Genomic DNA, 114,113 nt, shown 5'->3' on the forward strand with positions numbered 1-114,113 from the left:
CAGTCGCCAGGCCTCCTTGTCGCCCCACGGGCCGCCGCCCCAGTCGCCGCCGGAGGGACCGGACTCCCGGCCGGTCCCGGTGCCCGCGCCCGCCGACGCCGCCTGGGCGCGCATCTCGCGGCGCAGGTCGCCCGCGGCGCCCCGGACGTCGTCCCGGATCTCGGCGGCCAGTTCGGACACCGACTCGCGGATCTCCAGCTCCAGGTCGGCCAGTTCGCCGCCCCGGCCGGCCAGTTCCTCGCGGCCCGCCTCGGTGATCGAGTAGACCTTCCGGCCGCCCTCGGTGGCGTGCGTGACCAGGCCCTCGGCCTCCAGCTTGGCCAGCCGCGGGTACACGGTGCCGGCGGAGGGCGCGTACAGGCCCTGGAAACGCTCCTCCAGGAGCCGGATCACTTCGTAGCCGTGCCGCGGCGCCTCGTCGAGCAGCTTGAGCAGGTAGAGGCGGAGACGGCCGTGGGCGAAGACGGGAGCCATGTCAGAGGACCTTTCCGGAAGTGGGGCCGTCGGAGGGAGGGGTGTCCGAGGGCGGAGTGTCCGAGGGGGGAGTGGCGCCGGAGGAACCGGCCGGCGGGGTGTCCTGCGGCGCGGCGGCCGACGGGCCGTCCTGCGGCGGGGTGTCCTGCGGCGGCGCGGGCGGCGGCGTGTCCGTCGGGGCCTCCTCCTGCGGCGGGCGGCGCAGCAGCGCGATCGAACCGGAGACGGTGGTCGCGCGCAGTTTGCCCGCGCCGGTGCCCAGCGTGCCGGTGATCTTCTTCTGGGCCCAGCCCCACGCGCTGGGGCCGCCGTGGTCGGTGGTGAAGCCGCCGCTGGAGACCCGCAGGTCCTCGAACGCGTTGGAGACCGTGCCGCTGGTGGTGTTGGCCTCGACCTTCGCGTCCGCCGGGTGCGGCAGCCGGATCGCGATCTCGCCGGAGACCGTCGTCAGCGCGATGTCGGTCGGACCGCTCTTCGCGGTGTCCACGTCGATGACCATCGCCCCGCCGACCGACTCGGCCCGTACCGAGGGGCCCGCGCCGTCGACCACGGTGAGGTCGCCCGTCACCGACTTGAAGCGCATCTCGCCGGTGAGGGACTGGGCCTCGACGTTGCCGGAGACCGTCTCCGCGCTCACCGGGCCGGAGAGGCCGACCAGGGTGGCCTCGCCGGTGACGCTCCGCACCTCCGTGCGCTCGCGGATCCCGGAGACCACGGCGCTCGCGCCGACCACGCCGACGTCGACCTTCGCCCCGGCCGGGACGGCGAGCGTGACGGTCGCGGTGCGGTTCCAGCTGTGCCGGTCGAACAGCTTGAGGAAGCCCTTCCAGGGCACGTCCTCGTACGTGACGGTGAGCCGGCCGTTCTTGTGCGTGACGACCAGCGGAGGGCCGTCCAGCTCGGTCACTTCGAGGCGGGCGGACGGGACCCCGTCCAGAGGGCCGTCCGTGCCGACGACATTGACGGTGCCGTTGACGACACGCACGCTCAGTGCCGTCACTGGCTCGTCGAAAGTGAGTTTCCGCGGTTCGGTGACGGACCACTCGGACATGGTGATTCCTTCCCCAGCAGGTCTGCGGCGGGCCTTCGTGCGGGTCTGCCCCGTGTCTGCCCCGTGAACGCAACATATCGCGTCTTCTGTTCAACACGATATATCGCGGTTGGGTGAAGTCAACATAAGGAAAGGGGCGACAGTAGGTAATTGCTGATGAATTGGCCTAGCGTGGGCGGTATGTCACAGCCTGCTTCCCCGCCCGCGCGCACCACCGGGGCCACCGGCGCCCTGCTCCTCTGCCGCGCCCCGGTCGCCGACGTACGCCCCGCCGCCCATCTGCTGCGCGAGCGGATGCTGCTCGCCCCGGCGGGCGACGAGTGGAGCGTGCTGGTCCCGGAGGGCAAGCCGTGGCTGGCCGCGGGGAGCGAGTACGAACCCGTCGACCGCGTCCTCGCGGGCTGGGCTACCGCCCTCGCCGTCGGCAGCAACTGGCCGGTGCTCGCCCTGTGGTGGGACCCGGACCGGGCCGGCTACTCGCTGGCCGCCGGATTCCGGCGCGGCGTGGGGTACGAGTGGCTGGCCGACGGCACGCCGCTGGGCGAGGACGAGGCGATGCGGACCTTCGCGGTGCGGCTGGGGCTCGACCCCGTGCACGACATGGAGTCCCTGGAGGCGCTGGCCCGCCCGGACGAGGACGCGGACGCCCGCGCCCGGCTGCTGGGACTCATCGCCGTACTGCACCGGGCGGGAGTCGCCCTGCCGCCCGGCCTGGGCCCCGGCGAGAGCGCGGACCGGCTGCGGGAGGCGGCCAGGGTGGGCAAGGACGTGGAAACGGTGGAGTGGGCCGGCTGGCGCGACGCGCTGCGGGTCGAACTGGACCGCGTCGACCACAGCCCCCTGGGCACCTGGGTCCGCGGCCCCAAGGCCCGCACCATCGGCGCCGCCCACCTGGCCTGCGGCCTCCCCCTCCTGGTCTGGGGCCTGCGCAGGGGCGGCGCGGGCTGGTCCGCCGCCGGCGCCCTCCTGATCGCCCAGGGCGCGGCCGGCCTCACCTACGACCACCTCAGGGCCCGCGACGCCCGTCGTTGAACCGTGGAGCGGCGGCCTACTCCTCGTCCTCGTCCTCGTCGTCCAGCCGGGCCAGCCAGGTCGCCAGGCGTTCGACCGGGACCTCGAAGTCCGGGTTCAGGTCCACGAACGTACGCAGCTGCTCGGCGAGCCACTCGAAGGTGACCCCCTCCTCGCCGCGCCGCTTCTCCAGCTCTTCGATGCCACGGTCAGTGAAGTACATGGGGAAAGAATAAAGCGGACCGGGACGTCCCGTTCTGTCCGGGGCGGGGGCGCCGGCGGGCGTCGGGGTGCCGTTGATCCGCCTGCTTCCCGGGGCTGCCCTGCAACCGGACCGGCGGCTAATGTCGTGGAAGCTCAAAAGCAGTACGGGACAGGGCAGTTGGGGAGTTAACGGGGGGTCTTCATGGGCGGGGGGATTCGCGATGCCTGAGGCCGGTCACTGGCTGGGGGAGCTCGCGGCGGCGGCGACCGTGCACTTCACCGCGGACGCCCCCGGCACACCGCGCATGTGGGGCAGCGGGTTCTTCGTGGCGCCCGGCCTGATCGTGACCTGCGCACACGTGCTGCGGGTGCCGCTGCGGGTCAAGCGGGACACCGTCTTCCTGGTGCGGGGCGACGGGTTCCAGGGCGGTCTGCCCGCCCGCGCGCGGCTGGCCGCCTCGCTCTGGGACCTCGGCGACGAGGGGCCCATCCCGACGGGGCTCGACCTCGCCGTCGTACGGCTGGAGGACCCGGCCCCGGACCACGAGTGCGTCTGGCTCGCCGACTGGGCCGAGCAGCCCGCCGGGGACCGGCGCACCGTGCTCGGGTACGTCCCCCGGGGCGAGGACGGCGAGGGGGCGGGCGAGAAGTGGTCCGCCGCCACCCGGGTCGCGGTGCACGAGGGGACCTACGGGCGGCGCTTCGACGAGAGCGAGGTGCGGATCGTGCCGGGCCTCTCCGGCGGCCCCGTGCTCGACCCGGCGGCCGGCGCCGTCGTGGGCGTGACCAAGTCGCGGCGGCCCGACGACCTGTCCGGCGGACTGTCCATCGCCACCACCGCGCTGCGCCGCTTCGACCGGTTCGACGGGCTCTACCAGGAGATCGTCCGCGAGCACGACACCTGGCACGAGCGCCGCCGGTCGGGGGCGGGCGACGACTGGATCGCCCGGCAGAGCGCGCTGGCGGGCCCCGCCGCCGCGTACGACGGCAGCACCTGGACCCCCGAGGACCGGCGCACCGCGCTCGGCCTCCTCGCCGCACTGTCCGCCCCCGAAGCCCCGTACGTCGTCATCACCCTCGCCCGGATCGCACTGCCCCGGCGCCGGGTCGCCGACCCCGCGGTGGCACCGGTCTCCTGGCGGGACGGGCACGGCGAGCTGTACGACGGCTCCGCCCCGCAGCGCGCCGAGCACTTCCTGCGCTACCTCGACGACGTGCAGCGCCTCACCGCCTCCCAGGGCCGCGGCAGCCGGGAACTCGCCGAGTGGATCGAGCGGCGGCGCGGCGGTGGCGCCGAGCGGCGGCCCGAGCCGCTGCCCGAGGTCCTCGCGGCACCGCGCGAGGACGGCCAGGGGCCGCGCTGCTACCCGGGCCCCGACGACGACCGCCCGGTGGTCATCCTGGAACTGCTGAAGCTCCAGAACCAGGGCAACAGCTACGACTGGCGGCTCAGAATGGGCGACGCCGACGGCTACCCGGTGTACGAGGGACACGCCGTCCCCGCCGAGGAACTCCTCTTCCGGGTCAGCGAACCGCTCGCCGAACTCTTCAGCCGGGTCGACCTCACCGAATGGCCCGCACCCCTCGAAATCGCCCTGGACCTCGGTGAGTTCCACCGGCCCTGGCACCGCTGGCAGCCCCATCAACAAGCCAATCTGCACGAGCGGGAGCTGAAGGAGCTGATCGGGGTGCGCCGCCCCGTCGTCATGCGCCACCTCGACCGGCTCGGCACCCACGACGACAGCTGGTCCGCACGCTGGGAGGCCACCCGCACCGCCCCCGCACTGACCGCCCGCCGCACCCCGCCGCGCGGCGGCCTCCTCGCCAAGGGGCAGCTCGCCTCGTACGCCGCCGGAGAGATCCCGGTACTGTGCCGCGGTCCCCGGGAGGGGGACGGCGCCGCGGCCCTCAAGGCGGCGATCGACGCAGGCCACGGCATCGCGCTCTGGCACGTCGACGGCCACCCGGGACAGCGCTGCCGCGAGTCCTGCGACACGCTGCACGCCTTCACCGGCCGGGAGTTCGCCCGTGCCCGCCACGCCACCGAGATCCCCGACCGGCTGCGCAGGATCCGCGAGGACATCAGCAACAGCAACCAGCCGCACCCCGCCGAGGGCCTCGCCCTGCTCTACGACGACCCCCGCCGGCCGGCCCCGGAGGACCAGGGGGTGCTGGACTCGCCGTGAACGGTCCCGCCGCACGCCTCCCCGTACGGCCCGCCGCGCACCGCCCCGCGCGCCCCGGGCGACGCCCCGCGGCGCGCCCCCGCGCCGGGAGCACCGCCGCGCCCCGGGTCGCACACCGCCCCGCGCGCGCTCTCCCGGCCCTCCGCACCACTCCTGTGCACCGGCCCCGATGGCCGGAACAGGCCTGCCCGGACAGGGGAGTTGGGTACATTCTCAGGGGCCCGTTGCGGGCACCGACTGCCCCCGTCGGTCAGGCCTCGGCACGCCACGACCGACCGACGACGAGGAGCATCCCATGAACGCCCACGAGTGGCTGATCTACCAGGGCAAGGGAGACCCCGAACCGGGCCGCGTCGACCGCCTCCCCGCCCCGCCCCGCTGGCGCACCTTCGACGGCACGCCGCTCACCGGCGCGGCCGGCACCGCACCCCCGCTGGACGCCGCCTCCTCCCGCAGGCTCGGCGACCGCACCTCGCTGTCCGCCCAGGACCCCAGGTCCCTCCAGCTCATCAACGCCGCCCTCTACCTGCGCCGCCCGCTGCTCGTCACCGGCGACCCCGGCACCGGCAAGTCCACCCTCGCCCACGAGATCGCCTACGAACTCGGCCTGGGCCGGGTCCTCCAGTGGCCGGTGGTCAGCCGCACCGAGCTGAAGGACGGGCTCTACACCTACGACGCGATCGGCCGCCTCCAGGACGCCCAGCTGGCCGGCCAGGAGACCCAGACCCAGGACATCGGCCGGTACCTGCGGCTCGGCCCGCTCGGCACCGCCCTGCTGCCGACCCGCACACCCCGCGTCCTGCTCATCGACGAACTCGACAAGAGCGACATCGACCTGCCCAACGACCTCCTCAACGTCGTCGAGGAGGGCGAGTTCGGCCTCCCCGAACTGGAACGCATCGCCGACCGCCCCGGCCAGGACGTCGTCCAGGTGCTCAGCGACGACGGCCGCCGGGTCCCGGTCACCGGCGGCAAGGTGCGCTGCCACGCCTTCCCGGTGATCGTGATGACCAGCAACGGCGAGCGCGAGTTCCCCGCCCCGCTGCTGCGCCGCTGCATCCACCTGCACCTCGACCCGGCCCGCGGCGAACGCCTCGCCGCCATGGTCCAGGCCCACTTCGGCGAGCGCGCCGACGAGACCCACCGCGACCTCGTGCGCCTCTTCACCGAGAGCGGCGGCGGCGAACTGCGCCCCACCGACCAACTGCTCAACGCCATCTACCTCACCCGCAACGCCCAGCACCAGGGCCTCGGCAAACTCCTGCTGCGACCCGCGGAACAAGGGCAGCGTCCGTAGCCATGGCAGGCCGACGACACACCCTCGCCGAGGGCGACCGGATCAACTCCGGCGCGACCAACGCCCAGTTGGTGGCCCTCCTCGACGGACTGCACGACCTCGGCATCGACCCGCACCCCGACGAACTCGCCGACGCCCTGTGGCTGGCCCGCTGGGTGCCCCCGGCGCACCCCGACCCGGCGCCGGGACCCGGCACACCGCCCGCCGACGGAGCGGGAGGCCGCACCGGTACCACCGGCCAGGCACCGCCGCGCCCCGACGTCACCCCGCCGCGCGGCACCCGCGTCCCCACCCCGCCCACCGCCGAACTGGCCGTACCCGGCCCCGGCGCGGGACCCGAGGGCACCGGCGGGGCGGAGGGCGCGGGCGAGGGGGCCGTGCGCGTGCCCACCGCCGCCGCACTGCCCCAGCCCCTCGCACTGCAACGCGCGTTGCGTCCGCTGCGCGGCTACCGGGCGCCCGCCCGCAGCCTCGGCGCCGAGGGCCTCGACGAGGAGGCCACCGCCGACCGGGCCGCCGACACCGGCGTCGTCGTCCCGGTACTGCGCGGCAGGCGGCGCCGGGCCGCCCGGCTGCAGTTCGTGATGGACGTGTCCACCTCCATGGTCGTGTGGGAGGAGACCCTCCAGGAACTGCGGCAGATCTGCGAACGCTCCGGCGCCTTCCGCGAGGTCCGCGTCCACTACGTACGGGAGAACGCCGACGGCGACGCCGCCTTCGCCCTCTCCGCCGACCCCGACGCCCCGCTGCACCGCCCCCAGGAGCTCCGCGACCCCACCGGCCACCGCCTCACCCTCGTCCTGTCCGACTGCGCGGGACCCCTGTGGCGGGCCGGCAAGATGCAGGAGCTGATGCACGGCTGGGCCGCCACCGCACCCGTCGCCGTCGTCCAGCCGCTGCCGCAGCGGATGTGGCGGCGCACCCATCTGCCCGCCGTGAAGGGCGAGCTGGTACGGGGCGAGGGCCCGGCGGGGCGGCTCAGGTTCCACCCGGCCGCGGGCGGGACGGACGACCCCGACGCCCTGCCCGTACCGGTACTGGCACCCCGCCCCGGACCGCTGCGCGCCTGGGTGCGGCTGGTGTCCGGCGCCAAGGGGCAGAGCCTGCGCACCGTCGCCGGCTGGGTGCGCGCCGAACACCCCGCGTCCGCCGCGCCGCGCCGCACCGAGCGCACGGCGACCCCGGCCGACCGGGTGCGCGCCTTCCGCAGGTCCGCCTCCCCGGACGCCGCCCGGCTCGCCGTCTACCTCTCCGCCGCCCCCCTCGCCCTGCCCGTGATGCAGCTCGTCCAGCGCGCGATGCTCCCCGACAGCGGCCCCGAGGTGCTCGCCGAGGTGATGCTCGGCGGACTGCTGCGGCGCGGCACCGACACCGACCGGCTGATCGGGTACGAGTTCATCGACGGCGTGCGCCGCGAACTGCTGGACCAGATCGCCGTCAGCGACGCCCACCTCGTCCTCAAGCACTGCTCCGCCTACCTGGAGCTCCGCTACGGCCGCACCGCCCGCAACTTCCCCGCGCGGGCCGCCGCCTACCTGGCGGGCGAGGCGCACCCGGCGCAGCCGGGCCGGCCCGGCGTGAGCGAGGAGGAGGGGCTGCGCGCCTTCGCCCGGGTCTCCGCCGAGGTCCTGCGCCGGTTCGGCCAGACGGTGCCGGTGGTGTCCGTCGCCGAGGCGACCGCCGTCGGCACCGGCGCCGACGAACTGGCCCTGAGGGCACGGGAACTCATCGCCCAGTACACCGAGCGGCACGCCGCCCGGGACCTCGACGAGGCGGCGGCACTGCTGCGGGCCGCCGTCGAGGCGTCCCCGGACCCCGGCGCGCTCCACGCCGAACTGGGCGCCCTGCTCTACCTGCGCTGGGAGGTGCGGCAGACGGCGGAGGACCTGCGCGGCGCCCTGGAGCAGTTCGCGCGGACCCGGCCCGGCACGCTGAACGCCGCCCTGCTGCGGGTGTGGCACGCCGCGCTGGTCGCCGTCGCGTCCGAGGTGGAGGTGACGGGCGCGGGGACGCCCGCGCTGCCCGACTCGGTACGGGAGCAGGAGGGCGAACCGTACCGGGCGCAGCGGCTCCGGATGCGGCTGTGGCGGCAGGCGCTGGACTGCCTGAAGGAGGCGAAACCCAAACGGGACCCGGCCTCCCGCGACGACGACACCGTCTACCCGAACGCCCTGCTCACCCTGCGCGTGATGGCCTCGTGGGGCGCGGACCCCGCCTTCACCGCACTGCTGCGGGAGGAGCACGACGGGCCGGCCGAGTGGACCGCGCGGATGCTGGGCGAGGCCGTGTTCACCGCGCTGAGCTGGACCTCCAGGGACTGGCCGGCCCGGCTGGAGCACTGTGCCGGGCTGCTGCTCGACCGGGCCAGGCACCTGCTGGGCCAGGGCGAGGTCCGCTGGGAGCCGGGACCCGAGTACCGGGCGGAGGGCCGTCGGCAGGCCGGGTCCGCGGTCGAGACGTACCGCGAGCTGATCGACGCGCTGTACCGCGACCGGGGCGGGGAGCCGCTCGTCGCCGGGGGCGGGCCGTTCCGCGCGCAGGAGGGGCCGTGGCCGGTGGGGCCCGCACCGGAGGCGCCGGGGGAGCCGGCACCGGGCGCGGAGGAACCGTACGAGGAGGAGGCGGGGCCCGGCACGGCGGAGCGGTACCGGCAGGGGGCGGGCCCCCTCGACGACGCCCCGCCCGCCGCACCGTTCCCGGACGACGACCGCAATCCGTACCTGGACGAGTACACGGACCTGTACGGCACGCCCCCCTCCGGCGCACCGGAGGGCCTGAGCCGGCACCCCGGCTCGCCCCGCGCCTCCGAACCCGACCAGGACTACGGCCCGGAACGGGACGAGGACCTGGCGCAGGGCTACGGGCGCGAGCGGGACGAGGACCTGGCGCAGGGCTACGGGTCGAGTGACGGGCCGGGGCCCAGCCCCGAACCGGGCGACGGGTCCGGGCAGGGCCCCCGCGCCGGCCTGGGCAACGGCTCCGAGCAGGACCCGGGCCTCCAGCAGGGCCGTTACCCACAGCAGGACCCCGCCCCCGCCGAGGGCCACGGCTCCGCGTCGGCCTTCCCGCCCGTCGGCCCCGGTCCCGTGCCGTACACCCCGGCCGAGCAGCGCGACCACGAGGCGCACGAGGCGCGGGCGGCCCTGGACCGGCGGATCGCCACCGCCCTGCTCGGCCTCGCCGGCGCCCTCCAGCTGCACGGGAACGGGGCCGCCGAGGCCGAGGAGGAGCGGCTCCGCCTGCTGCGGCTGGCCCTCGCACTCAGCCGCGAGGAGCGCGAGCTGCGCACCCTCACCCTCCAGCACCTCGCCTGGGCGCTCGCCGACGCCTACGCGCGCACCGGCGAGCGGGAGCACCTCGTCGAGGAGATCGACGCCTGGTGGGCCTCGCTCGCCGGTCTCGAACCGGACAGCGAGTTCTACCCGTACGCGCTGAAGTCGCTGGGCGACGCCCTCATCGAGGCCGAGGAGTGGGACGACGCGGTGCGGATGATGCGCGAGGCTGTCGACAGCACCGCCGACGCCGACCCCGAACTGGCCGGCCGCCGGATGGCGCTCGGGCACGCCCTGCTCACCCGGTACGTCATGCGCGGCGGCCAGTCCGACCTGCACGAGGCGGACTGGCTGCTGGGTGCGGCGGCCCGCGCCGGAGAGGGCACCGAGATCGCGGCGGCCAGCTGGCGGCTGCGCGCCCAGGTCGCCGAGGAACAGGCCCGGCGCGGCGGTTCGGCGGCCCGCTGGATCGATGCCGCCGACTACTACCGGCGGGCCGCCGAGGCTGCCGAGGAGGCGCACCGCCCCGAGATCGCGGCCGGCTCCCGCCACTACCGCGCCAAGATCCTCGAACGCACCGCGGGACCCGCCCGCGCCCTCGCCGAGTACCGGGAGGCGGTGCACCTGTACGCGGAGGCGGGGGAGCAGGACACCGAGGAGGCGGCCGACGCGCGGGCCGCCGTACGACGGCTGACGGGCGGCCGGGCGTGACGGGGCGCCCCGAGGTGCCTCCGATACCCGACGGCGAACACCCACCGACCGGTGGCCCGCTGCCCGTCCTGCGCCGCCCCGCTCCGGGCACGACCGTCCGGCACCCCGCGCTGGCCGCCGTGCTCGCCGAGGTACGGGCCAGGGAGGCGGGCGGCGGACAGGTCGTCGCGTACTACGAGGACGCCCCCTACCACGAGGACCTACCGCATGACTGAAAAGGTGTATGCGGAGGGCCAACTCGGCAGCACCGTGCGCCCCGTGGTCCCCTTCCGGCAGTTCGTGCTCAAGGTGCACGGCCGCTGCAACCTCGCCTGCGCCTACTGCTACATCTACGAGAGCCCCGACCGGACCTGGCGCGAGCGCCCCGCCACCGCCCCGGCCGCCGTCGTCCGCGCCACCGCCCGGCGGATCGCCGAGCACGCCGCCGCCCACCGGCTGCCCCGCGTCCGCGTCGAACTCCACGGCGGGGAGCCCCTGTTGAAGGGGCCGGGGCCGGTGATCTCGACGGCCGACGCGGTGCGCGCGGCCGTCGGCCCCGGCACCGCCGTCACCGCCACCGTCCAGACCAACGGCACCCTGCTCACCCCGGCGGTCCTCGACGCCCTCGCCGCCGCCCGCATCCGCGTCGGACTCAGCCTCGACGGCGGGAACGCCCGGCTCAACACCCGCCGCCGCGACCACGCCGGACGCCCGTCGTGGCCCGCCGCGGCCCGCGGCGCCCGGCTGCTCGCGGAGCGCCACCCCGCCTCGTACGCCGGACTGCTCTGCACCGTCGACGTCACCCAGGACCCCGCCGAGGTCTACGGGTCGCTGTGCGCGCTCGCGCCGCCCGCCCTGGACTTCCTGCTGCCGCACCGCAACTGGGGCACCCGGACGCCCGGCCGCCACCGCCCCGCCCCCACCCCGTACGGCGACTGGCTGGCCGGGGCCTTCGACCTGTGGTGGGCGGCGCCGGACGGGGCCCGGCCCCGGGTGCGGCTCTTCACCGAGGTGGTGGCACTGCTGCTCGGCGGACAGAGCGCCGCCGAGTCCGTCGGGCTCTCCCCGCTGGCCGCCGTCGTCGTCGACACCGACGGCGCCATCGAACAGGTCGACTCGCTGAAGTCGGCGTACGAAGGGGCCCCGGAGACCGGGCTCGACGTCCTGCGGCACAGCTTCGACGACGCGCTGCGCCACCCCGGAGTGGCCGCCCGCCACCTCGGCGCGGACGCGCTCGCCGACACCTGCCGAAGCTGCCCGGTGGTCCGGGTCTGCGGCGGCGGGAACTACGCCCACCGGTACGCGCACGGCACCGGGTTCCGGCACCCCAGCGTGTACTGCGCCGACCTGGAGCGCTTCGTACGGCACGTCGCCGGGCGGGTCGCGGAGCAGCTGGACGGCGGTACGGTTCCCCCAACGGGTGTGTGTCACAGTTGAGTTGACGGACGAGGAGAGCAGCACATGTCCAGCGCGCAGACCCCGGCACGGACCCCGTCGCCGCAGCACGTCGCCGTCGTCTACGCGGGCCAGTCCCAGTCCTGGGCGGACTGGATGAAGTACCAGCTCAGCCGCGCCGAGGTGCGCCCCAAGCTGGTCCGCTGGGACCCGCTGCACCGGACCGCCGACACCCACGCGCTCACCGAACTCCTCGACGCACCCACCCGCGGCCGGGTGCTGATCGTCGTCGACGACTGGTTCCTGCGGCTCCCGCAGGACCGGCAGGACGCCTGGGGCGAGGTGCTGCGCGAGGTCGTGCCCCGGTACGGGGCCCGGATCAGCGCCGTCACCGTCACCGCCGCCACCCTGCCGTCCGCCGCCGACCCCCTCTCCCCGACCCGGCTGCGCGGACTGGGCCCCGCCGAGGCGCGCCGCCGGCTGCTCGCCACCGCGGGGGTGCGGCCGGGCGGCGGCGCCCCGGTCGACCTGGGGCGCGGACCGCGCTTCCCCGACGATCTGCGCGAGATCGACAACGCACCCCGGCACAACCACCGCTTCACCGGCCGCGAACGCGTCCTCGAACAGCTCCACGACACCTTCGCCGAGGTCGGCCCCGGCGCCCGGATCGCCCTGCACGGCCCGCCCGGCGTCGGCAAGACCCAGGTCGCCACCGAGTACGTGCACCGGCACGCGGGCGAGTACGACATCGTCTGGTGGGTCGGCGCGTCCGTACGGCTGCGGGCCCGTACCGAGTTCGCCGCGCTCGCCGAGGAGCTGGGCGTCGCCCCCGTACAGCGCGACCAGCTCAGCGACCACATCACCGCCGCCCGCGAGGAACTGGCCGGACGGGGCCGCTGGCTGGTCGTGCTGGACGGCGCGGAGGACCCCGAGGCACTCGAAGAGCTGCTGCCCACCGGCCCCGGCCACCTGCTGGTCACCACCCCGCGCACCGACTGGGCGGGGCACGGGGCGGAACTGATCGGCCTGCCGCCCTTCGAGCGCGAGGAGTCCGTCGCCTTCGCCCGGCTGCGCACCGGCCGCCTCACCGCGGACCAGGCCAACGACCTGGCCGCCGCCGTGCAGGACCTGCCGCTCCTCATCGCCCAGACCGCCGCCTGGCTCGACACCCACCCGGCCGCCTCCGTGGCCTCCTACGTCTACGACATCCGGCACGGCGACCCGCACGAGGCGGAGGTCGAGCAGACCCACGACTACCCGGCGGGCTTCAAGGTCGCCTGGGGCCGCACCGTCAACGGGCTCCTCGAACAGCACCCGCAGGTCTACGAACTGCTCGTCCTGCTCGCCTTCTTCTCGCCCGACGTGGTGCCCGCCCGGCTGCTGCGCACCGCCCGCGCCGACGACCTCCCCGAGCACCTGGCCACCCTCGTCGGCGAACCCAGCACCTGGAACTCCGCCCTGCGCACCCTCTCCGAGGCGACGTCCATGCGCGTCGAGTACGAGCCCGGCCCGCGCATGGACATCGTCACCGTCGGCACCCTGCGCATGCACCGCCTCTTCCACCGCTTCGTCCGCGGCCACCTGCCGCGCCCGGAGTTCGCCGAGGCCTCCGCCATCGCCTGCCGGGTCCTGGTCGCGGGCGACCCGCGCGACCCCGGCGACAGCACCCACTGGCCGCGCTACGCCGAACTGGTCCCGCACCTGGAGCTGGCGGGCGCCCTCGCCGCCACCGACCACGACGTCCGCGCCGTGGTCCTCAACTGCGTCGAGTACCTGCGGGTGCGCGGCGAGTACCGGGAAGGGCTCCGGCTGAGCACGGCGGCGGCCGACTCCTGGACCAAACTCTCCGGCCCCACCGACCCCCAGGTCCTGGTGGCCCGCCACCAGCAGGCCAACATGGAACGCCGGCTGGGCCGCTACCACGAGGCCGAGCGCATCGGCCGCGCCACCCTCGACCTGGTGTCCTCCGGGGCCGAGGTCCGCCCCATCGAACTCGTCCGCGCCAAGAACGGCCTCGGCGGCACCCTCATGGCCCTCGGCGCCTACGACGAGGCCCGCACGCTCTTCGACGAGGCGGCCACCGACGCCACCGACCTCCTCGGCGAGTACCAGATCCCCCGCATCCTCTCCATCCGCTCGAACCTCGCCATCGCCGTCGGCCTGCTCGGCCACTACCAGGAGGCGTACGACCGGCACAGCGAGATCCTGGAGGAGTCCATCCGTCTCTTCGGCGGCAAGGCCCGGCTCACCCTCCACGCCGGCCTGCACACCGCCTGGACGCTCCGCCTCCTCGGCCGCTACCGCGAGGCCCTCGACATCCAGGAGCAGAACTGCCGGCTGCACGCCCAGGTACTCGGCAGGAACCACGGCGAGACCCTGATCGCCGACCACAACCTGGCCCTGTGCATGCGCCGCGAGGGCAACCTCAAGTACGCCGGCGCCCTGATGCGCAAGGTCCGCGAGAGCATCGTCCACCGGCGCGGCTCCGCCCACCCCGAGGCGCTGCTCATCAGCGCCGACCACGCCATGCTGCTGCGCGACGCCGGCGACCTGGAGCAGGCCAGGGAGATCGCCGAGGAGACCGCCAAGCAGTACGCCCTCCAGCTCGGCCGGGACCACCCCTGCACGGCGGGCGTCCAGGACAACTGCGCCCTCGTGCAGCGCGACCAGGGCCACCTGGACGCCGCCCTGACCCGCTCCGAGGCGGCCCGTGCCACCATGGCCGCCGCACTGGGCGAGGACCACGTCTGGAGCGTCGGAGTGGCCATGAACACGGCGTCGGCCCGTGCCGCCGTCGGCGACCACGAGGGGGCCGTCGCGCTGGGCCGCGACGCCCTCGCACGGGCCCGTGCCGCCGTCGGCGACAGGCACGTCCTCACCCTCAACATGGCGGCGGGCCTCGCCCAGGACCTGCGCGCCCTGGGCCGCACCCAGGAGGCCGACCGCATCCAGCGGGAGGCGGTCGCCCGCCTCACCGACGCCTTCTTCGAGCAGCACCAGCAGGTCCAGCACATGCTCCAGGGCCGCCGCCCGTACTGGGACTTCGAACCGCAGCCCATCTGAGCCGCCCGCCCCGGCCGCCCGTACCGCCCCGCCGCCGGTCCCGCACACGCAGAGGGCCCGGCCCCGCGGAAAACTCCGCGGGACCGGGCCCCACTCACGTACAGCGGTGGTGACTAGGCGTCGAAGACCTCGTTCACCAGTGCCGCCTGCTCCGCCTGGTGGCGCTTGGCCGAGCCGACCGCCGGGGACGAGCTGTGCGGACGCGAGATGCGGCGCAGGCGCTCGCCGTGCGGGATGTCCGCGCCGACGGCCAGGTCCAGGTGGTCGATCAGGTTGAGGGCGATGAACGGCCAGGCACCCTGGTTCGCCGGCTCCTCCTGGGCCCACAGGTACTTCTCGGCGTTCGGGTACTTGGCGATCTCGGCCTGGAGCTCCGCGCCCGGCAGCGGGTACAGGCGCTCAAGGCGGATGATCGCGGTGTCCGTGGCGCCGCGCTTCTCCCGCTCGGCCTCCAGGTCGTAGTAGACCTTGCCCGCGCAGAAGACGACCTTGCGGACCGCGCCCGCGTCGACCGTCGAGTCGCCGATGACCGGACGGAAGCCGCCGGTGGTGAACTCCTCCGCCTTCGACGCCGCGGCCTTCAGACGCAGCATCGACTTCGGGGTGAAGACGATGAGCGGCTTGTGGTGCGGGTTGTGCACCTGCCAGCGCAGCAGGTGGAAGTAGTTGGAGGGGAGCGTCGGCATGGCGACGGTCATGTTGTTCTGGGCGCACATCTGGAGGAAGCGCTCCGGGCGGGCGGACGAGTGGTCCGGGCCCTGGCCCTCGTAGCCGTGCGGCAGCAGCAGGGTGACGCCGGACGTCTGGCCCCACTTCTGCTCGGCGGAGGAGATGAACTCGTCCATCACGGTCTGGGCGCCGTTGACGAAGTCGCCGAACTGCGCCTCCCAGATCACGAGGGACTCCGGGCGGGCCAGCGAGTAGCCGTACTCGAAGCCCATCGCCGCGTACTCGGACAGCAGCGAGTCGTAGACGTTGTAACGGGCCTGCTCGTCCGAGAGGTACTGGAGCGGGGTGTAGTCCTCGCCGGTCTCCTGGTCCACCAGGACCGCGTGCCGCTGGCCGAAGGTGCCGCGGCGGGAGTCCTGGCCGGCCAGGCGCACCGGGGTGCCCTCCATCAGCAGGGAGCCGATGGCCAGGGTCTCGCCCATGCCCCAGTCGATCGTGCCGTCGTCGATGGACGCGGCGCGGCGCTGCATCTGCGGCATCAGGCGCGGGTGGACGTGGATGTGGTCCGGGATGTTGACCTGCGACTCGCCGATCCGCTTCACGACCTCCTGCGAGATCGCGGTGGACACGGCCACCGGGAACTCGGCCTGCGGGTCGCTGTACGGGGCGGAGGACGGCGTGGAGGTGGCCTCGCGGACCTCCGCGAACACCTTCTCCAACTGGCCCTGGAAGTCCTGGAGCGCCTGCTCCGCCTCTTCCAGGGTGATGTCGCCGCGACCGATCAGGGACTCGGTGTAGAGCTTGCGCACCGAGCGCTTCTTGTCGATCAGCGTCACCATCTGCGGGTTGGTGAACTGCGGGTTGTCGCCCTCGTTGTGACCGCGGCGGCGGTAGCAGATGAGGTCGATCACGACGTCCTTGTTGAACGTCTGGCGGAACTCGAAGGCCAGGCGCGCGACGCGGACCACGGCCTCCGGGTCGTCGCCGTTCACGTGGAAGATCGGCGCCTCGATCATGCGGGCCACGTCGGTGGCGTACATCGAGGAGCGGGAGGACTCCGGGGCGGCGGTGAAGCCGACCTGGTTGTTGATCACCACGTGCACGGTGCCGCCGGTGCGGTAGCCGCGCAGCTGGGACATGTTGAACGTCTCGGCCACGACGCCCTGGCCCGCGAAGGCGGCGTCGCCGTGCAGGGCGACGGGCAGGACGGTGAAGTCCGTGCCGCCCTTGTTGATGATGTCCTGCTTGGCGCGGGCGATGCCCTCCAGGACCGGGTCCACGGCTTCGAGGTGCGAGGGGTTCGCGGCCAGCGAGACCTTGATCTGCTCGCCGTCGAGACCGGTGAAGGTGCCCTCGGCGCCCAGGTGGTACTTCACGTCGCCGGAGCCGTGCATCGACTTCGGGTCGAGGTTGCCCTCGAACTCGCGGAAGATCTGGGCGTACGACTTGCCCACGATGTTCGCCAGCACGTTGAGCCGGCCGCGGTGGGCCATGCCGATGACGACCTCGTCCAGACGCGACTCGGCGGCGCTGTCGATGACGGCGTCGAGCAGCGGGATGACCGACTCGCCGCCTTCGAGGCTGAAGCGCTTCTGGCCGACGTACTTGGTCTGCAGGAAGGTCTCGAACGCCTCCGCGGCGTTCAGCCGGCGCAGGATGCGCAGCTGCTCCTCGCGCTCCGGCTTGGAGTGCGGGCGCTCGATGCGGTCCTGGAGCCACTTGCGCTGCTTCGGGTCCTGGATGTGCATGAACTCGACGCCGGTGGTGCGGCAGTACGAGTCGCGCAGCACGCCCAGCACGTCGCGCAGCTTCATCAGGGTCTTGCCGGCGAAGCCGCCGACCGCGAACTCGCGCTCCAGGTCCCACAGGGTGAGCCCGTGCTCGTTGATGTCGAGGTCGGGGTGCTTGCGCTGCTTGTACTCCAGCGGGTCGGTGTCGGCCATGACGTGGCCGCGCACCCGGTAGGAGTGGATCAGCTCGAAGACGCGCGCGGCCTTGGTGACGTCGTCGTCGTGCGAGACGTCGATGTCCTTGAGCCAGCGGACCGGCTCGTAGGGGATGCGCAGCGCCTTGAAGATCTCGTCGTAGAACTCGCTGTCGCCGAGCAGCAGGTTGGCGACGACGCGGAGGAACTCGCCGGACGCGGCACCCTGGATGACCCGGTGGTCGTACGTGGAGGTGAGGGTCATCACCTTGGAGATGCCCAGCTTGTTCAGGGTGTCCTGCGAGGTGCCCTGGAACTCGGCCGGGTAGTCCATCGAGCCGACACCCATGATCACCGACTGGCCGGGCATCAGACGCGGCACGGAGTGCACGGTGCCCAGGCCGCCCGGGTTGGTCAGCGAGACGGTGACGCCGGAGAAGTCGTCCATCGTCAGCTTGTTGTCGCGGGCGCGGCGGACGATGTCCTCGTAGGCCTGCCAGAACTCGAAGAAGTCGAGCGTCTCGGCCTTCTTGATGCCGGCGACGACGAGCTGGCGGTCGCCGTTCGGCTTCACCAGGTCGATCGCGAGGCCGAAGTTCACGTGCTCCGGCTTGACCAGGGTCGGCTTGCCGTCCTTCTCCGTGAAGGAGTAGTTCATCGACGGCATGGCCTTGATGGCCTGCACCATCGCGAAGCCGATGAGGTGGGTGAAGGAGATCTTCCCGCCCCGGGCCCGCTTCAGGTGGTTGTTGATGACGATGCGGTTGTCGAAGAGCAGCTTCACCGGGACCGCGCGCACGGACGTCGCCGTGGGGACCTCGATGGAGGCGTTCATGTTCTTCGCGACGGCGGCGGAGGGGCCGCGCAGCGTGACGTACTCGGGGCCCGCGGGGGCCTCGGTCGCGGGCTCGGCCTTCTTCGCGGCGGCCGGCTTCGCGGCGGGGGCCGCGGCCTTCGGCGCGGGCGCGGCGGCGGCGGGCTTGGCGGCCGGTGCGGCAGGCGCCTGCGCGGCGGGCTTCGCCGGGGCCGGCGCGGCCGGCGCGGCGGCCGGAGCCGGGGCCGCGGGTGCGGACTGCGCCGGGGCGGCCGGGGCCTGCGCGGCGGGTGCGGCCTTCTCGGCCGTACCGCCGGTGGTGCCCGGCTTGTAGTCGGCGAAGAAGTCCCACCAGGCGCGGTCGACGGAACTGGGGTCCTGGAGGTACTGCTGGTAGATCTCGTCGACGAGCCACTCATTGGGACCGAAGGCGGCGGCAGGGTTCTTCCCCTGCCCGTCCTGGTCGGTCGACGAGAGACTTGAGCTACTGGGGGACTGAGACGACACGGCGTTAACCGCCCTCTTCCGCTTCGCAAGGTGGTGGACAGCGGAAATAAAGGCTACGCCTCCACGGCCGGGAGATGCAGACCGGGCGGGCCATCCGTCGCGTAAGTCACACCGGAGAGCTGGTTTCGGCGCACGAATTGGCGGGAAACAAGCGTGGTTCCGCTGTGGACCGCGCGTCAACCGGGTGCGAGCCGGGTGCATCCGACCGAGGAAGCGGCCTTTGCCCCCGCATCCTGGCAGGACGGACGCAGAACGTCCGTTTCTGGTTCGAACCCTACGTCAACCGCGCGGACGAGTGATCCCCGGAAGGCTGACCTGTATCCGGCAACCACGTTCCGATTCGGCCACTCCGATGTGACCGCCGTGCAGATCGACCGCCCAGCGGGCGATGGCGAGACCGAGACCGGTACCGCCGTCACTGCCGGACGAGGGCTTGGCAGGCGCCTTCCCCTGGTTGAACCGTTCGAAAACCCGGTGCCACTCCGACTTGGGTATGCCGGGCCCCTCGTCGAGCACTTCCAGCTCCAGGGACTCCGGCAGCTCGCCGCGCCGCGCCCGCACCGTCACCCGCCCGTGCGGCGGGCTGTGCTTCACCGCGTTGTCGATCAGGTTGGCGACGACCTGGTGCAGCCGCTCCTGGTCCGCGTGCGCGGTCAGCTCGGGCGGCGACACGTCCAGGTGCAGATGTACGTCCTTGCGCGTGTGGTGCCCGGACCCGGAGACCAGACCGCGCTGCGCGGCGGCCAGATTGGCCTCCTTCAGCACACCCGACAGATACGGCCACACCTCGAAGCGGTACGCCTTCAGCGGCACGACACCGTTGTCCAGCCGGGCGAGGTCGAGCAGGGTCTCCACCAGCCCGCCCAGGCGCTCGGTCTGCTTCAGCGCGGTCCGCATGGTCTCCGGGTCGGCGGCCACGACGCCGTCCACCACGTTCTCCAGCACGGCGCGCAGCGCGGCGATCGGGGTGCGCAGCTCGTGCGAGACGTTGGCGACCAGCTCCTTGCGGTTCTGGTCGACGGCCTGCAGCTCCTCGGCCATCCGGTTCAGCGTGGTGGCCAGCCCGCCCAGCTCGTCGCGGCGGCCCTCGCCGCCGACCCGCCCGGTGTAGTCGCCGTGCGCCATGGCGGCGGCCACGTCCCGCATCTCGTCCAGCGGTTTCGTCAGGTTGTGCGCCACGAACTGGGTGATCAGCATCGAGGCGATGATCGAGAAGACCGTGATGAAGCGCAGCTCGGTCTTGGTGGCCAGCGCCACCATCACCAGGCCCGTGGTGAGCGCCACCGACACCACGACGAGCGAGATCAGCTTCGCCCGGATCGTGAAGGGCCGCAGCACGTGCAGCCCCTTGCCCGGGGGCCAGCCGTTCAGCAGCCGGTGCGCGCGCAGCCGCTCGACGAACGGCCGCCGGACGCGCTGTCCGCAGTCGGCACACCGGCGGGCGGGGCGCGACGGCTCCCGCCGCCCCGCTGCTCCGCGCCGCGGCGCCGCCCGCTTCGTACCGGCCGCAGCGCTCACGGCGCCGGTGTCTCCAGCGCGTAACCCACACCGTGGACGGTACGGATGCGCTCCGCGCCGATCTTCCGGCGCAGCGCCTTGATGTGGCTGTCGACGGTCCGGGTGCCCGAGGCGTCCGCCCAGTCCCACACCTCGGCCAGCAGCTGCTCCCGGGAGAGCACCGCCCGCGGGGTGTTCGCCAGACAGACCAGCAGGTCGAACTCGGTGGGAGTGAGGTGCACGTCCTCGCCGTGCACCCGCACGCGGCGCTGCGCGTGGTCGATCTCCAGCTCGCCGAGGCGCAGGATGCCGCTGCGCGGAGTGGCCGCGGCGATCGTGGCCCGCTCGACCCGGCGCAGCAGCACGTGCACCCGGGCCGCCAGCTCCCGCATGGAGAACGGCTTGGTCATGTAGTCGTCGGCGCCGACACCGAGGCCGACCAGCATGTCGGTCTCGTCGTCGCGTGCGGTGAGCATGAGCACCGGAACCGGCCGCTGCGCCTGGACCCGGCGGCAGACCTCCAGGCCGTCGAAACCGGGCAGCATGATGTCGAGGACCATCAGATCCGGCTGCCAGGCCTCGGCCGTGTCCACGGCCGCGGGGCCGTCGCCGGCCGTCTGCACCTGGAAGCCCTCGGCCCGCAGCCGGGCCGCGATGTTGTCCACGATCGTGGAGTCGTCCTCGACGACCAGTACCCGGCGCTGTGCACCCGGCGTGGCCGCGAGTCCGTTGTGGCTGGTGTGTGTCTGCTCCATCGCCCCGCCTCTGGAGTGCGTTCGTAAGATCTCGCGGTCAGATGAGCAGCGTACGGGCACTGACCAGCCCCCGGCTACGCGGTGCGACAAGCGGGGCGGGGGACCGATCGGCACTCGTCGGGCAAGTCGGGCCGCAACGCCCGAAACTCGCTGAATGCGACATTCCGCAATGACTCTTCGTAAGTCCTGCCGTCGTAACTCGCCCTGAGCACAAGGAAGTAGACGTTGCGTAGGCAAGGTGTCCCGCTGTGTTGCCATAGTGACGCGTAGTTCACCCGAGGCATGGTTGTACATCCATGCGTGGGGAACCTGTGAAAGTTCTCTCCCGGGTGCGGCTCCACTGTGCGGGACCGGGGGGCGCCGGCCCCGCATCCGGACATTTCGACGGCTTGGTGCGGACCTTCCCGGCGGTCCGCGGGCCCCCGTCCGCCGGGGGCCGCGGCCCGCCGTCCGTCAGGAGCGCGGGGCGCCGTGCCGTACGTACCGCTCCAGCCTCCGCAGCTCGGGCCGGCCGTCCACGGGGGTGCCGTACGTGCGGTCCCAGGTGATCGGGGCGACCGTGATGTGGTTCTTCGCCAGCAGCCACGTCTGGTCCGCGTCGCCGCGCGACTCGTCGCACTCGCCGCCGGTCCGCGGCCCGCCCGCGCAGATGCCGGGGGTGATGTCGAAGCTGTCGCCGCCGTTCTTCCGCGCGTAGGAGTGGTAGACGGCCGCACCGTCGCCGACCCGGGTCCAGACCGGGGGCATCGTCCGCTCGCCGTTCGTGGTGTCCGGGTAATCGATCTTGACGGCGAACTTGCCGGTGAGCAGTGCCTGGCGGCGCATCCCGGCGAGGAACCGGGCACCGAACTTCGCGGTCCTGCGGTACGTCGACACCGGGAAGTAGGTGTTGCCGGCGTCCCCCTCCGCGCTGAGGGCGACCGCCGGGACCCCCTGGTCGATCGCGGCCACGGCCGCGCCCACGGTGCCGGAGTCGTTCACGCTCGAGGCGACGTTGGGGCCGGAGTTGATGCCGGTGAGGACGACGTCCGGGTTCCGCGTCCAGCCCGCCTTCGCGCGCAGCCCGCCGCGCAGCGCGAGCTTCACGGTGTCCGCCGGGGTCGCGGACGGGGTGTCCGGGCCGCACGGCCCGTCGGCCGCGCACACCCCGAAGACGGGCCCGCCGGACGGGGCGCCGGCGCAGTCCCGCTCGTACCCCTCGGGCAGCCGGGTGCGCTGCTGGGCGGTGAGTACGCCGCCGTTGGTGACGGCGGTGCCCCGGCCCGACTGGACCTGCCAGGGGGCCATGACGACGACGTCGGCGCCGGCGGCGCACAGGGCGCGGCGCAGCTCGTAGAGGCCGAGACCGTCGGAGTGCGAGGGCTTGGCGGCCTGCATGCCGTCGTCGTTGGAGATCAGGACGCGCATCCCGGCGAGCGGCTTCCCGGGCGTGCCGGGCCTGCCGGGGTGCGCGGCGGACGCGGCTACGGCGTCCGGGGCGGTCGCGGTGGCCACAACGGGAGCGGTCCGCGGGGCCGCGGTGGCGTACGCCGTGACGCCGAGTCCGGCGGCGGCGAGAGCGGCGGCGGTCGGTGCGAGGAGAGTGCGACGTGCGAAGCGCATGGGACGGCGGTCCCTTCCGGGCGGAGCGGGCAGGTGGGTGAGGAGAGGCGGACAGAGGGGAGCGGGGGCGGGGAGAGGCGGAGTGGGGGAGCGGCGGTGGTCGCGCGCGGAGAAGCGGAGTGGGGGAGCGGCGGTGGTCGCGCGCGGAGAAAGCAGGTCCGGGACCCGGCCCCCACGGACGGGTCCCGGACCCTTCTGCGGGGCCGGTCAGGTGCCCCGCGGTCCGGTGGGAGAAGAGCCGGTCAGAGCCGCAGGCCGTGGCCGTGCGGGAAGACCGGGTTCTCGGTGTCGTTGGGCACGTCCGGGCGGGCGGCCTCGACGGCGGCCATGGAGCGCGGCAGCTCGAACGGCAGCCGCCCCTCCGCCTTCGCCCGCCCGAAGGCCACGTCCAGCAGTGCCGCGTCGCTCGCGCCGAAGTCGGCGATCAGCGCGGCGGCGTGCGCGGCGATCTCGGGGATGACGGCGGCCCGCTCCAGGTTGATGCAGACGAGGGTCGGCACCGCGTCCAGCAGAGCGAGGATCCGGGTCAGCTCCGCGCCCTCGAAGGCGAGCGTGCCCGAGTGGAAGAAGGACTCGAACTTGTTGGCCCGCTCCTCGTAGGGGGTGCGCAGCCGCACCACCGCGAAGTCCGCCTCGCCCGGGGTGGCCACGACCTCGCCGTATCCGGCGGCGAGAGCGGGGTCCACGTTCTCGACGTACAGCTTCGGCCGCCCGGCCGGCAGCGGGAGCAGTCCGCCGTTGGCCAGAACGGTCAGCGAACGGCGCTGGGCGGCTTCGCCCGCCGCCCGGAAGTCGGCGCGGCCCACCGTCTCGGCGGCCAGGTCCACGTCCACGTACCGGCGGTCGAAGAGGCCGAGCACGAACTTCTCGCGCAGGACGCGGCGTACGGAGACGTCGATGCGCTCCTCGGAGACGCGGCCCGAGCGGACCAGCTCCACGATCACCTCGGGGCAGGCCTCGCCGCCGAACTGGTCGCACCCCGCGTCCAGCGACTTCGCCGCCAGCTCGGGGCGCGAGAGGTGCTCGACGCCCCAGGCGCGCGCCGGATGCGGCTCGCCGAAGATCCGGGACTCGGTGAGCAGGCCCCAGTCGGTGCAGACGATGCCCTCGAAGCCGAGTTCGTCGCGCAGCAGGCCCTGCACGACGCCCTTGTTGAAGCCGAAGCCGACCTCCTCCCAGTCGGTGCCGACCGGCTGGCCGTAGTACGGCATCATCTGCGACGCACCGGCCGCGATGGCCGCCTTGAAGGGCTCCAGGTGCAGGTCGCGCATGCCGCCCGGGTAGACCTGCTCCTTGCCGTGCGCGAAGTGCGGGTCCTCGCCGTCCTTCTGCGGGCCGCCGCCGGGAAAGTGCTTGACCATGGCGGCCACCGAGTCCGGGCCGAGCCGTTCGCCCTGGAGGCCGCGTACGTACGCCCGCACCAGCGCGCCGGTCACCTCGGCGTCGGAGCCGAAGGTGCCGTTCTGGCGGGACCAGCGGGGCTCGGTGGCGAGGTCGATCTGCGGGTGCAGGGCGACCCGGAAGCCGACGGCCAGGTACTCGCGGCGCACGATGTCCGCGAACTGCTCGACCAGGGCGGGATCGTTGATCGCGGCGAGGCCGAGGGGCTCCGGCCAGGCGGAGAAGGCGCCCGCGTTGAAGGACGCGCCGACGTTGTCGGTGAAGGAGTGGCGGGGGTCGGTGGAGAGCGAGAGCGGGATGCCCAGGCGGGTACCGGCCGCCATCTCCTGCACGCGGTTCGCCCAGACCGCCATCTCGCGGGCCCCGTAGGTGCCCAGGAGGTTGAAGTGGGTGAGGTGCTTGCCCTCGATCAGCTCCGGAGTGGTGAAGGGGAGCATCGATCCGTCGGTCTCGGTGACCGGCGAACCGTCCGGGTTCATCATCAGCATGTCGTGGAACAGCTGGCCCGCCTTCTCCTCCAGCGTCATACGGGGGAGGAGGTCGTCGACGCGCCGGTCGGGGTCGAGGCCGGGGTCCTGGTAGGGGTGCACGGTCGATGCTCCTGGGCGGTGAGGGGGTTTCGGCGGACCGGGCCGGGGAGGGCGAGGGGCTGGTCCCGGGGAGGTTTCCACACATGAGTGACACGTGTAATCAACTGGCCGACCGGGACCGTGGTCCGGCTCCGGCGCGAACAGGCTAGGTGTGAAAACCGAGTGACCACTAGGTTTCATTCATGTGGCGTGGCTCACATCGCGAGCCCGTTCCTTCCCGGCCCGGCCCTCCCGTGCGCCACGCCCCGGAGCCGGGCGAACCGCGCCCCCTACGCTGGGCCCATGGCAGAGGGCAGAGGCCGGGCGACCCGCGCACACGCGGCTGAACCGGCGAGCGGGGCGGAAAACGGCGCGCCCGGTGGTGGCGCGCACGGCGGCACCCGGGGAAGTGCCCGCGGGAGCTACGCGGTGGGGGACGCCCGCCGTCGGCGGATCCTGGACACCGCCGTCGAGCACTTCGCCCGGTGGGGCTTCCACGCCTCCTCGATGGCCCGGATCGCGCACGACTGCGGGATCACCCAGGGCGGTCTGCTGCACCACTTCCGCAGCAAGGAGGACCTGCTGCTCCACGTCCTCGCGCAGAGCGAGCGGCACGACGTGCAGCAGCTCTTCGCGACCGCACCCGCATCGGTGGCCGAGGGGTTCGCGGCGCTGGTCCGGCTCGCCGGGGCCAATACCCGGCGCCCCGGCCCGGTCCGCATGTTCAACGTCCTGGTCGGCGAGGCGGGCAACCCGGGCCACCCCGCCCACCGCTACTTCCGCGACCGCTACGCCCGGGTGCTCGGCCACACGGCCGACCTGCTGGAGGCGGGCATCGCCCGGGGCGAGATCCGCCCCGACCTCGACGTGCGGGCCTGTGCGCAGGAGCAGATCGCGGTGATGGACGGCCTCCAGCTCCAGTGGGCGCTGGACGAATCGGCCCTCGACATGCCGGGCAGGCTCCGGGAGTACCTGGACCGGACGCTGCGGCACATCACGGTGGACGGCAGCGGGCTGCCGGCGGCGTGAGGCGGCCGGCGCGGCCGAAACCGGTCCGCGGTGGTGCGGTTTTGGCCAATGCCGCACCCGAACCGGCCGCCGACGTCCCTGAACCTGTGAAGGTTGCCTCAACGGGGGGCAATGTGAGGTGAGTCATAGACGTGACGGGATATCGGGGCGGATGGTGAGCGTTGTCTGCACGGGACGCGGCCTCGGAAGCGGTCCCGCCAACAGCAGTCGAACGCGAAAGACGCGGCCGAAGGACACGGGCGTGGCTTGACGATTCCGGCCGCGCGCCCGTGGGTGCGACGCCCGGGGGAATGGGGCCTCACACCGTGGACCGCGCAGCGACGAAGCAGAGGCGAACCTGCCGACGGCAGCGGACGGCGACCGCTCCGGAACCCCTGAACGCCGTACCGGGCCGGCACCCCGCCGCGACGGCGGCCTCCGGACCGTGGGGCGCGCCCCTCACCGACACGCCCACCGCCGACGCGGAAGCCCCCGGCACCGCCACGGACGCCCCGGCCGCACCCGTCTCCGGTACGAGCCCGGCCGGCCCCGCCGCCGACGCCGCCCGCACCCACCCCCGGACACCCCCGTCCGCCGGGCGCTGGCACCTCTGGCACCTGCTGCCCACGCCCACCGGCACCCCCTTCACCTTCTGCTACGCCCTCGTCCTCGTCGCCACCTCGCTCTACGCGCAGCTCGGCGACCCGGCCACCGTCTCCGCCGCGCTCCGCGCCTCCAGCACCGACGTCGCACACCTCACCAGCAGGCCCGTGCTCGCCCTGGTGGGCAGCGCGCTCTGGGTGGCGGGCGGGCTCGCCTCCCCGTACGCCCTGGGCTTCCTGGTCGTGCTCACCGCGCTGGAGCGCCGCATCGGCGGACTCCGCACCGCCGGGGTCTTCGCGTTCGGGCACGTGGTGGCCTCGCTGGCCACCGAACTGCCGGTCGGCATCGCGGTCTGGGCCGGCCACCTGCCCGAAACCTCGCTCCACCGGCTCGACTTCGGCATCAGCTTCGGCCTGATGGCGTGCGTGGGCGCGCTCGCCGGGGTGCTGCGGCTGCCGTGGCTGCGGTGGGGGCTGCTGGGCGTCGTCGGCCTCGTACTGCTCCAGGACCTGGTGGCGTACGCCGATCCGCTGACCGCGCTCGGCCATCCGCTGGCGCTCTGCCTGGGGCTGGCGACCTGGCCCCTGGTGCGCCGCTGGAAGGCCCGCAGGGCCGCCCCCTCGTACCTCTGAGCACCGCTGTGACGTGGGTCTCCCATGATCCACCGATGAGTTGACGCCCTCCGTACGGTCATACCTGGTGACCGTTGGCCTACGGAGGGCGTTTTCCGTGTCGAACATGCAGAAGCAGCTCCAGCACACCTGCGACGAGCTCGTCGGGTCCGGGGCCGAGCGCGGCATCCAGGTGTCCGTGTACCGGCACGGGGAGCCGGTCGCGGAGGTCGTCGCGGGGGTCGCCGACCCGGCGACCGGCCGCGCGGTGCTCCCCGACACCCCCTTCTACAACTACTCCATCGGCAAGGGCGCCACCGCGACCGTCGCCCACCTGTGCGTCGAGCGCGGCTGGTTCGGCCCCGCCGGGTACGAGACGCGGGTGGCCGAGCTGTGGCCGGAGTTCGCGGCGCACGGCAAGGAGGCGGTGACACTGCGGCACGTCCTCACGCACTCCGCGGGCGTGCCCGGCGTCCCGGCCGGCACCACCGTCGCCGACGTCTGCGACTGGGACACCATGTGCGCGGGCCTCGCCGACGCCGAACCGTGGTGGCAGCCCGGCACGGCCGTCGGCTACCACGCCTACACCTTCGGGTACCTGGTCGGCGAGCTGGTGCGGCGCGCCACCGGACGGGGCATCGCCCAGGTGCTCCGCGAGGAGATCACCGCTCCGCTGGGCGTCGCCGACGAGCTCTTCTTCGGGATGCCCGAGGACCAGCAGCCGCGTCTGGCCCGGCTGGAGGACGGGCCCGCCGGGGACTTCGACATGAGCACGCTGCCCGCCGACCTCCCCATGTTCAGGGCCGCGCCGATGGCCCTGCTGCCGACCGCCGCCCTCGGCAACCGTCCCGACATGCTCGGCGCGGACGTCCCGGCGGGCGCCAAGACCTCGGCGCGTGCGATCGCCCGGATGTACGCGGCGCTGCTGGACGAGGTGGACGGCGTACGGCTGCTGCCCCCGGCGCGCACCCGCGAGGCGACGGCCCGCGCCGCAAGCGGCCCCGACCAGGTCTTCGGCAACGAGTCGACCTGGGCCCTGGGCTACGCACTGGGCCTGCCCGTCCCGGAGGGCGACAGCACGGAGACCGTCTTCGGCATGGGCGGCGCGGGCGGCAGCTGGGCCGGTGCGGACACCGCGACCGGCACCGCGTGGGCCGTCACCAAGAACGTCCTCAGCCAGGACTTCGGGACGGCGAACCGCCTCACGGGGATCGTCCGCGCGGCGGGCTAGCCGCGGTCCGGTACGCGTGAGGTCCCCGCGCCCAGGCGTCCGCCGGGCGCGGGGACCTCACCGGCCGGGGCCGGTCAGACGCGGTCGGCCGCGATCAGCACGTACTGGAAGGAGCCGTCCCGGTACGAGTTGATGAACGCCTCCTCGATCCCCGTGACCAGCGACGACGTGGCGCGCAGCTCCCAGTAGGGGAGCGTCTCGGGGGTCAGGTCGACGATGGCCTGGGGGACCAGCCGGTTGTCGGCCATGGCCTTCAGGTACTCCCTGCGGGAGTGGATGTTGCACTCGAAGTGGGCGTTGATCTGGGAGACCCACTTGGAGGGCTGGCCGTAGCGGGGGTTCCAGCAGCCGGTGATGGTCACGTACCGGCCGCCGCGCTTGAGGACGCGGGAGTGCTCGGCGAAGAGGTCGTCCAGGTCGACGTACATGCTGGACTCGTTGTTCCAGGAGGCCGTCGCCGAGCCGGTCTCGAAGGGGGTGTCCAGCATGTTGCACACCTGGGCCCGGACGTGGCTGTCGATGCCCAGTTCGCGGGCGCGCCGGTTGGCGAACTCGGCCTGCTTGGCGGAGAGGGTGACGCCCTCGGCGCGGCAGCCGAAGCGCTGGTGGGCCATGACGGAGGAGCCGCCGCGCCCGCAGCCCGCGTCCACGACCGTGTCCTGGTGGCCCACGGCGCCGAGGTGGTCCAGCAGCACGTCCGTCTGGGCGGACTCCAGGCGGTGCAGTTCGGCGATCAGCCGCTTCTCGTACGAGCTGTCCCCGGTGTTCCCGAGCGCCTCGTGGTCGACCGCGCCGACACCGTAGTGGTGGTGGTAGAGCCCGTCGACGTCGCCGAGACGCAGGTTCACGGGCCTGGCTTCCTGGTCCCAGTAGCGGGCGATGTCGCCCTGGTAGGGCGAGGCCGGGGAGGGGACGGAAACGGAGGTGCCGTTGGCGATATCGGTGCTGGTCACAGTGGGAAGTGCTCCTTACCAGAAGTCGGGCAGGCTGTAGCGGTAGGTGTTCGTCCGATGCCAGTCGTGGTTGCCGTCGACCCAGGCGGCCACGCCCCGCAGGAAGCGCAGCACGGTCGGGACGGGGCAGGCGACGGCCAGGGCCGCGGCCTCGGACTCGAAGGTGTGCATGAGGTCGTTGTGGACCTCGACCGCCTTGAGATAGGCGTCCCGGTCGGACAGCCCCTCTCGTTCGGCGATCAGCACCGGCAGGTTCAGGTGGAGGCCGGGGCTGTTGAGCTCCTTGGTGTAGGAGTAGAGGTCGTTCATGACGGTGGTGGCGTTGCCGGCGAGCGCGACGACCCGCTGCATGTCCGGCCTGGCGTGCAGGTCGGCGGGGAGTTCGTAACCGCCGACCGTGTCGGTGATGGTGGGGCAGGGGCGGAAGTTGTTGAACTGGCGCATCGCCAGGTACTCCCACACCTCGGGCACCTGCTCCGTCTGCGCCCAGGCGGCCTCCGCGAGATAGCCCAGGTGCAGCCGGGCCATGTCGTGCCGGAACCGGTCGGCCTGGGAGGGGCTCGCCATGCGTACGAAGTACTCCATGGCCGAGCGGTACGCGCGGCGGGGGGCGTCCGAGTGGAGCGACTCCGTCCATGGCGGCTCGTACTCCTTGGTCGTGTGGACGGGGTCCAGTGCGGTGTGGGCCAGCAGCAGTCGGCTGCCGAGCCCGACGGGGGACCCGCCGTGGTCCTCGCAGTAGCAGTCGTCGACCGCGTTCTCCGCGACCATCAGGCGGGTGGCGACCATGACGTGCTCGACGGTGGGGGCGTCGGGGTGGCAGCCGACCATGTAGCTGCCGACGGAGAAGCCGTCGAACTCCTCCTCCCACTCCGGGGGGAACGCCTGGACCTCGTCCACCGCCCACCGCTTGATCCGGTGGCTGACCTCCGCCACCCGCGCCGGGTCCGGCGGCGGTACGGGGTGGAAGTAGAGGCCGGGGATCGCGGGCGCCGCCGCGTGCTCCGCGACCGCCGCGGCGGCGCTCTCCGCGTCCCCCGCCGCTTCCCCGTCCCCGGTCCGCCGCTCCTGCGCCGGAGGTGCCGGTGGCTCCTCGCGCGGCGTGAGGCTCAGACGCAGACCCTGCGTACCGAGACCGCTGGGGCCGCGCAGGAGCCGTTCCAGGGCGGCGTTCGGCGGGGGCGGAGCGGCGGGCGGGCTCGGCTGAGGGGATGACAGCCCGGGGTCGGGCATCCGTAACTCCTTGGCTCTCTGGGAGAGTTGGCGGTCGGGCGCGGGACGGCGTGGCGGTGGTGCGGGGCTTTCGGGGTTTCCGGGGTTTCCGGGGTTTCCGGGGCGCCGAGGGCGGCGCTAGTCGCGCCTGCGGAAGATCTCCACGTTCTCCAGCACGCCCAGCGCGTCGGGCAGCAGGACGGCGACGGAGTAGTACGTGGTCACCAGGTACGAGATGATCGACTGCTCGCTCATCCCCATGAACCGCACCGACAGACCGGGCTCGTGCTCGTCCGGCAGGCCGGTCTGGCGCAGCCCGACGACGCCCTGGCTGTCCTCGCCGGTGCGCATCGCGAGGATCGAGCTGGTCCCCTCCTTGCTGATGGGGATCTTGTTGCAGGGCAGAATCGGTACTCCGCGCCAGGCGGGCACCTGCTGGCCGCCGAGGTCCACGTGGTCGGGATAGAGCCCGTAGGCGTTGAACCCGCGGCCGATGGCGGCGATCGTCAGCGGGTGGGCGAGGAACAGCTTGGTGCCGCGGCGGCGGCACAGCAGGTCGTCGAGGTCGTCCGGGGTGGGCGGGCCCGAGTGGGTCTGGATGCGCTGCTTGAAGGACGCGTTGTGGAGCAGGCCGAACTCCCGGTTGTTGACCATCTCGTGCTCCTGGCGCTCCCGCAACGCCTCGATGGTCAGCCTGAGTTGCTCCTCGGTCTGGTTCATCGGCCCGTTGTAGAGGTCGGCGACCCGGGAGTGGACGCGCAGGATGGTCTGCGCGGCGGAGAGTTCGTACTCGCGCGGGTGAAGCTCGTAGTCTACGAAGGAGCCCGGCAGCAGGGCCTCGCCGGTGTGGCCCGCCGACATCGCGATCTCGGCCTCGCCGTGCCGGGTCTGGGGCCGGTCCGCCCGTTCGGCGAACCGCGCGAGGTGTTCCCGCAGGGCGGGCGAGGTGTCCCGTACGGAGTCGAAGTCGGCCCGGGACAGGGTGAGCAGGGTGCCGGAGGTCTCGGCGGTGGCCGTGCAGTCCCACGTCGGGTCGGTGTCCGTCAGCGCGCTCTCGCCGAACCGGCCGCCGTCGGCGACCACCCCGACGACGCTCACGTCCCCGTACTTGCCGAGCGAGGTCCGGCTGATCCGGCCGTGCGCGACCAGGTGGATCTGCTGGGCGGGGGCGCCGCGCTCGGCCAGCACCTCGCCCGCGCGGAACTCGCGCTGGACGCAGCGGTCGGCGAGCGCGGTGAGCACCTCGTCGTCGTCGAAGCCGCGCAGCAGGGCGAGTTCGCCCAGCTCGCGGGGGATGACCCGGACGTCGGAACCGTCCTGGACGAACTCGATGCTGCCGTCGCCCACGGTGTAGCTGAGCCGGCGGTTCACCCGGTAGGTGCCGCCCTGGGTCTCCACCCACGGGAGCATCCGCAGCAGCCACCGGGAGGTGATCTCCTGCATCATCGGGGCGGACTTGGCCGTGTGGGCCAGCTTGCGGGCGGCCGAGGTGCTCAGACTGGACTGCCGCGGCGGCACGACCTGTGCTTCCGGGCCGGTCTCAACGGTCATCGGGCGAAGTCTCCTTACGGAGGAGGGTGGTGACGCTGCGGAGAGTGACGGATGGTGCGTGGGGCGGGTCCACAGGTCGGTCCCGCGGGCCAGATCCACCGGAACGCTAACCGCCGGTCTGCCCGGATCGGCCGGAGAGCAGCCGGAGTTACTTCGATGCAGCGATCTTGATCCGCATCAGGTTTATCCGACTAACGGACGGTGCAGTGGGGTCCTCGCGGGTGCGGGGTGCGGGGTGCGGGGTGCGGGGTGCGGGGTGCGGGGTCCGGGGTGCGGGGTCCGGGGAGGGCGGCCCGTTCGCGCGGTACGGGGTGGGTGCCTCGGAACGCGCGACAGCCGCCCGGCGCGTGCACCGGGCGGCTGTCGGACTTCCCGTGGGGCGGACTTTCCGTGGGGCGGACTTCGGGCGAACCCGGGCGGCCGTCGGCGGCGCCTTCGCGGCCGACGCGCCTGCCCGGCGGGTCAGTTGAGGCCGGGGAGTGCGTCGATGACCCTGTCCAGCCTCGGGACCTTCTTCATTCCGTCGGTGGCCACCTCGTGCCCCTGGTAGATCACCGCGGTCATCACACCGTCCATGACCGGCGGGTCGGCGACCGAGACGCGGGGGAGGGCGCCGAAGTTCGACTCGGCGAGGGCGGACCGGAGTTCGGCCAGCTTGTCCGCGGGCATCTTGCCCTTCTTCGGCGGCTTCTTGCGGTCGACGGTGGTGTAGGTGCCGTCCTCGTTCACCAGCACGCTGCGGTGCCGGCCGTCGATGCCGCCGCTGACGGTGGCGGCGACGAGGCGTTTGCCCTGCGGGGGAGTGGGGTCGGAGGGCGGGACGGTCGGGGAGGGCGGCGGGGTCGTGGGCGGCGGGGTGGAGGGTGCCGGGGGCGTGGTGCTCTTGTCGTCGGCCTTCTGGGAGGGGACCGTGACGGAGCCCGGGGACTTCGCGGCGTCGGGCGAGGTGTTCTGACCGCAGCCGGTGAGCAGGAGTCCGCAGAGCAGCGCGGTGGTTGCCGCTGCCGTGGCCCTTGCGGTTGCTGTCGCGGCTGTCGCGGCGGTCGTTGCCGACGCGGCTGTGGTTGCCGTTGCTTTTGCGCCACCGTTTCGCATGGTGCTCCCGTCCTGTGCCGTCCGAGTGCCTTGGCGTGGTGAGTGTTCCGGTGTGGGGCCGGAACGGCTCCTTGCGCGGCTTGGACGATCCCACGCCCCCATCCGTTCCCTCCCGCCCCGGGGGCCCGCACCTTTTCACCCTCCCGCCGACGCCCTTGGGCGGCGCGACCGCACCGGTTTCGCTCCCGCCGCCGCTCCTTTGGGCGGCGGGGCCGCACGATTACCCACCCCCGCCCTCGCCCCCTTGGGCGGCGGGGCCGCACGACTACCCACCCCCGCCCCCGCCCCCTTGGGCGGCGGGGCCGCATCGTTTCACTCCCGCCCCCGCGCCCTTGGGCGGCGGGGCCGCCCCCCGGGGGCGGGACGGGCGGGCAAGGGGGCGGCGCCCCGGTGGAGCTGGGGCTTGGGGGTCCGGGCGGCTGCGGCGGTTCGCGGTGGGGCCACTGTTGCGGCGGCGCGGCGGGGGCGGGCCGGGCCGGGAGGGGTGCGGCTCCGCCGGGGGCCGCCCCATGCCCACCCGTCCCGCCCCCTGGGCGGCCCCGCTGCCCATGGGGCGGCGGCGTGGCTGCGGCGCGGCGGCGGTGGGGCTGCTCGGTCAGGGGGAGGGGGGTGTGGGGCGGAAGATTCCCGTGAGGGGGGAGACGCGGTGCCAGCCCAGCGTCGTGTACAGCGCACGCCCCTCGTCCGTCGCCCCGAGGACGCAGTCCTCCGCCCCCTGCTCCGCCGCACACGCCTCCAGCGTCCGCATGACCAGCGTGCCCAGCCCCTTCCTGCGGTGCAGCGGGTTCGTCTCCACCTGGTCGATCACCGCCGTGCGGCCGGTGACCGCGACCTGGCCGCGCACCCCGAGGCCGCCGTCCGCCGCCAGCACCAGGACCTTGGTGAGTCCCGCCCTGGTCCAGGTCCGCAGGGTGTGACCCGGGGGGACATCCGGGGCCGCCGTACCCGGGACCAGGGGCAGCGTCATCAGGTGCCCCGGGGTGTCGTACTCCCAGTTGTCCGGCATCCACGGCGCCACCGCCTCCGGCGGCTCCACGAACTTCACCCAGGTGCCCGGCGCCGCGTCCGGCCGCACCAGCTTGGTGACCGTCGCCTCGTCGGACGCGTACCGGTCGAAGAGGACGTGCCGGGAGACCGCCTGGGCCAGTCCGATGTCGATCGTCACGCCCCACGGCTGCGGCACGGGGTCGGCGGACCCCCGGGACACCGCCCAGCCCTGCGTCCAGGCACGTACGGCATCGGTGGTGGTGGCGAGTGCCATGGCGGGTCCCCCTGCGTGAGTAATAGTTCCAAGTGCGTTGGGACTATTACAGCGGCCCCGTTCCCCCGCGTCGATGCTGATCGCTCAGAGCGAACAGCGGAAAACGGGGCTTCGGGAACACCAGCAGGCTCATATGCATTGAGTCGGTATAGCTCAACTTCACTGCCCTAGGGGAGATCATGGCATCGACGTCCACACCGCTCACCCTGCCCGTGCTGCCGCTCGACGACGAGGTCGTGCTGCCCGGAATGGTGGTGCCGCTGGACCTGTCCGACACCGACGTTCGTGCCGCGGTCGAGGCCGCACAGGCCGCCGCGCACGCCAGTAGCAGCAAGCCGCAGGTACTTCTTGTTCCGCGCATCGACGGGACGTACGCCGCCACCGGCGTGCTCGGCACCGTCGAGCAGGTCGGCCGGCTCTCCGACGGCGACCCCGGCGCGCTCATCCGGGCCCGCGGCCGCGTGCAGATCGGCGCCGGCACGACCGGCCCCGGTGCCGCGCTGTGGGTGGAGGGCGTGCGGATCGACGAGGCCGACCCCGACCCGCTGCCCGGCGCCGTCGCCGAGCTGGTCAAGGAGTACAAGGCCCTCGCCACCACCTGGCTGAAGAAGCGCGGGGCCTGGCAGGTCGTGGATCGGGTGCAGCAGATCGAGGGCGTCTCGGCGCTGGCCGACAACTCCGGGTACTCGCCGTTCCTGACCACCGCCCAGAAGGTGGAGCTGCTGGAGACCGCCGACCCGGTCGCCCGGCTGCGCCTCGCGCTGGCCGCGCTCAGCGAGCACCTCGCCGAGCAGGACGTCGCCGAAACCATCGCCAAGGACGTCCAGGAGGGCGTGGACAAGCAGCAGCGCGAGTTCCTGCTGCGCAAGCAGCTCGACGCGGTCCGCAAGGAGCTCCGCGACCTGAACGGCGAGGCCGAGGGCGAGGAGTCCGACGACTACCGGGCCCGCGTCGAGGCCGCCGACCTGCCCGAGAAGGTGCGCGAGGCCGCCCTCAAGGAGGTCGAGAAGCTGGAGCGCTCCAGCGACCAGTCCCCGGAGGGCTCCTGGATCAGGACCTGGCTGGACACGGTCCTGGAACTGCCGTGGAACGAGCACACCGAGGACCAGTACGACATCAGGGGCGCCCGCGAGATCCTGGACGCCGAGCACGCGGGCCTGGACGACGTGAAGGAGCGCATCACCGAGTACCTCGCGGTGCGCAAGCGCCGCGCCGACCGGGGCCTTGGGGTCGTCGGCGGCCGTCGCGGCGGCGCCGTGCTCGCCCTGGTCGGACCGCCCGGCGTCGGCAAGACCTCGCTCGGCGAGTCCGTCGCCCACGCGATGGGCCGGAAGTTCGTCCGGGTCGCGCTCGGCGGCGTACGCGACGAGGCGGAGATCCGCGGTCACCGGCGCACCTACGTCGGGGCCCTGCCCGGACGCATCGTGCGCGCCGTCAAGGAGGCCGGCTCCATGAACCCGGTCGTCCTCCTCGACGAGATCGACAAGGTCGGCTCCGACTTCCGGGGCGACCCGGCCGCCGCCCTCCTCGAAGTCCTCGACCCCGCCCAGAACCACACCTTCCGCGACCACTACCTGGAGGTCGAACTCGACCTCTCCGACGTGGTGTTCCTCGCCACGGCGAACGTCCTGGAGGCCATCCCCGAGGCCCTGCTCGACCGCATGGAGCTGGTCCGTCTCGACGGCTACACCGAGGACGAGAAGGTCGTCATCGCCCGCGACCACCTGCTGCCCCGGCAGCTGGACCGCGCGGGTCTGGAGACCGGCGAGGTCACCCTGGAGGAGCCGGCGCTGCGCAAGCTGGCGGGCGAGTACACCCGGGAAGCGGGCGTACGGAACCTGGAGCGCGCGGTCTCCCGGCTGCTGCGCAAGGTCGCGGCCCAGCACGAACTGGGCGAGCGCGAGCTGCCGTTCGCCATCAAGGACACCGATCTGCGCGAGCTGATCGGCCGTCCGCACCACGTGCCCGAGTCCGCCCAGGACCCGGCCGAGCGGCGCACCGCGGTGCCCGGTGTGGCCACCGGCCTCGCCGTCACCGGGGCGGGCGGCGACGTCCTGTTCGTCGAGGCGTCGCTGGCCGACGCGGAGACCGGCGGCGCGGGGCTGACCCTCACCGGCCAGCTCGGCGACGTCATGAAGGAGTCCGCGCAGATCGCGCTCTCCTTCCTCCGCTCGCACGGAGCGGAACTGGAGCTGCCGGTCGCCGACCTGAAGGACCGGGGCGTGCACATCCACTTCCCGGCGGGCGCGGTCCCCAAGGACGGTCCGAGCGCGGGCATCACCATGACGACCGCCCTCGCCTCCCTCCTCTCCGGCCGTCTGGTCCGCACCGACGTGGCCATGACCGGCGAGGTGTCCCTGACCGGACGCGTCCTGCCCATCGGCGGCCTGAAGCAGAAGCTCCTCGCCGCACACCGGGCGGGCACCACGACGGTCGTCATCCCCAAGCGGAACGAGGCCGACCTGGACGACGTCCCGGCCGAGATCCTGGAGAAGCTGGAGGTCCACCCGGTGACGGACGTCCGCCAGGTGCTGGAGATCGCGCTGGCACCGGCGCGGGTGGAAGCGGAGAAGATCGCCGCGTAGCACCGGCCGGGCCGCGAGGAGCGGCTGACGGGTCGTGAAGAAGCAGGGGCCGTACGGGATTTCGTTCCGTACGGCCCCTGCGGCACGTGTGGCGCGGGTCACTCCACGGGCTCCGCGCGTCGTGCGCACCCCCGGGGCCAAGATGGATGGCATGGACATCGGAATAGCCCTGCCCCAGTACGGCAGCCACGCCCGTCCCGAGCTGATCGCGTCCTTCGCCCGGGACGCCGAGCGGATCGGTTTCGACTCCCTGTGGGTCGGCGACCGCGCGCTCACCCCGGTCGACCCGAGCCATCTGTATCCCGGCCACACGAAGGAACACCCGTACCCCGAAGGCTTCAGGACCTTCGTCGACCCCCTGGTCGCCCTGACCGTCGCGGCCACCGCCACCACCCGGGCCCGCCTCGGCACCAGCACGCTCAACGCCCCCTGGTACCCGCCCCTGCTGCTGGCCCGCAGCCTCACCTCGCTCGACGTCCTCAGCGGCGGCCGGCTCGACGCGGGCTTCGGGGTCGGCTGGATGCGCGACGAGTACACCTCGGTCAACGCCGACTTCGAGGAGCGCGGCGCCCGGCTCGACGAGATCCTCGACTTCCTCCACGGCATCTGGACCGAGAACCCCTTCGCGCACACCGGGGAGACCTGGCAGGTTCCGTCCTCGTACGTGGACCTGCGCCCCGCGCAGCAGGGCGGCCCGCCGGTCTACCTGGGCGGCTTCGGCCCCGCCGCCATGCGCCGCGTCGGCCGCCGCGCCGTCGGCTGGGTGGGCATCGCCCTGCCCGCGGAGAACCACGCGGCGGTGTGGGGCATGGCCCGCCGGGCCGCCGAGGAGGCGGGCCGCGACCCCAACGCGCTGCGCCAGGAGATCCGCGTCAACGTGCACCCGGGCGAGTCCGCCGAGGACATCGCCGGCACCCTGCGCGCGGTGCGGGAGCTGGGCGCCCACGGGACGTTCGTGGAACTCCAGCAGCGGGTGCGGGAGCCGGCGGAGGCGCTCGAACTGGGCGCGAAGGTACGGGAGCTGGTGCTCGCGGGCTGACCGCGGGACCGGACGCGCGAAAAGGGCCCGCACGCGGAACGCGCGGGCCCTTCCGTCCGTGGCCTACCGCCTAGAAACCGCCGTACGGCACGGTGATGACCTCCATGCCGTGGCCCGCCGGGTCGGGGAAGTAGACGCCCCGGCCGCCGTCGTTGTGGTTGATCTCGCCCGGCTGCTTGCGGTGCGGGTCCGCCCAGTACTCCAGCCCCTTCTCCCGGATGCGGGCGAAGATGCCGTCGAACTCCTCCTCGGAGACCAGGAAGGCGTAGTGCTGGGGCAGGATCTCCTGGTCGGCGGGGAACGTGGCGAAGTCCAGGTCGACACCGCCCGCGAGCTTCACCTGGATGAACGGGCCCCATTGCGGGCCGGCCTCAAGACCGAGGATGTGGGCCAGGAACTCCGCGGACTCGCGGTTGTCCCGGGCGAAAACGATGGTGTGGTTCAGCTGAACTGTCATACGACGAATGCCTCCGTAACGGGCACTCTCGGGCTACCTCCATGTCCCACCCGGCCGGTGGCCGACACGCGATGCCGTCGCCGCGACGCTAGGTGAGGGCGTCCGAGTCCGTCAAGCGGTATCCGGCTCAAGCCAGCCACCCCCGGGTCGCCGCCTGCGCCCCCGCCTGGAAACGGGTCTCCGCGTCCAGGCTGTCCAGCAGCCGGGAGATGCGGCGCCGTGCCGTGTGCACATGGACGCCCAGTCGGCGGGCTATCGCCTCGTCCTTCAGGCCGGCCGCCAGCAGTCCCAGCAGTTCCCGCTGCTGGCCGGGGAGCGGGTCGGTGGGCGGACCGGTGGTGCCGCTCAGCGGAATAGAGCGCTCCCACACCGTTTCGAACAGCGGCAGCAGGGCGTTGCGGAGCAGTGCGTCGCCCACCACCAGCGCGGACGCGGTCGGATCCGCGGACTCGGTGGGCGGCAGCAGGGTGACCCTGCGGTCGACGCCGATGAGTTTGGTCGGGACGCCCGAGGTGACCCGGGCGCGCAGTCCGCGCTCGGCGAGCGCGGCCAGGGACCGCATCCGGCCCGGATAGGAGAGGCCCTCGCGGTCGATCACCGCGCGGACCGTGATGCCCCGGTCGAGCAGGGCCTCCAGGTCCAGCGCCGGAGGCCGGTCCGGATGGGCCGCGTCCGCCTTCGCGTACGGCGGCCGGTCGAGGATCACCACCTCGTGCTCGGCGGACGCCAGCAGCGACTCCGCGCGCTCACCGATCTGGCGCGGTCCCGTGACGATTTCTATGCCGCCCTCGGAGGCGGTCGGCGACGTCGCGGTCAGCCGCCCCGCGATCCGGTCCGCGGACTCCATCAACTGCTCCAACTCCGCTGACCGAATGTGCAGTTCGGCTTGACGGCGGTGGATCAGTGTGCGGATGGCGGCGGCCGGGGCGGTCGGACGGGGTGTGCCGTCCTGGGTGGAAACGGTGAATCCTGATGCTTCGAGGCTGGTCAGGGCCTCTTCGATCTGCGGAACGGGGACTTCCAGTAGAGCGGTCAACTCCGTTGTGCTGGAGGCGTTTTCCTTCAAGAGCGCCTCGTAGACACGTCCCTCGACCTCCCCCAGGCCGAGGCTGTGCAGTTCTTCCCCCTCGATCATGGGCCGAATTCTTTCGTGAGCACAGCATGCACACAAGTGTGCGTGTCCACATCTGAACACATGGGAAACATTGCCGACTTGAACACACAACGACTTGCATGGCCCTGCCCAACAGGCCCGAAGAGCGTCCGTACCGTGGGAGGGAAAGCGTGCACAAGACCCGAGTGCGTGCAGCAAGACAGGCCGGCGGGAACACCACCGCCGCATCCGGCATATCCAGGGGCACCCAGGGAGTCGCCGCCCTGATCGGCGCGGCGGCCCTGATCGCAGGCGTCGTACCCGCGGCGCAGGCAGCAGTCCCGGCCGCACCCGCCGCACCCGCCGCCGCGGTGATCCCCGGCACCGACACCGCGACCCCCGCCCTGGTCGACGGCATCAACGAGCCCGCCAAGGCAACCGGCAGCGCCGCCGACGCGGCCGTCGGCCACCTCGCCGAGAAGCAGAGCCGCTACCGCATCGGCAACCCCGGCGCCAACCTCAAGGCGGTCGCCGCCCAGTCCGGCAAGGGCGGCACCGAGACGGTCCGCCTCCAGCAGAAGTACAAGGGAATCGACGTCCTCGGCGGCCAGTACGTCGTCCGGATGGAGAACAAGGGCGGGAAGCGCGCCGTCGTCGGCACCTCCGGCAAGTACTTCACCGAGCTCTCCGCGCCCACCACCGCCACGGTCTCCGAGAAGACCGCCGTGGAGCGCGCGGTGGCCGCCGTGGGCCGCGAGCTGAACGGCAAGAACCTCAGCAAGAAGGACCTCCGCAAGGCCGAGGGGCAGAAGTCGCAGGCCGCCACGGCGCTCACCGGCACCGCGGGCAGGCTGGTCGTGCTGCCGCAGGGCAAGGGCGTGCTGACCCGCCAGGTCACCGTCAAGGGCAACCACCCGGTGACCGGCGAGCCCGTGCTGCGCCAGGTGTACATCGACGCGCGGGCCGGCTTCCCGGTCCTCCAGTACAGCAGCATCAAGACCTTCGGCGGCAAGCCGGCCAAGGGCAGCGCCCCGAAGGCCGCCCGGGGCGCGAGGGGGGCCGCGGGCGTCCTGGACGCGGGTGACGCCACCGGCACCGGAGTGAAGACCGACGGCACCAAGGTCGACCTCAACCTGTACTTCGACTCCTCCCGCAAGGAGTACACGCTCCGCGACTACGTCCGGATGCAGGGCAGCACCAAGAACTCCGTCACCACCTGGGACGCGCGCGGCGTGGAGGCCGACGACGCGGCGGGCAAGTGGCCCTCGGGCATCAAGGAGTTCGGCTCGCCCGTCCAGGAATTCGGCAAGGACGCCACCGACGCGGGCGCCATCGACGCCCAGTGGGCCGGCACCCAGGTCTACGACTACTACAAGTCCAAGCACAACCGCGACAGCCTCGACGGCCGCGGCATGGCCATCAACTCCCTGGTCGGCGTCACCAACGGCGGGCAGCCGTGGGTCAACGCCTTCTGGGACGGCAGCAAGATGGTCTACGGCGTCGGCGACGACGAGTACAAGCCGCTCGCCTCCGACGTCGACGTGGTCGGCCACGAGATGACCCACGGCGTCGTGGAGAACACCGCGAACCTGGTGTACGTCGGCCAGTCCGGCGCGCTCAACGAGGGCCTCGCCGACTACTTCGGCAACGCCATCGACACCGGCACCTCCGGCACCGCCATGAACGACCCCGACTCCGGGCTCGTCGGCGAGGACCTGTGCCGCACCCTCTCCAAGAGGGACTGCGCCCTGCGCGACATGAACGACGGCCGCACCACCTCCAAGGACTTCCTCGGCGTCGCCTACAACGTCGACAACGGCGGTGTGCACCTCAACTCGACGATCTTCTCGGGCGCCCTGTGGGACATCCGCCAGGATCTCGACAAGGACTTCACCGACGCCGTCGTCTACAAGGCGCTCGCCGAGTACCTGACTCCGCTGGACGGCTTCACCGAGGGCCGCAACGCGGTCATCGCCGCCGCCAAGGACCTGGGCGCCACGGCGAAGCAGCAGAACGTCATCAAGCGCTCCTTCAACGCCCACGGCATCGTCCCGGGCTGGGAGGACGCGATGGGTCTCGACTCCGACACCCTGCTGGGCAAGCTCAACACCGCGGGCACCGGCGCGGGCGCGGGCGGCGGCCAGTACGCCGTCTCGAAGTCCAACGACGACGGCTCCGAGCCGTACTCCGTCTACACGGGCCGCACCGACGGCAAGGGCGCGCCGAAGCTGGTCAGCCCGAACGACGGCCGGTTCCACGTCTACCCGGCGACCGACGGCAAGAACGTCGTCTGGGCGGCGTACGGCACCACCAGCATCGACGTCCTGGTCCGCCCGGTCGCGGGCGGCCCGATCAAGAAGGTGTGGTCCGCCTACACCAGCCTCCAGGGGCTGCGCATCGACGGCGACATCGTGGTCTGGGAGGAGAGCGACCCGTTCGGCGGGCGGCACGCCGCGTACAAGAACCTGAAGACCAATGAGCAGGCGTACGTCGACGGCGGTCGCTACCACCTCGGCTCGGCACTGCCCTCCGTCAAGAACGGCAAGGTCGCCTACGCCAAGCTGGCTCCGGTCAACGGCGAGTACCGGCTGGACGTCGAGGTGCTCGACACCAAGACGAAGAAGACGAACCTCATGCCGCAGAAGGCGGTGGTCGACAGCATCGGCCAGACCGGCATCTCCGGGACGCACGTCTCCTGGCTCGTCGACGAGGTCGCGTACGGCCCGATGGCCGTCCGCCGCGCCAACCTCGACGGCACCAAGATGCTGGACCTGAGCCCCGAGAGCGGCGACAAGGCGCTGTACGCCTTCGACCTGACCGCGTCCGAGGAGGCCGTCACGGTCAACTCGCAGCTGCCGGACACGCAGTACCGCAACGAGACGCTGCCCAAGCTGTGGCAGTTCGCGGCCTCCGGCACCCGGGAGGGCGAGCGGGTCTCCTGCAACCGCGGCGACCAGTCCTACGCCGCGGCCGACACCGGCACCCGCGTCGTGTGGATCGACGGCACGACCAGCAACACGGACCTGGTGGTACGGGACCGTGCGGCGGGCCGCTGCTGAAGCCCCGGCCGCTGAACCGGACCCCCGGCGCCCGTGCGCCGGGGGTCCTTCACGTCCCCGTACCGCCCGGCCGCGGCACTCAGCCGTTGGCGAGCGCGCGCACCCGGTCGAGGGCGCCGTTGAACCTGTTGTGGTCACCGACGGTGGGGCCCGACGAGGTGTACTGCCACATCGTGTACGTCCCCCAGCCGGCCGGCAGCTCGCCGACGGTGCTGTTGTAGCGGGCCACCCACAGCGGGTTGCTCGCGCCGAAGCCCGCGTAGTTGCCGGTGCAGCTCTTCCACCAGCTGGTCGCGGTGTAGATGACGGCGTCGCGGCCGGTCCGCGCCTTGTACGTGTTGAGGAAGTCCCGGATCCAGGCGACCATCTGGGACGCGGTCTTGCCGTAGCACTGGGCCCCGTACGGGTTCCACTCGATGTCCAGCGCGCCCGGCAGCGTGCGGCCGTCGCGCGACCAGCCGCCGCCGTTGCTCGCGAAGTAGTTGGCCTGGGTGGCGCCGCTGGAGGTGTCGGGCGTGGCGAAGTGGTAGGCCCCGCGGATCATGCCCACGTTGTACGAGCCGTTGTACTGCTGGGCGAAGTAGGGGTTCTTGTACGAGGTGCTCTCGGTGGCCTTCACGTAGGCCCACTTGACCCCGCTGCTCCACAGCGCGGCCCAGTTGACGTTGCCCTGGTGGCTGGAGACGTCCACGCCCTCGGTCTGCTCCACGCGGGGCGCGCCCGGCGGCAGCGGGCCCTGCCCGTCGTGCTCGACGACGCCCATGCCCATGTGGGCGGAGCCGGGCGGGGGAGTGCCGGGGGCGGGAGCCGCGCCGACCGTCAGCGCGAGGGCGGCTGCCACGGCGGCGGTCGCGGTGAGGGATCTGGCTGCGGTGGATCTTGCTCTGAGCCTGTGCATGCGTGCCTCCGAAAGATCGACAAAGCGACTGGAGCGGCGTTGCGGAAACAGAAGCTACGCACGTAGACCCGTGTGGCGGAAGAGGGCCTTGATGCCGACATTGGTCCACACCTGCGAAATACTGGACGAGCTGCGGCGATACCCCTCGCTGAAAGTTCCCGGAAGCCGTCCGGAGTTGACGTCCAAGACGACAGGAGATGTACGGGTGGATCAGGAATTCCTCGCGCTGGAGCGGGAGTTGGCGCTTTTTCTGCGCCGGGCGCGGGCGAACTCGGGCGTCCTGGCCCGTGAGGTCCACCCGGACCTGGAGCCCGCCGCCTACGGTCTGCTGGTCCGGCTGGACGAGGCGGACCGGCAGCGGGCCACGGAGCTGGCGGCGTGGTTCGGGGTCGGCAAGGCGACGATGAGCAGGCAGCTGCGGGCCCTGGAGGAGCTGGGGCTGGTGGCCCGCGAACCCGACCCCGCGGACGGCCGGGCCTCCCTGATCCTCCTCACGGCGGAGGGACGCGAGCGCTTCCGCCGGGTCCGCGACGCGCGCCGGGCCAGCTACGTGCAGAAACTCGCCGACTGGGACCGGACCGAAGTCGCCGAACTGGCCCGCCTCCTCCACCAACTGAACACCCGAGCCGACTCCTGACCCCCGCCCCCTCGGGCCCCGGGACCGCGCGCCGAGCCCCCTCGGGCGCCAGGGCCGCCCTCTCCCACCCCACCCCCCCCCGCCCCCTTGGGCGGCGGGGCCGCCCCCCGGGGGCGGAACGGGCGGGCAAGGGGGCGGCCCCCCGGCGGAGCCGCACCTCATGTCCCGCCCACCCCGGCGGACCCGCACCCCCGGGCCCCGGACGCCCCCGGCCCCGCCCGCCCCGGCCCCGTACTCCCCGCCCCACCCCTCACAGCTCTACAAAAACCACCGCCGCATCGTCATGCCTCTTCGAAGCCCCCCTCTCCGGCGCCCCCACCTCCAGCCCCCGCACCCGGTCGATCAACCCCTGCGCCCCCTCCTTCCGCAGCACCCCCACACAGTCCTCCCAGTCCCCGGCCCCGAAAACCTCCACCCACCGCGTCGCCCCGTCCGTCATCGCCGCCAGCGCCCGCACCTCCGCCCGCGGCGTGGACCCGGTCACGGCCAGTTCCGCCACCGCCGGGTCCGCCGCGGCGGTGAAGAAGCCGCCGGGCGCGTTCCGGTACACGTCCGCCGTCGCGTGCGACCGCAGCGCCTCCCGCGGTACCCGGTCCAGCCGGTCGTCCAGCACCGCCCGCACCGCCCCGTCCTGCCCCTCCAGCAGGAGCGCCGAGTCGGACAGCACGAGGTGCTCCACCCGCCGTGCCCCCCAACGCACCATGACCACCGTCGCCTGAGGCGTACGTACGTGAGAAAGGTCACAGGTGTCACGGTGGGCGTCGGCGGTGCGCCCGATCGCGGCTGCCAGCACCTCGGAAAGGGTCAATTCGGGCCGGGAACCGGACAATTCGATCATTGCGCCGCCCAGTCGCGCCGTGAACCACGGAACCGAGTGCACGCAGCCCGTCTCGAACGGCGGCGGAGTCACTCCGTCCAGTACGACGAGCGCGCCTCCCTGGTCCTGGCTGCCGTCCGGACCGGCCGCGGGAAGGGCGACGGACGTCCAGTCCTCGTTGGGGCGTTCGGGATTTCCGGGGGCGGTGGCGAGTTCGATGCGCATGGCGCCAGTCTGCCCGAGTGCCCCATGCCTGCCGATCAAGGCGCGAATTGGCCCATACCAGCAGGTCAGCTGGGTGGATTGGGTTGGAATGATCCATTCCGGGAAGCTGCGAGGGGGCATCCTGCCAAAGCGTGCGCGGAACTTCCAACCGGCTCACCGCGATGCCGTCTGACGGACCGTGACACGAGTTGTTCGCCAACTCCCGATTGATGTTCACTCGTTCGGGTGGCGGGTCGGTCGATGCGCGCCTCCCTCCCCAGGGCGCTGGAATGGTCGAAGGCCGAGTCAGGTGTGGAGGGTGGGGCGCCCGTTCCGTGCGCACCTGATGTACCCGTCGTCACCTCGGCCACCTGGGCGGACGAAATACAAGGATGCGAGCACCGGTGCAGAAAAAGCGGCCTCGGGGCGGCAGCGGCGAGACCTCCACGGGCGACCGGCCCGAGCAGTCACGGCAGCCACGCCCCAAGCGCGTACGCAGTCGACTCGTGGCCTCGGTGGCGGCGGTCGGCGTGGTCGTCCTGGCGGCCGGAGCCCCCTCCGTCCTCACCTCCTCCGACGAACTGACCCGCTCCCAGCGTCTGCTGGACCTCGCCGAACTCAACCGGCAGGCCCTCGCGCTCGCGCACTCCCTCGCGGACGAGCGCGACGACACGACGGCCCGCGCCGCCACGGCCGGCTCCACCGGCGACACGGACGGCACCGGAACCGGCAACGGCGGCGGAACCGGAACCGGTAGCGGAACCGGCGGCAACGGCAACGGCAACGGAACCGGCGGCAACGGAACAGGCACCGGCGACAGCGGCTCCGGCACCCCCGACAAGAGCGCCGACCGTTCCGACCGCACGGCCCGGGTCGACCGCCAGATCGCCGAGCTGACCGACCCCGCCAACACGGCGGCCGAGGCCCCGGCGGCCCTCCGCGACGCCCTCGCCAAGATCCCCGCGGTACGCCGCGCCGCCCTCGGCGACCCCGGCGGCACGGGCACGGGCACGGGCACGGGCGCGGGCGCGGGCACCAACGCCACCCCCCTGGACACCCACAAGGCGTACTCCGAGGTCATCGAGCAGCTCCGCGGCCTGGCCCGCGAGCTGGCCCGCAAGACCCCGCCGCGCGCGGGCGGCTCCGGCAACGCGCCCGCCACCCTCGGCGCCGCCGTCGAGCAGGCCACCGCCACCCGCGGCCTGCTGCTGGCCGCGCTGGCCGTACCGCGCGGCTCCGGCTCCGCCGGCCTCGACCCGGTCACCGGACTGCCGGTGCCCACCGAGGGGTCGGCCAGGAACGCCCGTACCCGCGACGCCCTCAGCGCCGCCGCCCAGCAGGCCCGCTTCCGGGAGGTCGCCGCCCTCGCCGACTTCGACCTGGCGGCCCCGGTGAAGGACCGCGACTCCTTCGCGGCCACCGTCAGCGGCCCCGAGGTCAAGACCGCCGAGCGCTATCTGGGCACCCTCACCGACCAGCCCACCCTCAGCTCCGCCGAGCGCCGGACGGACGCCGACCGGGTCGGCACCGCGCTGACCGCCCGGATCGACCGGATGCGCGGCGCCGAGGCGGCCCTGGCCTCCGCGCAGATCGAGAACCTGGCCGCGCTCCGCGACGGCGACGTCACCGACCTGGAGGTGCGGATCGGGCTGCTCGCCGTCTGCTTCCTGCTCGCGGTCGGCGTCTCCACCGCCGTGGCCCGCACCCTCACCCAGCCGCTCGCCGTGCTGCGCCTGGGCGCCGCCCGGCTGGCCGCCGCCCCGGAGACCGAGGAACCGGTCCGCTACAAGGGCCGCAACGACGAGTTCGCCCAGGTCGTCCGCTCCCTGAACGGCCTGCACGCCAAGGTCCTCGACCTCGGCGCCCGCACGCAGGAACTGGCGGGCGACCGCAGCCAGCTGGCCGGACAGCGCGAGACCCTGCACGCCAGGCACCGCGCCCTGGCCGCCGAGCGCGACCGGCTCGCGGCCGAGCAGGCCGAACTCCTGGAGCGGGCGCAGCAGACCACCGCCAAGCTGGAGGACCTCCGCTCGACCGTCCACTCCTCCTTCGTCAAGCTCTCGCTGCGCACCCTGGGCATCGTCGAGCGCCAGCTCGCCGTCATCGAGAGCCTGGAGGAGCGCGAGCAGGACCCCGACCGCCTGGCCACGCTCTTCAAGCTGGACCACATGGCCACCGTGATGCGCAGGCACGGCGAGAACCTCCTCGTCCTCGCGGGCAGCGACCACGGCGTCGCCCACAGCGGCCCCATCCCGCTCGTCGACGTCACCAGGGCGGCGATCAGCGAGATCGAGCGGTACGAGCGGATCACCCTCCAGGCCCTGCCGCCGCACGCCCAGGTCGCCGGGTACGCGGCCGACGACCTCAGCCACCTGCTCGCCGAACTCCTGGAGAACGCCACCTCCTTCTCCCCGCCGGACACCCACGTCCAGCTGTCCGGCTGGCTGCTGGAGAACGGCGAGATCATGCTGTCCGTCCAGGACGGCGGCATCGGCATGGCCCCCGACCGGCTCGCCGACCTCAACGAGCGGCTCGCCGACCCGGCCACGTACACCCCCGGCGAGCACGGCGACGACGCGTCCCAGGGGCTCGGCCTCCAGGTCGCCTCGCTGCTGGCCGCCCGGCACGGAGTGCGCATCCAGCTGCGCGAGCAGACCCAGGGCGGGATCACCGCCGTGGTCGTGCTGCCCAAGGCGCTGCTGCCGCAGGAGCCGCCCGCCGTACCGGACCACATCGAGGTGCTGCACCAGCTGCCCGGTTCGGTCGCCGAGAGCAACTCCAACGTGCTGCCCGGCCGCACCTTCGGCCAGGACCCGCTGATCGCGGTCGCGGAGAAGGCGGTCGAGGAGGCGGAAGCCGAAGCGGAGCGTGCGGAGCACGGCCGCACGCCGGACCCGGCGACGGGCCGGGACGCGGCCGAGCCGGTGCGCGACGAGCCCGCCGGGGACGCGCGGCACCGGGCGGAGGCGGACGCCCCGGAGCCCGTACGCGAAGCGATCGAGATCGACCAGCCCACCCGGGAGATCCGGCTGCCCCAGCAGTCCTCGCAGCCGCAGCCGCAGCCCGACCCGCAGCCGGCCACGCGTCCGGAACCGGACCCGCAACCGGAACCGGAGGCCGGCCGGGCGACCGGGACCGCCGTACCGGAGGAAGCCGTCCCCGCGCCGGAGGCCGTCCCTGCGCCGGAGGAAGCCGCCCCCGTCGCCGAGCAGTCGGAGCCGAGCGCCGAGCCGCTCACCGACAAGGGACTTCCCAAGCGCACGCCCAAGGTCGTCAAGCCCACGTCCGACGCCGCGCCGCAGCGCACCACGTCGGTGGACGCCGAGGCACTGCGCCGTCGCCTGGGCGGATTCCACCAGGGCGCCAGGGAGGGCAGGCGCGACGTCGAGGCGGAGATCGCGAACAGTGGTAACAACGAGAACCACGGGGTAAGCGGGGTAACCGGGGACGTCGCCGACCGGACCGACCGCACCGGTGGCGGCAGCAGTACTCAGGGCACCGACCGTACCGAGACCGAGGGGGACACCGTCGAGGAGGCACGCAGTTGACCGCGTCTATCACGTACCGGCTGAGCAATGAAGCCCGGAATCTGCACTGGCTGTTGAGCAACCTGGTGGAGGAGGTGCCCGGCCTGGTCTCCGTAGCCGTCGTGTCCTCCGACGGACTGCTGCTGCTGTCCTCCGACCCCGACCACATGCTCCCGGACACCGCGCCGGCCCTGGTGAGCCCCAAGGGCTCCACCGCCGACCTGGCCACCATCGTCTCCGGCCTCGGCTCCCTCACCATCGGCGCCGCCCATCTGATGGACGGCGGTGGCGTCAAGCAGACGATGGTCGCCATGGAGCACGGCAGCCTCTTCGTGATGTCGATCAGCGACGGCTCGCTGCTCGGGGTGCACGCCGCACCGGACTGCGACATGAGCATCGTGGCGTACCACATGGCGCTCTTCGTGGGGCGGGCCGGACACGTGCTGACCCCCGAACTCCGCAGCGAGCTGCGCAAATCGATGGAGAGTGCCAGTTGAGCCCGCAACCGGGGGCCGTGTCCCCGCGCGTTCCCAGCCCCCGCCTGCCGATACGCGGCGAGGGCCGCCGGCCCGCCCGGGTCCGCCCGTACTCCCTCACCGGAGGGCGCACGCGCTTCACCCGCGTCCTGCTGGTGGAGACGTTCGTGGCGGCCCTGGAGGCACCGCCGGAGCGGCCCGAGCTGACCGGCAGGCCCACCGGCGGCCGGGTCGCCCCCGAACTGCAGGCGATCGTCGAGCTCTGCCGCCGGATGCGGACCGTGGCCGAGGTCGCCGCGCTGCTGAAGATGCCGCTGGGTGTGGTCAGGGTGCTGCTGAGCGACCTGGCCGACCAGGGAAAGATCCGCGTGTACGGAACCGGCCACGGTGCCGGACGCCCCGACCGCGCACTGCTCGAAAGGGTGCTGAATGGGCTCCGTCGCCTCTGAGGCCGTCGCCGCACAGACCTTCCCGCCGGTCGACGAACAGGAGACTCCCGCCTGGCAGTTGGACCACACCCGGGCCCCCACCGCGACCAAGATCGTGGTGGCGGGCGGCTTCGGCGTGGGCAAGACCACCTTCGTGGGCGCGGTCTCCGAGATCACCCCGCTGAAGACCGAGGCGGTCATGACCACCGCCAGTGAGGACACCGACGACCTCTCCGGCACCCCGGACAAGACGACGACCACGGTGGCCATGGACTTCGGCCGCGTCACCCTGGACGACGACCTGGTCCTCTACGTCTTCGGCACCCCCGGCCAGCAGCGGTTCTGGTTCATGTGGGACGACCTGGTGCGCGGCGCGATCGGCGCGATCGTGCTGGCCGACACCCGACGGCTGACCGACTGCTTCCCCGCCCTCGACTACTTCGAGAGCTGCGGCATCCCGTACATCGTGGCCGTCAACCACTTCGAGGGAACCCCGCTCTACGCGAGCGAGGACGTGCGCGAGGCGCTGACGGTCCCGCCGCACGTACCGGTCACGATCATGGACGCGCGCAGCAAGGTCTCCGTGGTCGAGACCCTGCTCGGCATGGTCGGGCACGCCCTGGACGCCACCCCCGCGTAACCCCTCGCCCTGAACGGAAGAGCCACCCACCCCATGCGGAAGATCCTCATAGTCGGCGCCGGCCAGTCCGGTCTCCAGCTCGCCCTGGGCCTCCAGTCCCAGGGCTACGAAGTCACCCTGATGTCCAACCGCACGTCCGACGAGATCCGCTCCGGCCGGGTCATGTCGACGCAGTGCATGTTCCACACCGCGCTCCAGCACGAGCGCGACCTCCAGCTGAACTTCTGGGAGTCGCAGGCCCCGCGCATCGAGGGCGTCGGCGTCTCGGTCGCCGCCCCCGACGGCTCCCGCGCCGTCGACTGGGTCGGCAGGCTGGGCGGCATCGCCCAGTCCGTCGACCAGCGGGTCAAGATGGCTGGCTGGATGGACACCTTCGCGCAGCGCGGCGGCCAGCTCGTTATCCACGGCGCGGCCGTCTCCGACCTCGACTTCTTCTCCCGTACGTACGACCTGGTGCTGGTCTCGGCGGGCAAGGGCGAACTCGTCCAGCTCTTCGGCCGCGACGCCGCCCGCTCCCCGTACGACGCCCCGCAGCGCGCCCTCGCCGTCTCCTACGTGCACGGACTCGGCCCGCGCCCCGAGCACCCGGACTTCGAGGCGGTCCGCTGCAACCTGGTCCCGGGCGTCGGCGAACTGTTCGTGATGCCGACCCTGACCACCTCGGGCCGCGCCGACATCCTGTTCTGGGAGGGCGTCCCCGGCGGCCCCGTCGACGCCTTCAAGGGCGTCAAGGACCCGGCCGAGCACCTCTCCCTCACCCTGGAACTGATGGAGAAGTTCCTGCCCTGGGAGTACGCGCGGGCCACCAAGGTCGAACTCACCGACGCGGGCGGCACGCTGGCCGGGCGCTACGCCCCCACGGTCCGCAACCCGATCGGCCGGCTGCCCGGCGGCGGCGCGGTGCTCGGCGTCGCGGACGTGGTCGTCGCCAACGACCCGATCACCGGCCAGGGCTCCAACTCGGCCTCCAAGTGCGCCGCCTCCTACCTGGAGTCGATCGTCTCGCACGGCGACGCCGCCTTCGACGAGGCCTGGATGCAGTCCGCCTTCGACCGCTACTGGGAGACCGCCCAGCACGTCACCAAGTGGACCAACGCCATGCTCGGCGTCCCCCCGGAGCACGTGCTCAACCTGATCGGCGCGGCCGGTCAGCTCCCCGCCGTCGCCGACCGCTTCGCGAACGGCTTCAACGACCCGGCGGACTTCGACAACTTCTTCTTCGAGCCGGAGAAGACGAACGCGTACCTCGCCGAGGCGGGCGCGGCGGCAGCGGCGGCGGCAGCGGCAGCGGCAGCCGCACGGTAGGCACCTTCGCGAACCCCTCGTGACGGCCCGGACCATCCCTGGTCCGGGCCGTCCGCGCCTTCGCCGCTACAGGGTCTTCACCGCTCCGCCGTCGATGAGGTGGTCGGCGCCGGTCGTCGCCGCCGCGAGCGGCGAGGCCAGGTACGCGATCAGCGCGGCCACTTCGTCCGGCTCGACGAGCCGGTCGACGACCATGCCCACCTGGGCGGGCAGCCCGGCCAGCAGGTCGGCGTGCGGTACGCCCATGGCTTCCGCCACTCCCGCGCCGTAACCGGTCGGGCTCTCCCACATGTCGGTACGGACCGGGCCGGGGGAGACCGTGTTGACCCGTACGCCCCGCGGGCCGAACTCCTCCGCTATCGCCTTGCCGAACGCGGTCGTCGCCGCCTTGGCCGTCGCGTAGGCGATCGGGCTGCCGAGCGGGACGCGGGCGCTGATGGACGACAGGTTGACGATCGCGCCCCGCCGCTCCAGCAGGGCCGGCAGGGCGGCGCGGGTGACCCGGACGGTGGCGAAGAAGTTCAGGTCCATCACCTCGGCCCACTGGGCGTCGCTCTGGTCGAGGAAGCCGCCGGGCAGGTCGCCGTCGCCACCGCCGACGTTGTTGACCAGGATGTCCAGCCCGCCCAGTTCGGCCACGGCCTCGGTGACCAGGTGTGCGGCCCCGGCGGGGTCGGTCAGGTCGACCGCCACGGACTTCGCCCCGGCCGCCGCCAGTTCGGGGCCGGGGTTGCGGCCGGCCGCGACGACGCGGACCCCTTCGGCGGCCAGTGTGCGGACGACCGCCAGCCCGATGCCCCGGCTGGCCCCCGTCACCAGGGCGGTCTTGCCGTTCAGGCGCAGGTCCATGGTGTCTCTCCCTCTCCAAGTGCAACTCGAATGACGCCTTGAAGCTAGAACATGCAACACCGGTGTTGCAAGTATGGAAGAAGCTGCCACGCGGACGTACACTCGTCGCGACTCAACCCCCCGGGATCGACGTCCCCCGGATCCGCCACCCGGATCCATCACCGGGATCCCCCCCCCGGATCCGCCGAACCAGAAGGACCCGCACTGCCATGGCGCTGCCCACCGACGCGAAACCGCTGCGCGCCGACGCCGAGCGGACCGTGCGCGCGATCCTCGAAGCCGCCGAGAAGGTCCTGTCCGCGAACCCGGCGGCGACCATGGAGCAGATCGCCGAGGCCGCCGGGGTGGCACGGACCACCGTGCACCGCCGGTTCGCCTCGCGCGACGCCCTCCTGGCCGCCCTCGCCGCATGGGCCACCCGGCAGTTCCACGAAGCCGTCGAGGCCGCCCGGCCGGACACCGCGCCGCCCGCCGTGGCGCTCTACCAGGTCACCGCGAACGTCCTGCGGGTGAAGATCGGCTGGGGCTTCGCGATGGGTGCCCTGCCCACCGACGCGCCCGAGGTCGCGCGTGTGCACGCCGACGTGCTGGCGAGCTGCGCCCGGCTGTTCGCGCGGGCCCGTGCGGCGGGACTGCTCGCGCCCGACGTCGACCCGGACTGGGCCAGGCGCGTCTACTACGCCCTCATCCACGAGGCGGCGACGGAGGCGCCGGACAGCGACGCCGCCGTGGACGCCCTCGCCACACGGGTCGTCGACACCCTGCTGCGCGGCATCGGCACACCCGCCAGGGCCTGATCCCGGCCGCTCACCCGGGGGCCGACTCCGAGGAGTAGCCCGCGTCCGACCCGTCGCCGTCCGCCGGACCGGCCGCCCGCGAGGGCAGCTCGGGCGGGGTGTAGGAACGCAGCGGGGCCAGCTTCGGATCCGGGCGGACCGCGCCCAGTACGGGGTTGGCGGCGAGCGGGGAGACCTTGACGTGGCCGCCGGGGCGCGGGGCCTGCACCACCTGCCCGTTGCCCAGGTAGATCGCCACATGGGTGGCCTTCGGGAAGTAGATCACCAGGTCGCCGGGGCGCAGCGCGGACAGCGGGACGCGCGGCAGCAGGCGCCACTGCTCCTGGCTGGTGCGCGGGATGGTGCGGCCGGCCGCCGCCCACGCCTGCTGGGTGAGGCCCGAACAGTCGAAGGAGCCGGGCCCCTCGGCACCCCAGACGTAGGGCTTGCCGATCTGCCGGGTGGCGTACGTCAGCGCCCGGTCGCCCTCCCGGGAGGGGGCGCGGGAGGCCCGCGCGCCGCCGGGGCCGTAGGCGCCCAGGGCGCCCGAGCCGAGCAGCTTGCGCTGGGCCCGGTCCGCCGTACGGTTCTCCAGCTGCGCCAGCTCGGCCAGTTCGCTCGCCGTCAGCGACGCCAGGAGCGCCTCCACCCGCTTGAGCCGGGCCCGTACCGCGTCGCGCGCCTTCTTCTGCTTCGTGGCCAGGGTCTGCTGCTTGTCGAGGGCGCCGCGCGCCTTCGTGGCCAGCGCGTCGGCCTTCTTCTCGTCGGTCTCCAGCCGGGCCACCTTGACCGCGCGGGCCGCCGCCGCCCTGCGCAGGGTGTGGCCCTGCATCAGCGCGTGCTCGGGGTCGCTGGAGGTCAGCAGGCGGACGAAGGAGGAGTACGCGTAGTCGCCGCGCCCCTTGTACTGCTCGCGGGCCAGCTGGCCGGCCGCCCGCCTGCTGTCGGCGAGCGCGACCCTGGCCCTGCCCAACGCGCCGGACACCCGCCGGACCTCGACGCGCTGCACCTTCAGCTTCTCCTCGGTGCCGTTGAAGGTCTCGGTGGCCTCCTCGGCCTCCTGGTAGAGGCGTTGCAGGTCGGCGAGGAGCCTGCCCAGACCGGGCCCGGCCCCGGCGGAGGGGACGGCCGCGTCCTCGGCGGGGGCGAGGGGATCGGCGGGATCGGCGGCGGGGCCGAAGGGGTCGGCGGTGGCGTCGTCGGCCCGGCCGAAGCGGTCGGCGGTGGGGTCGGTGGGGGACTCCGGGTCGAGCGTGCCGGTGTAGGCGGAGCCCGTCGGGTCCGGGTCGGCGGGGGCCGCCGTCGCGTTCCCCGTTGCCGTCAGCACCGCCGCCGTCGCGAGCACCACAGCGGTCGTCAAGCGCCCTGACATCCCATCACCTCCGCTACCGAGCCGGGCAGGAGACCGGGCTCGGTCCGATGCTGGGCCCACGGAGGCGGCGGCACCGCCCGGGTGGTCGGTACGGCGCAGGTCAGTCACCCGTACCGGTCGAAGCGGATCCCTCCCCGGCGTGGCGGTTGGACTTGGTCCACGGCCACTTCGGGCTCCACGGCTCGCGCCCCTCGGGGACGTACACGTACTTCCAGCCGCGCTGGAGGCCGAGGCGTCTGGTGTGGCCGAGGGGGGCGCGCTCGTAGGCGTGCACGGTGGCGGGGCCGCCGGAGGGGCCGGGCACCGGGACCTCGTACCACTTCGGCGGGTTCCCGGTCGGGCCGGTCAGGACGGACAGCACCTCGCCGTCCAGGGGGCCGCCGACGAAAGGGGTCTTCTCGCTTCTCACCGTCCCAGTGTCACAGGAGCCCCGGCGCCGCGGGCGCTTCGGTGGTACCGGCGGCGGGGCGTCAGAGCAGGTGGGCGGCGTCGGTGAGGACCGGGATCACCCGGCGGGCCAGGACCCCGGCGGCGCCGTCGGACCGCTCCAGGGTGAGCGCGGCCCGGGTGACGGCCGCCGTCTGCGGGTCGGTGGCGGAGGTGGCGGTGAGCAGGGCGACGAAGTGGTCGACCATCCAGTCGCGGAGTTCGGGCAGCGGCGGCTGCTTGCCCTCGTCGAGCCAGATCAGGGAGGCCGCCTCGACGGCGGAGATCCAGGTGCGGACCATCATGCGCAGCCGCGGGCCCGCCGTGTCCGCGACGTCCAGGTGCAGCAGGATCTGTTCGGCTGCGGCCCGGCGGACCCCGTCGACGGTGGCGGTCGTGCGGGAGGTCTCGACGACGCTGCCGCCCTGGAGCAGCGCGCTGAAACCGGTGTCGTGGGTGTCCACGAACGCCAGGTAGCGGTCGAGGGCGCTGGCGAGGCGCTGGGTGAGCGGGCCGGTCTGCGGCTCGGCGAAGCAGAGCGTCAGCTCGTCGGCGGCGGAGCGCAGCGCGTCCTCGTACAACTGGACCTTCCCGCCGGGGAAGTAGCGGTAGACGAGCGGCCGGGAGACCCCGGCCGCCTCGGCCACGTCGTCGATGGAGACGTCCTCGGGGGCGCGGTGCGCGAAGAGGGTCAGCGCCGCGTCGATGAGCTGGACGCGGCGCTGTTCGACGCTGAGGCGGCGGTACGCGGGCGAGGACGCGGCGGTGGACATGGTCCGCAGCGTAACCGGCGGCCGGGTGTCCCCGGCGGGCCGTGTCCGCCACCGCCCGCCCGCGGCCGGGCCGTTCAGCGGGCCAGCAGGCCCGAACTCACCCACAGCCGGCGGCCCGGTCCGCGCAGCACGCCGATGTCGTCCAGGAAGTCGGTCAGCCGCTTCGCGCCGCTCTGCATGACCTCGGTGCGGTGTCCGCTCGCCTTCACCTGGGCGATGGCCTCGCGGCGGTCCAGGCCCACGTTCTCGTACACCTTGGGGTTGATGAAGCAGGTGGAGAAGACCCGGGCGGCCTCGCCGCAGCTGAGCCGGGTGAACTCCCGCTCCCAGCGCGGGGCCGTGATCATCTGGCGGCGCAGTTCCTCGCGGGCGTAGCGGACGTGTCGCGCCTCCTCGATGACGTGGATGCGGGTCACACCGCGCACCAGCGTCTGGATGCGCTCGTCCGGGAAGGTCAGCCGCTGCATCCAGTCGAGGATCTCCTCGCCGAGGAGGGTGGCGGCGAAGGAGCCCGGGGTGGTGGAGACGGTCTTCAGGACGCGGGCGAGGTTGTGGTAGACGCGCGGCACCGGGTAGTTCGGCGCGCCGCCCTTCTCGATCATCCTGGCGAACATCATCGAGTGCCTGCACTCGTCGGCGATCTCGGTGAGCGCGTACCGCACGTGGTTGCTGATCACCGACTTGTCGTAGATGTGGCGGACCAGCAGCTGCATCAGGATGATCTCGAACCAGATGCCGAGCGAGGCGATGGCCGCCGCCTCGTGCCTGGCCAGCTCCATCCGCTGGTCCTCCGGCATCTTCTTCCAGAGCGGGGTGTCGTAGAGCGAGACCAGCTCCGGCGGCCAGTACCACTTGCCCTCGTCGGCCGGGGCGTCCCAGTCGAGCTCCTTGTCCGGGTCGAAGGAGTGCTTGGCGGAGGACTCCAGCAGCCGCAGTGCCACCTGTTCGCGGTCCTTGAGCATCCCGAGCGCGTCGCGCAGTGCGGTGAAGTCGGTCTCGCTCGGCTCGGTCGTCCTGGTCGGCGCGGTCGTCATCTTCGGAGCACCTCGTGATGTGGGGATACCGGGTTGCCCCGGAACCTGCGACGGATGGGCGGTGACGTCGCCTGCACGGCTCCGTCGGGGCTTTCGCGGCGGTCGCCACAGGGGGTTACCGGGGGTCACTTCTTATGAGACTCCTTGTCAGCAAGGACGTCAATCCCTTGTGCGGCACTTGTTGACCGCCCGTCCACCCACGTGTGAGCCTGCCAACCATCGGTACGCAACACGGCTGTTGAAGAGGCAGAGGGGTCGCGGATGTCGACGCACGAGCTCTACACGAAAAGCCCGCAGGAACCGATCTGGCAGGTGCCCGCCACCGGAGCCGCCCGCTTCAGCTGGGAGTACGACGAAGGCCGCGAACGCCTCCTCGCGCTCTACCAGAAGGGCAAGGACAAGCAGTGGGACGGCGCCACCCGCATCGACTGGTCGGCGGAGGTCGACCCGATGGACCCGCTCGGCACCCCCGACGAGGCCCTCAACCTCTACGGCACCCGGCACTGGGACCGGATGACCGAGAAGGACCGGGGCGACCTGCGCCGGCACTACACGGCCTGGCAGTTCAGCCAGTTCCTGCACGGCGAGCAGGGTGCGATGGTGTGCGCGGCGCGCATCGTGGAGTCGGTGCCCGACCTGGACGCGAAGTTCTACTCCGCGACCCAGACCATGGACGAGGCCCGGCACGCCGAGATCTACAGCCGCTTCCTGCACGAGAAGGTCGGCATGCTCTACCCCGTCAACGACAGCCTCCAGGGGCTGCTCGGCGACACCCTGCGCGACTCGCGCTGGGACATGCCCTACCTCGGCATGCAGGTGCTCATCGAGGGACTCGCGCTCGCCGCGTTCGGCATGATCCGCGACACCACGACCAAGCCGCTGCCCAAGCAGATCCTCGCGTACGTGATGCAGGACGAGGCCCGCCACGTCGCCTTCGGCCGGATGGCGTTGCGCGACTACTACAAGCAGCTCACGGACGTGGAGCGCAAGGAGCGCGAGGAGTTCGTCATCGAGGGCTGCTACCTGATGCGCGACCGGCTGCGCGGCATCGAGGTGCTGGAGAACTTCGGCATCCCGAAGCAGGAGGCGGAGGAGCTGAGCGAGCGGTCGGAGTTCCTGCACCTGTTCCGCAAGCTGCTCTTCAGCCGGATCGTGCCGTGCGTCAAGGACATCGGCCTGTGGGGCGAGCGGCTCCAGCAGGCGTACGTCGACATGGGCGTCTTCGAGATGGGCGACGCCAACCTGGACCTGCTGATGAGCCAGGACGAGGAGATCGCCGAACAGCTGGACCGGGAACGGTTCGCGAAGGAGGAGAAGGAGCGGGTGGACGAGGTGCGGGAGGCCATCGCGGAGGGCGCGGGGGAGTAGCCGCACGGGCCCCGGACACCGCGCCCGGGGCCGCCCGAAGCCGCTAGCGGGCCCCCGCCAGCCGGGACAGCAGGGACTTCACCCGCTCGCCCGCCTGCCGGGCGCCGCCCGAGGTCAGGGCCGAACCCATGCCGCAGGCCACGGCACCCGCCGCGATCCACGCGGGCGCGTTCTCCACGGTCACGCCGCCGGTGGGGATCACGGGGGCCTGCGGCAGCGCCGCCCGGACGTCGCGCAGCCAGGACGGCTGCACCGCCGACGCCGGGAACAGCTTCAGCGCGTCCGCGCCCTCCTCCAGCGCGCGCACCATCTCGGTGGGTGTGGCGACCCCCGGGAAGACGGGCACGCCGTAGCGGTGCCCGGTCCGTACGACGTCGGCGTGCAGGCTGGGCGAGACCAGGAAGCGGGCCCCGGCCTCCACGGCGGCCCGAGCCGCGGCCCCGTCCAGCACGGTGCCGGCCCCGACCAGCGCGTCCGGCCTGCTCTCGGTCAGCCGGGCCACGGCGCTCAGCGCGCGCGGCGTGGTCAGCGCGACCTCGACGGCGTGCAGCCCCGCGTCGAGCACGGCCTCGGCCGCGGACACGGCGGCCTCGGCCCGGCCGGCCCGGACGATTCCGAAGACGCGCTGCTCGGTGACGGCCCGGACGATTTCCCAGCGGTACATGACTCTCCTTCGACGAGAAACGGATGAGGGGTGGCGGGGAGGTGAGGGCGGCGACGGGCCCGTGTACCTGCCGGCACACGGGCACCTGCCGGTGCACGCGCACTCACCGGTGCACGGACTCGGCGTCCCCCGTGAAGGCGGCCAGCGCCCGGTCCAGCCCGCGCCGGTCCGGCAGCCCGTCGGTGTCGGTCGCGCACTGCACGACCAGCGCGGCGACCGCCGCCGCCTCCCGCAGGCACACGTCCCACGGGGCGTCCCGCAGCAGTGCGCCCAGGAACCCGGCCGCGAAGGCGTCACCCGCACCGACCGGATCGGTCACCGGCACCCGGAAGACGGGCCGGCGCCACTCCTCGCCCCGCCGCAGACAGCTCGCCGACTTGTCGCGGTGCTTGACCACCACCGTGCGCTCCCCGTCCGCGAGGTCCGCCGCGGCCACGCCCAGCAGCTCCAGTTCGTCCTCGCCCGCCAGCACCAGGTCCGCCCGTGCGAGCAGCGGCGCGACGACCTCCCGCCAGCGCTCGGGCGCACCCAGCTTCAGCCGTACGTTGGGGTCGAAGGAGACCCGTACACCGGCCGCCTCCGCCAGCTCGAACAGCCGGAGCACGGCCCGGTGCGCGGACGGCGACAACATCGGGGTGATGCCCGTCAGGTGTAGGACGCGGGCGCCGGACAGCAGGTCGGCCGACAGTTCGCGCGCGTCGAGCAGGGAGGCCGCCGAACCCGCCCGGTAGTACTGCACGTCGATGGCGTGCGCCGGATGGCTGTCGCGCAGCAGCAGCCCGGTGGGCGCCGCCGGATCGGTAATGACGTACGAGGTGTCGATGCCCTCCGCCCGCAGCAGCGCCAGCACCGCGCGCCCCGCCGGATCGTCGCCGAGCCGCCCGAGCCAGCGCACCGGGTGCCCGAGCCGGGCCAGCCCGGTGGCCACATTGCTCTCCGCCCCCGCGACCGACCGGCGGAAGGCGGTCGCCCGCTCCAGCGGAACACCGGGCTCGGCGAGCATCAGCAACATCGCCTCGCCGCACACCACCACGTCGGGGGAGCCGGCCGGCCGGGTCCCGCTCATCGGCCCGCCCCCGGTATCTCCTCGGCGTGTACCGCCCGGCACCGGTCGCTCATCCGCAGTTCCTCCTCGTCGGGCCGGGCCCCGCATCCCGTGCCGCCCGCATCCCGTGACCAAGATCCCGTACGGGAGACACGGAATCATCCGGCTGTGCGGGGCCAGGCCCCCGGGAGGTATCCGGCGGGACCGGCCGCCCGGCTTCGGCCGCGCTCCTCCGGCCGGCGGCGGGCTCCCCGGGGCCCGGCCGGCCCCGCCGCTCAGCGACCGGCGAGGAACTCCCGCACCAGCGAGGCCACTGCCTCCGGTGCCTCCAGCGGCATCAGATGGGTGGCGTCGATGCCGCGCACCGAGACGTGGGCCGGCATGCCCGCCAGCTCCCGGTCCAGCTCCTTGCCGTACGCCTCCAGGTAGGCGTCGAACCACTCCGTCCCGGGCTGCCGCGGCATCGCCCGCTCGGCGCGGACCAGCAGGAGCGGGCAGGCGACCGAGCGGAAGGTCCGGTGGAAGTCCACGGTGTCCAGCGAGTCGAACATCTCCAGCGCGTGTTCCCGCAGCGGCAGCGTCTGCCAGCGCCCGTCGGGCAGCTCGCGCGCCGCGACGCGCACGGCGGCCTCGGCGCGCTCGGCCGGAATGCCGAACAGGGCCGAGCGCCGCACCTGCTGGGCGACGTAGTCGGCGGGCATGACCGCGCCCGCCGGTGCCCGCACCAGGTCGCGGACCCGCTCGACGTCCGGGTGCGGCCCGGGGGCGCCCCACCAGAACCCGTCCAGGTTCACGGCGGCCGGAGTGACACCGGGGTGCCGGGCCGCGTACAGCGCGGCGAGCATGCCGCCGAGGGAATGGCCGACGAGGACCGCGTCCGGCGCCCCCGCCTGCCGGAGAGTCGCCTCGATCGCGTCGAGCGCGGCTTCCAGGGTCCAGACGGCGGGTGCGGGCGAACCGCCGTGGGCGGGCAGGTCGACGGCGAGCACGCGGTACTCGGGGAGCAGGTGCGGGACGATCGACGCCCAGTCGGCGTGGGAACGGGTGGCGCCGTGCAGCAACAGGAGGGGCGGTCCGTCGCCGCCGTGGTCGCGGACGTGCAGGGGAGCGGTGGGGCTGAGGTGGTCGGGGAGTTCGGCGCTGGTCATGATCTCCACGGTAGGGCGGCGGCGGGGAGTGGGAAATCATCCGCTGGAACGACGGAAAACGGCCGGAAATTTGGGCACGAGGGTTACGGTGCGCGCCTGCTGACGGGGCGTCACGCGCAGCGGATGGGACGCGGACCGGTCCCGCCCTCCCGTGGTCGGCGGAGCGAATTGCCGGTGCGGGGCCCGGGTCCACGGGGCACGATGGCGGACATGACCGAGCATCCGAACCCGCACCGGCCGCCGCACCCGACCCCGAACCGGGCCGCCGCCCGCCGCAGTCTCGAAGCACTGGCGCTCGGGGACGCCTTCGGGGAGCGCTGGTTCCCGCTCTTCCGCGACCAGGACAAGGTGCTCGGCGAGATACGCGCCCGCACCGTCCCCGCCGAACCGGTGTGGCACTGGACCGACGACACCGCGCTGGCCCTCGCCCTCCAGCGCGTGCTGGACGAGTACGGTGCCGTCGACCAGGACCGGCTGGCCCTCGCCTGTGCGCTCGCCTTCGACGCGGACCAGGCGCGCGGCTACGGACACGGCATGCACATGCTGCTGCCCGCGCTGCTGACGGACCCCGCCGCCTGGCGCACCCTCGCCCCCGGCCTCTTCGAGGGCGGCAGCCTCGGCAACGGTGCGGCGATGCGGGTGGCCCCGCTCGGCGCCTGGTTCTCCTCCGACCTCGAACTGGTCGCCGTACAGGCCGAGTTGTCGGCCGAGGTGACCCACGCCCACCCGCAGGGGATCGCGGGGGCGGTGGCCGTGGCGACCGCGTCCGCGCTGTCGGTACGGGGCGAGCTGACGCTCGCGGAAGTGGCGGCCCGCACCCCGCCGGGCGAGGTACGGGACGGGATCGAACGGGCGGCGGCACTGCCCCTGTCGACCGCGCCGGACGAGGCCGCCGCGCTCCTGGGCAACGGCCGCCGCATCCGGGCCGACGACACGGTCCCCTTCGCCCTGTGGACGGCGGCCCGCCACCCGGCGGACCTGGAGTCCGCGCTGTGGGCGACGGCCGAGGGCCTGGGCGACGTGGACACGACGTGCGCGATCACGGGCGGCGTGGTCGGAGCCCGTACGGGGGTGGCGGCGATGCCCGGGGCGTGGCTGGAGCGACGCGAGGAACTGTCGGGCGGGTGAGCGGCACCGGGAGCCTGCGAGCCCTGCCCGGTACGGCGGAGAATCCCTAGCGGGGGCGCGGCGGCGGCTGCGGGCACGGGCCGAAAGCGGCGGCGGCCCGCGCCAGCAGCGACTCCGTGCCGAAGGCCGACACGATCTGGAGCCCGACCGGGCAGCCGTCCGGGGTGAAGCCCGCGGGCACGCTGATCGCCGGATGCCCGCTCACATTGAACGCCCAGGTCAGCGCGGTCGAGTAGCGGCCGTCAGGGCCGTCGTGCCCGTGCGGCGGGAAGGGGGCGGTGGGGGTCAGCAGGAGCCGGGTGCGCCCGAAGAGCTGCTCCAGCAGGACGTCGTTGTCCCGCCGGAGCGCCCGGGTGGCGACGGTCTCCCGCTCGCCCCGGACGGCGAACCAGGCGTCCTTGGGGTCCCGGAGCGCGAAGTCGGGCTCCTCTTCGAGGGACACGAACCGGGCGGCGGCCCGCCGCGCCACGGCGACGACGTCCGGGTCGAGATCGGCGTGGGCGAAGCCGAGGTCCGCGGACCAGACGCCCGTCACCGGCAGCGCGCCGTCCGATGCGCTGCCGTCGGCGCCGCCCGCTGTTCCGTGCCCGTACCCCGGCACCACGCACCGCAGGTACGCCTCCACCTCGGCCGCCGACCGGGCCAGCACGCCCGCGGTGGCCAGACCGGTCCGGTCCGGCGAGGGGAGCAGACCGCGGGTGGTCCGCAGCCCGTAGATCCCGCACCAGGCGGCCGGGATGCGGACCGACCCGGCACCGTCGCTGCCGGTGGCCAGCGGCACCATCCCGGCGGCGACGGCCACCGCGGACCCGGCCGACGAACCTCCGGGGGTGCGGTCGCCGCGGTACGGGTTGAGGGTGCGCCCACCGGCACCCATGCCCCAGGTCTGCCAGTACGTACCGGGCCCCGGTACGGAGGTGGCCCCGACCGCCACGGCCCCGGCGGCGATCAGCTGCCGGGCGGCGCGGCTGCGGATGCCGGCCCGTCCCTTGACGGCGAACGGCAGCCCGGCGAGGGGGAGTTCGGGGTCGGGCCGGGCGCTCCTGGCCTGCTCCTCCCAGACTTCGAGGAAGGCGCACAGGACGGGGTCGAGCGCGGCGATCCGGTCCAGGGCGGCGTCCACGGTCTGCATCCGACCATTCTCCCCGGGACTCTCCTCGGGGCTCTCCCCGGGACAAGGCGCTCGTCACCGGCGCGAGGAACCGCGCGGGCGGCGAAATCCCGCGAGCGGCGGAACCCCGCGGGCGCCGCCGCGACGTACCCGCGGGCGCCGCCGCAAACGCGGGAAAGGGCCCCCGCCCCTCTCACCCGCACCCCCTTACTCGCCCCTGCCCACCACCGCCTCCATCACCTCCCGGGCGATCGGCGCCGCAAGCCCGCCGCCCGAGATGTCCGCCCGCCGCGCCGCCGCGTCCTCCACGACCACCGCGACCGCCACTCCGCCCGAACCCGTACCGGTGCCGCCCGCCGCGCCGCCCCCCTGCGCCCAGGAGATGAACCACGCGTACGGCACCGCCGAGTTGTCCACCCCGTGCTGCGCCGTTCCGGTCTTGCCGCCCACCGTCACCCCGGGAATCGCCGCGTTCGTGCCCGTCCCCTTCTCGACGACGTCGACCATCATGCGCTGGAGCTGCATCGCGGTGGCCGGGTTCATCGCCTGCTGGTAGCTGCGGGGAGCCGTCTGGGACACCACCGAACCGCCCTTCGTGGCCGTACTCTCCACCAGGTAGGGCCGGTTGAGGTCGCCGCCGTTGGCGACCGCCGCCGCCACCATCGCCATCTGCAACGGTGTGGCCCGGGTGTTGAACTGCCCGATGGACGACAGGGCCAGCTGGTCCTTGCTCATGTCGGTGTCGAAGTTGCTCATGGCCACCCGGGACGGGATCCGGATGTCCCGGTCGTTGAAGCCGAACCGCTCCACCGCCCCGACCATGGTGTCCAGCCCCACGTCCACGCCGAGCTTCGCCAGCACGGTGTTGCAGGACACCCGGATCGCGTCCGCGAGCGACGCGTCCGCGCAGCCGCGGGCCTCGTTCGGCAGCGAGGTCCGGGTGCCGGGCAGCGGGTACGGGTCCGGGGTGTCCGTCGGCGCGTCCACGTCCGTCACCACGCCCGCGTCCAGCGCCGCCGCGGCCGTCACGATCTTGAAGGTGGAGCCCGGCGGGTAGGTCTGCCGGATCGCCCGGTTCAGCATCGGCTGGCTGGTCGACGCGTTCAGCCGCGACCAGGTGTCCGCCACCGTCCGCCCGGTGCCCGACAGCAGGCCCGGATCGTACGAGGGGCTGCTGACCAGCGCGAGGATCCGTCCGGTCGAGGGCTCGATCGCCGCGACCGCGCCGCGCCTGCCGCCCAGGCCCTGGTACGCCGCGCGCTGTGCCGCCGCGTTCAGCGTGGTGGCGACCTGGCCGCCCGGCTGCTGCTTGCGGGTGATCTCGTTCCACAGGGGGAGCGGGGCGAGCATCGGATCCGTGCCGGAGAGCACCTCGTCCTCGGCCGCCTCGACGAAGGCGGTGCCGTAGGTCTGCGAGGCGTACCCGGTGACCGGTGCGTACAGCGGGCCCTGGGTGTAGGTCCGTTCGAAGCGGAGCTGCTCGCCGGTGTCCTTCGAGCCGGTCACCGATTTGCCCTCGACCAGGATGTTCCCGCGCGGCTGGTCGTAACGGACGATGTTCTTGCGGCGGTTGGCCGGGTTGTTGTCCAGCGAGTCCGCCTGGAAGACCTGCACGCGGGCGGCGTTGAGCAGCAGGGCGACCAGCAGGACCAGACAGCAGGCGGCGGCCCGCCGGATGTAACGGATCACGGCTTCCTCGCCTCCAGCTTCTTCGAAGGACCGCGCTTCCCCGGCCCACCGCCCGGCTCCTTCTCCGGCTTACCGCCAGGCTCCTTGTCGGGCGCGGCGCCCGACTCCTTCTCCGGCCCGCCGTCCGGCTTCTCCGCCGCCGTACCGTCCGGCCTCTCCGCCGTCGCGCTACCCCGCTCCTCCGCCGGTGGGGCGGACCTCTCCGCGTCCCGCACCGGTGCGTCCCGTTGCTCCACGGCCGCGATCTGTCCCGTCTCCGCCGTCGTCGGCCGCGGGCTGCGGGCGGAGTCGCTGACCCGGATCAGCAGCGCCACGATGATCCAGTTCGTCACCACCGAGGACCCGCCCTGCGCCAGGAACGGCATCGCCATGCCCGTCAGCGGGATCAGCCCCATCACCCCGCCCGCGATCACGAACACCTGGAGCGCCACGATCGACGCCAGCCCGATCGCGAGCAGCCGCCCGAACGGGTCGCGCAGGGCGAGGCCCGCCCGGTATCCGCGCGCCACCAGCAGCGCGTACAGCAGGAACAGTGCGGTGAGTCCGGCGAGGCCGAGTTCCTCGCCGGCCGTCGCGAGGATGAAGTCCGACTTGGCGGCGAACCCGATGAGGATGGAGTGGCCGAGTCCGAGCCCGGTGCCGAGCATGCCGCCGGCGGCGAACGCGAAGAGCGACTGGGCGAGTTGGCCGGGACCGTTGCCCGCCTCGATGGAGGCGAAGGGGTGCAGCCAGTCGGTGACCCGGCTGTGCACGTGCGGCTCCACCGAGCCGACGACGTACGCGCCGACCGCCGCGAGCAGCAGACCCACCGCGATCCAGCCGGTCCGGCCGGTCGCCACGTACAGCATGATCACGAAGAGCCCGAAGAAGAGGAGCGAGGTGCCCAGGTCCCGCTCCAGAACCAGCACGCCCACGCTCAGCAGCCAGATCGCGACGATCGGGCCGAGGACCCGGCCGGTGGGGAGCTGGAGGCGCTTGAAGAGGAAGGTGCGGCCGGTGTAGGCGAGGGCGTTGCGGTTGGCGGCCAGGTACGCGGCGAAGAAGACGGCGAGCAGGATCTTCGCGAACTCGCCCGGCTGGAAGGAGAATCCGGCCACCCGGATCCAGATCTTCGCCCCGTTGACGGCCGGGAAGAAGATCGGGACCGCCATCAGGACCAGGGCGGCGGCGCAGGAGAGGTACGCGTACCGCTGGAGGGTCCGGTGGTCGCGCAGCAGGACCACGACCGCGATGAACAGGGCGACGCCCAGGGTCGACCAGGTCAGCTGGGTGAACGCGGCCTGGTCTCTGGGGGTTTCGAGGTCGAGCCGGTAGATGAGGACGAGGCCGATGCCGTTGAGCAGTACCGCGATGGGCAGCAGCAGCGGATCGGCGTACGGGGCGCGGAAGCGGACCGCGAGATGCGCGAGGACCGCGAGGACGCCCAGACCGGCGCCGTGGCGCAGGGCGTCGGGCGGGGCGGTGCCGGTCCTGCCGAGGCCGGTGGCGATGTACCCGAGCACGGCGATGAGGACGGCGCCGACGAGGAGCGAGAGCTCTACGCCGCGTCGCTTCGGGAGGCGGAGATCGGGTGGGGGCGCGTCCGTCATGCCCGGAAAGCTAGCAAGCCTTCGGGGTTAATGTCCGTAAATGTCACCGAGGGGGCGAGGGCGTCATCACGGACACCTCCGCCCCCTCGTGCGGTGGACGCGCGCGGACCGCCGGCCGGTCAGAACCGTCGACCGGTCAGGGCCGCCGGTCGGTCAGGACATCCGGCCGGTCAGGACATCCGGTCGGTCCGGGGTGCGGCTCGGCCCGGGGTGCCGGTCAGCACCAGCGCGGGTTCTGGCCCAGCGGCACGATGTACTGGGCGGAGCCCCAGGCCCAGGTGCCGTCGGTGAGCAGGTACCAGTGGTCGTTGCCCTCGACGTGGTCGCCGGTGGTCTTGCAGAAGATGTGGACCGTGGCGCCGTACGGCTCGGTACGGATGATGCGGCTGCTGCGGGTGGGCTTGTCGCGGAGCCTGAGGCCGGACTTGGCGGTGACGCGGCCCTCGGTGTGCCGCGGGTGCTGGGCGGTCGCCGCACCGTCGGACCCGCTCGCCGCGTCGGACGCGCCGGCGGTCCCGGCCAGGGCGGGGGTCGCGGCGAGAGTGGCGGTCAGAGCGCCCGCGGCGATCCACAGGGCGGTCTTCTTGGGCGTGAGCATGCTGCCTCCTAGGGAGGAGGGGTGGCGCCCCGTTGCGGGACGCAGCCCTCAACTCGCGTGATCCACCCTAAAATCGCTACTTATTGATCGCAATGCGTCACTTTGTGTTGCTCTGCCCGTTCTGGCCCGTACGGTCTTCCTCGTCCTCGTACGCGGGCAGGACGAGGGCGGCGACCGCCCCGCCGTCGGGGGCGTTGGCGAACGTCAGCCGTGCCCCGATCACCTCCGCCTGGCCCGCCGCGATGGTCAGCCCGAGCCCGTGCCCGCCCCTGCCCCCGCCGGCCTCGGTACGGAAGCGCTGCGGCCCGTGTTCCACCAGGTACGCCGGGTACCCGTCACCGTGATCACGCACGGTGATCACGGGGCCGTCCACCGTCACCACCACCGGGGCCCGGCCGTGCTTGTGCGCGTTGGCGACGAGATTGCCGAGCACCCGCTCCAGCCGCCGCTTGTCCGTCTCGACGCTCACCCCGCGGACGACCCGCACCTCGGTGGCGACCACGGTCCTGGCGGTCGTCGAGGTGCCCGTCGCCGCGCCCGCCCCGGCGCCCGCACGGCCCGCGTCCACGCCCCGCACGGCCCGTTCGGCCAGCGGGCCCAGCTGGTGCACGTCCAGTTCGACCTGCTCGCTGCCGGAGTCGAGCCGGGAGATCTCCAGCAGGTCCTCGGTCAGCCGCCGCATGGTGGCCACCCGGTCCTGCACCATCTCCGAGGGCCGCCCCGCGGGCAGCAGCTCGGCGGCGGCGGTCAGCCCGGTGAGCGGGGTGCGCAACTCGTGGGCGACGTCGGCGGTGAACCGCTGCTCGCTCAGCAGCTTGCTCTGCAGGGTCCCCGCCATGGTGTCGAGGGCGCCGGAGACGGTGGAGACCTCGTCCTGGTGGCGGGCGGGGTCCTGGTTGCGGGGGTCGTTCACCCGGGCGTCGAGATCACCGGCACCGATCCGCCGGGCCACCTGGGCCGTCTGGTGCAGCCGCCGGGTGACCCGGGTGACCGCGAACGCGCCGACCAGCAGCGTCGCCCCGATGGCGAGCACCGAGGAACCGATGATGGCCCGGTCGAGGCCGGTGATGGTCTCCACGCTCTGCCGGTAGTCGAGCGCGACGGTCAGCGCCCGCCCGTCGGCTGGCCGCGCGGCCCACATGCGGGGACGGCCCTCCAGGTCGTTCTCCACCAGGGTGCCGCGCTGGCCGTCGCGCACGAGGTCGCGCAGCGAGTCGGGCAGCCCGGGAAGGTCCAGCCCGGCGTCCGGCGGCAGTGCCTCGCCCGCCTCGTACGCCACACTGGCCCGCTCCAGCTTGTCGAGCGCCTTCTCCCGGGCCTGCTCGACGGTCTGGTGGGTCACCGAGACGTGCACGAGCGCGCCGAGGAAGAAGGCGAGCGCGCAGCACATGACGGTGAGGAACGCCAACGCCTTCCAGGTCAGGGAGGCGGTCCAAGCCGGAAACCGCAACCGCACACGCTTCATGCCCGCCACCTGCCTTCCGCCCGGGTGGACACGGCACCGGCGGGACCGCCGGGAACGTGGGCGGGGCCGGGGGACGGGGGAGTTCCGGAGGGGCCCTGGCTCTCGGGGAACGTCCGCTCCGGAGCGGTTGCGTCCGGGGCGGCACCTGCCGGATTCGTCGCTTCCGGCACCCCGGTCTCCGGGGTGCGGTGGTCGCGGATGCGGCTGTTGCGGAAGTGGGAGGCGGGGGAGGGCGCGCCGAAGGCGCCCGCGTCGCGGGGTCGGCCGTCGTGGGGGCGACTGTCACGGGGGTGGTCGTCGCGGGTGCGGTCGCCGCGGGGGCGACTGTCACGGGGGTGGTCGCTGCGGGTGCGGTCGCCGCGGGGGTGGCCCCTCGACTCGCGGTCCCGGCCGTTGCCTAGGCCCTCACCGGCGCCGAGCCCGCGTCCTGAGCCGTGCCGATGGCGCTTTCCGGGGCCGGGCCGCTGCCCCGCATCCGGCTCCGTACCGGAACCGAGCCCGCGTCCCAGGCCGTGCCGGCGGCCCTGTCCGGCTCCGTCGCCGCGTCCGCTCCCCTCGCCCCGCCCGGCCCCGCGGGGCCGTTCCGGTTCACCGCCCTTCGGGTCCGCCGTGGAGCCCCGGCCCCGGCCGGAGCCGGATTCGTGGTTCCGCCCCGCGCCGGAGCGCGGCTCCTTGGTCCGGCCGGTGCCCGGACGGTCGCCCTTGCGCCGTTCGGACTGCGGGCCGGTGTCCGGGCCCGTGCGCCGGGCCGACCCGCGGCCCTGCCCGGAGCCGTGCCCCGGGCCCGTACGGGGGCTGTCGTTCGGGCCCGTGCCGGCTCCGGTGCCCGGTCCCGTACCCGTGCCGGTGCCCGGTCCCGTACCGCCCTCGTGGTCGGGCCACGGGCCCGGCCCCACTCCCGGCCGCGGGGCACCGGGCCCCTTGCCGGTGTGCACGATCTGGTCCTGGGTGGCGAGCATCGCGTGCTGGCGGGCGTCCCAGGTCCAGGCGGTCCGGTACTCGTAGTCCGAGATCCCCGACGGCACCGTCAGCACCAGGTCCTTGCCCGCGAACGCCACACTGATCACCGCGTCCGACGTGCCCATGATCCGCGTCAGTCCGCCCTTCTCGGCCAGATACGCGCGGATCGCCAGCTGCCCCTCCGGCATGGTGACGCCGATGATCAGCTCGTCGCGGCCGTCCCCCGTCAGATCGCGGTAGTACGGCGGCAGCACCGGGCACTGTGCGGGCTTCCGGGCGCAGGCGCCCAGTCTGGCCACGGTCTGCGCGTAGAGCCCGCTCGGCCCGCTGTACGTGTCGGGGTGCGCGGCCACCTCGGCCTTCATCACGGCCACCGGGTCGACCTTGCGCACATCGCCGTCCGGCAGTTTGATCCCCTTGGCCGTCTCCGTCTCGGCCACCCCCAGGTCCTCGCCGGGAGTCTTGGCGGGCGGCAACGTGGGCCACAGCCGCACCGGACCGGCCGCCGTGGGCGCCGCCCCCGCGCTCTTCAGCTCGCCCGCCCTGCCGCAGCCGACGACCGCCCAGGACAGCAGCACCACCAGCGCGACCACCCCGGCCGCCCTGGTCCGCGGCCCGCCGTGACGTGCCAGGTCCGCGCGCACCGCGCCCCGGCCGCGTGCCATGCCCCGGCCCTTGACGGCCCCCTGGCCCTCGACCGCACCCCGGCCCACGACCGCACCCCGGACCCGGCCCCGGCCCGTTACCGGGGCAGGGCCGGACAGGGCGCCCGGCTCCGGTCCACGGACCGATACCCGGCGCCCCGCATCCCTGTCGGGCCGGCGGCGGTACAAGAACTCCCCTCCCTGCCGGTCCTACCGGACGAGATCGGCGAAGAAGATGATGTTGTCGGAGCGGTGGCCGTCCCGGATGGGGCCCCCGCAGGTGATGAGGCGCAGCTCCGGGCGGTTGGTCTTTCCATAGACCTTATTGGTAGGGAATTCCTTTTTGTCTACTTGTTGAATCTCGCGGATCCTGAACCTGGCGGTACTGCCGTCCGCCCGGCCCACTTCGATCGCATCCCCGATCTTCATCTTGCCGACGTTACGCAACAGGGCGGGGCCCTGGGCAGTGTCGTAATGCGCCACCAGGATCGCGGCCCCCCTTTCGCCCGGTGTCACCGCCCCCGTGTACCAGCCCGGTTTCTCCGCGTCCGCGACCGAGGGGACCTCCAGTTCCTGGTGCGCGTCCAGGCCGAGACCGACCATGCCGTCCGCCCTTACTCCCGCCGAGGGAATGGTCAGCCCGGTCGGCCGGGAGGGTGCGAGCGGCCGTACCGCCCCGGCGTCCTGCCTGCCGTCCCCGGCCGGCCTCGCGGTGACGTTGGCGACCCTCACGTCCGGCGCCGGTGCCGCACCCGACCCGCCCCCGCAGGCCGCGAGTCCGCCGCCGAGCGAGACGGCGAGGGCCGACGCGGCCACGATCCGGGCCGCACGGGGCCGCTGCTTGCTGGGCTTGGTCGTCGTAGGCATGCGATGAATCCTAAATGTCCGCTATTGCGGAGATTCATCGACGAGGTAACAGCCACCCGACTACGGGACCCCCGCTTCCGCACCACCGCGCCACGCGGTCGCCCCCTCCTGAATCGCCCCCGATCCGCCCCCGGACGCCTCCCGTCGAGCCGCCTCCCCGGGTCCCCTCCCGGGCCGCCGCGCTACTGGTACGGGTTCTGCCGCTGCGGTATCCCCTCGGCCCCCTGCCCGTACGCCGGACTCCCGCCGCCGCCCTGCGCCCTCAGCCGCTCCGCCTCCGCGTGCTCCACCACGCGCTCGGCGCCGCAGAACGTGCACTGGGTGACGTACTTCGTCGAGACGGGGAACAGCGGGACGAAGAACAGCGTGAACTTCGTGACGCGCTTGCGCAGCGCGTGGGCGGCCGGATTGCCGCACTGCCCGCAGAGCAGCATCAGCATCGCCAGCTGGTACACGTACCCCTTGGTGCCAAAGATGATCATCGGTAGCCCCCGAATCCCAGACCGTACTCACGCAACGCACGGCCCCGCCCCCGGGTTCCCGTCCCGTACGGGCGCCTGCCCGCCCGTACCGTGCCCGCCCCGCGCCGCCCACCGGGACAGGTTCCGTCGCAGCCGACCGGAACTCGTCAACTCCGAGAGGAATATGCCCACTTGTTGCCCCCGGGCCCCTCGCCTGTTCCCATAGCAGGCAGGGGGTGCCGCACGATGAAACCACTACGAGTCACACCGACCCACGGCCCCGAAGGCCCCCGTCTCTACGTCACCCTGGTCACCGGCCGCACCCTCGCCTGGTACGACCGCGACACCGGCCGGGTGAGCCTCCTCGCCGAGTCCCGCCGCGACGACGTGCTGGGCGCCCTCGCCCCGTACGTGACCGGCCCCCTCACCGTCGGGCCGCCGCCCGTCCCCACCCCCGCCGACCTGGTCCGGCTCTCCCTGCACCCGGACGACGACCTGGCGCCCAACCGCCCCGGCGAAGCCCTGTACGCGGAACTGGGCGACGCACCGCCCGCCCGCCGCTTCCGCCAGGACCCCCGCCGCGAGGTCCTCGCCGCACTCCAGTCGGTCGGCACCGAGCTCGAAGGGCTGGAACACACGGGCTGGCGGGTCCTGCACTCGGTCCCGCTGCCGGGCCGGGCACAGCTGGACCACCTCCTCATCGGCCCGGCCGGCGTCCTCACCGTGCACACCGTCCCCGCCCACCGCCGCTTCCACGTCAACGCCTCCGCCGCCGCGCCCCACCTGCGCCGCGCCGCCCACGACGCCGAACGCGCCTCGCTCGCCCTCGCGGCGGCGGTCCGCCCGGTACTCGCCGTGGCGGGCGCCTCCCGCGTCGACGGGCTCCCGCCCGACGGCCTGCTCCTCCTGCGGGAGGGCGACACGCACGCAGTCCTGGCGCACCTCGGCGGGGTGCTCAAACCGGCCGACATCGAGTCCCTCTACGCCTCCGCCCGCAACCGCCACACCTGGCTGCGCGCCTGAGGACCGTCCCCGGCGGCGCCGTCACGCCCGGGGCAGCGCCCCCGCCCGGTTCGGATTGAGGAGCGGCCCCAGCAGATCGCCGTACCTCTCCAGCCGTGCGGCGATGTCCTGCATCAGGAAGGCCAGTGAACCGGGCCCCCGACCCGCGTCCGCCACCTCCTCCCACGTCACCGGCGTGGACACGGTCGGCTCGTTCCTCGCCCGCAGGGTGTAGGGCGCGGCGGTCGTCTTCGAGGCCGAGTTCTGGCTGAAGTCCACGAACACCTTCCCGGCCCGCAGCGCCCGCTTCATCCGGTGCGTCACCAGCGCCGGAAGTGCCGCCTCCGCCTCGACCGCGAGGGCCTTGGCGTACGCACTCACCCGTTCGGACGGCGTCGGCTCCACCGGCACCAGCACGTGCAGCCCCTTCGACCCGGACGTCTTCACCCACGCGTCCAGCCCGTCCGCCGCCAGCCGGCCCCGCAGCCACAGCGCCACCTCGCAGCACTCCACCACCGTCGCGGGCTCCCCGGGGTCGAGGTCGAGGACCATCCGGTCGGCCACCCCGGGGCTCGCCGCCCGCCACTGCGGCACATGGAACTCCACCACCAGGTTCGCCGCCCACATCAGCGACGACAGATCGGACACCAGTACCTGCCGCGCGGTGACCCCCTCCGAACGGGGCACCTCCACCGTCCGCACCCAGGCGGGCTTCCCGGGCGGCGGATTCTTCGCGAAGAACCGCTCGCCCTCCACCCCGTCCGGGAAGCGCAGGAAGGACATCGGCCGGTCGTGCACATGGGCCAGCAGCGCCCCCGCCGTCGTCGCGACGTAGTGCAGCACCTCTCCCTTGGTGGTCCCGGTGGCCGGATACAGCACCTTCTCCAGATTGCTGAGGGACAGCCTCCGACCCTCCACCTCCGTCATGGGCGACATAACATAAGAATCCCACCGAAAGGGACCACAGGCATGAGATCGATCTGGAACGGTGCCATCTCCTTCGGCCTGGTCAGCATCCCCATCAAGCTCTTCAACGCGACCGAGAACCACTCCGTCTCGTTCCGCCAGATCCACACCACGGACGGCGGCCGGATCCGCTACCGGAAGGTGTGCGAGCTGGACGAGCAGGAGGTCCAGTCCGCCGAGATAGGCAAGGGGTACGAGGAGGCCGACGGCTCGATCATCCCGATCACGGACGACGACCTGGCCGCCCTCCCGCTCCCCACCGCCCGCACGATCGAGATCGTCGCCTTCGTACCGCTGGCCTCCATCGACCCGCTCCAGATGGACCAGGCGTACTACCTCTCCGCCAACGGCGTCCCGGCCGCCAAGCCGTACACCCTGCTGCGCGAGGCACTCTCCCGCAGCCGCAAGGTCGCCATCGCCAAGTTCGCCCTGCGGGGCCGCGAACGGCTCGGCATGCTCCGGGTGGTCGGCGACGTGATCGCCATGCACGGCCTGCTGTGGCCGGACGAGATCCGCCGCCCCGAGGGCATCGCCCCCGAGGGCAACGTCACCGTCCGCGACGCCGAACTCGACCTGGCCGACACCCTGATGGACACCCTCGGCGAGGTCGACCTCGACACCCTGCACGACGACTACCGCGAAGCGGTCGAGGAACTCATCGCCGCCAAGTCCGGCAGCGGCGACGGGCACGCCCCGGCGGCGTCCGCGAAGTCCGGCGGCGACGCCCAGGTCATCGACCTGATGGCGGCCCTGGAGAACAGCGTCCGGGCGGCCCGGAGTTCACGCGGCGAGCCCGCCGGCGACTCCGCGAAGCGGCCCGCCGAGGTCACCGAACTCACCTCCCGCAAGAAGAAGGCGGCCCCGGCGAAGAAGACGGCCGCCGCGAAGAAGTCCGCGACGACCGCCACCACGAAGAAGACCGCGGCCGGGAGGACCGCGTCCGCGAGGACCCCGGCCGGGAAGACGGCCGCGTCCGCGAAGAAGAGCGCGGCGTCCGCCGCGAAGACGACGACGGCGTCCGCCCCGAAGAAGGCCGCGGCCAAGAAGCCCGCCGCCCGCAAACGCGCCTCGGCCTGACCGCGCCCGACCGGGCGCGCCCCGGCGGAACCGGGCGGGACCGGGCCTCTCCCGACCCGCCCCGGACGGCCCCGCCTCAGCCGGCCGCCTCGGACCCCTCCGCCACCGCGGTCCCCGAGCCGGCCGCGGGGGCGGCCATCCGCGCCCGCCCCTTGCGCCCGGTCTGGATCGTGTACGTCATCAGCCCCGCCAGCACCACGAACGGCATCACCGAGGACACCCCCACCATCGTCGAGGTGTCCAGCACATAGGTGAGCGCGATCCGCACCGCCGCCTCCAGCAGGAACGCCACCCCCCACACCACGGTCAGCTTCCGCTGGCTGGCCCGAAACCCGGCGTACTGGTCCCACAGCCCGTTCCACCGCGCGATCCCCTCGGGGGACCCGTCCGTGGCGAACTTCCGGCCGAAGTAGAACATCATCGGCCGCTTCAGGAACAGCGTCACCAGGTACGACAGCCCCAGCAGCCCGGTCAGCGCCGAGTCCTTCACGAAGACCATCTTCTCGCTGTGGAAGGCCAGCGCACTGACCGCGCCCAGCACCAGCACGATCAGGATCATCACGCCGAACTCGTCGACCCGGCGGTGCATCCCGTAGAAGATCCCCACCTCGGCCAGCGGCCACACGGCGATCAGGAACAGCGCCGTGACCGGCTCCATCCCGTTGTCCGTCAGCACCCCGTACGACACCCACGGCAGCAGCACGCTGAACAACAGCGTCGGTCCCCAGTTCAGCACCACTGACTTCATTCCCCGCAACTCCCCACGCCTCACGCCCAGATGACTCCGATCGAACGGAGCCCCTGGAAAATAGAGGAGCCGCCCCCGCCGCACCCGGCCCTTTGCCGACACCGTGCAGCCGCATGACTCGTTCATGGCAATCACCCGCACCGCCCATGACCTGGGCCCGCCCGGCCACCGGACCCGGCCAGTACGGAACGACGCGCCGCGAGCCCGCACCCCACGCGTCCACCGCGCCTCGTGGGCCCACCGCATCCCGCGGTCCCACCGCAATCCCGCGCACCCGCCCGTACATACGCGAAGACCCCGTACCCAGCGTTTCCGCTGAGGACGGGGTCCTCGGACACTTCCTTCGAAGTGCCCCCGGCAGGATTCGAACCTGCGCACCCGGCTCCGGAGGCCGATGCTCTATCCCCTGAGCTACGGGGGCGTGTCGTCCGGTGTGTCGGCGACGTGGTGAACCTTACCAGCTCCCCGGCGGTGGCCGTGCACGGATATCGGCACGCCCCGCACGTCAGCCTTCCGCAAGCGCTTCCCCCGCACGGGGCGGAAGTGGGCAAAACCCGGACGCGGCACGGGAGTCCGACCTACTCTCGAAGGGTGTCGGGCGCTTTGGGCCGGGTCCTTGTCGTCGATGACAACAAGGTCATCCGGCAGCTGATCAGGGTCAACCTCGAACTGGAGGGTTTCGAGGTGGTGACCGCCTCCGACGGTGCCGAATGCCTGGACGTCGTCCACCGGGTCTGCCCCGACGTCGTCACCCTCGACGTGGTGATGCCCCGCCTCGACGGACTCAGCACCGCCGCCCGCCTCCGCGACGACTCCCGCACCAGCCACCTTCCCGTGGCCATCATCAGCGCCTGCACGCAGTACGAAGTCGAGAGCGGCCTCGCCGCAGGAGTGGACGCCTTCCTCTCCAAGCCCTTCGAGCCCGCCGAACTGGTCCGGCTCGTGCGCAGGCTGGCGGGTCAGGAGGAACCGCCGTCCGCCGACGGCAGGCATGGCGACGGCCGCGCCGGACGCGGCGCGGGACCCGGCGGCGGCTTCGGCGGACACGCCGGCGGACCGGGCGGCGGCTTCGGCGGCGGCCGGCACCGGTCCGGGCGGCCCGTGCCCGGTACGGCCCCGACGCCGCCCAGATACTGAAACCGGTTCGCGGGAGGACCCCCCTCCTCGCCTAGGCTTGGCACGTGACCCCCGCAGAACTCTCCCGTACCGTGCTGCGCGCCGTGCGCCGCGCCGTCGAGGAGGACGTACTGCCCGCTCCGGTGCCCGAGCGGGCCGCCGTCGAGCGCACCCGTCCGGGCGGCAGCGGGGACTACGCCAGCAATGTCGCCCTCCGGCTCGCCCGGCCCGCCGGGAAGCCCCCGCGCGAGGTCGCCGAGATCCTCCGCGGCCGGCTGACCGGCACCCCCGGCATCGCCGCCGTCGAGATCACCGGCCCCGGCTTCCTCAGCTTCACCCTCGACGCGGACGCGGGGGAGCGGACCGTACGGGAACTGCTGACGCACGGGGCCGTGCGCGACGACGCGCTGCCCCCCGTGGTGCCCGCGCCCGCCGACCTCGCCCGGCTCGGCCACGACGCCGCCGTGTGGAACGCCCTGCTCCCCGCCCCGGACGCCGAACTGCTCGCCCAGCACGAGCGCAACCCCCTCTTCCGCGTCCAGTACGCCCACTCCCGCGCCCGCGCCCTGCACCGCAACGCCGCCGACCTCGGCCTCCGCGCCGATTACCGGGGCGCGGAGGGTGCCGACGAGGAGGTCCAGCAGGTGACCGGGCTGCTCGGCGGATACCCCGTCGAGCTCGACGCCGCGGTCCGGCTCGGCGCGCCCGAACGCGTCGCCCGGTATCTCGTCGCGCTCGCCGACGCACTCCTGCGCCTCGCCTGCCACGACACGCGGCAGGTCCTGCCGCGCGGCGACGAGAAACCCTCGGCCGCCCACCGCACCCGGCTGGCAGTCGCCGAAGCCGCCGGGACGGTGCTGGCCGGCGGCCTGTCCCAGCTCGGCGTCAGCGCACCCGTTCACCTGTGATGTGAGTGAGAGAAGAACATGAGCCGTTCCGCCCACCCCGCCGGGCCCCGCCACGCCGACGTCCTCCCCGAGGGCCACTACACCGCCCCCGCCGAGGACCTCAACGCCCTCGACGAGAAGGTCTGGGCGCGCACCGTCACCCGTGACGACGCGGGCGTGGTCAGCGTCGGCGGCATCGAAGTGACCCGGCTGGCCGAGGAGTTCGGCACCCCCGCCTACTTCCTCGACGAGGCCGACTTCCGCGCCCGGTGCCGTGCCTGGGCCGACGCCTTCGGCACCGAGGCCGACGTCTTCTACGCGGGCAAGGCCTTCCTCAGCCGCGCGATCGTGCGCTGGCTCAAGGAGGAGGGACTCAACCTCGACGTCTGCTCCGGCGGCGAGCTGACCACCGCGCTCGACGCCGGAATGCCCGCCGAGCGCATCGCCTTCCACGGCAACAACAAGTCCGTCGACGAGATCACCCGGGCGGTCGAGGCGGGCGTCGGGCGCATCGTGCTCGACTCCTTCCAGGAGATCGTCCGCGTCGCGCACATCGCCCAGGGCCTCGGCAGGCGCCAGCGGGTGCAGATCCGGGTGACCGTCGGCGTCGAGGCGCACACCCACGAGTTCATCGCCACCGCCCACGAGGACCAGAAGTTCGGCATCGCGCTCGCCGGGGGACAGGCGGCGGAGGCCGTACGGCGGGCCCTCAAGCTGGACGGCCTCGAACTCATCGGCATCCACTCCCACATCGGCTCGCAGATCTTCGACATGGCCGGCTTCGAGGTCTCCGCGCGGCGCGTCGTCCAGCTCCTCGCCGAGGTGCGCGACGAGCACGGCGTCGAACTCCCCGAGATCGACCTCGGCGGCGGCCTCGGCATCGCCTACACCTCCGAGGACGACCCCCGCGAGCCCCAGGACATCGCCAAGGCACTCACCGAGATCGTCACTCGCGAATGCGAAGCGGCAAACCTCCGTACGCCCAGGATCTCGGTCGAGCCGGGCCGCGCCATCGTCGGCCCGACCGCCTTCACGCTGTACGAGGTCGGCACCGTCAAGCCGCTCGACGGCCTGCGGACGTACGTCAGCGTCGACGGCGGCATGTCCGACAACATCCGTACGGCGCTCTACGACGCCGAGTACAGCGTGGCCCTCGTCTCGCGCCGCTCGGACGCCGAGCCCATGCTGGTACGTGTGGTCGGCAAGCACTGCGAGAGCGGCGACATCGTGGTCCGGGACGCCTTCCTGCCGGCCGACACCGCCCCCGGTGACCTGCTGGCGGTGCCCGCCACCGGGGCGTACTGCCGCTCCATGGCCAGCAACTACAACCACGCGCTGCGCCCGCCGGTGGTCGCCGTCAAGGACGGCGCGGCACGCGTCATCGTCCGGCGCGAGACCGAGGAAGATCTCCTGCGGCTCGATGTCGGCTAGTGAAATACATGTCTCACCCACTGGACGGGGGATAGAAACTCCCGTCCGGTGGGTGAGACTGGTCAACACCGTAAGAAGTATGAGGAGTGAGGTCGGATGATGCGTACGCGTCCGCTGAAGGTGGCGCTGCTGGGCTGTGGTGTGGTCGGCTCAGAGGTGGCGCGCATCATGACGACGCACGCCGACGACCTCACGGCGCGCATCGGCGCCCCGGTCGAGCTCGTCGGTGTGGCCGTCCGCCAGCCCTCCAAGGTGCGCGCGGGCATCGACCCGGCGCTCATCACCACCGACGCGACCGCCCTCGTCAAACGGGGCGACATCGACGTCGTGATCGAGGTCATCGGCGGCATCGAGCCCGCCCGCACCCTCATCACCACCGCCTTCGAGCACGGCGCCTCCGTCGTCTCCGCGAACAAGGCGCTGCTCGCCGAGGACGGCGCGGCCCTGCACGCCGCCGCCGAGCAGCACGGCAGGGACCTCTACTACGAGGCCGCCGTCGCCGGTGCGATCCCGCTGGTCCGGCCGCTGCGCGAGTCCCTCGCGGGCGACAAGGTCAACCGCGTCCTGGGCATCGTCAACGGCACCACGAACTTCATCCTCGACAAGATGGACACGTCCGGAGCCGGCTACTCCGAGGCGCTCGACGAGGCCACCGCCCTCGGGTACGCCGAGGCCGACCCGACCGCCGACGTCGAGGGCTTCGACGCCGCCGCCAAGGCCGCCATCCTCGCCGGGATCGCCTTCCACACCCGGGTCAAGATCGGTGACGTGCACCGCGAGGGCCTCACCGAGGTCACCGCCGCGGACATCGCATCCGCAAAGCGGATGGGCTGCACCGTCAAGCTGCTGGCCATCTGCGAGCGCGCCGCCGACGGCAGGTCCGTCACCGCCCGCGTGCACCCGGCGATGATCCCGCTGACCCACCCGCTGGCCTCGGTCCGCGAGGCGTACAACGCGGTCTTCGTCGAGGCGGAGGCCGCCGGCCAGCTCATGTTCTACGGCCCCGGCGCCGGTGGCTCGCCCACCGCCTCCGCCGTGCTCGGCGACCTCGTGGCGGTCTGCCGCAACAAGCTCGGCGGCGCCACCGGACCCGGTGAGTCCGCGTACACCCGCCTCCCGGTCAGCCCGATGGGCGAGGTCGTCACGCGGTACCACATCAGCCTCGACGTGGCCGACAAGCCGGGCGTGCTCGCCCAGGTCGCGACGGTCTTCGCCGAACACGACGTGTCGATCGACACCGTCCGTCAGTCGGGTAAGGACGGCGAGGCATCCCTCGTCGTCGTCACCCACCGCGCGCCCGACGCCGCCCTTTCCGGGACCGTCGAGGCGCTGCGCAAGCTCGACACCGTCAGAGGTGTCGCCAGCATCATGCGTGTTGAAGGGGAGTAAGGACCCATGACCATCCAGGGCACCCACCAGTGGCGCGGCATCATCGAGGAGTACCGGGACCGGCTCCCGGTCACGGCGACGACGCCGGTCGTCTCGCTCGGCGAGGGCGGCACGCCGCTCGTCCGCGCGCAGGTCCTCTCCGAGCGCACGGGCTGCGAGGTGTACCTCAAGGTCGAGGGCGCCAACCCGACCGGGTCCTTCAAGGACCGCGGCATGACCATGGCGATCACCCGCGCCAAGGAGGAGGGCGCGAAGGCCGTCATCTGCGCCTCCACCGGCAACACCTCCGCCTCCGCCGCCGCCTACGCGGTGCGGGCCGGCATGGTCTGCGCCGTGCTCGTCCCGCAGGGCAAGATCGCGCTCGGCAAGATGGGCCAGGCCCTCGTGCACGGCGCGAAGATCCTCCAGGTCGACGGCAACTTCGACGACTGCCTGACGCTGGCCCGCTCGCTCTCGGACAACTACCCGGTGGCGCTCGTCAATTCGGTCAACCCGGTGCGCATCGAGGGCCAGAAGACGGCCGCCTTCGAGATCGTCGACGCGCTCGGCGACGCCCCCGACATCCACGTACTGCCGGTCGGCAACGCGGGCAACATCACCGCGTACTGGAAGGGGTACAAGGAGTACGCCGGGGACTCGATCTCCATGCACACCCCGCGGATGTGGGGCTACCAGGCCTCCGGTTCCGCGCCGATCGTGCGCGGCGAGGTCGTCAAGGACCCGTCCACGGTCGCCACCGCGATCCGTATCGGCAACCCGGCGTCCTGGGACTTCGCGCTGGCCGCCCGGGACGAGTCGGGCGGGCACATCGACGAGGTGACCGACCGTCAGATCCTGGCTGCCTACCGTCTGTTGGCCTCTCAGGAGGGCGTCTTCGTGGAGCCCGCCTCGGCCGCCTCGGTCGCCGGTCTGCTGAAGGCCGCCGAGGAGGGCAAGGTCGACAAGGGGCAGCGGATCGTCTGCACCGTGACCGGCAACGGCCTCAAGGACCCGGACTGGGCGGTGGCCGGCGCGCCGCAGCCCGTCACGGTCCCGGTCGACGCCGCGACCGCCGCCGAGAAGCTCGGCCTGGCGTAACCCGCCGCGAGGAGCGCCCGCATATATCCGGTGGCCATGCCCCGGTAACGGGACATCGGCACACGTAGGGGCACAGGAAGGCACGCGACACGCATCGTGCGCCTCCTGTGCGCCCTATGTCCTCACAGAACCTTCCTTCGATAGGCTGTACCGAACCCACCCCGCCGCATATGCCGCGGCGTTGTCGCCGTCAGGTCCGGGTGCCGCAGCTCCACGCAGTTCCGCGGCGAAGAAGCGAAGCAGCAAGTTCCGCAGCACCCCTCAGTTCCCCCGCTACACAAGGAGATCGTCGAGCGATGGCCGGTCCCGCATTCCGAGCCGCCGCCGTGCGCGTGCGCGTCCCCGCCACCAGTGCCAACCTGGGGCCCGGCTTCGACGCCTTCGGTCTCTCGCTGGGCCTGTACGACGACGTGGTCGTGCGCGTCGCCGACGCCGGGCTGCACATCGACATCGCGGGCGAGGGCGCCGAGACGCTGCCCCGCGACGAGCGCCACCTGCTGGTCCGCGCCCTGCGCACCGCCTTCGACGTCCTCGGCGGCCAGCCGCGCGGCCTGGAGATCGTCTGCGCCAACCGGATCCCGCACGGCCGCGGCCTCGGCTCGTCCTCCGCCGCGATCTGCGCCGGAATCATGGCCGCCCGCGCGGTGACCATAGGCGGCGACGCCAAGCTGGACGAGACCGCCCTGCTGGAACTCGCCACCGAGATCGAGGGCCACCCCGACAACGTGGCCGCCTGCCTCCTCGGCGGCTTCACGGTCGCCTGGATGGACGGCGGGGCGGGCCGGGCGATCCGGCTGGACCCCTCGGATTCCATCGTTCCGGTGGTCTTCGTCCCCGCGAAGCCGGTCCTCACCGAGGCCGCCCGCGGTCTGCTGCCGCGCAGCGTCCCCCATGTGGACGCAAGCCTGAACGCCGGCCGCGCGGCCCTGCTCGTGGAGGCGCTGACCAGGCGTCCCGAGCTGCTGATGCCCGCCACCGAGGACCGGCTGCACCAGGACTACCGCACTCCCGCGATGCCCGAGAGCCTCGCGCTCGTGGGCCGGCTGCGCGCGGACGGCGTCCCCGCGGTCGTCTCCGGCGCGGGCCCCACGGTCCTCGCGCTGACCGACGGGTCCGCGGCCGACAAGGTGCTGCGGATGGCGGGCGACGGCTGGGCCGCGGCCCGGCTCGCCCTTGATGCCGCTGGGGCGAGCGTGCTGCCGCTCGCGCCGCAGGACGTGTCCGAATAGGACCGCAAGCGATTGCCGGTGGATGAGAGGGGGAATGTTTGTTGGAGCCGGTAGTGTTAATCTCAAGTCTGCATCCGACGCCTTCGCGGCGCGGTGCATGGTGTCCCCTCCGGGACCATCTTCTTCCGGGAGCCTCCCCAAACTGCCTGAGCAGCCTGCCTGAGCAGTCTTGAGCACGCTCCGGAACCGGCACGACACCCCGCGTTCTTCCCAGAGGGGGCAACTGGGGACTTCGGGTCGGAACCCCACGCACGTTTATCTCTCCGCCACATCTGGCGGACCACCGCCCCGGCACGGTTCTCCACGGGACCGCCGGACAGCACAACCGGTCGCCGAGCCAGACAGGCCGACGTCCGCTCCAGGGAAGGACCCTTCGTGAGCGACACCACCGATCTGATGGGCGTGACTGCCGACAAGAATGTCGACAATGCGTCCGACGCAGGTGCTGCCACCGGCAGTGCCCCACGGCGCCGCCGCTCCGGCACCGGCCTGGACGGCATGGTCCTGGCCGAGCTGCAGCAGGTCGCGTCCGGCCTCGGGATCAAGGGCACCGCGCGGATGCGCAAGGGCCAGCTGATCGAGGTCATCAAGGAGACGCAGGCAGGCGGGGGCTCCGCCCCGGCCAAGAGCGCTGCCCCGGCCGACGCCGAGAGCAAGCCGAAGCGCCGCGCCACCTCCAAGGCGCGTACCGAGGCCGCCGCCCCGGAAGCTGCCGCTCCGGCCGCCGAGAAGCCGGCCAAGGCCGAGAAGGCCGTCGCCCAGCAGCAGATCGACATCCCGGGTCAGCCCGCCAGTGACGACCAGCCGGCCGGTGAGCGCCGCCGCCGCCGCGCCACCGCCGCGGCCGGCAGCCCCGAACAGGCCGCCGCCGCGGGAGAGGTGACGGACCGCCAGAAGTCCGAGCCGAAGGGCGACGTCAAGACCGACGTCAAGGCCGAGGCGCAGACCGACACCAAGGGCGACGCCAGGGCCGAGCAGTCCGCGGACAACGCGGAGGGCCGCTCCGGCCGAGGCCAGCGCGGCGACCGCCAGGGCCGCGGCGACCGGCAGAGCCGTCGCGAGCGGGACCGCGAGCGCGGCAAGGGCGACGACCAGGGCCGTCAGCAGCGCCAGGGCGGCAACCAGGGCGGTCAGGGCGGCAACCAGGGCGGTCAGGGCGGCAACCAGGGCAACCAGGGCCGCGACAACCGCGACAACGGTCCCCAGGACGACGACGACTTCGAGGGCGGCCGGCGCGGCCGTCGTGGCCGCTACCGCGACCGCCGCGGCCGTCGTGGCCGCGACGAGTTCGGCAGCGACGCCCCGCCGGTCTCCGAGGACGACGTCCTGATCCCCGTCGCGGGCATCCTGGACATCCTCGACAACTACGCGTTCATCCGTACCTCCGGCTACCTGCCGGGCCCCAACGACGTGTACGTCTCGCTCGCCCAGGTCCGCAAGAACGGCCTGCGCAAGGGCGACCACGTCACCGGTGCGGTCCGCCAGCCCAAGGACGGCGAGCGGCGCGAGAAGTTCAACGCGCTGGTCCGCCTGGACTCCGTCAACGGCATGGCGCCGGAGAGCGGCCGGGGCCGTCCCGAGTTCCAGAAGCTGACGCCGCTCTACCCCCAGGACCGGCTGCGCCTGGAGACCGACCCGGGCGTCCTGACGACCCGGATCATCGACCTCGTCGCACCGATCGGCAAGGGCCAGCGCGGTCTGATCGTGGCCCCGCCGAAGACCGGCAAGACCATGATCATGCAGGCCATCGCCAACGCGATCACGGTCAACAGCCCCGAGTGCCACCTGATGGTCGTCCTGGTGGACGAGCGTCCGGAAGAGGTCACCGACATGCAGCGGTCGGTGAAGGGCGAGGTCATCTCCTCGACCTTCGACCGTCCCGCCGAGGACCACACCACCGTCGCCGAGCTGGCCATCGAGCGCGCCAAGCGCCTTGTGGAGCTGGGTCACGACGTGGTCGTCCTGCTCGACTCGATCACCCGCCTGGGCCGTGCGTACAACCTGGCGGCCCCGGCCTCCGGGCGCATCCTCTCCGGTGGTGTCGACTCGACCGCCCTCTACCCGCCGAAGCGCTTCTTCGGTGCGGCGCGCAACATCGAGGACGGCGGCTCGCTGACCATCCTGGCCACCGCGCTGGTCGACACCGGCTCGCGCATGGACGAGGTGATCTTCGAGGAGTTCAAGGGCACCGGCAACATGGAGCTCAAGCTCGACCGCAAGCTCTCCGACAAGCGCATCTTCCCGGCGGTGGACGTCGACGCGTCCTCCACCCGCAAGGAGGAGATCCTGCTGAACTCCGAGGAGCTGGCGATCGTCTGGAAGCTGCGCCGGGTGCTGCACGCGCTCGACTCGCAGCAGGCGATCGAGCTGCTCCTCGACAAGATGAAGCAGACCAAGTCGAACGCCGAGTTCCTGATGCAGATCGCCAAGACGACGCCTTCGGCGAACGGCAACGGCAACGACTAGTCGGACCGCACCGGACCGACGAGTTCCGATACGACGCGGGGGCCCCGCCACATCCGATGTGGCGGGGCCCCCGCGTCGTACCCCCGTCTCCCCGCCCCCTCCCGCACCGTGACCCTTCCGAGACTTAGGACACATCCGTCACAGTGCGTGATCATGGTTCGGCATTCCCGGCCTGTCTGTAAAAGCGCAGGTGGCAAGGGCTAAGAACCGCTCTTAGATCTCTTCGGCAGCATCCTCCGCAGACCCTGCCCGCCCGGGGCGCCGAACGGCGTTGTGCAACCCTTCGAGGTAATTCGACGTCTGACAAGTGACCGACAACTGTCGACAAACCGTGCCTGATCCACCACGGCAGGGGGTACGCGGGTATCCACGAGGGACTGAGGAGAGCATGAGCGACACGGGCAGGAGCGGCCGAATACGGGCCACCGGCAAGCGCCGCAAACAACCCGGCAAGGGCCGCAGGACCGCCACCGCGCTGGCCTGGGTCGCCGCGGGCGTGGTGCTGGTCGGCGGCGGCGGACTCGGCTGGGTCTACTTCAAGCTCGACGGCAACCTCAAGGGCGTCGACATCAACGCCGCCCTGGGCGACAACCGCCCCGACGAGGTCGACAACGGCTCCCTGGACATCCTGGTCCTCGGCTCCGACTCGCGGCACGGCGACAACGCCAAGTACGGCGCGGACGAGGGCGGCGCCCGCTCCGACACCGCGATGATCCTGCACGTGTACGAGGGCCACAAGAAGGCCTCCATCGTCTCCATCCCGCGCGACACCCTGATCAGCCGCCCCCAGTGCGTCTCCGACAGCGACGGGAAGACGAACGTCCCCGCCGCCCAGCGCCAGATGTTCAACACGGCGTACGAGGTCGGCGGCCCGGCCTGCGCGGTCAAGACCGTGGAGCAGATGTCCGGGATCCGGATGGACCACTACATCGAGGTCGACTTCACCGGCTTCAAGAAGCTCATCGACGAGCTCGGCGGCGTCCCGATCACCACCAACAAGGCGATCAAGGACACCAAGAGCCACCTGGACCTGCCGCCCGGCACCCACCAGCTCAACGGTGAACAGTCCCTGGGCCTGGTGCGCACCCGCAAGAGCGTCGGCGACGGCAGCGACCTCGGCCGCATCCAGCTCCAGCAGGCCTTCATGAAGGCGCTCATCGGCCAGGTGAAGGACGTCGGGGTCTTCAGCAACCCCAAGCGGCTCTACGACCTCGCCGACGCCGCCACCAAGGCCATCACCACGGATTCCGACCTCGCCTCCGTGAACAGCCTGGTCTCCTTCGCCAACGGCCTCAAGGGCATCGGCGCCGAGGACATGAAGATGGTCACGCTGCCCGTCGAGTACGACCCCCGCGACCCCAACCGCGTCATACCCCTGGAGCGGCAGTCCCAGCAGCTCTGGCAGGCGCTGCGGGCCGACCGGGCCGTCCCGGCCTCCGTCACCGAGGGTTCGGCCGGCGACAAGGGCGACGCCGGGAAGATCGTGAAGAGCGGCTGAGCCCCGGCCCGGAATACATCCGGGCCCGTCCCCGTTGAGGCGATTACCTTCGAATTTTGAAGCGCGGGCCAGCCCTGGCAGACTGGTTCGTCGGCCCCGGTTCACGTATCCCGCAAATCCGCGGATGCGACCCGGTGCCCTCCCGAAACCTAGGAGTCACCTTGAAGCGCGATGTTCACCCCGAGTACGTCGAGACCCAGGTCAGCTGCACCTGTGGCGCGTCGTTCACCACCCGTAGCACCCTGACCGAAGGCACCATCCGTGCCGAGGTCTGCTCCGAGTGCCACCCGTTCTACACGGGCAAGCAGAAGATCCTCGACACCGGTGGCCGCGTGGCCCGCTTCGAGGCCCGCTTCGGCAAGGCCGGCTCCGCCGCCAAGTAGCGAGCCATCGCGCCGGTCCTCGACCGCCCCGTCACGGGGCGGGGGAGGACCGGCGCTTTGTCGTGACGCAGGCTGCTCAGTTCTTCACGCTGCTCATTTTTCACTTACGCACCCCAGGAGCCCGAGGATGTTCGAGGCGGTCGAGGATCTGATCGGCGAGCACGCCGATCTTGAGAAGAAGCTGGCCGACCCGTCTGTCCACTCGGACCAGGCGAACGCGCGCAAGCTCAACAAGCGCTATGCCGAGCTGACCCCGATCATCGGCACCTACCGGTCCTGGAAGCAGACCGGCGAGGACATCGAGACCGCCCGCGAGCTGATGGCGGACGACCCCGACTTCGCCGCCGAGGTCAAGGACCTGGAGAAGCAGCGCGAGGAGATCACCGAGAAGCTGCGGCTCCTCCTCGTCCCCCGGGACCCCAACGACGACAAGGACGTCATCCTGGAGGTCAAGGCGGGTGCGGGCGGCGACGAGTCGGCCCTGTTCGCCGGCGACCTGCTGCGGATGTACCTCCGGTACGCCGAGCGCGTCGGCTGGAAGACCGAGATCATCGACGCCACCGAGTCCGAACTGGGCGGCTACAAGGACGTCCAGGTCGCCGTGAAGACCAAGGGCGGAAACGGTGCCACCGAGCCCGGCCAGGGCGTCTGGGCCCGCCTGAAGTACGAGGGCGGTGTGCACCGCGTGCAGCGCGTGCCCTCCACCGAGTCGCAGGGCCGCATCCACACCTCCGCGGCCGGCGTGCTCGTCACGCCCGAGGCCGAGGAGGTCGAGGTCGAGATCAACATGAACGACCTGCGGATCGACGTCTACCGCTCCTCGGGCCCCGGCGGCCAGTCCGTCAACACCACCGACTCCGCGGTGCGCATCACGCACCTGCCGACCGGTGTGGTCGCCTCCTGCCAGAACGAGAAGAGCCAGCTCCAGAACAAGGAGCAGGCCATGCGCATCCTGCGCTCCCGGCTCCTGGCCGCCGCGCAGGAGGCCGCCGAGCGCGAGGCCTCTGACGTACGCCGCAGCCAGGTGCGCACGGTCGACCGCTCCGAGAAGATCCGGACGTACAACTTCCCGGAGAACCGGATCTCCGACCACCGCGTGAACTTCAAGGCGTACAACCTGGACCAGGTGCTCGACGGTGACCTCACCGCCGTCATCCAGGCCCTCGTCGACGCCGACTCCGCTGCCAAGCTGGCCGCCGCGCAGTAGGCCGCGCGTCCACAGCAGCTCCCGCCCAGCTGTCCCTGCAAGCCGGAGGAACCGGATGAATCTGCTGCTCGCCGAGGTGGCGCAGGCCACCCAGCGGCTGGCCGACGCCGGCGTGCCCTCACCGCGCTTCGACGCGGAGGAGCTCGCCGCGTTCGTGCACGGTGTCAAGCGGGGAGAGCTGCACCGGGTGCCCGACAGCGACTTCGACGCCCGCTACTGGGAGGCCGTCGCCCGCCGCGAGGCCCGCGAACCGCTCCAGCACATCACCGGCCGCGCCTTCTTCCGCTACCTGGAGCTCCAGGTCGGACCCGGCGTCTTCGTGCCCCGCCCGGAGACCGAGTCGGTCGTCAGCTGGGCCATAGACGCGGTGCGCGCCATGGACGTGGTCGAGCCGCTGATCATCGACCTGTGCACCGGCTCCGGCGCCATCGCGCTCGCGCTCGCCCAGGAGGTGCCGCGCTCGCGCGTGCACGCCGTCGAGCTCGACGAGGGCGCCCTGAAGTGGACCCGCAAGAACGTCGACGGCTCCCGGGTCTCCCTGCACCACGGGGACGCGCTCACCGCGCTCCCCGAACTGGACGGCCAGGTCGACCTGGTGATCTCCAACCCGCCGTACATCCCGCTCACCGAGTGGGAGTACGTCGCCCCCGAGGCCCGGGACCACGACCCGGAGATGGCCCTGTTCTCCGGCGAGGACGGCCTCGACCTGATCCGCGGCATCGAACGCACCGCCCACCGGCTGCTGCGCCCCGGCGGCGTCGTCGTCATCGAGCACGCCGACACCCAGGGCGGCCAGGTCCCGTGGATCTTCACCGAGGAGCGGGGCTGGGCGGACGCCGCCGATCACCCGGACCTCAACAACCGTCCGCGCTTCGCGACCGCCCGCAAGGCGATGCCGTGAGCACCGACGTCCCGCACCGCCTTCACCCGAAGTTCCTGCCCGAGGGGGACCGCTAAATGGCACGGCGATACGACTGCAACGACGCGACCGACCGCAAGACCGGTCTGCGCGAAGCCGCCTCGGCAGTGCGCCGCGGCGAGCTGGTCGTCCTGCCCACCGACACCGTCTACGGGATCGGCGCGGACGCCTTCAGCAGCGAGGCCGTAGGGGACCTGCTGGAGGCCAAGGGCCGCGGCCGCAACATGCCGAGCCCCGTCCTCATCGGCTCCCCGAACACCCTGCACGGTCTGGTCACCGACTTCTCCGAGCAGGCCTGGGACCTGGTGGACGCGTTCTGGCCCGGCGGGCTGACCCTGGTCGCCCGCCACCAGCCGTCCCTCCAGTGGGACCTCGGCGACACCCGCGGCACCGTCGCCGTCCGGATGCCGCTGCACCCGGTCGCCATCGAGCTGCTCACCGAGGTCGGCCCGATGGCCGTCTCCTCCGGCAACCTCACCGGCCACCCGGCCCCCGAGACCTGCGACGACGCCCTGGAGATGCTGGGCGACTCGGTCTCCGTCTACCTGGACGGCGGCCCCACCCCGGGCAACCTGCCGTCCTCGATCGTCGACGTCACCGGCAAGGTACCGGTGCTGCTGCGGGCCGGCGTGCTCACCGCGGAGGAGCTCCGCAAGGTCGTACCCGATCTTGAGGTGGCGAATTGACCGCCCTTGACGGGCGTGGCACAGCAGAAGGCATATCGGGGACCTCCTTCCGTATCCTCCACGTCAGCACCGGCAACGTCTGCCGCTCGCCGATCACCGAGCGGCTGACCCGCCATGCCCTGGCACACCGCCTCGGCGACCCCGCCTTCGGCGGGCTGATCGTGGAGAGCGCCGGCACCTGGGGCCACGAGGGCGCCCCGATGGAGGCCAACGCCGCCGCCGTCCTCACCGACTTCGGCGCCGACCCGGACGGCTTCACCGGCCGCGAACTGCTCGACGAGCACGTCATCCGCGCCGACCTCGTCCTCACCGCGACCCGCGACCACCGCGCCCAGGTCATCTCCATGGGCCACAGCGCGGGCCTGCGGACCTTCACCCTGAAGGAGTTCAACCGGCTGGTGCGGGCCATAGACCCGCTCACCCTGCCCGACCCGCTGGAGGACGGCGTGGTCGAGCGGGCCCGCGCCCTGGTCAGGGCCGCCGCCGCGCTGCGCGGCTGGCTGCTGGCGCCGAGCGAGGAGGCCGACGAGGTCTACGACCCGTACGGCGCCCCGATCACCTTCTTCCGCTCCATCGGCGAGGAGATCAACGCGGCCCTGGACCCCGTGGTCACCGCCCTGACGGGCGTACCGGCCAAGCACTGAGCCCGAGCCCCAGGGCGCCGCCGGAGCGGCCCAGCGGCCCGCCGCGGGGCGGGACCGGCCCCCTGCCGGGTCCGCACCGCCGAGGCGTCCGTACGGGCGATCCGGGCGGCCGTCGGGCGGGCCGGGCATGGCGGGCCTACATTGGGGGACACGCCACTGAAGTCCCCTTCCAGGCCCGGAGCCAGAGATGCCCGCCATCACTGCACCCGCACCAGCCGACCCGAAGCACGCCCCCGGCCACCCGGGTTACGGCCCCGACTTCGATGCGCTGGCCCGTCAGGACCCGGAGATCGCCGACGTCGTACGCGGTGAACTCGCCCGGTCCTCCCAGGGCCTCCAGCTGATCGCCGCCGAGAACTTCACCTCGCCCGCCGTGCTGGCCGCGCTCGGCTCCCCGCTCACCAACAAGTACGCGGAGGGCTATCCCGGCGCCCGGCACCACGGCGGCTGCGAGATCGTCGACGCCGCCGAACGGATCGCCGTCGACCGGGCGAAGGGCCTGTTCGGCGCCCCGCACGCGAACGTACAGCCGCACTCCGGGTCCGCCGCCGTGCTCGCCGCCTACGCGGCCCTCCTGAAGCCCGGGGACACCCTCCTGGCGACCGGCCTGCCCTCCGGCGGGCACCTCACGCACGGCTCGCCCGCCAACTTCTCCGGCCGCTGGTTCGACGTCGTGGGCTACGGCGTCGACGCGGAGAGCGGACTGATCGACTACGAGCAGGTGTACGCCCTGGCCCGCTCGCGCCGCCCCCGGGCCATCGTGGTCGGCTCGATCTCCTACCCCCGCCACCCCGACTACGCGGCCTTCCGGGCCATCGCCGACGACGTCGGCGCGTATCTGGTGGCCGACGCCGCGCACCCGATCGGCCTGGTCGCCGGGGGAGCGGCGCCCAGCCCCGTGCCGTACGCCGACGTGGTCTGCGCCACCACCCACAAGGTGCTGCGCGGGCCGCGCGGCGGGATGCTGCTGTGCGGCGAGGAGCTGGCGGAGCGGATCGACCGGGCGGTGTTCCCGTTCACCCAGGGCGGGGCGCAGATGCACACCATCGCGGCCAAGGCGGTGGCGTTCGGCGAGGCGGCGGGCCCGGCCTTCACCACGTACGCCCATCAGGTGGTCTCCAACGCGCGCGTCCTCGCCGAGGGCCTCGCCGCCGAGGGCTTCGCGATCACCACCGGCGGCACCGACACCCACCTGATCACCGCGGACCCGGCACCGCTGGGGCTGGAGGGCCGGGAGGCCAAGGCACTGCTCGCGGCGGCCGGCATCGTCCTCGACACCTGCGCGCTGCCCTACGGAGAGGGCCGCGGCCTGCGGCTCGGTACGGCCGCCGTCACCACACTCGGCATGGGTGAGGCGGAGATGGCACGCATCGTGGCACTCTTCGCACTCGCGCTGAGGGGAGAGCGGAATGCGGCGACGGAGGTACGCGAACTGGCCGGGCGCTTTCCTCCGTACGGGGGCTGAACGCACCGGCCGCGGCACGGCGGGAACCGGCGTGCGGCACCCGGGTGTCCTCCACCCCGTGGCCGCGACGGCACGGTCGGTGCGGTGGATCGCGCCGCATAGGGTGACGGTCGAGGCCCTAAGGTGTGGGGCTGAGATGGCCAGCGACAACTGTGGGGCAGCCCGTGCGTGAATACCTGTTGACGCTCTGCGTCACGGCCGCGGTGACCTATCTGCTGACGGGCCCGGTGCGTAAGTTCGCCATCGCGTCCGGAGCGATGCCGGAGATCCGCGCCCGCGACGTCCACCGGGAGCCGACACCGCGGCTCGGCGGTATCGCCATGTTCGGCGGCCTGTGCGCGGGCCTGCTGGTGGCGGACCACCTGGAGAGCCTCAACGGCGTGTTCGAGCTGTCCAACGAGCCGCGCGCGCTGCTCTCGGGAGCCGCGGTGATCTGGCTGATCGGCGTGCTGGACGACAAGTTCGAGATCGACGCGCTGATCAAGCTGGGCGGCCAGTTCATCGCCGCCGGCGTCATGGTGATGCAGGGCCTGACCGTGCTCTATCTGCCGATCCCCGGCGTCGGCATGGTCTCGCTGACCCAGTGGCAGGGCAATCTGCTCGCCGTCGCGCTGGTCGTCATCACCATCAACGCGGTGAACTTCGTGGACGGCCTCGACGGCCTGGCGGCCGGCATGGTGTGCATCGCCGCCAGCGCGTTCTTCCTGTACGCCTACCGGATCTGGTTCCGGTACGGCATCGAGGAGGCCGCCCCCGCCACCCTCTTCGCCGCCATCCTGATCGGCATGTGCCTGGGCTTCCTGCCGCACAACATGCACCCGGCCCGGATCTTCATGGGCGACTCCGGGTCGATGCTGATCGGCCTGGTCCTCGCGGCCGGCGCCATCTCGGTCACCGGCCAGGTCGACGGCGACGCGATGCGCCTCTTCGCGGGCGGCGAGCGGGCGGCCACCCACGCGATGCTGCCGGTCTTCATCCCGCTGCTGCTGCCGCTGACCATCATCGCGATCCCGTTCGCGGACCTGGTGCTGGCGATCGTACGCAGGACCTGGCAGGGCAAGTCGCCGTTCGCGGCCGACCGCGGGCACCTGCACCACCGGCTCCTGGAGATCGGCCACTCGCACAGCAGGGCGGTGCTGATCATGTACTTCTGGTCGGCGCTGATCGCCTTCGGCATGGTCGCCTACTCGGTGCACTCCGCGAGCATGTGGATCGTGCTGCTCATCGTCGCGCTGAGCGCGCTGGGCCTCGTACTGCTGCTCCTGCCGCGCTTCACCCCACGTGCCCCGCGGTGGATGGAGGCTTTCGTTCCGCCCCGCTACCGGCGTCGGCGCACCCAGGTTGTCGCATCCTCGACGCCCGCCCGGGACGCCGTCGAGAGCGGTGCGGTGACGCACGAGACAGTGGACGAGAGCGAGGAGACGGACCGCGAGCCGGTGTCGGCGGGCGTCAACGGCGCGACCGCGGTAGGCCCCCGATCGCGTTTCAACTGATATTCCGGGGTTGACGTTTACCTCATCGCGTCCCATTACCAGACAAAGCGATGGCACGCACTGCACACACGGGCGCTGTCACTCTCATGTGTGACAGCAACCACACTTTCCGGGTAAAGACTGCATCAAATAGTTTGTGATACGGTTCACGAGACCCGGCGACAGAGCCGAAGGGCCGCGGTGCGACGGTCCAACGGCCCGAGAACCCCTTCTCGATCCGGGCTTACGCTCGTCCATGACGACACCCACTGCCCCCACCAAGCAAAGCGGAGCTGCCGCCATGCCGTCCAACGACGCCCGGACACTCCTTCGAACTGCCGTACCCGCTGCTGCCGTCGGCGCTGTCGCCGTCCTGGTCAGCGCGCTGGTCGGCGGCGGCGAAGGAGCGCTCGGAGCACTCGTGGGCGCCGCGGTCTCGCTCGTTTTCATGGGGGGTGGGCTGGTGGCACTCCAGCGCACCGCGAAGCGGCTGCCGCAGCTCTTCCAGGCCATGGGGCTCCTGCTCTACGTCCTCCAACTGCTGCTGCTGTTCGTCTTCCTGGCAGTGTTCAAGGGCACAGAGCTGTTCGACTTCAAGGCGTTCGGTTTCACACTGCTCGCCGTCACCCTCGTGTGGGTCGCCGCCCAGGCGCGCGCCTACATGAAGGCAAAGATCCTCTACGTCGACCCCGACTCGACCGAGGCCGAAAAGCCTCAGAAGACCGGGTCCGCGACGTGAAGGGTAGGGCCGGGATAAATGGCCGTTCGAGATGCTGCTATCGTCCGGTGCCAACTGCGGCACTGCGGGCGCGGGCATTCGAGCTGACGCCTGTCCCAGCGCGAGGCTCGATGCCGAACCGCCCCGCCCAGCTTTCCAAGACCACCAGTCCAGTGCCGACCCGCGGCTCCGTGCCGCGCCGACACAACGAGGTTGCCGTACCTATGCGCCACGCTGAAGGAGCCCGCGGTGAGTGCTGACACAACGCTTGCCTTTGATGCGAGCTGCCACATTTTCTCCGGATGCGGGTTCCCGGCTCCGGGCCTCCACACCTTCCTGTACAAGCCGATGTTCGAGGTGGCGGGCTTCGAGTTCACGAAGCCCATGCTGCTCGCACTGCTCAGCACGCTCGTGATCGTCGCCTTCTTCTGGGCGGCCTTCAACAAGCCGAAGCTGGTGCCCGGCAAGGTCCAGATGATCGGTGAGGCCGGGTACGACTTCGTCCGCCGCGGCATCGTCTACGAGATCATCGGCAAGAAGGACGGCGAGAAGTACGTCCCGCTGATGGTGTCGCTGTTCTTCTTCGTCTGGATCATGAACATCTGGTCGATCATCCCGGTCGCCCAGTTCCCGGTCCCGTCGCTGATCGCCTTCCCGGCCGGTCTCGCACTCATCGTGTACGTGCTCTGGGTCTCGCTGACCTTCCGCAAGCACGGCTGGACCGGCGGCTGGAAGAACATCACCGGTTACGACAAGTCGCTGGGCTGGGTCCTGCCGCTCGTCGTGGTCATCGAGTTCTTCTCGAACCTGATCATCCGGCCCTTCACCCACGCGGTGCGACTGTTCGCGAACATGTTCGCCGGTCACCTGCTGATCGTGATGTTCACGCTGGCCTCCTGGTACCTGATGAACGGCATCGGCATCGCCTACGGCACCGTCTCGTTCGCCATGGTCCTGGTGATGACGGTCTTCGAGCTCTTCATCCAGGCCGTCCAGGCCTACGTCTTCGTGCTCCTGGCCTCCAGCTACGTCCAGGGCGCACTCGCCAAGGGCCACTGAGCCAGCACGACCGGGCCGGCGCACAGCGCGGGTCCGCCCCCAGAACCAACAGACGTCCGGTGGCCAACCCCCACCGGTCCGTGAAAGAGAAGGAAGTAACGGCATGTCCGCTGCTCTCGAGCTTGTCAACCTCGCTGCCGGTGCCAAGGAGAACGTCGTCGGCAACGTCGCCTCCATCGGCTACGGCCTCGCCGCGATCGGCCCCGGCGTCGGCGTCGGCATCATCTTCGGTAACGGCACCCAGGCCCTCGCGCGTCAGCCCGAGGCCGCCGGCCTGATCCGCACCAACCAGATCATGGGCTTCGCCTTCTGTGAGGCTCTCGCCCTCATCGGCATCGTCATGGGCTTCGTCTACCAGTAAGCCCGGACCGACAGCCAACTACCTTTCACGGAAGGCACTGATGTGAACGCTCTGTTCCTTGCGGCGGCGGAGGAGCCTCAGAATCCTCTGATCCCGCATCTCGACGAGCTGGTCATCGGTCTGATCGCCTTCGTCATCGTCTTCGGCTTCCTCGCCAAGAAGCTCCTCCCGAACATCAACAAGGTTCTGGAAGAGCGTCGCGAGGCCATCGAGGGCGGTATCGAGAAGGCCGATGAGGCCCGGATCGAAGCCGAGAGCGTCCTGGAGCAGTACAAGGCTCAGCTCGCCGAGGCCCGCCACGAGGCCGCGCGCCTGCGCCAGGAGGCGCTGGAGCAGGGCACTGCGCTCAAGGAAGACCTGCGCGCAGAGGGCCAGCGGCAGCGTGACGAGATCATCGCTGCCGGCCACGCCCAGATCGAGGCCGACCGCAAGCAGGCCGCACTGTCGCTGCGCCAGGACGTGGGCAAGCTCGCCACCGACCTGGCCGGCAAGCTCGTCGGCGAGTCCCTGGAGGACCACGCCCGCCAGAGCCGCACCATCGACCGTTTCCTCAACGAGCTTGAGGAGAAGGCCGAGGCGGCCCGATGAACGGCGCGAGCCGCGAGGCACTGGGCAACGCCCGCAACAGCCTCGACGCGCTGACGGACACCAGCTCCGTCGACGCGGCGAAGCTGGCAGGCGACCTGTCCGCCGTCACCGCGCTGCTCGACCGTGAGGTCTCGCTGCGCCGGGTCCTCACCGACCCGTCGCAGTCCGGCGAGGCCAAGGCCGAGCTGGCCGGGCGGCTGCTCGACGGCCAGGTGAGCGGCGCTGCCGTCGACCTGGTCAAGGGCATGGTCCGGGCACGCTGGTCGCAGTCCCGCGACCTGGTCGACACGGCGGAGGAGCTGGCGAACACCGCCGACCTCACCGCCGCCCAGCAGGCCGGGACGCTCGACAACGTCGAGGACGAACTGTTCCGCTTCGGCCGGATCGTCTCGTCCAACACGGCGCTGCGCTCCGCGCTCACCGACAAGTCGGCCACCACCGCCGCCAAGAGCGAGCTGCTCCGCAGCCTGCTCGGGGGCCGGGCCGACAAGGCAACCGAGCGTCTGGTCGTACGCCTGGTGACGCAGCCCCGTGGACGTAGCCTGGAAGCGGGACTCGAGTCCCTCTCCAAGCTCGCCGCGGAGCGCCGCAACCGGATGGTCGCGGAGGTCACCTCCGCGGTGCCCCTCACCGACCAGCAGAAGCAGCGCCTCGGCGCGGCCCTGGCGAAGATCTACGGTCGCGAGATGCACCTGAACCTCGACGTGGACCCGGCGGTCCTCGGCGGAATCCAGGTCCGTGTCGGCGACGAGTTCATCAACGGGACCATCGCGGAGCGCCTCGACGAGGCCTCCCGCCGTATGGCCGGCTGACGCCACCACCGTACGAAGAAGTAGCAGCACCACGCATTGCCGGCGGCCCGGTTGGGCCGCAGAGGATTCCTGGGGGCCGACCCCAGACCCCTAGAAAACTTCGGGCCCAACAAGGAGAGCAGGGAACCCAGATGGCGGAGCTCACGATCCGGCCGGAGGAGATCCGGGACGCACTGGAGAACTTTGTCCAGTCGTACAAGCCGGACGCGGCCTCGCGCGAGGAGGTCGGAACTGTCAGCGTTGCCGGCGACGGCATCGCGAAGGTCGAGGGTCTTCCCTCGGCCATGGCGAACGAGCTGCTGAAGTTCGAGGACGGAACCCTCGGTCTCGCCCTCAACCTCGAAGAGCGCGAGATCGGTGCAGTCGTCCTCGGCGAGTTCAGCGGAATCGAGGAGGGCCAGCCGGTGCAGCGCACCGGTGAGGTGCTCTCCGTCGGCGTCGGCGAGGGCTACCTCGGCCGCGTCGTCGACCCGCTCGGCAACCCGATCGACGGTCTCGGCGAGATCGAGACCGAGGGCCGCCGCGCCCTGGAGCTTCAGGCTCCGGGCGTCATGGTCCGCAAGTCCGTGCACGAGCCGATGCAGACCGGCTACAAGGCCGTCGACTCGATGGTGCCGATCGGCCGTGGTCAGCGTCAGCTGATCATCGGCGACCGCCAGACCGGCAAGACCGCGCTGGCCGTCGACACGATCATCAACCAGCGTGACAACTGGCGCTCGGGCGACCCGAAGAAGCAGGTCCGCTGCATCTACGTCGCCATCGGTCAGAAGGGCTCCACCATCGCCTCCGTGCGTGGTGCGCTCCAGGAGGCCGGCGCGCTCGAGTACACGACGATCGTCGCCGCCCCCGCGTCCGACCCGGCCGGCTTCAAGTACCTGGCGCCGTACACCGGCTCGGCCATCGGCCAGCACTGGATGTACGACGGCAAGCACGTCCTCATCATCTTCGACGACCTGTCGAAGCAGGCCGACGCCTACCGCGCCGTGTCGCTGCTGCTGCGCCGTCCGCCGGGCCGCGAGGCCTACCCGGGCGACGTCTTCTACCTGCACTCGCGTCTCCTTGAGCGTTGCGCGAAGCTGTCGGACGACCTGGGCGCCGGTTCGATGACGGGTCTGCCGATCGTCGAGACCAAGGCGAACGACGTGTCGGCGTTCATCCCGACCAACGTCATCTCCATCACCGACGGCCAGTGCTTCCTGGAGTCGGACCTCTTCAACGCCAACCAGCGTCCGGCGCTCAACGTCGGTATCTCGGTGTCGCGTGTCGGTGGTTCCGCCCAGCACAAGGCGATGCGTCAGGTCTCCGGCCGACTGCGTCTGGACCTCGCCCAGTACCGCGAGCTGGAGGCGTTCGCCGCCTTCGGTTCCGACCTGGACGCGGCCTCCAAGTCGTCGCTGGAGCGCGGCAAGCGTCTGGTCGAGCTGCTGAAGCAGGGCCAGTACCAGCCGATGCCCGTCGAGGAGCAGGTCGTCTCCGTCTGGGCCGGCACCACCGGCAAGATGGACGACGTTCCGGTCAACGACATCCGCCGCTTCGAGAGCGAGCTGCTGGACTACCTGCGCCGCGAGCGCAAGGAGCTCCTCACCTCGATCGCCGAGGGCGCGAAGATGTCCGACGACACCCTGCAGTCCATCGCCGAGGCGATCACCACGTTCAAGGGACGGTTCGAGACCTCGGACGGCAAGTCCCTGGGCGAGGACGCACCGGCCGTCAACGTCTCCAAGTGACGACGGAAGGGACCTGACTCATGGGAGCGCAGCTCCGGGTCTACAAGCGTCGCATCCGATCCGTCACCGCGACCAAGAAGATCACCAAGGCGATGGAGATGATCGCCGCCTCTCGCATCGTCAAGGCTCAGCGCCAGGTCGCGGCTTCCACGCCGTACGCCAGCGAGCTGAACCGTGCGGTGACGGCGGTGGCGACCGGCTCCAACACCAAGCACCCGCTGACCACCGAGGCCGATGCCCCGGCCCGCGCCGCGGTTCTGCTCATCACGAGCGACCGCGGTCTGGCCGGCGGCTACTCCTCCAACGCCATCAAGGCGGCGGAGCGGCTCACCGAGCGGCTGCGCGGCGAGGGCAAGGAGGTCGACACCTACATCGTCGGCCGCAAGGGCGTCGCCTACTACGGATTCCGTGAGCGCAAGGTCGCGGAGTCGTGGACCGGCTTCACCGACAGCCCGACCTACGCGGACGCCAAGCGCGTGGCCGGCCCCCTCATCGAGGCCGTCACCACCGAGACGGCCGAGGGCGGCGTCGACGAACTGCACATCGTCTTCACGGAATTCGTGTCGATGATGACGCAGAACCCGGTCGAGAACCGGATGCTGCCGCTCTCGCTCGACAAGGCCGCGGAGGAGGAGGGCAAGAAGGACGAGATCCTTCCGCTCTTCGACTTCGAGCCGTCGGCGGAGGACGTCCTCGACGCCCTGCTGCCGCGCTACGTCGAGAGCCGTATCTACAACGCACTGCTGCAGGCCGCCGCTTCCGAGCACGCCGCCCGCCGCCGTGCGATGAAGTCGGCGACCGACAACGCCGGAGAGCTCATCAAGAGCCTCTCCCGGCTTGCCAACGCGGCCCGCCAGGCCGAAATCACCCAGGAAATCAGCGAGATCGTCGGTGGCGCCAGCGCCCTGGCCGACGCGACCGCGGGGAGTGACAAGTAATGACGACGACAGTTGAGACGGCCGTTGCCACGGGCCGCGTCGCCCGGGTCATCGGCCCGGTCGTCGACGTGGAGTTCCCCGTCGACGCCATGCCGGAGATCTACAACGCCCTCAAGGTCCAGGTCGCCGACCCGGCCGAGGAAGGCGCGCTGAAGACGCTGACCCTGGAAGTCGCCCAGCACCTGGGTGACGGCCTGGTCCGCGCGATCTCGATGCAGCCCACCGACGGCCTGGTCCGCCAGGCTCCGGTGACCGACACGGGCGAGGGCATCACCGTCCCCGTCGGTGAGATCACCAAGGGCAAGGTGTTCAACACCCTCGGCGAGATCCTGAACAAGCCGGAGGCCAACGCCGAGGTGACCGAGCGGTGGCCCATCCACCGCAAGGCCCCCGCGTTCGACCAGCTCGAGTCGAAGACCGAGATGTTCGAGACCGGCGTCAAGGTCATCGACCTTCTCACCCCGTACGTCAAGGGTGGAAAGATCGGTCTGTTCGGTGGTGCCGGTGTCGGCAAGACCGTGCTGATCCAGGAAATGATCTACCGCGTGGCCAACAACCACGACGGTGTGTCGGTGTTCGCCGGTGTCGGTGAGCGCACCCGTGAGGGCAACGACCTCATCGAGGAAATGGCCGACTCGGGCGTCATCGACAAGACGGCCCTTGTCTTCGGCCAGATGGACGAGCCGCCGGGCACGCGTCTTCGCGTCGCGCTCTCGGGTCTGACCATGGCGGAGTACTTCCGCGATGTGCAGAAGCAGGACGTGCTCTTCTTCATCGACAACATCTTCCGCTACACGCAGGCGGGTTCCGAGGTCTCCACGCTCCTCGGCCGCATGCCGTCCGCGGTGGGTTACCAGCCGAACCTGGCCGACGAGATGGGTCTCCTCCAGGAGCGCATCACCTCGACCCGTGGTCACTCGATCACCTCGATGCAGGCGATCTACGTCCCCGCGGACGACCTGACCGACCCGGCGCCGGCCACCACCTTCGCCCACCTGGACGCGACGACCGTTCTGTCGCGTCCGATCTCGGAGAAGGGCATCTACCCCGCGGTGGACCCGCTCGACTCCACGTCGCGCATCCTGGACCCCCGCTACATCGCGGCGGACCACTACGCGACCGCGATGCGCGTCAAGGCGATCCTGCAGAAGTACAAGGACCTCCAGGACATCATCGCGATCCTCGGTATCGACGAGCTGGGCGAAGAGGACAAGCTGGTCGTCCACCGCGCCCGTCGTGTGGAGCGCTTCCTGTCCCAGAACACCCACGTGGCCAAGCAGTTCACGGGTGTCGACGGTTCGGACGTTCCGCTGGACGAGTCGATCGCCGCGTTCAACGCGATCTGCGACGGCGACTACGACCACTTCCCCGAGCAGGCGTTCTTCCTGTGCGGTGGCATTGAGGACCTCAAGGCCAACGCCAAGGAGCTCGGCGTCAGCTGACGCCAGGCGCCACCTGTAGTGCCGTACGTGTGAGAGGGGCGGGGCCGCCCCGCCCCTCTCCCGTACACCCCCTAGACTTTGACCCAACACCCGGCAGCAGTGCCGGGTGGTGACCCGAGGAGCCACCCTTGGCTGCTGAGCTGCACGTCGAGCTGGTCGCAGCGGACCGCAACGTCTGGTCCGGCGAGGCCACCCTGGTCGTCGCGCGCACCACGTCCGGCGACATCGGCGTCATGCCCGGTCACCAGCCGCTTCTGGGTGTGCTGGAATCGGGCCCGGTGACCATCCGTACGAGCGAGGGCGGCACTGTCGTCGCCGCTGTGCACGGCGGTTTCATCTCGTTCGCCGACAACAAGCTGTCTCTGCTCGCGGAGATCGCGGAGCTGGCCGACGAGATCGACGCGGCCCGTGCGGAGCGGGCGCTGGAGCGTGCGAAGTCGGAGGCCGACGCGGCCGCCGAGCGCCGCGCCGACGTCCGGCTGCGCGCGGTGGCGGGACACTGAACCCGCCTCGCGACGAGAGTTTTTCCCTCAGCCGCGGCTCGTACTGGATACTTCCGGGACGGGTCGCGGCTGAGGCGATGCAGATGCGGTTCCGCGTCGCGCGGTCCGCTGTTCCGAATGCGTTGTGCTTTTCCGTAGTGGTACTGGACGAGGCGAGGAGGTCGTAGGAGATGATCCTCGCTCTGCTTGTGTGCGGCTCTGTGGTCCTGCTGGTGCTGGTGGGACTCTTCGTCTTCGGGCTGCGCCGGAGGCTGATCCAGCGTTCCGGCGGCACCTTCGACTGTTCGCTGCGCTGGGACACCCCCGAGGAGCTGGACACCTCCGGCAAGGGCTGGGTGTACGGCGTGGCGCGCTACAGCGGTGACCGGATCACCTGGTTCCGGGTCTTCTCGTACTCGCCCAAGCCGCGCCGGGTCCTGGAGCGGTCGGCCATCGAGGTCGTCACGCGGCGCTCGCCCGAGGGCGAGGAGGAACTGGCGCTGCTGTCCGACGCGCACATCCTGGGCTGCGTCCACCGCGGCACCCGGCTGGAGCTGGCGATGAGCGAGGACGCGCTCACCGGCTTCCTGGCCTGGCTGGAGGCGGCACCGCCCGGACAGCGCGTGAACGTGGCGTAGGCGTCCTGCCCGTACGTCCCGTGCCGTGCGTACGGATGCGACGAAGGCCGGCAGCTCGGGGGCGGACCCGAACTGCCGGCCTTCTGTCTGCCGTCCGGCCGCTACTTCAGGCCGGAGTCGATCGCGGAGACCAGCTCGCCGTTGGCGGTGTCACCGCTGAACTCCCAGAAGAAGGCGCCTCCCAGGCCCTGGGCCTTGGACCAGGCCATCTTGGAGTTGATGGTGGCCGGGGTGTCGTAGCTCCACCAGTTGGTGCCGCAGTGGGCGTAGGCGGTGCCGGCGACGGTGCCGTTGGAGGGGCAGCTGTTCTTGAGGACCTTGTAGTCCTCGATGCCCTGCTCGTAGGTTCCGGCGGCCGGACCCGTGGCGGTGCCGCCCGGCTCCTTCTGGGTGACGCCGGTCCAGCCGCGGCCGTAGAAGCCGATGCCGAGCAGCAGCTTCTTGGCCGGGACGCCCTTGGCCTTCAGCTTGGCGATGGCGTCGGCGGAGTTGAAGCCGGCCTTCGGGATGCCGGTGTACGAGGTCAGCGGGGAGTGCGGGGCGGTCGGGCCCTTCGCGTCCCAGGCGCCGAAGAAGTCGTACGTCATCACGTTGTACCAGTCGAAGGACTTGGCGGCGGTGGCGTAGTCGGCGGCGTCGATCTTGCCGCCGTCCGAGCCGTCGGCGGTGATGGCGGCGGTGACCAGGTTGTTCGCGCCGAACTTGGTGCGCAGCGCGGAGGCCAGGTTGCCGAGTGCGGCGGGACCGCTGGTGTCGCAGGTCAGGCCGCAGGCGTTCGGGTACTCCCAGTCGATGTCGATGCCGTCGAAGACGTCGGCCCAGCGCGGGTCCTCGACCAGCTTGTAGCAGGAGTCGGCGAACGCGGCCGGGTTCTTGGCCGCCTCACCGAAGCCGCCGGACCAGGTCCAGCCGCCGAAGGACCAGATCACCTTGATGTTGGGGTACTTGGCCTTCAGCTTGCGCAGCTGGTTGAAGCTGCCGCGCAGCGGCTGGTCCCAGGTGTCGGCGACGCCGTCGACGGCCTGGTCGGCGGTGTACGCCTTGTCGTAGTCGGCGAACGCGTCACCGATGGTGCACTTGCCGCCCTGGACGTTGCCGAAGGCGTAGTTGATGTGGGTGATCTTCGCGGCGGAGCCGGAGGTCACCAGGTTCTTGACGTGGTAGTTGCGGCCGTAGACGCCCCAGTTGGCGAAGTAGCCGAGCTTCACCTGGTCGCCGGTGCCGGGGCCCGGGTCGGTGCCGCCGCCGGTGGTCTTGACCGCGACCGAGCCGCTGGCCGGGCCGGTCTGGTCGGCGGTGTCGCGGGCCTGCACCGCGTACGAGTAACTGGTCCCCTTGGTCAGGGAGCTGTCGGTGTACGTGAGGCCGGTGACGGTGGCGACCTTGGCGCCGTCGCGCAGGACGTCGTAGTTCTTGATGCCCTTGTCGTCGGTTGCGGCGGTCCAGGTCAGCTTGACCGAGGTGTCGGTGACGCCGCTGGCGACCGGGGTGCCGGGGGCGCTGGGAGCGGCGTCGCCGGGCTGGGTGTCGCCGTCGCAGGAGAGGCCGTTGAGCTTGCAGCCGCTCGGGTTGCCGGAACCGGTGCCGTTGAAGCCGAAGGTGACGGCGGCACCGGGGGCCAGGGTGCCGTTCCACGCGAGGTTCTTGGCGGTGACGTGGTTGCCGGTGGTGGTGAGCGCGGCGTCCCAGGCGGAGCCCGCCTTGGTGCCGCTGGGGAAGTCCCACTCCACGGTCCACGAGGACAGGGTGGTGGTGCCGGTGTTCTTCACGGTCCACGAGCCCTCGAAGCCCGTGCCCCAGTCCGACTTCTTGGTGTAGGTCGCCGTCGCCGCGGGCGCGGCCTCCGCGGGGGAGGCGAGGCCGACCATCGCGGCGAGGGGAAGGGCGAGTGCGGTGAGCGTGGCCGTGAGGCGCTTTCTCAAGCGCGAGGTGCGCGGGGGGTCAAGGGGGGTTGCAGTACTCAAGGGTTGCTCCCGAGAGAGAGGTCCGACATGACGGGGATTAGGACCTGCGCCGCCAGGTGAGCACGCCCGTACGGGGAGGTGTTGTCATGGCGTGCTCACCACTGCAGTGCGGCGAGCGTGCCAAGGTCTGGACCAATCGTCAAGAGGTCTGGACCAGAGAAGGGCCCGGGACGGAGAATCCCGTCCCGGGCCCTCGGCCCCCGTTCCTCAGAGGCCCAACTCCTGCGCGAGCACCGCCGCTTGCACCCGGCTGCGCAGTCCCAGCTTGCCGAGCAGACGGCTGACATGGGTCTTGACCGTGGCCTCCGCCATGCCGAGCCGGACCGCGATCTCCGCGTTCGACAGCCCCTCGCCGAGCCGCCCCAGCACCTCGCGCTCGCGCCGGGTCAGCGGCTCCAGCACGGCGGGGTCCGGCGCGTTCTCGGGGCGGGCGGGCGCGGGGGCGGCGAACTCGGCGATCAGCCTGCGGGTCACCGCGGGCGAGATGAGGCCCTCGCCGCGGGCCACCGTGCGCACCGCCTCCAGCAGGTCCTTCGCCTCGGTGTTCTTCAGCAGGAAGCCGGACGCGCCCGCGCGCAGCGCGCCGAACACATAGCTGTCCAGGTCGAAGGTGGTCAGCACCAGGACGTCGGCCAGCTCCTCGGCGACCACCTGTCTGGTGGCCGACACCCCGTCCAGCTTCGGCATCTGCACGTCCATCAGGACCAGGTCCGGGCGCAGTTCACGGGCCAGCCGGACCGCCTCCTCGCCGTCGGCCGCCTCGCCGACGACCTCGATGTCCCGCGCGCTGGCCAGAATCAGCACCAGCCCGGCCCGTACGGCCGACTGGTCCTCGGCGACCAGCACCCGGATGGTCCCGGGGGTGGCCGCGTCACTGCCGCTCATGTCGATGGCTCCGTATCGTCCTCGGCGGGCAGCTCCGCCCGCACTCGCCAGATCTTCTCGCCCTCGCCCGTCTCCACCGGCCCTGCGGTCAGCTCGCCGTCCAGCAGCGCCACCCGCTCCCGCATGCCGACCAGGCCGGACCCCGACCCCGGGGCGCGCGGCCCGCGGTCACCGCCGCTCCCGTCGTACGGGCTGGTCACGGACACCGTCAGGGTGCCCCCGGAGTGGGCGAGGGCGACGGTGACCAGGCCGGGGGAGGCGTGCTTGAGGGAGTTGGTGAGGGACTCCTGCACGATCCGGTACGCGGCCAGCTCCACCGGCGCCGGCAGCCGCAGCCCGGCCGGCCTGCCGTCGTCGAGCGCGAAGTCGAGTCCGGTGTCGGCGCCGAAGGTACGGGACTGGGCGAGCAGCGCGTCCAGCCCGTCGAGGGTGGGGGCGGCGGCCGGTTCGTCGTGCTGGTCGCCCTCCCTGAGCAGTCCGATCAGACGACGCATTTCGGCCAGCCCCTGCACGCTGTTCTCGCGGATCACGGAGAGCGCCTGGAGGGAGGTCTGCGGGGTGTCGATGGAGAGCGCGGCGGTGGAGTGGATCGCGATGGCGGAGAGGTTGTTGGCGACCATGTCGTGCAGTTCCCTGGCCATCCGCGCCCGTTCGGCGACCACCGCCTGCGTACGGTCCATCTCGGCCAGCAGCGCGGTCTGTTCGGCGTGCAGCCGGGCGGCCACCGCTGCCTGCCGGTGGTTGCGCAGGGTGGCGCCGGTGAGGGCGGGGGCGAACGTGATCAGCCCGGTCACCATGCCGACCAGCAGGGCATCCGGCTTGCGGAAGTAGGCCAGGAAACCGATGGTCATCACCAGCGTGATCATTCCGGTGGTGACCGGGATCCGGCGGGCCGCCCGCGCGCTGCCGTAGACCACGGCCGCGTACACCAGGTCGGCGAACATGACCGCTGTGGCGACGTTTCCCCAGGTGAACTGGTCCGCGACGAGGAGCAGGGTGCCCACGGCGAGGGCGAACTGCGGGGCGCTCCTGCGCACCAGCTCCAACAGGGCCATGCCGAACAGCGGGACCAGCGTCAGCCAGCCGGGCAGCACGCCCCGGTTGCCCTGGCTGTAGAGGCCGAGGAAGTACAGCAGCAGCCCGCCGAGGAGGCTTGCCACCGAGAGCAGGACGTCGTCCCGGTGCGGGTTCAGGAGCGGATGCCGGAAACGGGTCACTCCTCCATCCAACACGGACACCGGCCGCGGTTCCTCCCCGCGTGGACGGAAAGCCCAGTACATCGAAGGATGCAGTGCGCTTTCCTCACTGGCGACGATGCCCCGGACCGGTGCTCGGACCGATCATGAGGAGGTGTTCACGGGAGGTGTGAGGTCATGGTCGTCGCGTTGATCGTCGCGTGCGAGGTCGCGTTCTGGGTGCTGCTGCTGGCCGGGCTGGCGCTGCGCTATCTGGCGAAGATGCCCAGGCTCGGGGCCGCGGTGCTGCTGTGCGAGCCGCTGCTGGAGGTGGTGCTGCTGGTGGTCACCGCGATCGACCTGAAGAACGGCGCGGCCCCCGACTTCAAGCACGGCCTGGCCGCGGTCTACATCGGCTTCACGGTGGCGATGGGTCACCACATGATCAAGAAGGTCGACGTGTGGTTCGCGCACCGGTTCGCCCACGGGCCCGCCCCGGTGAAGCCGCCGAAGTACGGCCAGGCGCGGATGGTGTACGAGTGGCAGAGCGCCGCGCGCTGGATCCTGGCGGCCGGGATCGCGGCCGGCCTGCTCCAGCTCGCCGTCTGGTACGTGGGCGACGGCGGCCAGGTGGCCTCGCTGCGCGACTGGCAGCTCAAGATGGGCATCGTGGCCGCCATCAACCTGGTGATCGCGGTCAGCTACACGCTGTTCCCCAAGACCGCGCCCGAGCCCGTGCCGGGCGCGGACCCGGCGACGGACCCGGCGACGGACCCGGAGCGTTCGCAGGCGGAGCGGGTCGCGGCGTACCTGAAGAGGTAGGCCCGCCGCGCCGGGCGGGCGGACCCGCACCCGGCACCTCGGCCCCCGGGCGGCCGGGTGTCCGCCGCCCGGCCCCCGGCCTCTCAGCGTTCGCCGCCCGGCACCCACAGGACGTCGCCGACCGACTTGTTGGCCGTCCGGGCGAGGATGAAGAGCAGGTCGGAGAGCCGGTTGAGATACGTGGCGGTCAGCGGGTTCATGGTGTCGCCGTGCACCTCGAAGGCCGCCCACGTCGAGCGCTCCGCACGCCGCACCACCGTGCACGCCTGGTGCAGCAGGGCGGCGCCGGGCGTGCCCGCCGGAAGGATGAAGGAGCGCAGCTTCTCCAGCTCGGCGAGGTAGCCGTCGCAGTCCTCCTCCAGCTTGTCGATGTACGACTGCTCGACGCGCAGCGGCGGGTACTGGGGGTTGTCGACGACCGGGGTGGACAGATCGGCGCCCACGTCGAACAGGTCGTTCTGGATCCGGGTGAGCACCTTGACCACGTCCTCGTCGAGACTGCCCAGGGCGATGGCCGTCCCGATGACCGCGTTGGCCTCGTTGGCGTCCGCGTACGCCGAGATCCGCAGATCGGTCTTGGCGGTGCGGCTCATGTCGCCGAGCGCCGTGGTGCCCTTGTCGCCGGTACGTGTGTAGATACGCGTCAGATTGACCATGCGTACGAGCCTAGCTACTCGCCGCATGTGCGTCCGTACCAGTGTGATGTCCGTCATGTGAGACGTGACGCGCATCTCTTCGCCGCCCCTGGGGGCTCTTACGGCGATAGCCTCCGCCTCAGGACAACGAACACCCGGTAACGCGCGCCGCCTTAGGGGCGCGGCCGGAGCTGTAGCCGGAGCAGTAGTCAAGGGGAGTGTGCAGTGGCCAGGAAGCTTGCCGTCATCGGTGCCGGTCTCATGGGATCGGGCATCGCCCAGGTCTCGGCGCAGGCGGGCTGGGACGTGGTCCTGCGCGATGTGACCGACGCGGCGCTGACCCGTGGCACCGACGGCATCAAGGCCTCGTACGACCGCTTCGTCAACAAGGGGAAGCTGACGGCCGAGGACGCCGAGGCGGCCCTGGCGCGGATCACCACCAGCACCGAACTCGACGCCGTCGCCGACGCGGACATCGTCGTCGAGGCCGTCTTCGAGAAGCTGGAGGTCAAGCACGAGATCTTCCGGTCGCTCGACAAGATCGTCCGCGAGGACGCGGTGCTGGCCTCCAACACCTCCGCCATCCCGATCACGAAGATCGCCGCCGTGACGGAGCGTCCGGAGCGCGTCGTCGGTACGCACTTCTTCTCGCCGGTGCCGATGATGCAGCTCTGCGAGCTCGTCCGCGGCTACAAGACCAGCGACGAAACCCTCGCCACCGCACGTGAGTTCGCCGAGTCCGTCGGCAAGACCTGCATCGTCGTCAACCGCGACGTGGCCGGCTTCGTGACCACCCGGCTCATCTCGGCCCTCGTCGTCGAGGCGGCGAAGCTGTACGAGTCGGGCGTCGCCAGCGCCGAGGACATCGACATCGCCTGCAAGCTGGGCTTCGGCCACGCCATGGGCCCGCTCGCCACCGCCGACCTGACCGGCGTCGACATCCTGCTGCACGCCACCGGCAACATCTACACCGAGTCCCAGGACGAGAAGTTCGCGCCGCCGGAGCTCATGCGGCGCATGGTCGACGCGGGCGACATCGGCCGCAAGAGCGGACAGGGCTTCTACAAGCACTGATCGAGTGATCCGGGCGAGAGAACAACGAGTTCACCCCGTGGGGTGAATTTCGCATCGATTCGCTTACAGACGGCAACTTCTCCGCTCGTTCGGCAGTCAGTTGAGGGACAACTGACTGCCGAACGGCCGGTTGAAGGACAGGAACTCATGCACTCGTGGGGAGCGCACATGCACATCAGGGGCGATCACGTCGAGCTGGTCGTCGGGGGCCGCCTCGATGTCCGCAGCGCGGCGGACGCCCGTACGGTCCTGCACTCGGCCGTCGACGACGGAGCGGGCGACCTGGTGCTCGACCTGACCGAACTCGACTCGTGGGACGCCACCGGACTCGGCGTGATCATGGGCGCCCACCGGCGGGCCGGCCGGTGCGGGCGGCGCCTGGTGCTGCGCGGCGTGCCCCCGCAGATGCAGCGGCTGCTCGTGGCGACCCGGCTGCACCGGATCCTGGCGATCGAGGGCGGGCTGGCCGCCGACTCGCTGCCGCGGGTCTGAACCCCCGCCCGTCCCGCCCGTCCCGCCCGGCCCGCGCAGCCGTCCTCGGAAAAGCCGCGCCCGCGCGGCTCGCCCGCGCCAAGATCCACCGTGTGGAGGACCGCCGCGCACAAGGTTCACCGCACGCCGCAATCCTCACGAGACTGTGACGTCCCGTAGACCCCGTTCCCCCTGGTGCTCGTAGATAATGTGCGAAGGTCTAGGGTTCGGTCGCCTGCCGCTTGACGAGCCCAGTAATGGATGCACCCACGTCGGCGGGCACCGGACCAGAAGCGACAGCGAGCGTGCGAAAGGCCGGGAGGGGCAGTTACGCACGCAACGCATCTGGGGGGCTTTGACCATGGACCCGATAAACCGGGGACCCGAAGAGTACGGCCAGGAAAACAACGGCAACCACGACGAGCGGGACGGCACGCCGCGGCGCGACGCCATGACCCGCGACCTCGGGCCGAGCGTGACACCCGCGCCGGTCCGCACCGTTCAGTTCACGTCCGGTGACTTCCTGCTGACCATCAACCCGGTGGACGGCAGCGAGATCGAACCCTGCCCGCCCGGCGAGCGCCCCGAGGTGCCCGTGCGGCACTCGGCCGCCGACCGCGCGGAACTGGCACGCGCGGCCAGGCCGCCGCTGCCGCCGGGGCCCGCCGCGCCCGAACTGCCGCTCCTGGAGCGACAGGACGAGCGCGAACAGCTGGCCGCGCTGGTCTCCCGGGGCCGCTCCGTGCGGCTGGTGGGATCCGCCGGGTCGGGCCGCACCGCGCTGCTCGACGCGGTCGCCGCCGACTGCGCGGACCTCGCGCCGGACGGCGTCGTACGGCTCTCCGGCTACCGGCGTACGCAGCCGGAACTGCTGCAGGACCTGTTCGCGGCGGTCTACCGGGCACCGCGCCACCGGCCCGACACCGACGAACTGCTCCGCCACGTGCACGAGATCGGTGCCGTCGTCGTCCTGGACGACCTGGAGTTCGGCGGGAGCGCGCTCCAGGAGCTCCTGGACGCGACGCCCGAGTGCGCGTTCCTCATCTCCGTCACGCCCGAGGCCGCCGCCCTGGCGCCCGCCGGGCTGCTCGAAGAGGTGCTGCTCGGCGGGCTCGGCCGCAGTTCCTCGCTGGAACTCCTGGAGCGCGCCGTCTCCCGGCCGCTCACCGACGAGGAGGCGAACTGGGCGGGAGACCTCTGGTTCGAGTCGGAGGGACTGCCGCTGCGCTTCGTGCAGGCCGGTGCGCTGCTGCGGCAGCGCGACGTGCTGCGCGCCGACCCCAGCGCCTTCGACGAGTACGGCTACTTCACCGAGGCGCCGCTGGACGCGCCCTTCGACGCCGAGGACGGGCACGACGTACCGCTGCCGACGCTCGCCGAGGGCATGGCTCCGGTCGCCCCGCTGGCGGCCCGGCTCAGCGAGTCCGCGCGGGCCACGCTGCGCTTCGCGCTGGCGCTCGGCGGCGAGGTGCCGCACCAGGCCCACCTGCCCGCACTGGTGGGGGACACCCACGCGGACGCGGCGCTGGGCGAACTGCTCGCGTGCGGCCTGCTCTCCCCGGCCGGGGCGCGCTACCGGCTGGCCGCCGGGGCCGACGTACAGCTGCACGCCGCCGGGTACGGCGACGAGGCGACCGAGCAGGCGCTGAACGCGGCCCAGCACTACGCCTGGTGGGCCGGGCACCCCTCGGTGACCGCCGAGCGGATCTCCGCCGAGTCGGACGCCGTGCTGGCCGCGCTCGCCGCGCTGGTGCCGGGGACCGAGGCGGGACACCCGAGCGCCGCCGTGCTGCTGGCCCGGACGGCCGCGCCCGCGTTCGCCGCGGGGATGCAGTGGGGCGCCTGGGAGCGGGCGCTGCGCACCGGAGCCGAGGCGTCCCGGGTCGCCGGAGAGGTCGGCGAGGAGGCCTACTTCCACCACGAGCTGGGGATCCTGGCGCTGTGCGGCGGCCGGCTGGACCGGGCGCGCGCCGAGCTGGAGACGTCCATCGGACTGCGCGGCGCGCTCGCCGACAAGCGCGGCACCGTCGCCGCCCGCCGGGCCCTGGCGCTGGTCACCGACCGCAGCGGCGCGGCTCCCGGCCCGGTGATCGCGAGCGGAAGCGGGTTCACCGCGGGCAGCCTGGGCGCGACCGCCTCGCGCTCGCCGTTCGACAAGCCCTACGACCCGTTCACCGAGCGGTCCTCCGCCGGCGAGGAGATGCCGGCCGCGCGGTACGAGGAGTCCGCGTCGCCGCCCGCCGGGGTGCCCGCCACGCGGGGCGCGCTGCCGCTGCCCGAACCGCCGGACACCCAGGAGCAGCTGGTGCACCGGTCCGCGGGTGCCGGGGGAGGGGCGCCGACGCGCCGCTCGATGCTCAGCGGCGCCCGGCGCAACCTGGTCGCGGCGGGGGCGGGCGCACTGCTCGTCGCCGTCCTGGGCACCGTCGTCACCCTCGGCGCCACCGGCAACAAGCTGGGCGGCGAGGGCGATCGGGTCTCTCCCGAGCAGTCCGCCAACCAGGACGCGGGCAAGGGCGGCCTGGACGCCGACAAGGCCGAGGGCTCCGACGGCAACGGCTCCGGCGGCAGCGGCAACAGCGGCGGCTCCGGCGAGGCCGGACTGCCCGCCGCGGACAGCACCAGCCGGGGAAGAGAGACCGCGTCCCCGGACCCGACCTCCTCGCCCGGCGCGACCACCGGCAAGCCGACCGAGGGACCCGACCGGCCGACGACGAAGCCGCCGACCACACCGGGCAAGCCCACGGACCGGCCGACCCGGCCCACCGATCCGCCCACGAAGCCGACGGACCCGCCGACCAAGCCGACCGATCCGCCGACCAAGCCGACGGACCCGCCGACGACGCCCAAGCCGGACCCGACGACTCCGAAGCCGGACCCGCCGACCTCGCCGGACAAGCCCCCGGCGTCGTCCCCCGACAAGCCGCCGACCTCACCCGTCGACGACAAGCCGCCGACCGCGACGGGAACGGTCAGCGGACCGGGACCCTCGTCCGGCAACAACGGCTGACCGCCGTACACACCGAGCCCTACACACCGAAAGGTCTGCCCCCGCCCGCATCGCGGACGGGGGCAGACCTTTTCCTCGTGGACCGCGAACGCGGGCCGTGAACGCGGACGGTGAACGTGGACGGTGAACGCGGGCCGTCGACGTGGACGGGGCACCGCTTGAGCCGTGCCCCAGAACCGGTTCAGAACAGCCGGAGCTTGTCGTCCTCGATGCCGCGCATCGCGTCGTAGTCCAGGACCACGCAGCGGATGCCGCGGTCGGTGGCCAGAACACGGGCCTGCGGCTTGATCTCCTGGGCGGCGAAGACACCGGAGACCGGTGCCAAGTGCGGGTCTCGGTTGAGGAGTTCGAGGTAACGCGTCAGCTGCTCGACACCGTCGATGTCGCCGCGGCGCTTCAGCTCGACGGCCACCGTCGCACCGTCCGAGTCGCGGCACAGGATGTCGACCGGGCCGATCGCCGTCATGTACTCGCGGCGGATCAGGGTGTACCCCTCGCCGAGGGTTTCGATGCGGTCGGCGAGCAGTTCCTGAAGGTGCGCTTCCACGCCGTCCTTGATGAGACCGGGGTCGATGCCCAGCTCGTAGGACGAGTCGTGGAGGACTTCCTCCATCGTGATGATCAGTTTCTCGCCCGCCTTGTTGATCACCGTCCAGACACCGGCGTCGTCACCGGTGCCCTCCTTCAGGGTGCAGGGCGGGGACATCCAGTTGAGCGGCTTGTACGCCCGGTCGTCCGCGTGAATGGAGACGCTGCCGTCCGCCTTCACCAGGATCAGACGGGGGGCGGAGGGCAGATGGGCGGTGAGCCGGCCCGCGTAGTCCACGGAGCAGCGGGCGATGACGAGACGCATGGGGAGCAACGCTACTCGACTCGGCGGGGTGCACGCGATTCGCCCCGTACGACCCCCTTCTCAGCGCCCGTGCGCCCCCTGGGCAATGGCCGGTTGTATGCGCAATCCCCTGTCGCGGTACGGACGCCGCGCTTACCGTGGATGCAGGAGGTCGCCGCGCGTGCACGCTGCGTCGCCGCTCTCCTGCCCTGCCCGGAAGACCCCGTCTCTGTGCGGGGTCGCGAGAGGAGAACCCATGTCGCTCGACGTCTCACCGGCTCTGTTGGAACAGGCCGAGCGAGGCGAGGTCGACGAAGCAGAATTCGTCGACTGCGTCCGGACCTCCCTGCCTTTCGCATGGGAGATGATCAGCTCCTTGGTGGCACAGCTGAAGGTCGACGGTGGTCAGTTCGCCGACAACCAGACGCCGCCGCCCAACGAGCAGGCGCGCGGTCAGTTGCTGCGCGCCCTGGCGAGTGACGCCATCCGCGGTTCGCTGGAGCGTCACTTCGGAGTACGTCTCGCATTCCAGAACTGCCACCGCGTAGCGGTGTTCCCGCTGGACTCCTCGGTCGACGAGCGGCTCGCCCGCTTCACCTCGATCCGCGGCCAGCTGCTCAACCAATCGCCGGAACTGCGGGACTGCTGACGTTCTGAGGCTGCCGCCCCCGTATCGCGGGAGGTGTACAGATGCCGGGGCGGCAGCTCCCCAGGTAGCCACCCCTTGCCGGGCCGTCGCCCGTCCGTGCTCTTCTCCCCGTGATCCGCGGGTCGGTGCCGTCTGCTCAGGAGAGCAGCTGCCGGACCTCGGTGCCCAGCCGCCGTACGTTCTCCTCCGTGCAGGCGAGGTCGCCGGACCCCTCGGTGAGCAAAGCGAAGCGAGTGATTCCGGTCCTTTCCGAGGTCTCCGCCAGCCGGTCGGCCGCCAACTGCGGTGTGCCCACCGGGTGCAGCCCGCAGAGCATCTCGGTGTACGCCACCGGGTCACGCATCGCGCGGTGCCTGCCGTCGACGGTGACGTGGGCGTCCAGTCCCTGTTTCAGCCAGCCGGGCATCGCCTTGGTGAGGGTCTCGCAGGCGTCGGCCGTGGTGTCGGCGATCTGCGCGACCCCGGCGGAGACATGGCCGCGCGCACCGGCCTCGATCTGCGCCGCCGAACGTCCGGCGGCGCGGGCGTGGGAGCGCCACAGCTCGGTCATGGCTGCCTTGTCCTCGTCCCCGCAGTGCATCCCGAGCAGCATGGACAGCCCGCGCTCGGCGGCCAGCTTCACGCTCTTCGGCGAGGTGCACGCGACGACGACCTCGGGGCCCGGTGCGCCCTCCAGCAGTTCGTCGGGGCGGGGGACCACGGCGACCTCGCGGAAGCGGTACCGCTCGCCGTCGGCCGCCACCCGGTCCTCGCGCAGCCACCGCAGCAGCAGGTCCAGGGATTCCGGGAAGCCCTCCTCGTACGCCTTCAGGCCGCTGCCGAAGACCTCCAGGTCCACCCACGGGCCGCCGCGCCCCACCCCGAGGGTGAACCGGCCGCCCGAGGTGAGGTGCAGGAGTGCCGCCTGCTCCGCCACGTTGACCGGGTGTGCGGTGGGCAGCACCGTCACCGCCGTGCCCACCCGGATCCGGCGGGTGCGGCCGAGCAGCAGCGCGGCCAGCGTCACGGCGGACGGACAGACGCCGTAGGGAACGAAGTGGTGTTCGGCCAGCCAGACCGAGTCGAGGCCGGCCTCCTCGGCGACCTCCGCGGACCGTACGGCCCGGTGCAGGGTCTCCCCCTGTCCCTGAC

At 72.2% G+C, this 114,113-nt stretch carries 95 protein-coding genes and 1 tRNA gene (2 of these 96 cut by a window edge); 54 read left to right on the plus strand and 42 right to left on the minus strand.

The features are described from left to right. Together ACFYVL_RS26180 and ACFYVL_RS26185 are read right to left on the minus strand one after the other, a co-directional pair. Positions 1-474 carry the 5' portion of a helix-turn-helix transcriptional regulator gene (locus ACFYVL_RS26180; protein WP_389248855.1) on the minus strand. It extends 606 nt beyond the left edge of the window, so only the first 474 of its 1,080 coding nucleotides appear in the window; the start codon lies at positions 472-474; its stop codon lies beyond the left edge, outside the window. Between the two features lies 1 nt (position 475). Continuing rightward, positions 476-1,525: a DUF4097 domain-containing protein gene (locus tag ACFYVL_RS26185; RefSeq protein WP_389248857.1), complete on the minus strand. Its 1,050-nt coding sequence runs from the start codon at positions 1,523-1,525 to the stop codon at positions 476-478. Positions 1,526-1,705: 180 nt separating this feature from the next. Between ACFYVL_RS26185 and ACFYVL_RS26190 the strand changes: the two genes are divergently transcribed. After that, positions 1,706-2,557 carry a hypothetical protein gene (locus tag ACFYVL_RS26190; protein WP_389248859.1) on the plus strand — a complete coding sequence of 284 codons (852 nt, stop codon included), beginning with the start codon at positions 1,706-1,708 and terminating at the stop codon, positions 2,555-2,557. 16 nt (positions 2,558-2,573) lie between these two features. Here the strand turns inward: ACFYVL_RS26190 and ACFYVL_RS26195 are convergent, their stop codons facing one another. After that, positions 2,574-2,759, minus strand: coding sequence for a DUF6104 family protein (locus tag ACFYVL_RS26195; protein ID WP_389248861.1), 186 nt, complete (start codon positions 2,757-2,759; stop codon positions 2,574-2,576). A 202-nt stretch (positions 2,760-2,961) separates the two neighbouring features. Here ACFYVL_RS26195 and ACFYVL_RS26200 point away from each other — a divergent pair, with 202 nt between their 5' ends. The 6 genes from ACFYVL_RS26200 (at position 2,962) to fxsT (ending at position 14,643) form a co-directional block, all read left to right on the plus strand. After that, on the plus strand, positions 2,962-4,926 hold the full coding sequence (locus tag ACFYVL_RS26200) for a trypsin-like peptidase domain-containing protein (RefSeq protein WP_389248863.1): 1,965 nt from the start codon (positions 2,962-2,964) through the stop codon (positions 4,924-4,926). 295 nt (positions 4,927-5,221) lie between these two features. Then, positions 5,222-6,223 carry an AAA family ATPase gene (locus tag ACFYVL_RS26205; RefSeq protein WP_389248865.1) on the plus strand — a complete coding sequence of 334 codons (1,002 nt, stop codon included), beginning with the start codon at positions 5,222-5,224 and terminating at the stop codon, positions 6,221-6,223. A 2-nt stretch (positions 6,224-6,225) separates the two neighbouring features. Next, positions 6,226-10,206, plus strand: coding sequence for an SAV_2336 N-terminal domain-related protein (locus tag ACFYVL_RS26210; protein ID WP_389248867.1), 3,981 nt, complete (start codon positions 6,226-6,228; stop codon positions 10,204-10,206). A gap of 14 nt (positions 10,207-10,220) precedes the next feature. Continuing rightward, positions 10,221-10,421, plus strand: coding sequence for a hypothetical protein (locus ACFYVL_RS26215; protein WP_389248869.1), 201 nt, complete (start codon positions 10,221-10,223; stop codon positions 10,419-10,421). Next, positions 10,414-11,622 (plus strand): FxsB family cyclophane-forming radical SAM/SPASM peptide maturase, encoded by a 1,209-nt coding sequence (locus ACFYVL_RS26220; RefSeq protein WP_389248871.1) that lies wholly within the window; start codon positions 10,414-10,416, stop codon positions 11,620-11,622. The genes ACFYVL_RS26215 and ACFYVL_RS26220 overlap by 8 nt, the downstream gene beginning before the upstream one ends. A 24-nt stretch (positions 11,623-11,646) precedes the next feature. After that, positions 11,647-14,643 carry an FxSxx-COOH system tetratricopeptide repeat protein gene (fxsT, locus tag ACFYVL_RS26225; protein WP_389248873.1) on the plus strand — a complete coding sequence of 999 codons (2,997 nt, stop codon included), beginning with the start codon at positions 11,647-11,649 and terminating at the stop codon, positions 14,641-14,643. Between the two features lie 113 nt (positions 14,644-14,756). Here fxsT and ACFYVL_RS26230 read toward each other — a convergent pair whose 3' ends face one another. The 5 genes from ACFYVL_RS26230 to ACFYVL_RS26250 form a co-directional block, all read right to left on the minus strand. Continuing rightward, complete coding sequence (locus ACFYVL_RS26230) at positions 14,757-18,557, minus strand: multifunctional oxoglutarate decarboxylase/oxoglutarate dehydrogenase thiamine pyrophosphate-binding subunit/dihydrolipoyllysine-residue succinyltransferase subunit (RefSeq protein ID WP_389248875.1); 3,801 nt, start codon at positions 18,555-18,557, stop codon at positions 14,757-14,759. Positions 18,558-18,836: 279 nt separating this feature from the next. Then, on the minus strand, positions 18,837-19,892 hold the full coding sequence (locus ACFYVL_RS26235; RefSeq protein ID WP_389249216.1) for an ATP-binding protein: 1,056 nt from the start codon (positions 19,890-19,892) through the stop codon (positions 18,837-18,839). A 179-nt stretch (positions 19,893-20,071) separates the two neighbouring features. Further along, a complete protein-coding gene (locus ACFYVL_RS26240) occupies positions 20,072-20,809 on the minus strand; it encodes a response regulator transcription factor (protein WP_362418308.1) in 738 nt (245 codons plus the stop codon). 453 nt (positions 20,810-21,262) lie between these two features. Beyond that, positions 21,263-22,411, minus strand: coding sequence for a 5'/3'-nucleotidase SurE (gene surE, locus ACFYVL_RS26245; protein WP_389248877.1), 1,149 nt, complete (start codon positions 22,409-22,411; stop codon positions 21,263-21,265). 242 nt (positions 22,412-22,653) lie between these two features. Continuing rightward, positions 22,654-24,402, minus strand: a complete 1,749-nt coding sequence (locus ACFYVL_RS26250) for a glycoside hydrolase family 3 protein (protein ID WP_389248879.1) — start codon at positions 24,400-24,402, stop codon at positions 22,654-22,656. Positions 24,403-24,684: 282 nt separating this feature from the next. On the opposite strand from ACFYVL_RS26250, the gene ACFYVL_RS26255 reads away from it, so the two are divergent. The 3 genes from ACFYVL_RS26255 to ACFYVL_RS26265 all read left to right on the plus strand — a co-directional run bounded on the left by ACFYVL_RS26255 (position 24,685) and on the right by ACFYVL_RS26265 (position 27,834). After that, positions 24,685-25,410: a TetR/AcrR family transcriptional regulator gene (locus ACFYVL_RS26255; protein WP_389248881.1), complete on the plus strand. Its 726-nt coding sequence runs from the start codon at positions 24,685-24,687 to the stop codon at positions 25,408-25,410. Between the two features lie 305 nt (positions 25,411-25,715). Continuing rightward, the gene (locus ACFYVL_RS26260; RefSeq protein ID WP_389248883.1) at positions 25,716-26,624 is read left to right on the plus strand and encodes a rhomboid-like protein; all 909 of its coding nucleotides are present in this window, start codon (positions 25,716-25,718) and stop codon (positions 26,622-26,624) included. Positions 26,625-26,730: 106 nt separating this feature from the next. Continuing rightward, positions 26,731-27,834: a serine hydrolase domain-containing protein gene (locus tag ACFYVL_RS26265; RefSeq protein ID WP_389249218.1), complete on the plus strand. Its 1,104-nt coding sequence runs from the start codon at positions 26,731-26,733 to the stop codon at positions 27,832-27,834. Between the two features lie 74 nt (positions 27,835-27,908). Here ACFYVL_RS26265 and ACFYVL_RS26270 read toward each other — a convergent pair whose 3' ends face one another. The 5 genes from ACFYVL_RS26270 to ACFYVL_RS26290 all read right to left on the minus strand — a co-directional run bounded on the left by ACFYVL_RS26270 (position 27,909) and on the right by ACFYVL_RS26290 (position 33,906). Further along, on the minus strand, positions 27,909-28,787 hold the full coding sequence (locus ACFYVL_RS26270) for a geranyl diphosphate 2-C-methyltransferase (RefSeq protein ID WP_389248885.1): 879 nt from the start codon (positions 28,785-28,787) through the stop codon (positions 27,909-27,911). 15 nt (positions 28,788-28,802) lie between these two features. Continuing rightward, positions 28,803-30,020, minus strand: coding sequence for a family 2 encapsulin nanocompartment cargo protein terpene cyclase (locus tag ACFYVL_RS26275; RefSeq protein ID WP_389248887.1), 1,218 nt, complete (start codon positions 30,018-30,020; stop codon positions 28,803-28,805). Positions 30,021-30,137: 117 nt separating this feature from the next. After that, positions 30,138-31,550, minus strand: a complete 1,413-nt coding sequence (locus ACFYVL_RS26280) for a family 2B encapsulin nanocompartment shell protein (protein ID WP_389248889.1) — start codon at positions 31,548-31,550, stop codon at positions 30,138-30,140. A 462-nt stretch (positions 31,551-32,012) separates the two neighbouring features. Continuing rightward, positions 32,013-32,645 carry a hypothetical protein gene (locus ACFYVL_RS26285; protein ID WP_389248891.1) on the minus strand — a complete coding sequence of 211 codons (633 nt, stop codon included), beginning with the start codon at positions 32,643-32,645 and terminating at the stop codon, positions 32,013-32,015. 595 nt (positions 32,646-33,240) lie between these two features. Beyond that, on the minus strand, positions 33,241-33,906 hold the full coding sequence (locus tag ACFYVL_RS26290) for a GNAT family N-acetyltransferase (protein ID WP_389248893.1): 666 nt from the start codon (positions 33,904-33,906) through the stop codon (positions 33,241-33,243). A gap of 179 nt (positions 33,907-34,085) precedes the next feature. Here ACFYVL_RS26290 and lon point away from each other — a divergent pair, with 179 nt between their 5' ends. Beyond that, complete coding sequence (lon, locus tag ACFYVL_RS26295; RefSeq protein ID WP_389248895.1) at positions 34,086-36,491, plus strand: endopeptidase La; 2,406 nt, start codon at positions 34,086-34,088, stop codon at positions 36,489-36,491. Positions 36,492-36,642: 151 nt separating this feature from the next. After that, complete coding sequence (locus ACFYVL_RS26300) at positions 36,643-37,530, plus strand: TIGR03619 family F420-dependent LLM class oxidoreductase (RefSeq protein ID WP_389248897.1); 888 nt, start codon at positions 36,643-36,645, stop codon at positions 37,528-37,530. Between the two features lie 70 nt (positions 37,531-37,600). Here ACFYVL_RS26300 and ACFYVL_RS26305 read toward each other — a convergent pair whose 3' ends face one another. Beyond that, a complete protein-coding gene (locus tag ACFYVL_RS26305; RefSeq protein ID WP_389248898.1) occupies positions 37,601-37,987 on the minus strand; it encodes a VOC family protein in 387 nt (128 codons plus the stop codon). A 127-nt stretch (positions 37,988-38,114) separates the two neighbouring features. Continuing rightward, positions 38,115-39,122 (minus strand): helix-turn-helix domain-containing protein, encoded by a 1,008-nt coding sequence (locus ACFYVL_RS26310; protein WP_389248899.1) that lies wholly within the window; start codon positions 39,120-39,122, stop codon positions 38,115-38,117. Between the two features lie 149 nt (positions 39,123-39,271). Between ACFYVL_RS26310 and ACFYVL_RS26315 the strand changes: the two genes are divergently transcribed. Next, complete coding sequence (locus ACFYVL_RS26315; RefSeq protein WP_389248900.1) at positions 39,272-42,139, plus strand: M4 family metallopeptidase; 2,868 nt, start codon at positions 39,272-39,274, stop codon at positions 42,137-42,139. A gap of 79 nt (positions 42,140-42,218) precedes the next feature. On the opposite strand, the gene ACFYVL_RS26320 is transcribed toward ACFYVL_RS26315, so the two are convergent. After that, entirely contained in the window at positions 42,219-43,037 is an 819-nt protein-coding gene (locus ACFYVL_RS26320; protein ID WP_389248901.1) for a lysozyme, read from the minus strand. A 205-nt stretch (positions 43,038-43,242) separates the two neighbouring features. Here ACFYVL_RS26320 and ACFYVL_RS26325 point away from each other — a divergent pair, with 205 nt between their 5' ends. After that, entirely contained in the window at positions 43,243-43,674 is a 432-nt protein-coding gene (locus ACFYVL_RS26325; protein ID WP_389248902.1) for a MarR family winged helix-turn-helix transcriptional regulator, read from the plus strand. A gap of 250 nt (positions 43,675-43,924) precedes the next feature. Here the strand turns inward: ACFYVL_RS26325 and ACFYVL_RS26330 are convergent, their stop codons facing one another. Then, the gene (locus ACFYVL_RS26330; protein WP_389248903.1) at positions 43,925-44,716 is read right to left on the minus strand and encodes a hypothetical protein; all 792 of its coding nucleotides are present in this window, start codon (positions 44,714-44,716) and stop codon (positions 43,925-43,927) included. Positions 44,717-45,225: 509 nt separating this feature from the next. Between ACFYVL_RS26330 and ACFYVL_RS26335 the strand changes: the two genes are divergently transcribed. Genes ACFYVL_RS26335 through ACFYVL_RS26355 form a run of 5 tightly spaced genes read left to right on the plus strand, consistent with a single transcriptional unit; the run spans position 45,226 to position 51,071 of the window. Continuing rightward, a complete protein-coding gene (locus ACFYVL_RS26335; RefSeq protein WP_389249220.1) occupies positions 45,226-48,243 on the plus strand; it encodes a nitrate- and nitrite sensing domain-containing protein in 3,018 nt (1,005 codons plus the stop codon). Then, on the plus strand, positions 48,240-48,719 hold the full coding sequence (locus ACFYVL_RS26340) for a roadblock/LC7 domain-containing protein (protein WP_389248905.1): 480 nt from the start codon (positions 48,240-48,242) through the stop codon (positions 48,717-48,719). The genes ACFYVL_RS26335 and ACFYVL_RS26340 overlap by 4 nt, the downstream gene beginning before the upstream one ends. After that, positions 48,716-49,147 carry a DUF742 domain-containing protein gene (locus ACFYVL_RS26345; RefSeq protein ID WP_389248907.1) on the plus strand — a complete coding sequence of 144 codons (432 nt, stop codon included), beginning with the start codon at positions 48,716-48,718 and terminating at the stop codon, positions 49,145-49,147. The genes ACFYVL_RS26340 and ACFYVL_RS26345 overlap by 4 nt, the downstream gene beginning before the upstream one ends. Then, the gene (locus ACFYVL_RS26350) at positions 49,128-49,766 is read left to right on the plus strand and encodes an ATP/GTP-binding protein (RefSeq protein ID WP_389248909.1); all 639 of its coding nucleotides are present in this window, start codon (positions 49,128-49,130) and stop codon (positions 49,764-49,766) included. The genes ACFYVL_RS26345 and ACFYVL_RS26350 overlap by 20 nt, the downstream gene beginning before the upstream one ends. 33 nt (positions 49,767-49,799) lie before the next feature. After that, positions 49,800-51,071, plus strand: coding sequence for a styrene monooxygenase/indole monooxygenase family protein (locus tag ACFYVL_RS26355; RefSeq protein ID WP_389248911.1), 1,272 nt, complete (start codon positions 49,800-49,802; stop codon positions 51,069-51,071). A 66-nt stretch (positions 51,072-51,137) separates the two neighbouring features. On the opposite strand, the gene ACFYVL_RS26360 is transcribed toward ACFYVL_RS26355, so the two are convergent. Beyond that, positions 51,138-51,920, minus strand: coding sequence for an SDR family NAD(P)-dependent oxidoreductase (locus ACFYVL_RS26360; protein ID WP_389248913.1), 783 nt, complete (start codon positions 51,918-51,920; stop codon positions 51,138-51,140). A 209-nt stretch (positions 51,921-52,129) separates the two neighbouring features. Between ACFYVL_RS26360 and ACFYVL_RS26365 the strand changes: the two genes are divergently transcribed. Next, entirely contained in the window at positions 52,130-52,717 is a 588-nt protein-coding gene (locus tag ACFYVL_RS26365; protein ID WP_389248915.1) for a TetR/AcrR family transcriptional regulator, read from the plus strand. 10 nt (positions 52,718-52,727) lie between these two features. On the opposite strand, the gene ACFYVL_RS26370 is transcribed toward ACFYVL_RS26365, so the two are convergent. The 4 genes from ACFYVL_RS26370 to ACFYVL_RS26385 all read right to left on the minus strand — a co-directional run bounded on the left by ACFYVL_RS26370 (position 52,728) and on the right by ACFYVL_RS26385 (position 56,301). Beyond that, on the minus strand, positions 52,728-54,068 hold the full coding sequence (locus ACFYVL_RS26370; protein WP_389248917.1) for an NlpC/P60 family protein: 1,341 nt from the start codon (positions 54,066-54,068) through the stop codon (positions 52,728-52,730). Between the two features lie 100 nt (positions 54,069-54,168). Then, entirely contained in the window at positions 54,169-54,477 is a 309-nt protein-coding gene (locus ACFYVL_RS26375; protein WP_389248919.1) for a hypothetical protein, read from the minus strand. A 61-nt stretch (positions 54,478-54,538) separates the two neighbouring features. Beyond that, a complete protein-coding gene (locus ACFYVL_RS26380) occupies positions 54,539-55,267 on the minus strand; it encodes a TetR/AcrR family transcriptional regulator (RefSeq protein WP_389248921.1) in 729 nt (242 codons plus the stop codon). A gap of 74 nt (positions 55,268-55,341) precedes the next feature. Next, a complete protein-coding gene (locus ACFYVL_RS26385) occupies positions 55,342-56,301 on the minus strand; it encodes a diiron oxygenase (RefSeq protein WP_389248923.1) in 960 nt (319 codons plus the stop codon). Positions 56,302-56,562: 261 nt separating this feature from the next. Between ACFYVL_RS26385 and ACFYVL_RS26390 the strand changes: the two genes are divergently transcribed. Next, positions 56,563-57,669, plus strand: a complete 1,107-nt coding sequence (locus ACFYVL_RS26390; protein ID WP_389248925.1) for a ferritin-like domain-containing protein — start codon at positions 56,563-56,565, stop codon at positions 57,667-57,669. 43 nt (positions 57,670-57,712) lie between these two features. Here ACFYVL_RS26390 and ACFYVL_RS26395 read toward each other — a convergent pair whose 3' ends face one another. From ACFYVL_RS26395 to ACFYVL_RS26405, 3 genes are all read right to left on the minus strand, one after another. Then, on the minus strand, positions 57,713-58,333 hold the full coding sequence (locus ACFYVL_RS26395; RefSeq protein WP_389248927.1) for a bifunctional 4-hydroxy-2-oxoglutarate aldolase/2-dehydro-3-deoxy-phosphogluconate aldolase: 621 nt from the start codon (positions 58,331-58,333) through the stop codon (positions 57,713-57,715). 103 nt (positions 58,334-58,436) lie between these two features. Then, positions 58,437-59,399, minus strand: coding sequence for a sugar kinase (locus tag ACFYVL_RS26400; protein WP_389248929.1), 963 nt, complete (start codon positions 59,397-59,399; stop codon positions 58,437-58,439). Positions 59,400-59,653: 254 nt separating this feature from the next. Then, on the minus strand, positions 59,654-60,526 hold the full coding sequence (locus ACFYVL_RS26405) for an alpha/beta fold hydrolase (protein WP_389248931.1): 873 nt from the start codon (positions 60,524-60,526) through the stop codon (positions 59,654-59,656). Positions 60,527-60,736: 210 nt separating this feature from the next. Here ACFYVL_RS26405 and ACFYVL_RS26410 point away from each other — a divergent pair, with 210 nt between their 5' ends. Then, entirely contained in the window at positions 60,737-61,654 is a 918-nt protein-coding gene (locus ACFYVL_RS26410) for an ADP-ribosylglycohydrolase family protein (RefSeq protein WP_389248933.1), read from the plus strand. Between the two features lie 46 nt (positions 61,655-61,700). On the opposite strand, the gene ACFYVL_RS26415 is transcribed toward ACFYVL_RS26410, so the two are convergent. The 8 genes from ACFYVL_RS26415 to ACFYVL_RS26450 form a co-directional block, all read right to left on the minus strand. After that, complete coding sequence (locus tag ACFYVL_RS26415) at positions 61,701-62,786, minus strand: amidase family protein (protein ID WP_389248935.1); 1,086 nt, start codon at positions 62,784-62,786, stop codon at positions 61,701-61,703. Between the two features lie 186 nt (positions 62,787-62,972). Continuing rightward, entirely contained in the window at positions 62,973-64,454 is a 1,482-nt protein-coding gene (locus tag ACFYVL_RS26420; protein WP_389248937.1) for a penicillin-binding transpeptidase domain-containing protein, read from the minus strand. Then, the gene (locus tag ACFYVL_RS26425; protein WP_389248939.1) at positions 64,451-66,043 is read right to left on the minus strand and encodes an FtsW/RodA/SpoVE family cell cycle protein; all 1,593 of its coding nucleotides are present in this window, start codon (positions 66,041-66,043) and stop codon (positions 64,451-64,453) included. The genes ACFYVL_RS26420 and ACFYVL_RS26425 overlap by 4 nt, the downstream gene beginning before the upstream one ends. A 217-nt stretch (positions 66,044-66,260) precedes the next feature. Next, the gene (locus ACFYVL_RS26430) at positions 66,261-66,641 is read right to left on the minus strand and encodes an SH3 domain-containing protein (protein WP_389248941.1); all 381 of its coding nucleotides are present in this window, start codon (positions 66,639-66,641) and stop codon (positions 66,261-66,263) included. A 97-nt stretch (positions 66,642-66,738) separates the two neighbouring features. After that, on the minus strand, positions 66,739-68,106 hold the full coding sequence (locus tag ACFYVL_RS26435) for an ATP-binding protein (protein ID WP_389248943.1): 1,368 nt from the start codon (positions 68,104-68,106) through the stop codon (positions 66,739-66,741). After that, complete coding sequence (locus ACFYVL_RS26440) at positions 68,103-69,779, minus strand: hypothetical protein (RefSeq protein ID WP_389248945.1); 1,677 nt, start codon at positions 69,777-69,779, stop codon at positions 68,103-68,105. Before ACFYVL_RS26440 ends, ACFYVL_RS26435 begins: the two co-directional genes overlap by 4 nt. A gap of 141 nt (positions 69,780-69,920) precedes the next feature. Continuing rightward, the gene (locus ACFYVL_RS26445; RefSeq protein ID WP_389248947.1) at positions 69,921-70,577 is read right to left on the minus strand and encodes a class F sortase; all 657 of its coding nucleotides are present in this window, start codon (positions 70,575-70,577) and stop codon (positions 69,921-69,923) included. A gap of 182 nt (positions 70,578-70,759) precedes the next feature. After that, positions 70,760-71,059, minus strand: coding sequence for a zinc-ribbon domain-containing protein (locus ACFYVL_RS26450; protein ID WP_389248949.1), 300 nt, complete (start codon positions 71,057-71,059; stop codon positions 70,760-70,762). Between the two features lie 225 nt (positions 71,060-71,284). On the opposite strand from ACFYVL_RS26450, the gene ACFYVL_RS26455 reads away from it, so the two are divergent. After that, positions 71,285-72,061 (plus strand): nuclease-related domain-containing protein, encoded by a 777-nt coding sequence (locus ACFYVL_RS26455; RefSeq protein ID WP_389248951.1) that lies wholly within the window; start codon positions 71,285-71,287, stop codon positions 72,059-72,061. 21 nt (positions 72,062-72,082) lie between these two features. Here the strand turns inward: ACFYVL_RS26455 and ligD are convergent, their stop codons facing one another. Beyond that, positions 72,083-72,976 carry a non-homologous end-joining DNA ligase gene (ligD, locus tag ACFYVL_RS26460; protein WP_389248953.1) on the minus strand — a complete coding sequence of 298 codons (894 nt, stop codon included), beginning with the start codon at positions 72,974-72,976 and terminating at the stop codon, positions 72,083-72,085. Between the two features lie 33 nt (positions 72,977-73,009). On the opposite strand from ligD, the gene ACFYVL_RS26465 reads away from it, so the two are divergent. Beyond that, positions 73,010-74,083 carry a Ku protein gene (locus tag ACFYVL_RS26465; protein ID WP_389248955.1) on the plus strand — a complete coding sequence of 358 codons (1,074 nt, stop codon included), beginning with the start codon at positions 73,010-73,012 and terminating at the stop codon, positions 74,081-74,083. Between the two features lie 76 nt (positions 74,084-74,159). Here the strand turns inward: ACFYVL_RS26465 and ACFYVL_RS26470 are convergent, their stop codons facing one another. Then, positions 74,160-74,831, minus strand: a complete 672-nt coding sequence (locus ACFYVL_RS26470) for a VC0807 family protein (protein ID WP_389248957.1) — start codon at positions 74,829-74,831, stop codon at positions 74,160-74,162. A gap of 349 nt (positions 74,832-75,180) precedes the next feature. Beyond that, positions 75,181-75,252, minus strand: a tRNA-Arg gene (locus tag ACFYVL_RS26475). 170 nt (positions 75,253-75,422) lie between these two features. On the opposite strand from ACFYVL_RS26475, the gene ACFYVL_RS26480 reads away from it, so the two are divergent. From ACFYVL_RS26480 to ACFYVL_RS26600, 25 genes are all read left to right on the plus strand, one after another. Beyond that, entirely contained in the window at positions 75,423-75,968 is a 546-nt protein-coding gene (locus ACFYVL_RS26480) for a response regulator (RefSeq protein ID WP_389248959.1), read from the plus strand. A gap of 44 nt (positions 75,969-76,012) precedes the next feature. Next, the gene (locus ACFYVL_RS26485; protein WP_389248961.1) at positions 76,013-76,855 is read left to right on the plus strand and encodes a DALR anticodon-binding domain-containing protein; all 843 of its coding nucleotides are present in this window, start codon (positions 76,013-76,015) and stop codon (positions 76,853-76,855) included. Between the two features lie 18 nt (positions 76,856-76,873). Continuing rightward, positions 76,874-78,265 (plus strand): diaminopimelate decarboxylase, encoded by a 1,392-nt coding sequence (lysA, locus tag ACFYVL_RS26490; RefSeq protein ID WP_389248963.1) that lies wholly within the window; start codon positions 76,874-76,876, stop codon positions 78,263-78,265. Between the two features lie 99 nt (positions 78,266-78,364). Next, on the plus strand, positions 78,365-79,654 hold the full coding sequence (locus ACFYVL_RS26495) for a homoserine dehydrogenase (protein ID WP_389249222.1): 1,290 nt from the start codon (positions 78,365-78,367) through the stop codon (positions 79,652-79,654). Between the two features lie 6 nt (positions 79,655-79,660). Beyond that, on the plus strand, positions 79,661-80,731 hold the full coding sequence (gene thrC, locus ACFYVL_RS26500) for a threonine synthase (RefSeq protein WP_389248965.1): 1,071 nt from the start codon (positions 79,661-79,663) through the stop codon (positions 80,729-80,731). A 296-nt stretch (positions 80,732-81,027) separates the two neighbouring features. Beyond that, complete coding sequence (thrB, locus tag ACFYVL_RS26505; protein ID WP_389248967.1) at positions 81,028-81,960, plus strand: homoserine kinase; 933 nt, start codon at positions 81,028-81,030, stop codon at positions 81,958-81,960. Positions 81,961-82,335: 375 nt separating this feature from the next. After that, a complete protein-coding gene (gene rho, locus ACFYVL_RS26510) occupies positions 82,336-84,426 on the plus strand; it encodes a transcription termination factor Rho (protein ID WP_389248969.1) in 2,091 nt (696 codons plus the stop codon). Positions 84,427-84,814: 388 nt separating this feature from the next. Further along, positions 84,815-85,924, plus strand: a complete 1,110-nt coding sequence (locus ACFYVL_RS26515) for an LCP family protein (RefSeq protein WP_389248971.1) — start codon at positions 84,815-84,817, stop codon at positions 85,922-85,924. A 161-nt stretch (positions 85,925-86,085) separates the two neighbouring features. Further along, positions 86,086-86,307, plus strand: a complete 222-nt coding sequence (gene rpmE, locus ACFYVL_RS26520) for a 50S ribosomal protein L31 (protein ID WP_189826677.1) — start codon at positions 86,086-86,088, stop codon at positions 86,305-86,307. A gap of 127 nt (positions 86,308-86,434) precedes the next feature. Continuing rightward, complete coding sequence (prfA, locus tag ACFYVL_RS26525; protein ID WP_389248973.1) at positions 86,435-87,514, plus strand: peptide chain release factor 1; 1,080 nt, start codon at positions 86,435-86,437, stop codon at positions 87,512-87,514. Between the two features lie 55 nt (positions 87,515-87,569). Then, positions 87,570-88,415, plus strand: a complete 846-nt coding sequence (gene prmC, locus ACFYVL_RS26530) for a peptide chain release factor N(5)-glutamine methyltransferase (RefSeq protein ID WP_389248976.1) — start codon at positions 87,570-87,572, stop codon at positions 88,413-88,415. A 56-nt stretch (positions 88,416-88,471) separates the two neighbouring features. Continuing rightward, entirely contained in the window at positions 88,472-89,119 is a 648-nt protein-coding gene (locus ACFYVL_RS26535) for an L-threonylcarbamoyladenylate synthase (RefSeq protein ID WP_389248977.1), read from the plus strand. After that, entirely contained in the window at positions 89,116-89,763 is a 648-nt protein-coding gene (locus ACFYVL_RS26540; RefSeq protein WP_389248979.1) for a protein-tyrosine-phosphatase, read from the plus strand. Before ACFYVL_RS26535 ends, ACFYVL_RS26540 begins: the two co-directional genes overlap by 4 nt. A 187-nt stretch (positions 89,764-89,950) precedes the next feature. Further along, positions 89,951-91,228, plus strand: a complete 1,278-nt coding sequence (glyA, locus tag ACFYVL_RS26545) for a serine hydroxymethyltransferase (protein WP_389248981.1) — start codon at positions 89,951-89,953, stop codon at positions 91,226-91,228. A gap of 164 nt (positions 91,229-91,392) precedes the next feature. Further along, positions 91,393-92,721 carry an MraY family glycosyltransferase gene (locus ACFYVL_RS26550; protein ID WP_389248983.1) on the plus strand — a complete coding sequence of 443 codons (1,329 nt, stop codon included), beginning with the start codon at positions 91,393-91,395 and terminating at the stop codon, positions 92,719-92,721. Positions 92,722-93,001: 280 nt separating this feature from the next. Further along, entirely contained in the window at positions 93,002-93,439 is a 438-nt protein-coding gene (locus ACFYVL_RS26555; RefSeq protein WP_389249224.1) for a hypothetical protein, read from the plus strand. 228 nt (positions 93,440-93,667) lie between these two features. After that, the gene (gene atpB, locus ACFYVL_RS26560; protein WP_389248985.1) at positions 93,668-94,477 is read left to right on the plus strand and encodes a F0F1 ATP synthase subunit A; all 810 of its coding nucleotides are present in this window, start codon (positions 93,668-93,670) and stop codon (positions 94,475-94,477) included. Positions 94,478-94,580: 103 nt separating this feature from the next. Then, complete coding sequence (gene atpE / locus ACFYVL_RS26565; protein ID WP_189826685.1) at positions 94,581-94,838, plus strand: ATP synthase F0 subunit C; 258 nt, start codon at positions 94,581-94,583, stop codon at positions 94,836-94,838. 42 nt (positions 94,839-94,880) lie between these two features. Further along, positions 94,881-95,426 (plus strand): F0F1 ATP synthase subunit B, encoded by a 546-nt coding sequence (locus tag ACFYVL_RS26570; RefSeq protein WP_389248987.1) that lies wholly within the window; start codon positions 94,881-94,883, stop codon positions 95,424-95,426. Continuing rightward, positions 95,423-96,238 carry a F0F1 ATP synthase subunit delta gene (locus ACFYVL_RS26575; protein WP_389248988.1) on the plus strand — a complete coding sequence of 272 codons (816 nt, stop codon included), beginning with the start codon at positions 95,423-95,425 and terminating at the stop codon, positions 96,236-96,238. Before ACFYVL_RS26570 ends, ACFYVL_RS26575 begins: the two co-directional genes overlap by 4 nt. A gap of 131 nt (positions 96,239-96,369) precedes the next feature. After that, entirely contained in the window at positions 96,370-97,965 is a 1,596-nt protein-coding gene (gene atpA, locus ACFYVL_RS26580) for a F0F1 ATP synthase subunit alpha (protein WP_389248989.1), read from the plus strand. A gap of 20 nt (positions 97,966-97,985) precedes the next feature. Further along, the gene (locus ACFYVL_RS26585) at positions 97,986-98,903 is read left to right on the plus strand and encodes a F0F1 ATP synthase subunit gamma (protein WP_389248990.1); all 918 of its coding nucleotides are present in this window, start codon (positions 97,986-97,988) and stop codon (positions 98,901-98,903) included. Continuing rightward, complete coding sequence (atpD, locus tag ACFYVL_RS26590; RefSeq protein ID WP_389248992.1) at positions 98,903-100,345, plus strand: F0F1 ATP synthase subunit beta; 1,443 nt, start codon at positions 98,903-98,905, stop codon at positions 100,343-100,345. Before ACFYVL_RS26585 ends, atpD begins: the two co-directional genes overlap by 1 nt. Before the next feature lie 128 nt (positions 100,346-100,473). Continuing rightward, a complete protein-coding gene (locus ACFYVL_RS26595; protein ID WP_389248994.1) occupies positions 100,474-100,848 on the plus strand; it encodes a F0F1 ATP synthase subunit epsilon in 375 nt (124 codons plus the stop codon). Between the two features lie 170 nt (positions 100,849-101,018). Beyond that, the gene (locus tag ACFYVL_RS26600) at positions 101,019-101,465 is read left to right on the plus strand and encodes a DUF2550 domain-containing protein (RefSeq protein ID WP_389248996.1); all 447 of its coding nucleotides are present in this window, start codon (positions 101,019-101,021) and stop codon (positions 101,463-101,465) included. 101 nt (positions 101,466-101,566) lie between these two features. Here ACFYVL_RS26600 and ACFYVL_RS26605 read toward each other — a convergent pair whose 3' ends face one another. From ACFYVL_RS26605 to ACFYVL_RS26615, 3 genes are all read right to left on the minus strand, one after another. Next, positions 101,567-103,429, minus strand: coding sequence for a glycosyl hydrolase family 18 protein (locus ACFYVL_RS26605; protein ID WP_389248998.1), 1,863 nt, complete (start codon positions 103,427-103,429; stop codon positions 101,567-101,569). Positions 103,430-103,636: 207 nt separating this feature from the next. Continuing rightward, positions 103,637-104,314 carry a response regulator gene (locus ACFYVL_RS26610; protein WP_389249000.1) on the minus strand — a complete coding sequence of 226 codons (678 nt, stop codon included), beginning with the start codon at positions 104,312-104,314 and terminating at the stop codon, positions 103,637-103,639. Continuing rightward, on the minus strand, positions 104,311-105,594 hold the full coding sequence (locus ACFYVL_RS26615; protein WP_389249002.1) for a sensor histidine kinase: 1,284 nt from the start codon (positions 105,592-105,594) through the stop codon (positions 104,311-104,313). Before ACFYVL_RS26615 ends, ACFYVL_RS26610 begins: the two co-directional genes overlap by 4 nt. 93 nt (positions 105,595-105,687) lie before the next feature. On the opposite strand from ACFYVL_RS26615, the gene ACFYVL_RS26620 reads away from it, so the two are divergent. Continuing rightward, on the plus strand, positions 105,688-106,311 hold the full coding sequence (locus tag ACFYVL_RS26620) for a hypothetical protein (RefSeq protein ID WP_389249004.1): 624 nt from the start codon (positions 105,688-105,690) through the stop codon (positions 106,309-106,311). Positions 106,312-106,394: 83 nt separating this feature from the next. On the opposite strand, the gene ACFYVL_RS26625 is transcribed toward ACFYVL_RS26620, so the two are convergent. After that, the gene (locus tag ACFYVL_RS26625; protein WP_389249006.1) at positions 106,395-106,967 is read right to left on the minus strand and encodes a cob(I)yrinic acid a,c-diamide adenosyltransferase; all 573 of its coding nucleotides are present in this window, start codon (positions 106,965-106,967) and stop codon (positions 106,395-106,397) included. A gap of 204 nt (positions 106,968-107,171) precedes the next feature. Between ACFYVL_RS26625 and ACFYVL_RS26630 the strand changes: the two genes are divergently transcribed. From ACFYVL_RS26630 to ACFYVL_RS26640, 3 genes are all read left to right on the plus strand, one after another. Next, on the plus strand, positions 107,172-108,020 hold the full coding sequence (locus ACFYVL_RS26630; RefSeq protein ID WP_389249008.1) for a 3-hydroxyacyl-CoA dehydrogenase family protein: 849 nt from the start codon (positions 107,172-107,174) through the stop codon (positions 108,018-108,020). A gap of 168 nt (positions 108,021-108,188) precedes the next feature. Continuing rightward, a complete protein-coding gene (locus tag ACFYVL_RS26635) occupies positions 108,189-108,512 on the plus strand; it encodes an STAS domain-containing protein (protein ID WP_189826702.1) in 324 nt (107 codons plus the stop codon). A 340-nt stretch (positions 108,513-108,852) separates the two neighbouring features. After that, positions 108,853-111,501 carry an ATP-binding protein gene (locus ACFYVL_RS26640; protein WP_389249010.1) on the plus strand — a complete coding sequence of 883 codons (2,649 nt, stop codon included), beginning with the start codon at positions 108,853-108,855 and terminating at the stop codon, positions 111,499-111,501. 181 nt (positions 111,502-111,682) lie between these two features. Here ACFYVL_RS26640 and nucS read toward each other — a convergent pair whose 3' ends face one another. Then, positions 111,683-112,354, minus strand: a complete 672-nt coding sequence (gene nucS, locus ACFYVL_RS26645) for an endonuclease NucS (RefSeq protein ID WP_389249012.1) — start codon at positions 112,352-112,354, stop codon at positions 111,683-111,685. A gap of 235 nt (positions 112,355-112,589) precedes the next feature. Between nucS and ACFYVL_RS26650 the strand changes: the two genes are divergently transcribed. After that, positions 112,590-112,982, plus strand: coding sequence for an SCO5389 family protein (locus ACFYVL_RS26650; protein ID WP_389249014.1), 393 nt, complete (start codon positions 112,590-112,592; stop codon positions 112,980-112,982). A gap of 136 nt (positions 112,983-113,118) precedes the next feature. On the opposite strand, the gene ACFYVL_RS26655 is transcribed toward ACFYVL_RS26650, so the two are convergent. Continuing rightward, positions 113,119-114,113 carry the 3' portion of an LLM class flavin-dependent oxidoreductase gene (locus ACFYVL_RS26655; protein WP_389249016.1) on the minus strand. 40 nt of this gene lie beyond the right edge of the window, so only the last 995 of its 1,035 coding nucleotides appear in the window; its start codon lies beyond the right edge, outside the window; it ends in the stop codon at positions 113,119-113,121.

Origin of the sequence: Streptomyces sp. NPDC004111, assembly GCF_042874215.1 — a bacterium.
Classification (GTDB): Bacteria; Actinomycetota; Actinomycetes; order Streptomycetales; family Streptomycetaceae; genus Streptomyces.

What these genes read in the sequence shown, in the direction of transcription:
- ACFYVL_RS26185 (WP_389248857.1), bottom strand. Translation starts at nt 1,525, where the DNA reads ATGTCCGAGTGGTCCGTCACCGAACCGCGGAAACTCACTTTCGACGAG.
- ACFYVL_RS26190 (WP_389248859.1), top strand. Translation starts at nt 1,706, where the DNA reads ATGTCACAGCCTGCTTCCCCGCCCGCGCGCACCACCGGGGCCACCGGC.
- ACFYVL_RS26195 (WP_389248861.1), bottom strand. Translation starts at nt 2,759, where the DNA reads ATGTACTTCACTGACCGTGGCATCGAAGAGCTGGAGAAGCGGCGCGGC.
- ACFYVL_RS26200 (WP_389248863.1), top strand. Translation starts at nt 2,962, where the DNA reads ATGCCTGAGGCCGGTCACTGGCTGGGGGAGCTCGCGGCGGCGGCGACC.
- ACFYVL_RS26205 (WP_389248865.1), top strand. Translation starts at nt 5,222, where the DNA reads ATGAACGCCCACGAGTGGCTGATCTACCAGGGCAAGGGAGACCCCGAA.
- ACFYVL_RS26210 (WP_389248867.1), top strand. Translation starts at nt 6,226, where the DNA reads ATGGCAGGCCGACGACACACCCTCGCCGAGGGCGACCGGATCAACTCC.
- ACFYVL_RS26220 (WP_389248871.1), top strand. Translation starts at nt 10,414, where the DNA reads ATGACTGAAAAGGTGTATGCGGAGGGCCAACTCGGCAGCACCGTGCGC.
- fxsT (WP_389248873.1), top strand. Translation starts at nt 11,647, where the DNA reads ATGTCCAGCGCGCAGACCCCGGCACGGACCCCGTCGCCGCAGCACGTC.
- ACFYVL_RS26240 (WP_362418308.1), bottom strand. Translation starts at nt 20,809, where the DNA reads ATGGAGCAGACACACACCAGCCACAACGGACTCGCGGCCACGCCGGGT.
- surE (WP_389248877.1), bottom strand. Translation starts at nt 22,411, where the DNA reads ATGCGCTTCGCACGTCGCACTCTCCTCGCACCGACCGCCGCCGCTCTC.
- ACFYVL_RS26255 (WP_389248881.1), top strand. Translation starts at nt 24,685, where the DNA reads ATGGCAGAGGGCAGAGGCCGGGCGACCCGCGCACACGCGGCTGAACCG.
- ACFYVL_RS26265 (WP_389249218.1), top strand. Translation starts at nt 26,731, where the DNA reads ATGCAGAAGCAGCTCCAGCACACCTGCGACGAGCTCGTCGGGTCCGGG.
- ACFYVL_RS26275 (WP_389248887.1), bottom strand. Translation starts at nt 30,020, where the DNA reads ATGCCCGACCCCGGGCTGTCATCCCCTCAGCCGAGCCCGCCCGCCGCT.
- ACFYVL_RS26280 (WP_389248889.1), bottom strand. Translation starts at nt 31,550, where the DNA reads ATGACCGTTGAGACCGGCCCGGAAGCACAGGTCGTGCCGCCGCGGCAG.
- ACFYVL_RS26285 (WP_389248891.1), bottom strand. Translation starts at nt 32,645, where the DNA reads ATGCGAAACGGTGGCGCAAAAGCAACGGCAACCACAGCCGCGTCGGCA.
- ACFYVL_RS26290 (WP_389248893.1), bottom strand. Translation starts at nt 33,906, where the DNA reads ATGGCACTCGCCACCACCACCGATGCCGTACGTGCCTGGACGCAGGGC.
- lon (WP_389248895.1), top strand. Translation starts at nt 34,086, where the DNA reads ATGGCATCGACGTCCACACCGCTCACCCTGCCCGTGCTGCCGCTCGAC.
- ACFYVL_RS26300 (WP_389248897.1), top strand. Translation starts at nt 36,643, where the DNA reads ATGGACATCGGAATAGCCCTGCCCCAGTACGGCAGCCACGCCCGTCCC.
- ACFYVL_RS26305 (WP_389248898.1), bottom strand. Translation starts at nt 37,987, where the DNA reads ATGACAGTTCAGCTGAACCACACCATCGTTTTCGCCCGGGACAACCGC.
- ACFYVL_RS26310 (WP_389248899.1), bottom strand. Translation starts at nt 39,122, where the DNA reads ATGATCGAGGGGGAAGAACTGCACAGCCTCGGCCTGGGGGAGGTCGAG.
- ACFYVL_RS26320 (WP_389248901.1), bottom strand. Translation starts at nt 43,037, where the DNA reads ATGCACAGGCTCAGAGCAAGATCCACCGCAGCCAGATCCCTCACCGCG.
- ACFYVL_RS26330 (WP_389248903.1), bottom strand. Translation starts at nt 44,716, where the DNA reads ATGCGCATCGAACTCGCCACCGCCCCCGGAAATCCCGAACGCCCCAAC.
- ACFYVL_RS26350 (WP_389248909.1), top strand. Translation starts at nt 49,128, where the DNA reads ATGGGCTCCGTCGCCTCTGAGGCCGTCGCCGCACAGACCTTCCCGCCG.
- ACFYVL_RS26355 (WP_389248911.1), top strand. Translation starts at nt 49,800, where the DNA reads ATGCGGAAGATCCTCATAGTCGGCGCCGGCCAGTCCGGTCTCCAGCTC.
- ACFYVL_RS26360 (WP_389248913.1), bottom strand. Translation starts at nt 51,920, where the DNA reads ATGGACCTGCGCCTGAACGGCAAGACCGCCCTGGTGACGGGGGCCAGC.
- ACFYVL_RS26365 (WP_389248915.1), top strand. Translation starts at nt 52,130, where the DNA reads ATGGCGCTGCCCACCGACGCGAAACCGCTGCGCGCCGACGCCGAGCGG.
- ACFYVL_RS26370 (WP_389248917.1), bottom strand. Translation starts at nt 54,068, where the DNA reads ATGTCAGGGCGCTTGACGACCGCTGTGGTGCTCGCGACGGCGGCGGTG.
- ACFYVL_RS26380 (WP_389248921.1), bottom strand. Translation starts at nt 55,267, where the DNA reads ATGTCCACCGCCGCGTCCTCGCCCGCGTACCGCCGCCTCAGCGTCGAA.
- ACFYVL_RS26385 (WP_389248923.1), bottom strand. Translation starts at nt 56,301, where the DNA reads ATGACGACCGCGCCGACCAGGACGACCGAGCCGAGCGAGACCGACTTC.
- ACFYVL_RS26390 (WP_389248925.1), top strand. Translation starts at nt 56,563, where the DNA reads ATGTCGACGCACGAGCTCTACACGAAAAGCCCGCAGGAACCGATCTGG.
- ACFYVL_RS26395 (WP_389248927.1), bottom strand. Translation starts at nt 58,333, where the DNA reads ATGTACCGCTGGGAAATCGTCCGGGCCGTCACCGAGCAGCGCGTCTTC.
- ACFYVL_RS26400 (WP_389248929.1), bottom strand. Translation starts at nt 59,399, where the DNA reads ATGAGCGGGACCCGGCCGGCCGGCTCCCCCGACGTGGTGGTGTGCGGC.
- ACFYVL_RS26405 (WP_389248931.1), bottom strand. Translation starts at nt 60,526, where the DNA reads ATGACCAGCGCCGAACTCCCCGACCACCTCAGCCCCACCGCTCCCCTG.
- ACFYVL_RS26410 (WP_389248933.1), top strand. Translation starts at nt 60,737, where the DNA reads ATGACCGAGCATCCGAACCCGCACCGGCCGCCGCACCCGACCCCGAAC.
- ACFYVL_RS26415 (WP_389248935.1), bottom strand. Translation starts at nt 62,786, where the DNA reads ATGCAGACCGTGGACGCCGCCCTGGACCGGATCGCCGCGCTCGACCCC.
- ACFYVL_RS26425 (WP_389248939.1), bottom strand. Translation starts at nt 66,043, where the DNA reads ATGACGGACGCGCCCCCACCCGATCTCCGCCTCCCGAAGCGACGCGGC.
- ACFYVL_RS26430 (WP_389248941.1), bottom strand. Translation starts at nt 66,641, where the DNA reads ATGCTCACGCCCAAGAAGACCGCCCTGTGGATCGCCGCGGGCGCTCTG.
- ACFYVL_RS26435 (WP_389248943.1), bottom strand. Translation starts at nt 68,106, where the DNA reads ATGAAGCGTGTGCGGTTGCGGTTTCCGGCTTGGACCGCCTCCCTGACC.
- ACFYVL_RS26445 (WP_389248947.1), bottom strand. Translation starts at nt 70,577, where the DNA reads ATGCCTACGACGACCAAGCCCAGCAAGCAGCGGCCCCGTGCGGCCCGG.
- ACFYVL_RS26450 (WP_389248949.1), bottom strand. Translation starts at nt 71,059, where the DNA reads ATGATCATCTTTGGCACCAAGGGGTACGTGTACCAGCTGGCGATGCTG.
- ACFYVL_RS26455 (WP_389248951.1), top strand. Translation starts at nt 71,285, where the DNA reads ATGAAACCACTACGAGTCACACCGACCCACGGCCCCGAAGGCCCCCGT.
- ligD (WP_389248953.1), bottom strand. Translation starts at nt 72,976, where the DNA reads ATGTCGCCCATGACGGAGGTGGAGGGTCGGAGGCTGTCCCTCAGCAAT.
- ACFYVL_RS26465 (WP_389248955.1), top strand. Translation starts at nt 73,010, where the DNA reads ATGAGATCGATCTGGAACGGTGCCATCTCCTTCGGCCTGGTCAGCATC.
- ACFYVL_RS26470 (WP_389248957.1), bottom strand. Translation starts at nt 74,831, where the DNA reads ATGAAGTCAGTGGTGCTGAACTGGGGACCGACGCTGTTGTTCAGCGTG.
- lysA (WP_389248963.1), top strand. Translation starts at nt 76,874, where the DNA reads ATGAGCCGTTCCGCCCACCCCGCCGGGCCCCGCCACGCCGACGTCCTC.
- ACFYVL_RS26495 (WP_389249222.1), top strand. Translation starts at nt 78,365, where the DNA reads ATGCGTACGCGTCCGCTGAAGGTGGCGCTGCTGGGCTGTGGTGTGGTC.
- thrC (WP_389248965.1), top strand. Translation starts at nt 79,661, where the DNA reads ATGACCATCCAGGGCACCCACCAGTGGCGCGGCATCATCGAGGAGTAC.
- thrB (WP_389248967.1), top strand. Translation starts at nt 81,028, where the DNA reads ATGGCCGGTCCCGCATTCCGAGCCGCCGCCGTGCGCGTGCGCGTCCCC.
- ACFYVL_RS26515 (WP_389248971.1), top strand. Translation starts at nt 84,815, where the DNA reads ATGAGCGACACGGGCAGGAGCGGCCGAATACGGGCCACCGGCAAGCGC.
- prfA (WP_389248973.1), top strand. Translation starts at nt 86,435, where the DNA reads ATGTTCGAGGCGGTCGAGGATCTGATCGGCGAGCACGCCGATCTTGAG.
- prmC (WP_389248976.1), top strand. Translation starts at nt 87,570, where the DNA reads ATGAATCTGCTGCTCGCCGAGGTGGCGCAGGCCACCCAGCGGCTGGCC.
- ACFYVL_RS26535 (WP_389248977.1), top strand. Translation starts at nt 88,472, where the DNA reads ATGGCACGGCGATACGACTGCAACGACGCGACCGACCGCAAGACCGGT.
- glyA (WP_389248981.1), top strand. Translation starts at nt 89,951, where the DNA reads ATGCCCGCCATCACTGCACCCGCACCAGCCGACCCGAAGCACGCCCCC.
- ACFYVL_RS26555 (WP_389249224.1), top strand. Translation starts at nt 93,002, where the DNA reads ATGCCGTCCAACGACGCCCGGACACTCCTTCGAACTGCCGTACCCGCT.
- atpE (WP_189826685.1), top strand. Translation starts at nt 94,581, where the DNA reads ATGTCCGCTGCTCTCGAGCTTGTCAACCTCGCTGCCGGTGCCAAGGAG.
- ACFYVL_RS26575 (WP_389248988.1), top strand. Translation starts at nt 95,423, where the DNA reads ATGAACGGCGCGAGCCGCGAGGCACTGGGCAACGCCCGCAACAGCCTC.
- atpA (WP_389248989.1), top strand. Translation starts at nt 96,370, where the DNA reads ATGGCGGAGCTCACGATCCGGCCGGAGGAGATCCGGGACGCACTGGAG.
- ACFYVL_RS26585 (WP_389248990.1), top strand. Translation starts at nt 97,986, where the DNA reads ATGGGAGCGCAGCTCCGGGTCTACAAGCGTCGCATCCGATCCGTCACC.
- atpD (WP_389248992.1), top strand. Translation starts at nt 98,903, where the DNA reads ATGACGACGACAGTTGAGACGGCCGTTGCCACGGGCCGCGTCGCCCGG.
- ACFYVL_RS26600 (WP_389248996.1), top strand. Translation starts at nt 101,019, where the DNA reads ATGATCCTCGCTCTGCTTGTGTGCGGCTCTGTGGTCCTGCTGGTGCTG.
- ACFYVL_RS26610 (WP_389249000.1), bottom strand. Translation starts at nt 104,314, where the DNA reads ATGAGCGGCAGTGACGCGGCCACCCCCGGGACCATCCGGGTGCTGGTC.
- ACFYVL_RS26615 (WP_389249002.1), bottom strand. Translation starts at nt 105,594, where the DNA reads ATGTACTGGGCTTTCCGTCCACGCGGGGAGGAACCGCGGCCGGTGTCC.
- ACFYVL_RS26620 (WP_389249004.1), top strand. Translation starts at nt 105,688, where the DNA reads ATGGTCGTCGCGTTGATCGTCGCGTGCGAGGTCGCGTTCTGGGTGCTG.
- ACFYVL_RS26625 (WP_389249006.1), bottom strand. Translation starts at nt 106,967, where the DNA reads ATGGTCAATCTGACGCGTATCTACACACGTACCGGCGACAAGGGCACC.
- ACFYVL_RS26635 (WP_189826702.1), top strand. Translation starts at nt 108,189, where the DNA reads ATGCACATCAGGGGCGATCACGTCGAGCTGGTCGTCGGGGGCCGCCTC.
- ACFYVL_RS26640 (WP_389249010.1), top strand. Translation starts at nt 108,853, where the DNA reads ATGGACCCGATAAACCGGGGACCCGAAGAGTACGGCCAGGAAAACAAC.
- nucS (WP_389249012.1), bottom strand. Translation starts at nt 112,354, where the DNA reads ATGCGTCTCGTCATCGCCCGCTGCTCCGTGGACTACGCGGGCCGGCTC.
- ACFYVL_RS26650 (WP_389249014.1), top strand. Translation starts at nt 112,590, where the DNA reads ATGTCGCTCGACGTCTCACCGGCTCTGTTGGAACAGGCCGAGCGAGGC.